Origin of the sequence: Klebsiella sp. LY, from assembly GCF_004010915.1 — a bacterium.
Taxonomy (GTDB): domain Bacteria; phylum Pseudomonadota; class Gammaproteobacteria; order Enterobacterales; family Enterobacteriaceae; genus Klebsiella; species Klebsiella quasipneumoniae.
Genome location: NZ_CP022444.1, coordinates 4329025 through 4444367, shown reverse-complemented (window position 1 = coordinate 4444367; position 115343 = coordinate 4329025). Strand labels below are relative to the sequence as shown.

Below are 115343 nucleotides of genomic sequence, written 5' to 3'. Positions count from 1 at the left end.
TTCAGCGGCGCCAGCCAGATGGCGAGGATCTGCTGCAGAACGGCCACGTACAGCGCCTCTTTCGAAGGGTAGTAATAAAGCAGATTGGTTTTCGACACCCCGGCGCGCTCAGCTACCTGCTCCAGCCGCGTACCGTGAATACCAAATTGCGAAAATGCCTCCAGCGCGGCGGCCAGGATGGCCTCCTTTTTGGCGCTGACCGCTTGTGAACGTTTGCCGTTTTTCTTCACCGCGCCCTGTGCCATACATCCTCTCCTTCAGTTGACGCCACCAGCATAGCAAAAGCCCTTCGCCGACACGACCCCATGCACCCTGATTGCGCATGACTGCCGTTTTTTCGTGCACTGATTTTGACCATCCAGTCCACTTTTTTATCGTTCTTTTTAGCAACCCAATAGCAACACATTAATAACATTAACATTTATAAAACTGGCATCGCGTTTGCTTTACCTGTTCTGCGAGGTGGTCCAGGGAGAGGCAGGATGCCGCGCCACCGCAACCCATCTTCCATGACTGTAGAGAGGTAGGTATGAAAATTGGTGTTTTCGTTCCCATTGGCAACAACGGCTGGCTGATCTCCACCCATGCCCCGCAGTATATGCCGACCTTCGAACTGAATAAGGCTATCGTGCAGAAAGCCGAGCACTACCATTTCGACTTCGCGCTCTCCATGATCAAGCTGCGCGGCTTCGGCGGGAAAACAGAATTTTGGGATCACAACCTGGAGTCCTTCACCCTGATGGCCGGCCTGGCCGCGGTGACCTCGAAGATCCAGATCTACGCCACCGCCGCCACCCTGACGCTGCCGCCGGCGATCGTCGCCCGGATGGCCTCCACCATCGATTCCATCTCCGGCGGCCGGTTTGGCGTCAATCTGGTGACCGGCTGGCAAAAACCGGAATATGACCAGATGGGCATGTGGCCGGGGGATGACTATTTCGCCAGCCGCTATGACTATCTCACCGAATACGTTCAGGTGCTACGCGACCTGTGGGGCACCGGGCGCAGCGATTTCAAAGGCGATTACTTCACCATGAACGACTGCCGGGTCAGCCCGCGCCCTTCGCAGCCGATGAAGGTGATCTGCGCCGGGCAGAGCGACGCCGGTATGGCCTTCTCCGCCCAGCACGCGGACTACAACTTCTGCTTTGGCAAAGGGGTCAACACGCCGACGGCCTTCGCGCCGACCGCAGCGCGCATGATGCAGGCGGCGGAAAAAACCGGCCGTGACGTAGGCTCCTATGTGCTGTTCATGGTGATCGCCGACGAAACCGACGAAGCGGCGCGCGCCAAATGGGAGCACTACAAAGCGGGCGCCGATGAAGAAGCGCTGGCGTGGCTCACCGAGCAGAGTCAGAAAGACACCCGCTCCGGCAGCGATACCAACGTGCGCCAGATGGCCGACCCAACCTCGGCGGTCAATATCAACATGGGCACCCTTGTCGGATCGTATGCCAGCGTCGCCCGTATGCTTGATGAAGTAGCGAGCGTGCCCGGCACCGACGGCGTGCTGCTGACCTTTGATGATTTTCTTGCCGGCATCGACGCCTTTGGCGAACGCATTCAGCCGCTGATGCGCTGCCGGGACCACATTGCTCCTGTTACCCGTGAGGTGGCCTGATGATTACCCTTCCCGCTCGCCCGGAATCCCTGACCTTCGCGCCGCAGCAGAGCGCGCTGATTGTTGTCGATATGCAGAACGCCTACGCCAGCCAGGGCGGCTATCTGGATCTTGCCGGCTTTGACGTCTCCGCCACCCGACCGGTTATCGACAATATTAATACCGCCGTCGCCGCCGCCCGCGCCGCGGGCATGCTGATTATCTGGTTCCAGAATGGCTGGGATGACCAGTATGTTGAAGCCGGCGGCCCGGGCTCGCCGAACTACCACAAGTCCAATGCGCTGAAAACGATGCGTCAGCGCCCGGAGCTGCAGGGCAAGCTGTTGGCGAAAGGCGGCTGGGACTATCAGCTGGTGGACGAACTGACGCCGCAGGAAGGCGACATCGTGTTGCCGAAACCGCGCTACAGCGGCTTCTTTAACACCCCACTCGACAGCATTTTGCGCAGCCGCGGTATACGCCACCTGGTGTTCACCGGGATCGCCACCAACGTCTGCGTCGAATCGACGCTGCGCGATGGCTTCTTCCTCGAATACTTCGGCGTGGTGCTGGAGGATGCCACCCATCAGGCCGGCCCGGCCTTCGCCCAGCAGGCGGCGCTGTTCAATATTGAAACCTTTTTCGGCTGGGTCAGCGACGTCGAGAGCTTCTGCCGCGCGCTATCCCCTGCCACCCCGCTGTCTTTAGCCAAGGAGAAACGTTATGCCTAAACAGGTGATCATTCCGCCAGGCACTACCACGCCGATTGCCCCCTTTGTTCCGGGGACGCTCGCCGATGGCGTGGTCTACGTCTCCGGCACTCTGCCGTTTGATAAGCAAAATAATGTGGTGCACATCGGCGACCCAAAGGCGCAAACCCGCCACGTGCTGGAGACCATCAAGAGCGTTATCGAAACGGCGGGCGGGAGTATGGCGGATGTGACTTTCAACAGCATCTTTATCACCGACTGGACAAATTACGCCGCGATTAACGAGGTTTACGCCGAGTTTTTCCCCGGCGATAAACCCGCGCGCTTTTGCATTCAGTGCGGTCTGGTGAAGCCCGATGCGCTGGTGGAAATCGCCAGCGTCGCCCATATCGGCACCCCGACATGATGAGGCTCAATATTGCTCCAGCCCCATGGCCCGGCGCGCCGGTGGTGGTCCTCAGCGCCGGTCTGGGCGGCGGCGGCGGCTACTGGCTGGCGCAGCGCGCGGCGCTGGAGGAACAGTATCAGCTGGTGAGTTATGACCATAACGGGACCGGGGAGAACGCCGGTCCGCTGCCCGCCGACTACAGCATGGCGACGATGGCCGGAGAGCTGTTCAGCGCTCTGCAGGCGGCGGGGATCGCCCGATTCGCGCTGGTGGGCCACGCGCTGGGGGCGCTAATTGGCCTGCAGCTGGCGCTCGATCGCCCCGAGGCGGTGAGCGCCCTGGTGCTGGTCAACGGCTGGCTGTCGCTGTCGCCGCACACCCGCCGCTGCTTCCTGGTGCGCGAGCGTCTGCTGCATGCCGGCGGCGCGCAGGCGTGGGTCGAAGCACAGCCGCTGTTTCTCTACCCGGCGGAATGGATGGCCGCGCGCCTGCCGCGCCTCGAAGCGGAAGATGCGCTTGCCATCAGCCATTTTCAGGGCAAGGAGAACCTGCTGAAGCGGCTGCAGGCCCTGAAGCAGGCTGATTTTTCGCGTCGCGCGGCGGCCATCGCCTGCCCGACGCTGATTATCAGCGCCGCTGACGATCTGCTGGTCCCGGCCTCCTGCTCCCGCGTGCTGCAGACGGCGATCCCCGGCAGCCAGCACGTGGAAATGCCATGGGGCGGCCATGCCTGTAACGTCACCGACGCCGATACCTTTAATACCATTTTACGCGACGGGCTGGCCGCTATGCTGCCGGTCGCCACGGAGACCCGATGAACGACGCGATAAACCAGACGGCCTGCGAGACGCTGTTTACCCAGGCCCGAACCCACAACGGCTGGCTGGATAAGCCAGTGAGCGATGCGCAGCTGCAGGCAGTCTGGGACCTGATGAAAATGGGGCCGACTTCCGCCAACTGTTCGCCGGCGCGCATCGTGTTTGTGCGCAGCGCGGAAGGCAAAGAGAAACTTCGCCCGACGCTCTCCAGCGGCAATCTGCAAAAAACCATGCAGGCGCCGGTGACCGCCATCGTGGCGTGGGACAGCGCCTTTTACGACCGGCTACCGACCCTCTTTCCCCACGGTGACGCCCGCAGCTGGTTCACCTCCAGCCCGCAGCTGGCGGAGGAGACCGCGTTTCGCAACAGCTCCCTGCAGGCAGCATATCTGATTTTCGCCTGCCGGGCGCTGGGTCTCGACACCGGGCCAATGTCCGGCTTCGACCGGGAAAAAGTCGATGCGGCGTTTTTCGCCGACAACGGCTGGAAAAGCAACCTGCTGGTGAACATCGGCTATGGCGACCCCGGCAAACTGTACGGCCGACTGCCGCGTCTGTCCTTTGATGAAGCCTGCCTGCTGGCATAAGGAGTTTACGATGGAGTTAGCGGACAAAGCGAGTTTCCGTGACGCCATGGCCCACGTCGGCGCCGCGGTTAACATTATTACCACCGATGGCCCGGCGGGCCGGGCGGGATTTACCGCCAGCGCGGTCTGCAGCGTGACCGACACCCCGCCGACCCTGCTGGTCTGCCTGAACCGCTCGGCCTCGGTGTGGCCGGTGTTCAGCGAACATCACACGCTGTGCGTCAATACCCTGGCGGCGGGACAGGAGGCGCTGTCGACGCTGTTTGGCGGAAAAACGGCGATGGACGAGCGCTTTGCTGCCGCCGACTGGCAGACCGGCGCCACCGGCTGCCCGCGGCTGGAGGCGGCGCTGGTCAGCTTTGACTGCCGCATCGACCAGCGCGTCAGCGTCGGCACGCACGACATCCTGTTTTGTCACGTCGTGGCCATTACCCGTCACCCGGAACCCCGGGGTCTGATGTGGTTTGACCGCGGCTATCACACGCTTATGCGACCCGCTTGTTAACCTCTAACCCGGGATATCATCATGGCACTCTTCGATTTTCCTCGCTGGAAGCTGACCTCCCCCGCCGCCGAATCCGGCGTCGTCGCGCCCGATGAACGCTTATCGGCCGGGCAAACGCTGGTGATGGGCGTGCAGCACGCCGTTGCGATGTTCGGCGCGACGGTGCTGATGCCGTTGCTGATGGGGCTCGACCCTAACCTGTCGATACTGATGTCGGGAGTCGGCACCCTGCTGTTCTTTGTCGTCACCGGCGGACGGGTGCCGAGCTATCTCGGCTCGAGCGCCGCCTTTGTAGGGGTGGTGATCGCCATTACCGGCTTTAATGGCCAGGGGCTGAACCCTCATCTGAGCGTCGCCCTTGGCGGGATCATCGCCTGCGGGCTGGTCTACACCCTGATCGGTCTGGTGGTGATGAAGATCGGCACCCGCTGGATCGAGCGCCTGATGCCGCCGGTGGTGACCGGGGCGGTGGTGATGGCTATCGGCCTGAACCTGGCGCCGATTGCCGTGCGCAGCGTGTCCGCCAGCGCCTTCGACAGCTGGATGGCGGTGTTGACCGTGCTCTGTATCGGCATAGTCGCGGTATTTACCCGCGGGATGCTGCAGCGTCTGCTGATCCTGGTCGGCCTGATCGTCGCCTGCGCGCTGTACGCCCTGCTGGCTAACGGTTTTGGCCTCGGCAAACCGCTGGACTTCTCCCCCCTCGCCCAGGCGGCGTGGTTCGGGCTGCCGCACTTTACCCCCCCATCCTTTAACGGCCAGGCGATGATGTTGATTGCCCCGGTCGCGGTGATCCTGGTGGCCGAGAATCTCGGGCACCTGAAGGCCGTCGCCGGGATGACCGGGCGCAATATGGATCCGTACATGGGGCGCGCCTTCGTCGGCGACGGTCTGGCGACCATGCTCTCCGGCTCGGTGGGCGGCAGCGGGGTCACGACCTACGCGGAGAACATCGGCGTCATGGCGGTGACCAAGGTCTACTCGACGCTGGTGTTTGTCGCCGCGGCGCTGATTGCCATGCTGCTGGGCTTCTCGCCGAAATTCGGCGCATTAATCCACACCATTCCCGGGCCGGTGATCGGCGGCGCCTCGATCGTGGTCTTTGGCCTGATCGCCGTCGCCGGGGCGCGGATCTGGGTGCAAAACCGCGTCGACCTCAGCCAGAACAGCAATCTGATCATGGTGTCTGTGACCCTGGTGCTGGGCGCCGGCGATTTCGCGCTGTCGCTGGGCGGCTTTACGCTGGGCGGGATTGGTACCGCCACCTTCGGGGCGATCCTGCTGCACGCGCTGCTTCATCGCGGGACGCGGGAGGCGAAGGAGGCCAGAGTAACGCCGGTTTAAGCCACATTAGCGCGGCGTTGGCGCAGGGAGCGGTGTGGGCCGGATAAGGCAGTTATGCCGCCATCCGGCCTGCCGGGAACGTCTCAGCGATGTTGAGGCCGTCAGCACCGGCAGTTTCAGCAACAATGGTGAATAAATTAACGACAGGTCGTACGAACGTAGGCCGGGTAAGGCGCAGCCGCCACCCGGCGAAATAACGGTACAACCGAATATTTCCCTGCTCGCGCTGCGCTTAGCAGGGCTACAACTTCTATGTTAATGCCGGGCAGATTGCGCTCCCGGTTAATTTTTCTGCACTCTGTTTTCCATAGCGCAGGGAGCGCACAGGGGGCGGCCAGTCGCCACCGCCCCCTGTACCCCCGGGCTCCGGCCAGCAAAATCGCCACTGCGTGGTACCTTCGACTTATCCCTGCAGGCTGCGGGTCGGGCCGAGGCAGCGTCCCTGCAAAACACGGCCCTCAGCCCGCATCCATGCGGGCTGCCCCGGCCTTCCGGGAACGTCTCAGCGATTTTGAGGCCGTCAGCACCGGCAGTTTCAGTCGCGCAAGTGGTTAAATTAATAACAGGTCGTACGAACGTAGGCCTGGTAAGGCGCAGCCGCCACCCGGCGAAATCATGGATACCGTGCCTGATATCTTGCCAGGCGGCGCTGCGCTTGCGCGGGCCTGGAGACGATCAGAGCCGGACGAGTAGGCCAGCCAGGCTAAGCGCCGCTGTAGGATCAGAAGCGTAAAATTACGGCTCGCGACGATCGGCCAGGTCCGGGAGCGGCTGCGCATCGTCATTCGTTGACATCTGCGGCGGCGGTTTGCGCTTCCACTTCAGCTCGCTCACCAGCACTCCCGCGAGGATAAAGAAGCAGCCAAGGAGGGCCAGCAGCGGCAGACGCTCGCCGGCCAGCCGGCCAAAAATACCGGCCCATACCGGTTCGCCGGTATAGATCAGCGTGGCCCGCGTCGGCGAGACGCTGCGCTGCGCCCAGTTCATGGTCACCTGAATGATCGCGCTGAAAATGCCCAGCCCCAGCGCCACGCCGAGCAGCGTCGGCGTCAACGGCGGCACCGACTCACCGGCCGGCTTCATGGCAGCGAAAGCCACCAGCGACGCGGTCGCCAGCTGCACCACCGTCACCCGTCGGACATCCACTTTTCCGGCCCAGGCGCTGATAAGGATAATCTCCGCGGCGATCGCCAGCGCACTCGCCAGAGTGATCATCTCCCCCACGCCAAGCGCCAACAGATTGTTTTCCGGCCCGGCCAGCAGGATCAAACCGATAAAGGCCAGCACAATCCCCACGCAGGACATCACCCCCGGCATACGCCCCAGGCACAGCCACTGCAGCAGCGGCACCAGCGGCACATACATCGCCGTGATAAAGGCAGACTTGCTGCTGGAGATCGACTGCAGCCCCCAGGTCTGCAGGCCATACCCCAGCGCAATCGCCACGCCAATCGCCACCCCCGCCTTCACCTCCAGCCACGTCAGGCCGCGCAGGGTGCGGAGCGAGAGCAGGCCCACCGCCAGCGCGGCGGTCGCGAAACGCAGGCCGACAAAAAACAGCGGCCCACTGAGGCTGACCGCATACTGTACGGCAAGGAACGTCCCTCCCCAGAACATGGTGATCATGATAAGGAGCGCTTCCTGGCGGCTAACGGAGAATTTTAACGAAGACATAAGACAGCCATGACGATAAACGGGCGACCAGTGTGCAATCGGCCCGGCGGGAGCGCAACCTCCGACAGCTAAAAAAAACCGCAGGCAGATGCCGGCGGCGAGGGCGATGCGGTTGGGTCGGGGAGATTAACACCGCATCAAAGAGAACAGTGCCAGTCGCGCGTTAACTCTCACGACTTCCATGACTGTTTTTACCCCCTTTTTTGCCAGCCTCTGAGGCGCGCTGAGGGTCATTTTTAAAATTCCCCCCGCTATGCTGGCCACCTTTACGTCCTGCTTCTGATGCTCTTTCACGGTCTTCAGCAAAGTTGCCAGAACCGCCACGATGGTTTGCCATTACTGACCTCCATTAGGTTAGACATCATAGTGCATTACGCGGGAGCGGCGACGCCGCTGTTCTGCCGCGTATCTATAAGGTTAGTGAATGACTGCCGCTGACGATGGCAAAATGTCACATTCAGAAACAAAGCCTGGCGAAAAAAATCCCCTCGCGCCGCCTGATGGCGCTAACCTGCTCTGCTGCCGAAGAAAAAATAGTCAGCAAAAAATGTATCCTGATGCTACATCCTCGCCGCACCGGCCAGTATAACGGAGGCATCGCTTCCCGCTTCTCAGCCGCTCAGGCCGCGCTGCGCAAGGAAAAGTAAATAATGTTTTGTCATTTTGTTATAAATCAAATAAATGCCCGTTGGATTTGCACTCTTCGGCAGAGGCTTTATCTTTAAAGGTACCAGCTATTTGGCTGGCTTATAATGCAACCGAGGAGTGATGGAAATGGCTAAAATTCTGGTGCTTTATTATTCCATGTATGGACACATTGAAACCATGGCTCACGCCGTCGCCGATGGGGCGAACCGGGTGGACGGCGTTGAGGTGGTTGTGAAGCGCGTGCCGGAAACCATGCAGGCAGAAGCGTTTGCCAAAGCAGGCGGGAAAACGCAAAACGCGCCTGTCGCCACGCCGCAGGAGCTGGCTGAGTATGACGCCATCATCTTTGGTACCCCGACTCGTTTCGGCAATATGTCCGGACAAATGCGCACCTTCCTCGATCAGACCGGCGGCCTGTGGGCATCCGGCGCGCTGTACGGTAAGATCGCCAGCGTATTCAGCTCAACCGGCACCGGTGGCGGCCAGGAACAAACCATTACCTCCACCTGGACGACGCTGGCCCACCACGGGATGATCATCGTCCCAATCGGCTACGGCGCACAGGAGCTGTTCGACATCTCCCAGGTCCGCGGCGGGACGCCTTATGGCGCCACCACTATTGCCGGCGGCGACGGTTCGCGTCAGCCAAGCGAGGAAGAGTTAGCCATCGCCCGCTATCAGGGTGAACATGTCGCCAAACTGGCCGTTAAACTGCACGGCTAATCTTCCGCAGGAGGAGCACTATGCCAACTCAAGAAGCAAAAGCACATCGCGTCGGCGAATGGGCAAGTTTACGTAACACCTCGCCGGAGATCGCCGAGGCGATTTTCGAAGTTGCCCACTACGATGAAAAACTGGCTGAGCAAATTTGGGAGGAAGGCAGCGACGAAGTGCTGGCACTGGCCTTTGCCAAAACCGATAAAGATGCGCTGTTCTGGGGTGAACAGACGATTGAGCGTAAAAACGTATAGGGTGTTTATCCCTGCTGAGTCTCACCCTAACCTGCTAAAAACCCGGATTGCTCCGGGTTTTTTCATTATTTCGCCGCCTCGTTGATCACCTTTTTAAAGGTCTCCAGCGGGCAGAATCCCTGGTCATCGACCGGGCAGCCGTTAAGCGCCAGCGTGACCCGCTGTGGCGGGGTCTGCAACGTCAACGGGTCGGCATTACGCAGCTGCTCAGTGCTCTGATAGACATACTCAATCTTCATCAGATCGCGGTTGCTGCCGCTGTCGTGCCAGCGCTGAAACAGCAGTTTGCCGCCGATAGGCGTGCGCTCGTACTGGCCAGGAAGTTGATAGGGCTTAAAGTCCAGCGCCGTCAGCAGTGAGGCGATATTCGAGTCGTGTCCCACCAGCAGGGTGACTTTCGCCTTGCTGGCTCCCTCACCCACCAGCGCGTTATCGATATATTTAACCAGCGGTTTGGCCACATTTTGCGCCACTGCCGTCGAGGTAAACAGACTATCCTGGTAGCCGTTTTTCAGCTTCGACAGCACCTGCCACTGCTTATCGCTGGTGATCTCCCCCCACGCCACCTGATCTTTCGGGAAGCCTTCATAGTATTGCAGGGTGAAGGCGTCCACCAGCGAGTTGCCCACCTTCAGCGGCCCGGATACCCCCGGCTCCTGCTGATAACCGGCGCTAAAGGTATCTTTACCCTCGCTCAGGGAACAGACCTGCTTCTCTTTGCAGGAGGGCGAGTTGCGGTAATCGATCATTGTCTCCAGCAGCTTGTAGCTCTCGGTCAACTGCATCCCCTGGCGCTCTTTTTCCATCGCCTGCAGCGCTTTCTCGCGAAACGCCGGGGAGTCGTCGGTGATAACCGGGTTGAAGGTCGGGTCCATGGTGCCCATCTGCGGCTGATGATGCACCGCAATGCCGCAGCCCGGGAACGCGCCGGTGATAAAGAACTGCGCAGTGGCGACGGTGCGCTGCAGGCTGTTAGCGTAGGCGTAAACGGCGTTTTCCGGCGGGCACTCCCCGCTGGTCACCAGCTTCTGTTGCGCCAGCCATTCGCGCATATAGTGGCCCATATACACCTCCAGCACGCCTCCCTTGGTGGTCAGCTGGCCGCCCGGCACATCCCACTGCGGCCAGGCTTTGGCGGTGGACTGCTCCAGCACGCTGCCGTTATTGGCCAGCGGCGCGCGAAGGTTGTGACGACTCATGATCAGCACCTGCTGCAGCTGATACCCCTCTGGGGCGGCCGTGTCCTGCGCCTGGGCGCCAGCGGATAACATGACCGCGCCGGCTACGGCGGCGGCGAGTAGACATATTTTCATCCCTTCATCCTTAGTCATTTATTATCATCGGGTTAATTGTGACGGATTTAGGCCATTTTTCCTGGCATTCGCTCGCAAACTTAGACCGGAGCCGAAAATTTCCTCTGCCGACCAAATAGTTTTATAATGAAACAACTAACCTGGAGGCTTTCGTGAAACGTACCCGTCTGGAAAACAGCTGCTGTCCTGTCGCCCGCTCCCTCGACGTTATCGGCGACTGGTGGTCGCTGCTTATCGTCCGTGATGCCCTCCGCGGGGTACGCCGTTTTAGCGAATTCCAGAAAAACCTCGGCATTGCCAAAAATATGCTCGCCGGACGCCTGAAAATGCTGGTGGATGAAGGCATCCTGCATTTGCAGCCGGCCTCCGACGGCAGCGCCTGGCAGGAGTATGTCCTGACGGATAAGGGCCGCGCCCTGCAGACCGTGCTGGTCGCCCTCTCCCAGTGGGCGGACGACTATCTGTTCGACCCGGACGAACCGGCGACGCGGCTCATTGACCGCCAGCAGCGTCAGCCCCTGCGTAAACTGGTGCTGCTGGCGGCCGATGGCCGTGAGCTGTCCCCAGCGGATATCACCATCGCCCTCCCGCTGAACGACTAATCGCTCCCTGCGGCAGGCAGAAATAAAAAAAGCCCGGCAAAATGGTTGCATTATTAAACCAGATATCTCATGCTGAATTTGGTTTAATAATGCAACCTTTTAAGAGGCAATACTCATGTCCCAGTCATCGCACACTGCTTTTATCACCGGCGCTTCCTCAGGTATCGGCGCGATCTATGCCGAACGACTTGCCGCCCGCGGCTACGATCTGATCCTCGCCGCCCGTCGTGAAGATCGGCTGCAGGCGCTCGCCGGGCAACTGCAGGCGCGCTACGCCATCCGGGCCAGCATCCTCAAGGCCGACCTGAGCGAGGAGCAAGGCATTGAAGCCGTAGAGCAGCGTCTGCAGCAGGATCCCGCCGTTGACCTGTTCATCAACAACGCCGGAACGGCAAAAATGGCGGGCTTTCTCGCCAGCACGTCGCGCGAGCACCAGGCGATTCATACGCTCAACACCACCGCGCTTCTGCGCCTGAGCTATGCCGCACTGGCCGCTTTCGCTCCCCGGGGCCGCGGAACGCTGATCAATATTGCCTCTATTCTTGCGCTGCATACGCTGCCGGGCAGCGCGGTCTACAGCGCCAGCAAAGCCTGGGTGTTGAGCTTTACCCGTGGCCTGCAGGATGAGTTCGCCGACAGCGGCGTGCGTATTCAGGCAGTATTGCCGGCGGCGACCGCCACCGATCTGTGGCCGACCTCCGGCGTGGCGCTCGACGCCCTGCCCACCGGTACGGTAATGACCACCGAGGATCTGGTTGACGCCGCTCTCAGGGGACTCGAAATGGGGGAAAAGGTCACCTTACCGCCAGTGCATGATCTGGGACTGTGGGAGGCTTTCGAGCAGACGCGACTGGCGCTGTTTACCAGCGCGCGAACCGGGCAACCGGCGCCGCGGTATCGCTAACTCGCCCCGGCGGCGGGCATTATTCCGGCAGCGGAACCGCCGCCAGGGTACAGATCGCCTCGTGCTCCCCGCCGCGGCGATCGGTGATCACTACCTTATCGCCCGCTTTTTTGCCTTCACAGGGTTTCAGGACCTGCTCCACGATCCGCTCGCGGCTCGCCTGACGTTCATTTTCAGCCTGACTGGCGAAGGCCGTCAGCGCCAGCGCCACGCCCAGCAGGCTGAGGGTTGTCTTATACATGTCTTACTCTCAGATCATTCTTATTCGCGGTCAGCGTAACCCGTTGCTGGCCGCACTTCTGTAAAATCACTTAACGGAGTGTTACGCCATTTCAGCTGAAAGCCAGGCTGTCACATTCCTGCGGGAAATATTTTATCACAACCCCGACAGCAGATATTCTCGCGATGAGGCGTCATCTTTCAGACATATCCCGATGTTATCTTCACACAGAGCCCTGTATCTTTTTCCCTTTCTAAACAGAATATTAGGTTGGTCTATGTCGGGTCTTATTCTCTTTATCGTCGCGGTGGCGCTGCTGGGCGTCGCCATCTACAGCCTGGTGTCGTACCTCAAAGAGCGGCGCGCCAGTCAGTTACCTGTCCATAAAAAGAAGAAATAATACCTTCCGTTCTCCGCCGTTTTCTGCTGATTTCTTTACCATCCTGTACTGTACCTTACCGAACCAAAAACAAAGGCAGGCCTGCGGGCCTGCCTTCGTTCGGTTTCAGCGTCAGGTTCTAGGACTCCCAGGCCTGCTCCGCCTTGGCGGCATCGAACTGCGGCGGCGGTTTACGGAAACGTTGGGTCAGATAAGCCAGATACAGCAGACCAAGCGCCGCCCACACCAGGCCGAGCGTCAGGGAAGTGGCCTCGAGGTTGATCCACAGCACCCCTACCGTCAACGCCCCGACCATCGGCAGCAGCAGATAGTGCAGTCGATCCTTCCAGGTTTTGTTGTACCCCTTGCGACGCCAGAAGTGGTTGAACACCGACAGGTTAACGAAGGTGAAGGCCACCAGCGCGCCGAAGTTAATTAACGCGGTGGCGGTCACCAGGTCGAAGAACAGCGCCGACAGCGCGACGATACCCACCATAATCACGTTCAACGCCGGGGTGCGCCATTTCGGATGCACATAGCCGAAAATGCGCTCCGGGAAGACGTTATCGCGACCCATCACGTACAGCAGACGGGAGACGCTGGCATGGGACGCCAGGCCGGACGCCAGGGTGTTAACAAAGGTGGTGCAGAGGAATATTGACTGGAACAGCTTGCCGCCCACGTACAGCGCAATCTCCGGCAGCGCGGCGTCCGGGTCTTTAAAGCGATGAATATCCGGGAAAAACAGCTGCATAAAGAACGACGCGACGATGAAAATAATGCCGCCGTACATCGCGGTGAGAAAAATAGCCTTCGGGATCACCCGCGCGGCGTCAGGCGTCTCTTCCGACAGTGTGGTCACGGCGTCGAAGCCGAGAAACGAGAAGCAGACGATGGTCGCCCCGGTAATAATCGGGATCAGATGCGCATTCTGACTGATAAACGGCTGCAGCGACCAGACGGTCCCTACCCCCTCGCCTTTGTGCAGCCCCTGAACCACCAGAATGACGAATACCACCATAATCGAGATCTGCACCAGCACGAACAGGGTGTTGAAGTTCGCCACCAGATTAACGCTTTTCAGGTTTGCGGCGGTCAGAATGGCGACAAAGGTCACCACCCACACCCATGGCGGCACCTCAGGGAACAGCGCCGAGAGATAGATCTTCGCCAACAGGACGTTGATCATCGGCAGGAACAGATAATCCAGTAGCGAGGACCAGCCGACCATAAAGCCGACGTGCGGACTGATGGATTTTTGCGCGTAGGTGTAGGCGGAGCCGGCTTCCGGGAACTGGCGCACCAGTTTGCCGTAGCTGATGGCGGTGAACAGCACGCCAGCCAGCGCCAGCAAATAAGACGCCGGGACGTGGCCGTTGCTGATACCGGAGACGATGCCGAAGGTATCAAACACCGTCATCGGCGTCAGATAGGCCAGCCCCATCATCACCACTTGCCAGAGTTTGAGGGATTTACGCAGACGCGGTCTGCCCGCCTGAGCGGCGTTATGCGCAGGAAGATTAATAGCCATCGCCCATTCCCCCCTTGCGGATAACAGTTTGCGGACACAACGTTCGCGTGACAAACCTGCTTAGCAAGGGGATAAGGCATAAATAAAAGGGTAAGACGGACCGGTGAGCGGTTGCTGGCTGGCATCCAATGCGGCCTGAGCGGCCTCCCTCTCCCTGCGGATATTTGAACATCTGCATCATCTCATTTCCTCGTCACACACTGTGTCGTTAACTGAAGCCCCGTTGCCGCCTGCGCTCCTTAACGCGACATCCGGGAAATGGCTGGGCTCCCAGCAAAAAGGACGACCAGGCTCCGCTCAGGCCGTATGATGCTACTCATGACTCAACTCATGCGCCCCTTGCGGGGCGACCATCAGGCGTTTTTCAACATCCACTCAATTTCAGTTTCTGTGATAAGACGCTCAAACTGCAGTAATTCATCATGCTTGCAGGCATGGAAAACGTGGCAGAAACGCTCGCCGAGACGCTCACGCAGGTGATCGTTCTGCATAAACTCCCACAGCGCATCGCTCTGGCGGATCGGGAACGGCAGACCCTCTTGTTCCAGGCCGTTACCTTCCACCTCTTCCTGCAAAGGCAGCTGAGGGTTATCCAGCCCGTGCAGAATGCCGGCGAAAATCGCCGCCATCACCAGATACGGATTGGCGTCCGCCCCCGCCACGCGATACTCCACGCGGTGGTTCTGCCGCTCGCCGCATGGGATCCGCAGCGCCACGGTACGGTTGTTATGCCCCCAGGAAGCCTGCGTCGGGACATACATCCCTGGCTGGAAGCGGCGATACGAGTTCACGTTCGGCGCCAGCAGCGCCATCGAGGCCGGCATCAGATCGATCATCCCGGCCAGCGCGCGTTTAAGCAGCGCGGAGTCTTCCCCGTCGCCGTCCACCAGCACGTTTTCCCCTTTATTGTTCAGCATGCTGATGTGGATATGCATTCCGCTGCCCGCATGCTCTTCATAAGGCTTAGCCATAAAAGTGGCGTGCATCTTATGCTTCTCCGCCATTAAACGCACGAGACGTTTTAACGCCAGCGCATCATCGCAGGCGTCCAGCACGTTATCGGTATGGTGGAGGTTGATTTCAAACTGGCCCGGCGAGGCTTCGGCCACCGCGCCGTCGGCGGGGATCAGCTGCAGTTTCGCCAGCTCGTCGATGTCGTTGAGCACGTCGGCAAAGTGGTTCAGGTTATCGACCGAGTAGACCTGGCTTTGGGTGTTGCGATCGTCGGTGCCCGGCGCGCACGGCGGCTGCAGGTAGCCTTCGGCATCGCGTTTGCGGTCCAGTAAATAGAACTCCAGCTCTACCGCTACCACGGGGAACAGCCCGCGCTGGCGCAACTGCTGCCAGAGGCGGTTGAGTACGTTCCGCGGCTCAACGTCAAAGGGAGCGCCATCTTCATCAACCATGGTCAACTGTACCTGGGCTATCGACTGCGGATCGGCCGCTGAAGGCGTTAAGGTGCCGGGCACCGGAATGCAGCTGCGATCCGGCTCGCCCATCTCCTGGCCCAGACCGGCCTCTTCCACGACGTTGCCGAGAATATCCATCGCAAACACCGAAGCCGGGAAATAACAGCCTTTCTCCAGCTTGCTCAGGCCGGCAACCGGGATGCGCTTGCCGCGGAAGCAGCCGTTCAGGTCAGTGAGGAGGACATCAACATATTGGGTATCAGGGTAGGTTTCGAGGTAGCGCTTCACTTCTTTCGCGAACGCGCTGACCCGTCTCTCTTCCGTTTGCTGAACAAAATTCTCAACTTCTACGATATTGGTTTCCATGATTCACCGCCGTTGGTTTGGTTTCGGTCCTGCACTCAGACCGTTAAATATAATGTCCACCCCATCGACTGTGTATGCAAATAAATTGTTTGTCAAATGTTAAATTAAGTTTGCAAAGGGCTATTTCCACTGCTAGATTGAGAAAATATTGAACGATATGGCCGTTAAACCCGCTATAGCGGTCATAATTTAGTCCACTTTGTGAGGGCGATCATGGAAAATATAATGTACAAGCCAGTTATTGGCGTCGTGATGTGTAGAAACAGGCTTAAGGGTCACCAGACCCAAACCTTGCAAGAAAAGTACCTGAATGCAATTGTTAACGCCGGCGGACTGCCGATCGCCCTGCCACATGCGCTGGCAGAGCCGGATCTGCTGAACGCGTTAGTCGATAAACTGGATGGGATATACCTGCCAGGCAGCCCCAGTAACGTGCAGCCGCACCTTTATGGTGAAAACGGCGATGAGCCTGACGCCGACCCCGGGCGTGATCTTCTGAGCATGGCGCTGATTAACGCCGCACTCGAAAGGCGCATCCCCATTTTCGCCATCTGTCGTGGACTGCAGGAACTGGTTGTCGCCACCGGTGGGACTCTGTATCGTCGTCTGTTCGAGCAGCCTGAGCTGCTGGAGCATCGCGAAGATCCTGAACTGCCCGTCGAGCAGCAGTATGCGCCGTCCCATCAGGTTGAGGTTCAGGAAGGAGGATTGCTGTCGCAATTGATACCGGGCTGCAACACGTTTTGGGTAAACTCGCTACATGGGCAAGGGGCAAAAACCCTCAGTCCGCAGCTGCGCGTGGAGGCGCGAGCGCCGGATGGACTGGTGGAAGCGGTCAGCGTGAACGATCACCCTTTCGCGCTGGGCGTACAGTGGCATCCTGAATGGAACAGTAGCGAATACGCCCTGTCGCGTATGTTGTTTGATGGTTTTATCACCGCCTGTCAGGGCCATCATGCTGAAAAGCGGCGGCGCTGACCACTACCGTTAAGGAAATGCAAATATGAGCGATGACGGACTGGCGCCAGGGAAACGTCTGTCAGAGATCCGCCAACAGCTGGGTCTTTCGCAGCGTCGTGCCGCCGAACTGTCTGGGTTAACACATAGTGCCATCAGCACCATAGAGCAGGACAAAGTCAGTCCTGCCATCAGTACGCTGCAAAAGCTGCTGAAAGTCTATGGGCTGTCGCTCTCGGAATTCTTTTCTGAACCCGAAAAGCCGGACGAACCCCAGGTGGTCATTAATCAGGATGACCTTATCGAAATGGGCAGTCAGGGCGTTTCCATGAAGCTGGTTCATAACGGAAATCCGAACCGTACGCTGGCGATGATTTTTGAAACTTACCAGCCTGGAACCACGACCGGGGAGAGGATTAAGCATCAGGGTGAGGAGATAGGCACCATACTGGAGGGTGAGATTGTGCTGACGATTAACGGTCAGTCGTACCACCTGGTGGCTGGACAGAGCTATGCCATTAATACCGGCATCCCGCACAGCTTCAGCAACACCTCGGCAGGCATCTGCCGCATCATCAGTGCCCACACCCCCACCACATTCTGAATATTTAGCCTGAACGAGCTTCAGGCTTTCTTCAGACCTGCGGCGGCGGAAATTTTATTTTCGTCGCCGCGAAAAACTCGCAGTCATAACGTTGGTGCCGGAAGGGAATCTTATTTTCTGCTGGCCCTGAAATAATTAACGCCGTGAATGGCGACTCACCCCTGAATTATTCGGCATGCAGACAACCTGTCGAAATTTAGGGTGATAAAACGGTATTCAACTCCGGGGATACACTATGCCCTGCGCCTGGCGCAGCGCCCCCGTGCAGCCTGAAAACGCCGATGTGATTAATTTGCCGATAATGTTTTTTAAGGAGTCATGATGAATTTTCAGCACCTGGCTTACTGGCAGGAAAAAGCGAAAAGCCTGGCCATTGAAACACGATTATTTATTAACGGCGAATATTGCGCCGCGGTCGATAATACCACCTTTGAAACCATTGACCCTGCCGCGCAGCACACGTTAGCCCATGTCGCTCGCGGCAAAAAAGCCGACGTTGAGCTGGCGGTGAAGGCCGCGCGTCGGGTCTTTGATAACGGCGACTGGTCACAGGCCGCTCCCACGCAGCGTAAAGCGGTTCTCACACGCTTTGCCGACCTGATAGAGGCCCACTGCGAAGAGCTGGCGCTGCTGGAAACGCTGGATACCGGTAAGCCGATTCGCCACAGCCTGCGCGACGATATTCCCGGCGCCGCCCGCGCCATCCGCTGGTATGCCGAAGCGCTGGATAAAGTCTATGGCGAAGTGGCTCCTACCGGCAGCAACGAGCTGGCGATGATCGTCCGCGAACCGATTGGCGTCATCGCCGCGGTGGTGCCGTGGAACTTCCCGCTGCTGCTGGCCTGCTGGAAGCTCGGCCCGGCGCTGGCGGCGGGCAACAGCGTGATCCTTAAGCCCTCGGAAAAATCGCCGCTCACCGCGCTGCGCCTCGCCGGGCTGGCGAAAGAGGCGGGCCTGCCGGACGGCGTGCTGAACGTGGTCAGCGGCTTTGGTCACGAAGCCGGACAGGCGCTGGCCCTGCATCCAGACGTGGAGGTCCTTACCTTTACCGGCTCCACCCGCACCGGCAAGCAGCTGCTGAAAGACGCCGGCGACAGCAATATGAAGCGCGTGTGGCTGGAAGCGGGCGGCAAGAGCGCCAACATCGTCTTCGCCGACTGCCCTGATCTGCAAAAAGCGGTCAGCGCCACCGCCGGCGGCATCTTCTACAACCAGGGGCAGGTGTGCATCGCCGGCACTCGCCTGCTGCTGGAGGAGAGCATCGCCGACGAGTTCCTGGCACGACTGAAAACCGAAGCGCAACACTGGCAGCCGGGCAACCCGCTCGACCCAAACACCACCATGGGCATGCTGATTGACAACACCCATGCCGACAGCGTGCACAGTTTTATTCGCGGCGGCGAAAGCAAAAGCACGCTGTTCCTCGACGGGCGGAAAAATCCGTGGCCTGCCGCCGTCGGCCCAACCATTTTTGTTGACGTCGACCCGGCCTCCACCCTCAGCCGGGAAGAGATCTTCGGCCCGGTGCTGGTGGTGACTCGCTTCAAAAGCGAAGACGAGGCGCTGCGGCTTGCCAACGACAGCGACTACGGCCTCGGCGCTGCGGTATGGACCCGCGATCTCTCACGCGCCCACCGCATGAGCCGCCGCCTGAAGGCCGGTTCGGTCTTCGTCAACAACTATAACGATGGTGATATGACCGTCCCCTTCGGCGGTTACAAACAGAGCGGCAACGGACGCGATAAGTCGCTGCACGCGCTGGAAAAATTCACCGAACTGAAAACCATCTGGATTGCCCTGGAGTCTTAATCATGACCGAACATACCACCAGCTATTACGCCGCCAGCGCCAACAAATATGAACCCTTTCCGACGCTGGACGAATCGATAAGCTGCGACGTCTGCGTCGTCGGCGGCGGCTACACCGGACTCTCGTCTGCCCTGCATCTGGCCGAAATGGGCTACGACGTGGTGGTGCTGGAAGGGGCGCGCATCGGCTTCGGCGCCAGCGGCCGCAATGGCGGTCAGCTGGTTAACTCCTACAGCCGCGATATCGACGTGATTGAAAAAAACTACGGCCCGGATGCCGCTAAAATGCTCGGCAGCATGATGTTCGAAGGCGGCGATATTATTCGCGAACGTATCCAGCGCTACCAGATCCAGTGCGATTATCGCCCGGGCGGCCTGTTCGTGGCGATGAATCACAAACAGCTGGAGACGCTGGAAGAACAGAAAGCCAACTGGGAGCGCTACGGCAACACGCAGCTGGAGCTGCTGGACAGAGAGGCGATTCGTCGCGAAGTGGACAGCGACCGCTACGTCGGCGCCCTGCTCGACCACAGCGGCGGCCATATTCATCCGCTCAACCTCGCCATCGGCGAAGCGGACGCCATCCGCCTGAACGGCGGCCGGGTCTATGAGCAGTCGCCGGTCACCCGCATTCAGCACTCCACTCCGGCAGTGGTCAGCACCCCCCGCGGCCAGGTCACTGCCCGCTATGTGATCGTCGCCGGCAACGCCTATCTCGGCGACAAACTGGAGCCGGAGCTGGCAAAGCGCAGCATGCCTTGCGGCACCCAGGTGGTCACCACCGCTCCGCTGTCGGAGGAGGTCGCTCGCTCGCTGATCCCGAAAAACTACTGTGTGGAAGACTGTAACTATCTGTTGGATTACTACCGCCTCACCGGCGACAACCGCCTGCTGTATGGCGGCGGCGTGGTCTACGGCGCCCGCGACCCGGACGATGTGGAACGGCTGATTATGCCGAAGCTGCTGAAAACCTTCCCGCAGCTGAAAGGGGTGAAAATCGACTACCGCTGGACCGGCAACTTCCTGTTGACCCTCTCAAGGATGCCGCAGTTTGGTCGCCTCGATACCAACATCTACTACATGCAGGGCTACAGCGGGCATGGGGTCACCTGTACCCACCTCGCCGGACGGTTGATTTCGGAACTGCTGCGCGGTGACGCTGAGCGTTTCGACGCCTTTGCCAAACTGCCGCACTACCCGTTCCCGGGCGGCCGCAGCCTGCGCATTCCCTTCACCGCCATGGGCGCCGCCTACTACAGTCTGCGCGACCGCCTGGGGGTTTAATCGCCTCTGCCGACGGCGCTGGCCGTCGGCTCATGCTGCGGATAGTGCTGCTGAAAGTAGTGGCGCAGAAACTCCACAGTGGTGCGAATTTTAGCCGACGTCGCCAGCCGGGAGACATAGACTGCCCAGACGTTGGCAGGCTGAAAGAATTCCGGCAGCACATGCACCAGATGGCCGCTGGCGATATTCTCCCGGACGTCCCACCATGAACGTAACGCAATTCCCTGCCCGTCCAGACACCACTGATGCACAATTTCACCATGGTTGGACGACAGCGGCCCGGTCACTTTGATGGCATGCTGCCCCTCTTTGCTGTGCAACTGCCAGATGCCAAACGGATGATCGCGTTCTTTAATCACCAGGCAGGGTAAGGCGGCCAGATCGCTCAGCTGTTTCGGCGGTGGATGGCGGGCAAGGAATTGCGGCGAGGCGCAGAGCACGCGGTGGTTGGCCGCCAGCTGGCGGGCAATCAGATTCGGCGCGATATCATCGCCCACGCGAATATCGAGATCCACCCCTTCATTGACTAAATCCACCAGCCGGTCCTGGACATCGAAACGCAGTTCCAGCTGCGGGTACTGAAGGGCCAGCGCCGACAGCGCCGGGGCCACCACCCGGCGACCAAAGCCGAAGCTACTGATAATACGCAGCGTTCCCTGCGGCACCTGGCGCACGTCGGAAAGCTCGTCCATCATCTCATCGACATCCTGCAGAATGCGCTGCGCCCATTCGTAGATCCGCTCCCCCTCCTCGGTAATGGTGACCCGGCGGGTGGTCCGGTGCAACAACACCACATTCAGGGTTTGCTCCAGCAGCGAAACCCGCTTGCTGACGAACGCCGGTGATACGCCAAGCTCTTCGGCGGCAGCGGCGAACCCGGCCCGGCGAGCGACCAGCATAAAGACGCGTAAATCATTTAGCAGCGGCAGATTATTCATGATCTGTGTTTTATGTTTCACCAGTTAGCGTGATTAATTATGAACCAGTCAATTATAGGATAGGCAGGTGGTCAAACATCATCGCTAAAAAGTGAGAACCGGAATGAAAAAAAACTATCGTATTGCCGCCATCCCGGGTGACGGAATTGGCAAAGAAGTTCTGCCTGAAGGGATTCGCGTGCTGCAAGCCGCCGCACAGCGTTGGGATCTGTCATTGAGCTTCGAGCAGATGGAGTGGGCAAGCTGCGAATATTATGCCCATCACGGCAAGATGATGCCGGACGACTGGCGCGAGCAGCTGCAGGGCTTCGATGCCATCTACTTCGGCGCCGTCGGCTGGCCGGATACCGTTCCCGACCACATTTCGCTGTGGGGGTCGCTGCTGAAGTTCCGCCGTGAGTTTGACCAATACGTCAACCTGCGTCCGGTGCGTCTGTTCCCCGGCGTCCCCTGCCCGCTGGCGGGCAAAAAGGCCGGCGATATCGATTTTTACGTGGTGCGCGAAAATACCGAAGGCGAATATTCCGCCCTCGGCGGGCGCGCCAATGAAGGCACCGAGCATGAAGTGGTGATTCAGGAGTCGGTCTTTACCCGCCGCGGCGTGGACCGGATCCTGCGCTACGCCTTCGAACTGGCGCAAAGCCGCCCACGCAAAACGCTGACCTCCGCAACCAAATCCAACGGTCTGGCGATCAGCATGCCCTACTGGGATGAGCGGGTGGAAGAGATGGCCAAAAACTATCCGGATATTCGCTGGGACAAGCAGCATATCGATATCCTGTGCGCCCGCTTCGTGCTGCAGCCGGAGCGTTTTGACGTGGTCGTCGGCTCCAATCTGTTCGGTGATATTCTCTCCGATCTCGGCCCGGCTTGTACCGGCACCATCGGTATTGCGCCATCGGCGAATCTCAACCCGGAGCGCACCTTCCCGTCGCTGTTCGAACCGGTTCACGGGTCGGCGCCGGATATCTATGGTAAAAATATCGCCAACCCGATCGCCACCATATGGGCCGGGGCGATGATGCTCGATTTTCTCGGCAACGGCGATGAGCGCTATCACGCCGCGCACAACGGCATTCTGGCGGCGATTGAGCAGGTGATTGCCAGCGGGCCGAAAACCCCGGATATGAAAGGCAGCGCGTCAACGCAACAGGTCAGCGACGCTATCTGCAAAGCCATTTTGGCGTAATTACCCAAGCCGCTCCCCGGTCGCGCGGCGCTTACCGGGGCTACAAAAGGCACAATAATGTAAAAACACGGCCCTCAGCCCGCATCCCTGCGGGCTGCCCCGACCTGCCGGGAACGTCTCAGCGATGTTGAGGCCACCAACACCGGCAGTTTCAGCAACAATGGTGAATAAATTAAAGGCAGGCCGCACGGACCGTAGCCCGGGTAAGGCGCAGCCGCTACCCGGGAAGACCTGCGCCAACTTCCCTCTCTTTTCGCTATGCAGAATCCCCCACGATTGACAAGTGGACCGCATCACAGCGTCAAACTTTATTAATTCCTGAAAAGACAGAACCTGCGCCAATTCACCTTTTATTATTTCCGTTCCGTGTTTTATTGCTTCACGAAACGGCCAATTGTTTAATTCATGTAACGAAGAAATAATCCGATTGTTAATAGCTTTTGCTACGAACCTTGACCCTACAGCGTGATAACAACGACAGGCTAAAGCCACCGACGGGCAATCATGCCCAGGAGATCACCCATGTTGAGCAACGTAAAGAAAAAAGATGTGCCGCTGATTGCCATCAGCCTGGCGGCCATTGTTTTCATCGCCGCTACATTAAGTCTCTTCCCGCAGCAAACCGCGCAGGCGGTTGATTCGATTTTTAACGGCGTGACCCGCCTGCTGGGTTCCACGGTACAGGTACTGGTGCTGCTGGCGCTGGGACTGGTGCTCTATCTGGCGACCAGCAAATACGGCAATATCCGTCTCGGCGAAGGTAAAGTCGAATACAGTACCCTCTCATGGCTGTTTATGTTTATCTGCGCCGGGCTCGGCTCCTCCACGCTGTACTGGGGCGTCGCCGAATGGGCTTATTACTACCAGACCCCGGGCCTGAACATTGCCCCGCAATCGCCGAAAGCGCTGGAATACAGCATCCCTTATTCTTTCTTCCACTGGGGGGTTAGCGCCTGGGCGACCTACACTCTCGCCTCGCTGATCATGGCCTATCACTTCCACGTGCGGAAAAATAAAGGCCTCAGCCTCTCCGGGATCATTTCAGCGATCACCGGAGTGAGTCCGCAGGGCTTCTGGGGCCGTCTGGTCGATCTGATGTTCCTGATCGCTACCGTCGGCGCGTTAACCATTTCGCTGGTGGTCACTGCCGCCACCTTCACCCGCGGCCTGTCAGCGCTGACCGGGCTGCCGGATAACTTCACCGTGCAGGCGTTTGTGATCCTGCTCTCCGGCGGTATTTTCTGCATGAGTTCGTGGATTGGCATCAACAACGGCCTGCAGCGCCTGAGCAAAATGGTCGGCTGGGGGGCATTTCTGCTGCCGTTGGTGGTATTACTGGTTGGCCCGACCGAATTCATCACCAATAACATCATTAACGCCGTCGGCCTGACGACTCAGAACTTCCTGCAGATGAGCCTGTTTACCGATCCCCTCGGCGACGGCGCCTTTACCCGCAACTGGACTGTCTTCTACTGGCTGTGGTGGATCTCCTATACCCCGGGCGTGGCGATGTTCGTCACCCGCGTCTCCCGCGGGCGCAAAATCAAAGAGGTGATATGGGGACTGCTCCTTGGTAGCACCGCCGGCTGCTGGTTCTTCTTTGGGGTGATGGAAAGCTACGCCATGCACCAGTTCGTTAACGGCGTGATTAACGTACCGCAGGTGATGCAGACTCTTGGCGGCGAAACCGCCGTCCAGCAGGTCCTGATGTCGCTGCCGGCAGGTAAGCTGTTCCTCGCCGCCTATCTGTTCGTAATGATTGTTTTCCTCGCCTCGCACATGGATGCGGTGGCCTACACCATGGCGGCGACCAGCACCCGCAACCTGCGCGAAGGCGACGATCCGGATCGCGGCATGCGCCTGTTCTGGTGCGTGGTAATTACCCTCATCCCGCTATCGATTCTGTTTACCGGCGCTTCGCTTGAGACCATGAAAACCACCGTGGTGCTGACCGCCCTACCATTCCTGGCCATTTTACTGATTAAAACCGGCGGCTTCGTGCGCTGGCTAAAACAGGACTACGCCCACGTGCCGGTCAATCAGATAGAAACCCATACGCCCGAGCCAATGATTAAAGCCGAGACGCTACCGGTTGGCACGGTACTCAAAGGCGACGGCCAGTCGCTGTAAAACCTCTTACTGACAATAATCACAAGGTGACCTTACATGAGCAATTTGAGCCCTGACTTTACTCTGCCGATTAACTTTTGCGCCAATCCGCAGGATGCCTGGACCATTCCGGCCCGTTTTTATACCGACAGCCAGGCGTTTGAACACGAGAAAGAGCGCATCTTCGCCAATAGCTGGATTTGCGTCGCCCACGGCAGCGAGGTCGCCCGGCCGAACGACTACATCACCCGGGAGATCATTGGCGAAAATATCGTTATCGTCCGCGGCCGCGACAACATTCTGCGCGCTTTCTATAACGTCTGCCCGCACCGCGGCCACCAGCTGCTGAGCGGTGAAGGTAAAGCCAAAAACGTGATTACCTGCCCCTATCACGCCTGGGCCTTCAAGCTTGACGGCAATCTCGCCCACGCCCGCAACTGCGAAAACGTGGCGAATTTCGATAGCGAAAAGGCGCAGCTGGTGCCGGTTCGCCTGGAAGAGTATGCCGGCTTTGTGTTTATCAATATGAACCCGCAAGCAGAGAGCGTGGAAACGCAGCTGCCGGGCCTGCAGGACAAAGTGTTGGAAGCCTGCCCGGACGTGCATGATCTGAAACTGGCGGCGCGCTTTACCACTCTCACCCCGGCGAACTGGAAAAATATCGTCGATAACTATCTGGAATGATACCACTGCGGCCCGGCGCACCCGGGCTTCTCGGATTCCGTACAGGTTGACCGTTACTGGCACACCATGCACGGCAAATGGACGCTGCAGTATGGCTTCGCCAAGCCGTCCGAGCAGTCGTTTAAATTCGAAGAAGGTACCGACGCCGCGTTCCACGGTTTCTGGCTGTGGCCGTGCACCATGTTCAACGTGACGCCGATCAAGGGCATGATGACCGTGATCTATGAATTCCCGGTGGATGAAGAGACCACTCTGCAGAATTACGACATCTATTTCACCAACGAAAAGCTGACTGACGATCAGAAAGCGCTGATTGAGTGGTATCGCGACGTGTTCCGCCCGGAAGATTTACGCCTGGTGGAAAGCGTGCAGAAGGGGCTGAAGTCCCGCGGCTATCGCGGCCAGGGGCGCATTATGGCGGATAACAGCGGCAGCGGTATCTCCGAGCACGGTATCGCGCATTTCCACAATCTGGTGGCCCAGGTGTTCCAGCCGTAATCGTTGAAGGAGTTGGCTATGTCCGTGTTTCACTCAGATCTGTTTCGCCAGCAGGCGCTGATTGCCGGAAGCTGGCGCGACGCCGCCGACGGCACGACGCTTGCCGTCAGCAACCCTTCCACCGGCGCGACGCTCGGCCAGATCCCCAATATGGGTCGGGCGGAAGCGCAGCAGGCGGTGGATGCTGCCGCTGCCGCGCTGCCGGCATGGCGCGCGCTTACCGCCGCCCAGCGCGCCGCGTTATTGAAGAACTGGCACCGCCTGATCCTCGAAAACAAGACCGCGCTGGCGCAGATAATGACCGCCGAGCAGGGCAAGCCGCTGGCGGAAGCGGAAGGCGAAATCGCCTATGCCGCCTCATTTATCGAGTGGTTTGCCGAACAAGGGAAACGTGCCAACGGCGAGATAATCCCCTCCCCCGGCGCCGATAAACGCCTGATGGTGATCCGCCAGGGAGTGGGGGTCTGCGCGGCGATCACCCCGTGGAACTTCCCGGCGGCGATGATCACCCGTAAGGCCGGCCCGGCGCTGGCCGCGGGTTGTACGATGGTGATAAAGCCCGCCAACGAAACGCCGTTTACCGCGCTGGCGATGGCGGAACTGGCGAATCAGGCCGGGATCCCGCAGGGCGTTATTAACGTTGTCACCGGACAGTCGCGTGAGATTGGCGCGGTGTTCACCGGCGATGAACGGGTGCGTAAGCTCTCCTTTACCGGCTCGACCGAAGTTGGCCGCGTGCTGATGCGCCAGTGCGCGGAATCCATCAAAAAGCTCTCTTTAGAGCTCGGGGGTAACGCGCCGTTTATCGTCTTTGATGACGCCGATATCGATAAAGCGGTCGAGGGAGCGCTGATCGCCAAGTTCCGCAACGCCGGGCAAACCTGCGTCTGCGTCAATCGCTTCTATATTCATCGCGCCGTCTACGACCAATTCTGCGATAAATTCGTCGCCCGCGTCGCCGCCCTGAAAGTGGGCGATGGCAGCGAGTCCGATGTCCAGATTGGCCCGCTGATCAACGCCGACGCCGGGCGCAAAGTCCAGTCCCTGCTCGACGACGCCCTGAGCCGCGGCGCCACGCTGTTAACCGGCGGTAAAGCGCACCCACTGGGCGGTAATTTTTTCACCCCTACGGTGATCGGCGACGTACAACCGGGGTCACTGCTGCTGCAGGAAGAGATTTTCGGCCCGGTGGCGGCGCTGGTGAAATTTGACGATGAGCAGCAGGTCATCGAGCAGGCGAATAACACCATCTACGGTCTCGCCTCCTATTTTTACAGCAACGATGCCGCCCGTATCTGGCGCGTCTCCGAGCAGCTGGAATACGGCATGGTCGGCATCAATACCGGACTGATTTCCAACGAAGTCGCGCCATTTGGCGGGGTGAAACAGTCGGGTCTTGGCCGCGAAGGCTCGGAACACGGAATCGAAGATTACCTGGAGATGAAGTATCTCTGCCAGGGGTTATAAATGTATTCTCCCGGCGGCGGCTCTGGCCACGCCGGGATTTTTGATGGAGTTCAGCGATGTCTGATTATCAAATGTTTGAGACGATCGTTCGCGATGTTGAACAGATCACCGCCCAGGTGAAGCGTTTTACGCTGGTGTCGCCGACCGGCGCCCCGCTGCCGGGATTCAGCGGCGGTAGCCATATTATCGTCCAGATGCAGGATGGCGAGCAGCGCTACAGCAATGCTTATTCGCTGATGAGCTCGCCGCTGGATACCACCAGCTGGCAGATTGCGGTGCGTCTTGAGTCGCCTTCCAAAGGCGGCTCGCGCTTTATGCACCAGCAGGTGCGCCCGGGCGATACCCTGACGGTGTCCACGCCCAACAACCTGTTCGCCATCGAACCACAGGCGCGAAAACATCTGCTGATCGCCGGCGGTATCGGCATTACGCCATTCTTGTCGCATATTCCGGAACTGGAACAACAGCAGGCCGACTGGCAGCTGCACTACTGTTTCCACGACGCCGACAATAATGCTTTCGTCGATGCGCTCAGCGCCGCGCCGTGGCGCGATCGGGTCAATATTCATGTATCAGCGCTCGGCAGCCGTCTCGACCTGCCGCGCCTGTTCGCCGACCTCGAGCCCGGAACCCACGTGTATACCTGCGGCCCGGCGGCGCTTAACGAGGCGGTGAAAGCCGCCGCCGAACGCCATCAGGTGCCCGCCAGTCAGCTGCACTTTGAGCAGTTTATCGTTGAGGATAAAGGCGGAGAGGCGTTTACCCTGGTGCTGGCGCGTTCCGGCCGCGAATTTACCGTACCGCAGGACATGACCATTTTGCAGGTTATTGAGAATAACAAAGCGGCGAAGGTGGAATGTCTGTGCCGCGAAGGGGTCTGCGGCACCTGCGAAACGATGATTCTGGAAGGGGAAGCGGACCACCGCGATCAGTATTACAGCGAGGAAGAGAAAGCCAGCCAACAGAGTATGCTGATCTGCTGCTCGCGCGCCAAAGGCGGCCGGTTAGTGCTGGATTTATAGCTCGCTCTCCGGCCAGCGCCGCTGGCCGGAAAACCGATCATAGCTCCAGCTCGCGGCGCAGCAGTTGCGCGATATCTTCGCGGCTCTGCGCGGAGACCAGAGCTTGACGGAACTCCGCATGCATAATGCGTCGCGCCAGGCGCGAGAAGATGCGCATATGCTGGTCGCCCGCCGAGTGCTTATTCAGCGTCAGCATAATCACAAACTGCGCCTCTTCATCGCCCCACATCACCGGCTGCGCCAGCCGGGCGACGCTGATGGTCGACTGCTCAATATGCTCGGATTTACTGTGCGGTATGGCGAAGCTAAAGCCAAGCCCGGTGGAGAACACCGCCTCACGGGCCCACAGGTCAGCCTCCAGCTTGCGTGGGTAGCGGCAGCGACCGGCCAGCAGCAGGTTATCCGTCATCCCCTTCAGCACTTCTTCCTTACTACGCCAGTCGCTGTTGAGCGTAATGCACTCGGCGCTCACCAGCGGCACCTCCTGCTGGCGCATACGGAACTGGGCCAGCAGATGCTCCACCTCCAGCGAGGTACGGCACTGCATCGCCTGATTCAGCAGCTGACGGCAGGCGCGGCTGTCCAGCTGCGCCAGACGTGCTTTGGTCGCCGGGATCGCCGGCGCGCTCATACTCAGTTCATCCAGACCGAGACCGACCAGCAGCGGCAGCACCGAACCTTTGGCCCCCAGCTCGCCGCACAAGCCGATCCATTTCCCCTGCCGGTGCGCCGCCTGCACGGCATAGTCCAGCGCACGCAGGAAGGCCGGGTTGAGACTGTTGTAATGGCGCGTCACTTTCGCGTTATCGCGGTCGACCGCCAGCAGATACTGCGTTAAGTCATTGCTGCCGATGCTAAAGAAGTCCACCTCTTCGCAGCACTGATCGATGATGAACATCACCGACGGCACCTCCAGCATGATGCCCAGCGGGATTTTTTCATCAAACGGGATCTGTTCAACGCGCAGCGACTGTTTGGCCTCCGCCAGCCGCTCTTTCACCCACAGGATCTCTTCCATGGAGGAAATCATCGGGATCATGATCTTCAGCGCGCCGTGCGCCGAGGCACGTAGAATCGCCCGCAGCTGAGTATGAAACAGCGCCTGGTACTCTTCATAGATGCGCACCGCGCGGTAGCCGAGGAAGGGGTTATTTTCCGCAGGAATGTTGAGATAGGCCACCGGCTTATCACCGCCGATATCCATAGTCCGCACAATAATGCTGCGCCCGGCGGCAGGCTCCAGCGCCTGACAGAAGATGTTGTAAAGCTCATCTTCCGATGGCGCGCCGGGCCGGTCCATATACAGCATCTCTGTGCGGAACAGGCCAACCGACTGCGCACCATTGTTGAATGCCGCCACCGCCTCTACCGAATGGGCGATGTTCGCCGCGATCTCGACGCGGATACCGTCTTCCGTCTGCCCTGGCTTATCCAGCCATACCTGCTGCTGTTGCTGGATCTGCGCCTGAACCCACCCCTCCTGCTGATAGTAGCGCGCCACCGCCGGACTCGGATCCACCACCAGCAGTCCGGCGGTGCCGTCGATCTGCACCTGGGTACCCTCCCACGGCAACAGTGCGTCGAGGTCAACCCCCACCAGGGTCGGAATATTGAACGAGCGGGCGAGGATCACGGTGTGCGACGTGGTGCCGCCGCCGCGCAGCAGCAGCCCTTTGAGATGCGCTTTATCCAGTTCGAGAAACTGGCTGGGGGTCAGCTCGTCGGCAAGGCAAATGGTGGCCTCCCGCAGCTGGCCCGGGGGCGGAAAGCGGGCTTCGCCATAGATATGTTGCAACAGCTGGAAGCAGACATCGCGCACATCGAGCACCCGCTCCTGTAGATAAGTGTTGCCGGAGTCGCGGAACCGTGCGCAGAAGTGGTCGCTGGTGGCGACAATCGCCTGCGCGCAGCTGAGGCCGGTAAGAATGCCGTCGAGCAGGTGCTGGCGCAGCGAGGCATCCGTCGCCAGCGAGCGGTGGGCATCGAGGATTGCGCTGGCGGTACCGTCATTGTCCAGCAGCCGCAGCTCAATGTCTTTTACCAGCAGGCGCAGGCCATTATCCAGCGCCGCCTGCTCCTGTTCGGGAGCGACGGCGCCCGGCAGTTCCCCCAGCGCATGCAGATCGCGGGATTTCAGGTGTATTAGCCTGCCCCCCGCGCTGCCGGCGCACACCGGATGGGCATGAAACAGCGTCGGGTTCAGCCGTGAAAGCGACTCTGGCACCGGCTGGATCTCCAGCGTATGCGCAGCGGGCAGCGGCGCGTCACAGTGAGGAAACTCATCGCGCATAAAGGCCGTTAACGCGGCGAATGCCTCAGCTTCATCTTCGCCGTGAATGACCAGCTGGCAGGCGTCGCCCTTCAGGGTATTGCTGCCGATGATCGCCAGCGCGCTCTTGGCATTTCCGCTGGTCTCGCGGCGCAGATTGCGCCACTCAATCGCCGATGAAAAACGGTTACACAGCGTTTCGACCAGACTGGCCGGACGCGCATGCACGCCGTTTGGCAAATCACATGTAAACTCAATGACCAGAGCCATCGCCTTCCTCCTGAGCAATCCATTATTTACCCAAAAGGTAATGAATGAAGGGGCCGGGGACTAGGTGATAAAACTGGCAATTACTGGACTATTGTACACACGATACTTTTTTATGCCCGCCATCACAATTCCATCCATTTAGCGCTCATCCTTCCTGCCATCATTAAGATTTGAGGTGGATCGCAATTCCTTTCTAACATTACAAATGTCCAGTAAATGCACTTTTTCTCTACTGTTTTATGCGGCGCCCTTTTTCTAATGTTGAGCCATCAATACTGTCACGGGCCCTACAGCGCTCAGGAGCAAACAATGAACGAACTGGTGCAAATACTAAAAAATACCCGCCAGCATCTGATGACCGGCGTGTCACACATGATCCCCTTTGTGGTCTCCGGTGGGATCCTGCTGGCGGTGTCCGTCATGTTGTATGGCAAAGGCGCAGTTCCCGATGCCGCCACCGATCCCAACCTGAAGAAGCTGTTTGACATCGGCGTCGCCGGGCTGACGCTGATGGTCCCTTTTCTCGCCGCCTACATCGGGTACTCCATCGCCGACCGCGCCGCGCTGGCGCCCTGCGCCATCGGCGCCTGGGTGGGCAACAGCTTCGGCGCCGGCTTCTTCGGCGCGCTGATCGCCGGCATGATCGGCGGCCTGGTGGTCTACTACCTGAAAAAAATACCGGTCCACAAGGTGCTGCGCTCGGTGATGCCGATTTTCATTATTCCCATCATCGGCACCTTTATTACCGCCGGGATCATGATGTGGGGGCTCGGCGAACCGGTGGGCGCGCTAACCGCTAACCTGACCGGCTGGCTGCAGGGTATGCGTGAAGGCAGCATCGTGGTGCTGGCCATCATTATGGGCCTGATGCTGGCCTTTGATATGGGCGGCCCGGTGAACAAAGTGGCCTACGCCTTCATGTTGATCTGCGTCTCGCAGGGGATCTACAGCGTGGTGGCTATCGCCGCCGTCGGCATCGCCGTGCCGCCGCTGGGGATGGGGTTGGCGACGCTGATCGGCCGTAAATATTTCACCGCCGAAGAGCGGGAAACCGGCAAAGCGGCGCTGGTGATGGGCTGCGTCGGGGTCACTGAAGGGGCGATTCCCTTTGCCGCTGCCGACCCGCTGCGCGTTATTCCGGCCAATATGATTGGCGCTGCCAGCGGCTGCGTCACCGCGGCGCTGTTGGGGGCCCAGTGTTACGCCGGCTGGGGCGGGCTCATCGTGCTGCCGGTGGTCCAGGGCAAACTTGGCTTTATCGCCGCGCTGTTGGTCGGTGCCTGCGTCAGCGCCGCCTGCGTCATTGTGCTGAAAGCGCTGGCTAAAAAGAAATCGTCTGACGCTAAAGCCGACGACGAATTAGATCTTGATTTCGAAATTAACTAACAGACTGGAAGGAACAGATTATGACCCACATTATCGCTGTCACCGCCTGCCCGTCGGGCGTGGCTCACACCTACATGGCCGCCGAGTCGCTGGAAAGCGCCGCCAAAGCCAAAGGCTGGCAGGTTAAAGTCGAAACCCAGGGCTCAATCGGCATTGAAAACGAACTGACCGCCGAAGAGATCGCCGCCGCCGATATGGTCATCCTGACCAAAGATATCGGTATCAAATTCGAAGAGCGTTTTGCCGGGAAAACTATCGTGCGCGTCAATATCAGCGATGCGGTCAAGCGCGCCGACGCCATCATGAACAAGATAGACAGCCATCTTTCTCAGCGTACCTGAAGCCTTACAAGGGGCGCCCTCGCGCCCTTCGCCACCACATGGAGTTTGTCATGACGAATCGTACTCAACGCCTGAAAGCCAGCCTGTTCGCCCAGCCGCGCGAAATCTCCCTGGAGCGCGCTCTGCTGTATACCGCCAGTCATCAGCAAACGGAGGGCGAACCGGTGATTATTCGCCGGGCGAAGGCCACCGCCTGGATCCTCGATAAGGTAGACATTTCGATTCGTGATGATGAACTGATTGCCGGCAACCGGACCATCAAACCGCGGGCAGGCATTATGTCGCCGGAGATGGATCCCTACTGGCTGCTCAACGAACTCGACGCCTTTCCGACCCGGCCGCAGGACCGCTTCGCGATAAGCGAAGAAGATAAGCAAATATACCGCGAAACGCTGTTCCCCTACTGGGAAAAGCGCTCAATGAAGGATTTTATCAACGGCCAGATGACCGACGAGGTCAAGGCCGCCGTCAGCACCCAGATATTCAGCGTGAACCAGACCGATAAGGGCCAGGGCCATATCATCATCGACTATCCGCGTCTGCTCAATCATGGCCTCGGGGCGCTGGTGGCGGAGCTAAAAGCCCACTGCGAGCAGCAACCCGGGAACCACTTTTATCAGGCGGTGCTGATCCTGCTGGAAGCCTCCCGGCGCCATATTCTGCGCTACGCCGCGCTGGCCGAGGAGATGGCTGGGCACTGTCAGGACCCGCAGCGTCAGCAGGAGCTGTTAACCATCGCCGCTATTTCGCGCCACAACGCGGAGCACCGGCCAACGGACTTCCCCCAGGCCTGCCAGCTGTTCTGGTATATGAACATCATTCTGCAGTACGAATCCAACGCCAGCTCAATTTCACTGGGGCGTTTTGATCAGTATATGCTGCCGTTTTATCAGGCGTCGCTGAATCAGGGTCAGGATCCGGCGTATCTCAGGGAGCTCCTGGAGTCGCTGTGGGTGAAATGCAACGATATCGTGCTGCTGCGCTCCTCGAGCAGCGCGCGCTATTTCGCTGGTTTTCCCACCGGCTACACAGCTCTGCTCGGCGGACTGACGGAAACCGGACGCAGCGCGGTCAACGCGCTGTCGTTTTTATGCCTCGATGCCTATCAGAACGTGCAATTGCCGCAGCCGAATCTTGGCGTGCGGGTCAACGAGCTGATTGACCGCCCGTTCCTGCGTAAAACCGCTGAAACCATCCGCCTGGGCACCGGCATTCCACAGATTTTCAACGACGAGGTGGTGGTCCCCGCCTTCCTCAATCGCGGCGTGTCGCTGGAAGACGCCCGCGACTACGCGGTGGTCGGCTGCGTCGAGTTGTCGATCCCTGGCCGCACCTACGGCCTGCATGATATCGCCATGTTCAACTTGCTGAAGGTTATGGAACTGGTCCTGCAGGAAAATGAAGGGCAACCGGAGGTCAGCTGGGAAGGACTTATCAGTCAGATCCGTGACAAAATTCGTTATTACATCAAGCTGATGGTCGAGGGCAGCAATATCTGCGATATCGGCCATCGCGACTGGGCGCCGGTCCCCCTGCTCTCCTCGTTCATTGAAGATTGCGTCCGGCACGGCAAAGATATCACCGCCGGCGGCGCGCGCTATAACTTTTCCGGCGTCCAGGGCATCGGGATCGCCAACCTGAGCGATTCACTGCACGCCCTGAAGGGGATGGTTTTCGATCAGCAGCGTCTCAGTTTTGACCAACTGATGGCGGTCCTGAAAGCCAACTTCCGCACGCCGGAGGGAGAAAAGATCCGCGCCCGGTTGATTAACCGTTTTGAGAAGTACGGTAACGACATCGACGAAGTCGATAATATTAGCGCCGATCTGCTGCGCTTTTACTGCAAAGAGGTGGAGCAGTACCTGAACCCGCGCGGCGGCCATTTTACTCCCGGCTCCTATACCGTCTCGGCGCATGTGCCGCTGGGCTCGGTGGTGGGGGCTACCCCGGACGGGCGGCTGGCCGGCGAACAACTGGCGGACGGCGGCCTGTCGCCGATGGTCGGCCAGGATGCTCAGGGGCCGACGGCGGTGCTGAAATCGGTCAGCAAGCTGGATAACTATCTACTGTCGAACGGTACGCTGCTTAACGTCAAATTCACCCCGGCAACGCTGGCCGGCGACGGCGGGCTGAACAAGCTGGCAGACTTTTTACAGGCTTTCTGCAAGCTCAAGCTGCAGCATATTCAGTTTAACGTGGTCAATGCCGACACCCTGCGTGAAGCGCAGCAGCGGCCGCAGGACTTTGCCGGCCTGGTGGTGCGCGTCGCGGGCTACAGCGCCTTCTTTGTTGAGCTGTCGAAGGAGATTCAGGATGACATCATCCGCCGCACCGCGCATCAGCTGTGAGGTGATGGAGACGCGCGCCGATCGGGCGCGTATTTTTAACCTGCAGCGCTACTCGCTCAACGATGGCCAGGGGATCCGCACGGTGGTCTTTTTCAAAGGCTGCCCCCACACCTGCCCGTGGTGCGCCAACCCGGAGTCAATGTCGCCGAAGATCCAGACCCTGCGCCGGCAGAGCAAATGTCTGGGCTGCGCCCGCTGTCTGCAGGACGTCGCCGAGTGTCCCTCCGGGGCATGGGAGCAGATCGGTCGCGACGTGACGCTGGAGAACCTCCTTCAGGAGGTGCTCAAAGATGAAGTCTTCTTCCGCGCCTCCGGCGGCGGTGTCACCCTCTCCGGCGGGGAGGTGCTCATGCAGGCCGGGTTTGCCGCCCGTTTTCTTCAGCGCCTGCGCCAGTGGGGGATCCGCACCGCCATCGAGACCGCCGGCGACGGCGCCTTTGACCGTTTGCTGCCGGTGGCTGAATCCAGCGACGAAGTGCTGTTTGATTTTAAAATCATGGATCCTGAGCTGGCGCGGTCGCTGCTGCGAATGAATCAGCCGCGGGTACTGGACAATTTTCGCCAGCTGGCGACAAGAAACATCAATCTGATCCCGCGGGTGCCGCTGATCCCGGGTTACACCATGAGCGTGGATAATTTTCGCCAGATACTGGCGTTTCTCGCGCCGTTCGCGCTAAAAGAAATGCACCTGTTGCCGTTTCATCAATATGGCGAGCCAAAATACCGTCTGCTGGGCAAACCCTGGACGCTGGCCAGCGTGAAAGCGCCTGGCGAAGCGGACATTCAACCTTATCGGATAATGGCCGAAGCGGCCGGATTCCACGTCACTATCGGCGGTTAACGCCAGGAGGATGTTATGGACTTCAATATTGTCGCCGTCACCGCCTGCGTCAGCGGGGTGGCGCACACCTATATGGCTGCCGAACGACTGGAAAAGGTCGGTCATCATGAAAAATGGCACCTGAAGGTGGAAACCCAGGGCGCGCTCGGCGTTGAAAATCGCATTACCGCAGAAGATATCGCCCGCGCCGAAGTGGTGCTGCTGGTGACGGATATCGAAATTGACGACGCCCAGCGCTTTAGCGGCCTGCGGACGATTAAAACCAGCATCAAGAGCTTCCTGCTGCAGCCGCAGCAGATCGTCGAGGCCGTGAAAAGCATCATGAAAAAGCCGGTCGTCTATGTAGAACTTCCCTGACCGGCGACGAGTCTTACTCTACATCCAGCAGCCACTTTTGCGCTGGCGTCAGGCGGCTTGCCGTTTCCGGCGTCAGCCAGCGCCGCTGGTCCTGCTGCGGCGTATCCGCGCGATCGATATATAACCCATGCAGCACGCGTCGTCGGCTACCCTCACGATTACGGGTACCGCCGTGCCAGGCGTGGGCGTTGTAGATCATCACGCTGCCGGCCGGCGCAGCAAACACAATCTCGTCTGGGTGGGCCTGTTCCGGGTCGTCCAAGACTTCTTCCGGCAACTCCGGCCGCAGGTGGGTTCCAGGGATAATCCGCGGCGCGCCGTTAGCGGCGCTTAAATCGTCTATCGCCCAGATGGTATTCACCAGGTGGACTTTGGGAAAATCCGGGCGCGGCTTTTTCCAGTCGGCGTGCAGCGGCTGGTGACCGCCGTTATACAGCGCCTCACGCGCATTAAGGCTGGAGACTTTAAAATCACCGTTGAAGATATAGCGGCAGGCGGAGAGGATCAGCGGGTGGGACCAGACTTTCTCCCAGATAACCCCCTTATTCACCAGGTTGGCGATCCGCGTCGCAGTCGCTTCCTGATGGTGTTCCATCGCCAGATTGTCGCCTTCACGCTCAACCAGGGTATCAATTAGCCGGCGCATTTCGCTCAGCCACTGGGCGTCAACGACGTTATGCACGACGGTGTAGCCGAGGGTGTCGAGTTCATGTTTCATTTGCGCACTAAGCGCCTGACTGGCGCCTAACGCATCGAGAAAACTAGCCGATGGTGAGTTCATTTTGCGTTCCTTTTTAACGTTCCGATAACACAAACAAACTCTACTGGTCCATCCGCGGCATGACAGGAGGCGAGCGCTACGAAAAACTGGACATACGTACGCGAGCCACCGAAGTGTGATGGGCATCAACAATCTCCTCTCCGGCGATGCATGCGCGGCGCCTGGCAGGGAATTCGCTGCGCAAATTGACGAAACAAACGCTGTCTGGGGATAAAAAATAGATTACCATCAACAGGATAATGCGCATGCTGAGGGCAAAGAATGATTGAAGATCTGCCAGATATTCTGCATCGGTTAATCAGTCAAAAAGATCATTTACAGGTGAGATTTCCTGAGCCGGATATCTCCGTCCCTGCCCTCGCCCTCAACGTGCCGTTTCCGCGTCTGGAAATAGTGCTGGAGGGCCAGCTCAGTGAACAGGGGCTGCCACTGGCCGCCTCGACGTTAACCACTTTACAGGTGCTGTACGTGCAGGCGGGAAAATGGACGCTGCCGCAGTGGACCGGCCCGGCCACCACCCTGAGTATTCTGTTTGGTCGACAGAAGCTGGGGTTCAGTATTCAGCGCTGGGACGGGAAAAGCCTGCACACGGAAAAGCAAAGCGTTGCCCGCCTTGGACCGCGCGTGGGCTCTTACCTGTTGCTGAGCCTGAACGAAGTCAGCCTGCAGCCCGATCCGCTGACCGCGCGGTTGGTGGTCGCCGCGCTGCTGAGTCACTGTCGCGAACAGCTGGTTGGGCTGGAAATGCGCGTCAGTCGCAGCCGGGATCTGTTTCTCGCCGTTCAGGACTACCTCGAGGAAAATCTGAGCCTGCCGCTGACGCGGGAATCGGTGGCCAGACGTTTTCACATCACGCCCAACTATCTTTCGCATATTTTTCAGAAATCAGGCTCGGTGGGATTTAACGAATATCTGACCCGGGTGCGTCTGGAAAAGGCAAAAAAGCTGCTGCGCGGCTACGACCTGAAGGTGAAAGAGATCGCCCATAACTGCGGCTTTGTCGACAGCAACTATTTTTGCCGGGTCTTCAAACGCTACACCGAGCGTTCGCCGTCAGAGTATCGGCGACACTGCCGCAGCACGCAGCAGACCTAACCTGCCGTGTCGGAATATTACGCCCACTCCACGCGCCCACGCCCGTTGTGCTTGGCCTTGTACAGTGCCTCGTCGACTTTGCGGATAAACGTCTCCTGCGCTTCACCCGGCCGCCAGGTTCCCACGCCAATGCTGATCGACAGCGGCGCCTGATGATTGATCAGGATGGTGCGGGCATTGTCGAGGATCGACTGCGCCAGGGCGTGCAGCTCAGGCTCCGACAGGCCATCGACGATAATGGCAAACTCTTCCCCACCAATACGCGCCGGCAGGACCTGCTCGCTGGTCAGTTTCGCCAGCTGTTTCCCCAGGGAAAATAACACTTCATCCCCCACCAGGTGGCCCCAGGTATCATTGATTTTCTTGAAAAAATCGATATCCAGAATCATGAGCCCCAGCGCATGCCCGGACTTTTCGCGAATGGTATCGATGAAAAAACGGCGATTGGGCAACTGGGTGAGCTCATCCTTCAGTGATTGCGAGCGCGCGTCAACGTACAACAGGTTGATGCGCTCAATAATTTTGTAGACGCCCACCACGGTCAGCAGCATCCCGGAGAGGCGCAGCAGATCTTCGCAGTAATAACCCATCCAGCGCGGCTGAACCACTATCTCATCCATCACATCGAACGTGCCGCCAGCAATCCACAGCAGCAGCCCATAGCGCACCCAGTTGACGGCGATATGGCTCATCCGCACCTTTGCTGAGCTCCACAGCATAAACACCAGAAACAGCAGCGCCAGCAAATCGATATAGAGCCCGGGGTTGGCCAGGATCTCACGCCACGTGCCGATCGGCGGCGACACCAGCGCACAGCCGACAGCGACGGCGACGATGACCAGCAGCGCAGGCAGCAACGTACCCCGCGCCAAAGCGGACGGAATGGAGCGATTCGCAGGAGTATGGCATTCAGGCATAACGATGTCTCACGGTAACAACAGGGCCGATCGCGGGACAGGATAGCAGTTAAGCGCAGCGGGACGAATGAAAAAGCGACGCGCCGACAAAACGGCGGTGAGGTAGACTGACCCCGCGGAATTGTTCCAACGTACTACCACTCCATGGCGACGAGGTCAGTGGCGCGGATACTATCGGCTAAATCCGCCAGTTGATTAGCTTTCCGTGCGGCGCCACCGATATCCGGCGGCGCCTGCTCAGAGATTAGCCGCTGAACACGCGCGCCTTGCCGCTGACCGTCAGTCGCACCGTCGCGCCTGGCTGCCACGCCGGCTGGCTTACGGTTCGCAGAACAATCGGCCGATCGTGCCCGGACATCGACAGCGTCAGCGTGGAGAGCTGGCCGGAGAAATCAACATCGCGGATGGTGGCGGTACTTTCCTGTGGTCCGCTCACGCTGACGCTCAGCTGCTCCGGACGCAACATCACCTTACCTTCACCAGCAGGATGCGCTGCGTCTGTCGCCAGGTCGCCCAGCGCGCAGCTGGCCCGCCCAGGGCTCAGCCGTGCGGGGAGGATCAGGGCATCGCCGAGAAACAACGCCGTCTCTTCGTCCACCGGCTGCGAGTAAACCGCCAGCGGGGTACCCACCTGGGCGAAACGTCCCTGGCGCATCACCGCCACCTGGGTGGCGAACGACAGCGCTTCGGTCTGGTCATGAGTCACCAGAATCGAGGCGATGCCGGTCTCCGCCAGCAGATCGGCGGTCGCTTTGCGTGTGCTGGCGCGCAGCCCGGTGTCCAGGGCAGAAAAGGGCTCATCGAGCAGCATCAGCGCCGGCTGCTGGGCCAGGGCGCGAGCCAGGGCCACACGCTGCTGCTGGCCGCCGGAGATCTCATGCGGCCAGTGGCGCGCCAGGCTATGGTCAAGGGCGACCATCTCCATCAGTGCGCCCACCCGGCGACGTTTTTCCTCGCGGCTGGCGTCCAGCCCCCAGGCGATATTGTCCGCGACATTGAGGTGAGGAAATAGCGCCCCCTCCTGCGGAACGTAGCCGATCCGTCGCTGGTGGGCAGGAACAAACACGCCCTCGGCAAACAGAGGCGCGCCGTGCATCACGATGCGTCCGCTGTCGGGCGTTTCGAAACCGGCAAGGATGCGCAGCAGCGTGGTTTTTCCCGAACCCGACGGACCCACAATTGCCGTCCGGCTACCCGGAGCCACCTGAAGATGAATATTATCGAGGACCTGCGCATCGGCGAAGGATTTCGAAACAGAAGACAATTCCAGCATGTTACAACCCTGCCATTTTTTTCGACTGCATATAGAGAACCGCCGTCAGCGGCAGCGAAATGATGATCATCAACAGCGCGTAGGGCGCCGCCGCCACATAGTCGATCTCGCTGGTTAACGCCCAGAAGCCGGTCGACAACGTGCGGGTGCCTAACGGCGAGAGCAGCAGCGTGGCGGTAAGCTCATTGCTGACGCCAAGGAACACCAGCGCGGCGCCGGCGGCCGCCCCCGGGGCGGCAAGTCGCATGGTGATACTCCACAGGGCGCGGGCCGGGCTGCGTCCGAGACTGCGGGCGACGTTTTCCAGCTCCACCGGCGCCTGGGCGATACCGGCGCGCAGGTTAATCAGCGCCCGCGGCATAAACATTAACAAATAGGCCAGAAACAGCGTCACTTCGGTCTGGTACACCGGACGGGCATAGTGGATGGTGACGGTGACCAGCGCCAGCGCGGTCACAATGCCGGGCAGCGAGCTGGTGATGTAATTACACCCCTCCAGCAGGCGGAACAGCGGACGCGGATAGCGCACGCCGAGCCAGGCGATGGGGATCGCGCAGACCGTCGTCAGCAGCGCCCCGCCCGCCCCCAGCAACAGAGTCTGGCGCAGGGAATGCCACAGATCGGCATGTAGCCAGTTATCGATACCGCCCAGCCACAGCCAGCGCCCCAGGACCAGCAACGGCACCCCCATCGCCAGCAGCACCAGCAGCAGAAACAGCAGCTGCGCGCCGAAGGCGGCCCCTTTACCCAGCACCAGGCGCTTCTGCTCGCGCGCCGCCCCGGCGCCGATACGCGCATAGCGCGCTTTACCACGCGAAGCGCTCTCCAGCAGCAGGATCGCCAGACAGCACAGAGCCAGCACGCCCGCCAGCATATTGGCGGCCGGACCGCTGAAGGTCGACTGGAACTGATCGTAAATGGCGGTAGTGAAAGTATCGAAGCGGATCATCACATACAGACCATATTCCGCCAGCAGATGCAGGGCCACCAGCAGCGCACCGCCGCAGACGGCCAGCCGCAGCTGCGGAAGCACCACCCGGAAAAACACTTTCCACGGCGGCGTGCCCAGCGACGCGGCGACATCCTCAAGGGTGGGATCGAGTCGGCGCAGCACGGCCGCCACCGGCATATAGATAAACGGATAGTAGGCCAGCACCGAGAGAAACACCCCAGCGCCCAGGCCATGCAGCGAGGGCACAGCGCTGATCCAGGCGTAGCTCTGGACAAAGGCCGGAATGGCCAGCGGGGCCACCGCCAGCGCCGACCACAGCTGCCGCCCGGCAAGCGCGGTACGTTCCGTCAGCCAGGCCAGCGTCACGCCAAGCACAATGCTGATGGGGACAGTCAGCACCGTCAGCCACAGGGTATTGCTGAGCAGTTCGCCTACCCGCGGGCGAAAGACCAGCGCTTTGATTGTCGGCCAGCCGGTATCGAATCCGACCGCCACCACAAACCCTAACGGCAACAGCGCCAGCAATGAAAACAGGAGCGCTAAGGCAACCATCGGAAATGCAGGACGCCTGCGCTCAGGCAGGCGTCCTGTTTTCTTTCCGAGCGACAGACTCAGAACAGACATAGCTATATCACTTCCTCAGGATCAGAGCAGGCCAGCCTGCGTCATCAGTTCAATGACCTTTTTACTGTTCAGCGAGGAAGGTTCCACCTTCGGGGCATCCAGATCTTTCAGCGGGGTCAGTTTCGGGTTAGAGGCCGCGTCTACCCCCACCGCATATTCGAAGGCGTTATTGGTGCGCAGCGCATCCTGTCCCTGCTTACCGGTGATCCACTTAATAAAGGCCTGCGCCTGTGCTTTATGTTTGCTGGAGGCCAGCACGCCGCCGCCGGAAATGCTGACGAAGGCCCCCGGATCCTGGTGTTTGAAGTAATACAGTTGGGTGTTTTTGCTGTTCTCGCCGGTTTTTGACTGGTCAACGAAGCGATAGTAATGGTAGATCACTCCGCCGTCGATCTGCCCGGCGTTGACCGCTTTCATCACCGTGCTGTTGCCTTTATAGGCGACAAAGTTGGTTTTCATCGCCTTCAGCCAGTCGAGGGTCACCTGCTCACCCTTCAGCGCCAGCATCGCGCTGACGATAGCCTGGAAATCAGCCCCCGATGGCGAAGCCGCCCAGCGGCCTTTCCACTCCGGTTTTGCCAGATCCATCAGCGAGTGCGGCAGCTGCGCCTCGCTGATTTTTGCCGGGTTATAGACGAACACGGTGCTACGCGCGGCGATGCCAATCCAGCGACCGTGCTGAGGGCGATATTGTGCCGGAACCTGCTGCAGGGTGGCCGCATCCAGCGGGGCAAAAAGTTTGGCATTATCAACCAGCACCATCGACGGTGAGTTCTCGGTCAGAAACACATCGGCTGGCGACGCGGCGCCTTCCTGAACCAGCTGATTACCCAGCTCGCTGTCATCGCCATTGCGCAGCGTGACTTTAATACCGGTCTCTTTCGTAAATCCATCCACCCACGACTTCACCAGATTTTCGTGTTGGGCGTTGTAGACCACAATCCCGTCCTGACCGTCAGCCGCCATCCCCTGCGGCGCCAGAAACAGAGAAGCGGCAACCAGCGCTGCCTTACAGAGGGGCGATAAGCGAGATTTCATGAACGCATCCTTAATGAACCAGGGAAATTAATGGTAAATAGCCTGAGCGGAGAGGATTAAATCACAGCAAAAAAAGAATGATAATGAAAACAATTATCATAAACTTAAAAAAGCAAAAAATAGCGCAAGCACGCCACTACGGACTGGAAAATGCTAATAACCAGCCGGCCCAGAAAAATATATTAAGAAAACATTAATTTTTTATTTTTATTACCGGCAGAAGAGGTACGTAGCGTCAACGCGATATAACCGGCCTTTGTCGGCAGGTATTGTGATAGCGATCATATTTTTATGATGCGCCGTCATCGCGGAAGTTATCTCCCTTCTACGATCATAGAAAAGCCTTTACTGCCAGAGAGATGGTTCACTTTATGCACAAACACCATTGCATGCCCAACAAATGAAAGAGATAAAGCGACGAAACGCATGGATTGCCTTTTCCCTGGCGCTGGTGGTATTTCTGGCTGGCGTGTTCGTTATAAACTGGCAACTGTGGCATTCCGATCAGGCCTCGCATGTCGCCACCGCCCGTCAGGCGGCAAAGAAAATCGCCGTTATTCTGGATGAGGCCCGCGCAGCAACGATGACGGCGATGAACGTTAGCCGCGGCGGTTGCTCCGTGCAGGGCCAGTTTCAGCTCGGGACCGAGGCCGCCCTGCAGCCGCATCTGCGCACGATCGTGCTGGTAAAAGATGGCAAGGTGTGGTGCTCGTCGCTGCCGGGCAATCGGGTACTGACGCTCCATCCTGAGTCTTTACCCGATGAGCCACTGCAGCTGCTGCCCGCCAGAATGATGGTGAATAAGCGGCCAGTGCTGATCTATCACACTCGTTCGGCGCAGGTAAGAGTCATTGTCAGCATCAGCGATATCCATTTGCGCGATGCCTTATATAGCGATGAGGATAACGGCGGGCTGGCGCTTTTGGTTCACAATCAAATGATTGCCAGATATGGCGATGTGAAGCCACTCAACGCTGGTCCGAACCGGGATATTTTTAGCTCACCAGACTATCCATTTCATATTGCCTATCCTGAGTCGCCTTTTTTTAGCCCCGGCCGCTTATTTCATAATGGGTCCGGGCTGCTGATTTTTATTTTCTCTGTTTCGTTGCTGTTTTATTTTCTGTTGCGCAAATACCTCAATGTCTATACCTCAGAAGAGGAGAGGCTGCGCTACGCCATCGCTCAGGGCGCTATCGTTCCCTACTATCAACCGCTGGTGAACGGGAAAACCGGAGAGATCTATGGCGTGGAAATCCTCGCCCGCTGGCCAAACACCACGGCGCAGTGGCGTTCGCCCGCTGAATTTATTCCGCTGGCCGAGCGTACTGGGTTGATTATCCCACTCACTTGTAGCCTGATGGCGCAGGTCGCCGCCCAGATGAGGCCGATCTTCAGTAAGCTGCCGGACGGGTTTCATATCGGCGTCAATATCAGCGCATCGCATATCAACGCCCCGTCGTTTATCGATGACTGCCTGCACTTTCAGCGCGGCTTTGAGGGCACAGCGGTGAAGCTGATGCTGGAGATCACCGAACAGGAGCCGCTGTTGCTCAACGAGGCGGTTGTCGACAAGCTCAACGCGTTACACTCCCGCGGGTTTTCCATCGCGCTGGACGACTTTGGCACCGGCTATTCCGGGCTTTCCTATCTGCATGAGCTGGTTTTCGACTATATCAAAATCGATCAGAGCTTTGTCGGCCGGGTGACTGACGAGGCGCCGTCAAGCAAACTGCTGGACTGCGTGATAGAGATGGCGCGGACGCTGTCACTGCGCATCATTGCCGAGGGCGTCGAAACTCAGGCTCAGCTAGAGTATCTCAATCGCCAGAATATTCATCTGTTGCAGGGCTACTTTTTCTGGAAGCCGATGCCCTACGTCGCGCTGGTGATGCTTCTGCTGAGCAAACCAAAGGCGCGGATTATCGAAGAATGAACGGGCGATCGATAATCCGCGGCCTTCCAGGCCTGCCTGAGCGTCATTTCGCAGTCAACAGGTTCAGTGCATCCTGACGAGTCTCTTTAATCGAAAAGACGCGATCCATGCGGGTGAGCTTGAACAGGTTTTGGATTGTCCCATTGACCGAGCAGAGCACCAGCTCTCCCTGCCCACTGACGCTCTTGAGAATGGATACCAGGGCGCCCAGGCAGCTACTGTCGATGAAATCGACATGGCTCAGGTCCAGCACCAGGTTTTTCGTCTGACCGTCAAGAGCCTCAAGAACCTGCTGCTTAAACGCTGATGCGACGGAAGCATCCAGCCGGCGAACCAGGGGGACAATGACCTTGACGCCCTGCTCAGTATGTAATTCAACGTTCATGTTCATCCTCAATGTTGGCTGATAACCGTCGACGCGTCCCTGCTCTGTTCGGCATGTGTTCTCTTTAGCACCTGATACCCCAAATATCCCTGGCGTAGCCGCGGATGGTTCGGTCGCTGGAAAATTCCCCCATCCGGCAAATATTGAGCAAGGCCCGGCGGTGCCACTGATCCGGCTGTTCAAAATCGGCCATTGCCTGCCGTTGCACCAGACAATAACTGTCGAAATCCAGCAGATGGCAGTAATGATCGGCCCCTGTCAGCATCTGATGCAGTGGCGCAAACAGCTCGCGATCGGCTGAAAACAGCCCGGACACCAGGCTATCGACAACACGCGCGATAGCCGGGTTGTCATGATAGAACCCATGATGCCGCCCAAGGCGTCGGCTCTCTTCAATCTCTTCCGCCACCGCGCCAAACAGATAAAAATTCTCGCTCCCCACCGCCTCGCGGATTTCGATGTTCGCCCCATCATAGGTGCCAATAGTTAACGCCCCGTTCATGGCAAACTTCATATTGCTGGTGCCGGACGCCTCGGTGCCGGCGGTGGAAATTTGCTCAGAGAGATCCGTGGCGGGAATGATTTTCTCCGCCAGCGAGACTTTATAATCTTCGAGGAATACCACTTTAAGCTGCCCGGCAACCTGCGGGTCACTGTTAATTTTTCGGGCAACGGTATTAATCAACTGAATAATCAGCTTTGCCATCCGATAGCCTGGCGCCGCTTTACCCGCAAACAGATGCACCTTTGGCGCGATAGTACGCCCGTTCTCTTTGATATCCAGATACAGCGCGATCACGTGCAGAATATTGAGCAACTGGCGCTTGTATTCATGAATACGTTTGACCTGACAGTCAAACATCGCCAGCGGATCCAGCGCGATGCCGTAGCGTTGAGCCACCAGCTCGCTGAGTGCGGTTTTATTGGCAAATTTTATGGCCTGGATACGATCAATCACGGCTGACTCGCTGGCCAGATCTTCCAGGCGGGAAAGCAGGGGTAAATCAGTTGGCCACCCTTCCCCCAGTTGCTGCTGTAAAAATTCTGCCAGGCCCGGGTTAGCCTGCTGCACCCAACGACGCGGCGTGACGCCGTTGGTCTGATTAATGAATTTCTCCGGGGTCATAAAATAGAAGTCGGGCACCAACTGTTTTTTGACCAGTTCCGGATGCAGCCACGCTACTCCGTTGACGCGGTGGCTACCGACAATGGCCAGATTAGCCATGCGAATTTGCTTATCGTGATGCTCGTCAATTAAAGACAGTGAAGATAACAGATGAGGTTTATCCGGCCAGCGCCGGCCTACTTCTTCAAGGAAACGATGGTTAATCTCAAAGATAATCTGCAAATGACGCGGCAGTAGTTTCTCAAACAACGACACCGGCCAGGTCTCCAGCGCTTCCGGCATCAGCGTATGATTGGTATAGGCGCAGGTATTTTGCGTTATCTCCCACGCCTGCTCCCATGGCAGTCGGTATTCATCGACCAGGATCCGCATCAGCTCCACCACCGCTAATGCCGGATGGGTGTCATTAAGCTGTATAGCCACATGCTGCGCTAGCAAAGTAATGTCGTCATTAACCTCGGCATAGTCACGAAAAATATCCCGTAGCGTACAGGCCACCAAAAAATACTCCTGCGTCAGACGCAGCTCTTTTCCGGTCAGGACCTCATCGGAAGGATAGAGTATTTTTGAAATATTCTCCGAGGCGATTTTCTCACTTACTGCCTTAATATAATCCCCGCGATTAAAAATATGGATATTAAAGGAGTCAGAGGCCACCGCGCTGTAAAGGCGCAGCGTGTTAGTTGATGTATCCCGGTAGCCGGAAACAAAATAATCATGGGGAATACCGATGATGGTTTTCCAACCGAGCCACATCGGATTGTAGTTGCCATCAATATCTTCGCTGTGCTCAATATATCCCCCCAGCGGGATCAGAATTTGCTGAGCGTGATGCTCCACCAGCCATGGGGAATGCATGGAGTGCCAGTCATCAGGATGCTCGACCTGCTGATCGTTTTGAAAGGACTGGCGAAAAAGCCCATATTCGTATTTGATGCCATGCCCGGATGCGGCAATATCAAGGGTGGCCATCGAGTCTATAAAGCAAGCGGCTAAACGGCCTAACCCGCCGTTACCCAGCGCGGCGTCAGGCTCCTCGTCAAGGATCAGTTCAAGCTCAAACCCCAGGTCATTGACCACCTGGCGCATCTCATCCAGTAAATTCATATTCACCAGGTTATTACGCAGCGACTGGCCGAGTAAAAATTCCATCGACAGGTAGTAAACGCGCTTTTTTCGCTCTTCGCGCTGCCGCGCCTGGCTCGTCAGAAAATGGTCCTGCTGAAAATGACGAATGGCTAGCGCCACCGCGTTAAAAATATCGCCATGTGTCGCTTTATTTAAGTTAACACACAGCGTGTATTTTAATTTCTGTTCAACCAACGCCCGTAATGCTTTGATATCTTGCGGGTTAATGACAGGCATGCTGACCTCACTGGTCTCTGTTTCTGCGAAAGCACCATGGCAGGTAAATCATCGTTTTCCAAGTATAGACGAAGATATTTTGCACCAGGTTTTTTATTCCTGAGCACCATTTCCGTTTATAATGTGAGACTGAATAATTAAAATAACAACAATTTGAAATGGATTAATCGTCACATTTTCCCCAGCGATAACGCTGCAGGCAGGGTGGGTTTGCGCAGTCGTGACGTGAAGATGACGCGCCGTCAGAACGGCCAGGGGAAAAGTAAAAAGGGGTTACCTTTCGGTAACCCCTTCTTTTATATGGCGGAAGCGCAGAGATTCGAACTCTGGAACCCTTTCGGGTCGCCGGTTTTCAAGACCGGTGCCTTCAACCGCTCGGCCACACTTCCGGTGTGAGGCGCACTATAAACACCTCGGCGGATGCTGTAAAGCACCATTTTGTTCAACTGCCTTAAAAACAAACAATTTTGTGTTATTCGTCTGAATTTCAGGCAGTTCGCGCAGAAAATCAGCGCCCGTCGCCGCTAGCGGATGGGTGTTTTTTAATGTACATGTCTTTGGTGTAGTAATACCCCAGCTTATCCGGCGTGAAGCCTCCCACCCAGGGTTTCACTAAATGGGTACGCACATAGTGATAGACCGGAATGGCGGGAACATCCTGCGCCAGCAGATCTTCCGCCTGTTGATAGTATTTGCCCCGGCTCGCCACGTCGGAGGCTTTCGCCGCATTGCGCAGCGCCTCATCGTAAGCCGGGTTGCTGTACTGACTGGTGTTCTCGCTATCCCCGGTACGGAAAGTGTTGAGGAAGGTGGCGGCATCGTCGTAGTCGGCGGTCCAGGCATAGCGGACAGCGTCAAAGTTATGCGTATGCATGGTATCCAGCATCGTCTTCCACTCCTGGTTCTGCAGCTTCACCTCGACGCCGAGGTTTTTCTTCCACATAGAGCTGGCGGCGATGGCGATACGCTGGTGCGACTCATAGGTGTTATACAGCAGGGTAAAGACCAATGGGTGACTGTCATCATACCCCGCCTGCGCCAGCAGTTTTTTCGCCTCGGCAATCCGCTTCTCGCGCGGCCAGCTGGCGTAATCCGGGTTGTGCAGCGTCACACCGCCGATATCCGGCTGGCTGATCACCCAGGCCGGGCGCTGCCCCTGGCCAAGTACTTTTCCGGCAATGATATCTTTATCAAGCGCCATATTCAGCGCGCGACGCACTCGGGCGTCGTTAAACGGCGGCCGGGTAGTATTGAATTCGTAGTAATAGGTCGCCAGCTGCGGCGAAACGTCCAGCTGGTCGCCCATGGTTTTCTGCAACTGCGCAAACTGATTGATCGGCACCGTATAAACAATATCGATCTCCCCCGCTTTGTAGCGGTTGACATCGGCAGCCTCGGAAGAGATGGGCAGGTAAGTCACTTTATTAATAACGGTGTGCGCATTATCCCAGTACTTCGCATTACGTTCAGCCACCAACCGCTCATTCACCACCCATTGGGTCAGCTTATACGGGCCGCTGGTAACGATATGCTCTGGGCGGGTCCATTTATCGGCAAAACGCTCCACCAGCACTTTGTCGATCGGTACCAGCGAAGGGTGCGCCAGCATCGCCAGGAAGGCGGCATTCGGCTGGTTCAGAGTGACCTGCAGCGTGGTGTCGTCCAGCGCTTTCACCCCCAGCGTCTCCGGTCCCTTTTGCCCCAGGGCAATTTCACGGGCGTTGGCGATATGCATATTGCCGGGATAGCTCGCATAGGGGGAGGCGGTGGTTGGCGAGACCAGCCGTTGCCAGCTCCAGACGATATCCTGCGCCGTGATGGCCGTGCCGTCGGACCAGGTCAGACCAGGGCGTAAATGGAAGGTCCATAACAGGTTGTCCTTGTTTTCCCAGCGTTCCGCCAGTCGGGGCTGGATCGCCCCCGCAGGCGTCACGCTGACCAGCCCTTCAAAGAGATCGCTAATGATGTTGAATTCAATGTCGCTCTCGACTTTATGCGGATCGAGTGAGGCAGGTTCACTGCCGTTATTTCTGACCAGTTCCTGCTTTTCTGCCAGCTGAGTCCCCGGCGGCACCTGCGCCGCCTGCGCCCCGCCGAACATTGCTATCATACTTACGGCCAGGAGCGTTCGCGTGATGTGATTGTTTTTATGTAATGTCATTTCCCTTTGCCTTTAACGTACGGAGTTATTCCCCCTTCCACACTTAGTCGCAGAATTTCAATAAAGCAATATTTTTCAGCAACCTATAAGATTTCGATCGGCTCACCGAAGCGAAACGCGAAAACATATCGCTTTTTCCAATCCATGTAGAATTTTATGCTAGTCAAACGCGGCAAAAACTAAGTAAAGATGGGTAAAAGCATTAGGGCTTCACGCTTGTTTTTCTTATTCTTTATCCCTAATTACATCTGTCATAAGAGAGTGACTCATGGATCGCATAATTACATCATCGCGTGACCGTTCCTCGCTGCTCAGCACGCACAAGGTTCTGCGTAACACTTACTTCCTGCTCAGCCTGACGCTGGCGTTTTCCGCCATCACCGCTACCGCCAGCACGGTGCTGATGCTGCCTTCCCCGGGGCTGATTTTGACCCTCGTGGGGATGTACGGTCTGATGTTCCTGACCTATAAAACGGCGAATAAGCCCACCGGGATTATTTCCGCCTTCGCCTTCACCGGCTTTCTCGGCTATATCCTTGGGCCGATGCTGAACGCGTACCTTTCTGCCGGCATGGGCGATTTAATCGGCCTGGCGCTGGGCGGTACGGCGCTGGTCTTCTTCTGCTGCTCGGCCTACGTGCTGACGACGCGCAAAGACATGTCTTTCCTCGGCGGTATGCTGATGGCCGGCGTCGTGGTGGTGCTGATTGGTATGGTCGCTAACCTGTTCCTGCAGCTGCCGGCGCTGCACCTGGCGATTAGCGCGGTGTTCATCCTGATCTCTTCGGGCGCCATCCTGTTCGAGACCAGCAACATCATCCGCGGTGGTGAAACCAACTACATTCGCGCCACGGTCAGCCTGTATGTCTCGCTGTACAACATCTTTGTCAGCCTGCTGAGCATCCTGGGCTTCGCCAGCCGGGACTAACCGCTCCCCTGCTACCAGAGGCCTCGCTTATGCGGGGCCTTTTTTTTTGCTACACTGCGGCCAGTTTCAGGCGGTATGTGAAAAATTATGTTTATTTTTGAAGGCAACGAAATTGAGACGGATAGCGAAGGCTATCTGAAGGATACTACCCAGTGGAGCGAGGCGATGGCCGACGTTATCGCCGCGCAGGAAGGGATAACGCTCGCCGTTGAGCACTGGGAAGTGGTGCGCTTTGTGCGCGAGTTTTACCTTGAATTCAACACCTCACCGGCGATCCGCATGCTGGTCAAGGCGATGGCCAACAAGTTTGGTGAAGAGAAAGGCAACAGCCGCTATCTCTATCGCCTGTTCCCGAAAGGCCCCGCCAAACAGGCGACCAAAATCGCCGGGCTGCCGAAGCCGGTGAAGTGCATCTAATAGAGGATCGCGAATTTGTCCCAGCTGCGGGTGGGTTGATGGGGTTCAGTCAACACTCGGTCAACCCGCGCGCTGCGCGGCCCGCCGGCTTTCAGCCAGGCGATGAGTTTCTCCACCTGCTCCGCCTCGCCGCAGGCAAGGACTTCTACGCCGCCGTCGTCCAGATTACGGGCATAGCCGGTCAACCCCAGCTGCAGCGCTTCCCGCTGCGTGGAATAGCGAAACCCTACGCCCTGAACGGAACCGTATACCCATGCCATGGTGCAGATACTGGCCATTAACCTCTCCTTTTGACTTACCCTTTACGCTGAGGATAGCAAATTCGCTCAGCGTACGTGCTTTGGTAGTAAACCATAGTGCTGGCGAAAGCGCGCGGTAAAGCGCGATCCCGACTGATATCCGCTGTTCTGCGCGATTTCGCCTATTGGCCGCGAGGTGGTCTGCAGCTGTCCCAGGGCGTGGGCCATCCGCACCTCCTCGACGATCTGGCGAAAACTCTGCGATTCCTGCTGCAGACGACGGCGCAGCGTGGACTCTCCGAGAAAGAGCATTTTCGCCACCCGCGACACGCTCCATGCCTGCGCCGGCGATAGCATGACCAGCTGCCGAACCTGCGCCGACAGATCCTGCTGCCGCTCGACGAGCAGCGGGCCGGCATACCCCGCCTCGTGGAGCGCCAGCAGCAGGCCCATGGTCTGGTGCTGCTGCAAAGCAGTGGATAATCCTTCCCGCACCGCCTGGAGAACGCTTTGCCACATAAAAGCCAGCTCACTGGTCACCGGGGCGCAGAGCGAAGTCAGACGCCCCGGTGGTTTTTCGCTGAGATAGCGGGTCTTAAACGCCGTCAGCAGCTCAGGCGTCAGCGACAGCAGATCGGAGCAAAAGAGGCCGTTGTCCGGCTGGTTAATCACTTCCAGCTCAACGTCAGCCGGCAACACAATCAGCTGTTGCGGTGTCGCCAGCACACGGCTCTCCCCTTGCACAATCACTTTGCTGCCGCGTTTCACCCGACAGAGCGCCGGGGAAAACAGACGCACGCGGTGCAGCCTGCACAGCCGTCGGGTGGTAATCTCCGCGGCGGTCAGGGCGTTATGCTGAAAATGGATACTCTCCATCAGACCGACCTTTTGTTTTAGCGCCCGGCCGTCGCCGTCAATTGCGCGCTGGCGAGAGCATGGCTGTGTAACAGATACCCGACCAGCGCCCCGCTGGCCTCGGCATTCACCGGCAGCGTGGGGACATCCAGCGCCCACACCGTAAAACGGTAGCGGTGCGGTTTATCTCCCGCCGGCGGGCAGGCGCCGCCGAAGCCGGCATAGCCAAAATCATTGCGCCCCTGCACCGCTCCGTCCGGCAGTGTAGCGCTGTTTTTATCTCCCGCACCAGCGGGTAACGAAAAGACGCTGCTGGCGATATTGACCACCGTCCAGTGCCACCAGCCGCTGCCGGTAGGCGCATCAGGATCCCGGACGGTGACCGCGAAGCTGCGCGTCCCCGCCGGGGCATTTTTCCATGCCAGCTGCGGAGAGACATTGCCTCCGGTACAGCCGAAACCGGCAAACCAGTGCTGCTGGGCCAGCGCTTGCCCGTCATGCATATCATCGCTGCTTACGCTAAACGGCGCTGCCATCGCGCCACTGCTCACTGCCGCGACCATCGCCACGGTCATCCGCATTCCTGTTTTCATCGTCTTCTCCTCCTGGGGGTGAGAAGACAGGGTATGACAGCCCATGCACGGTGAATGTGCCGATGCGCCTGCGTTTTGTGCCGAAACGCTCACCTGCGCCTGCCGGAGGAAAGATGCTTGCGTGCGCCAGGTGTGCTAATCTACGCGCCATTTTTCGGTGCCGACATTCCCGTTGCTTAAAGGTAGCTCCATGACAGATTCCCTATTCCCCCGCTTAGTGTTAGCCAAAGGACGCGAGAAATCCCTGCTGCGTCGCCATCCGTGGATTTTCTCCGGCGGCGTCGCCCGTATGGAAGGTAAAGCCCGCAGCGGTGAAACCATCGATATCGTTGACCATCAGGGAAAATGGCTGGCCCGCGGCGCTTACTCGCCCTCGTCACAGATCCGTGCCCGCGTGTGGACATTCGACCGCAACGAAGCCATCGATAACGCCTTCTTTGAACGCCGCCTGCAGCAAGCGCAAACCTGGCGTGCCTGGCTGGCCGAGCGCGATGGCCTCGACAGCTACCGTCTGATCGCCGGCGAGTCCGATGGGCTGCCGGGCGTGACGATCGACCGCTTTGGCAACTTTTTCGTGCTGCAGCTCCTCAGCGCAGGCGCCGAATACCAGCGCGCCGCCATCATCAGCGCCCTGCAGACCCTGTTCCCGGACTGCGCCATTTACGACCGCAGCGATGTCGCGGTGCGTAAAAAAGAGGGTCTGGAGCTGGCCCAGGGGCCGGTGGTGGGAGAACTGCCGCCAGCGCTGCTGCCGATTACCGAGCACGGTATGAAGCTGTTGGTTGATATTCAGGGCGGGCACAAAACCGGCTACTACCTCGACCAGCGCGACAGTCGCCTGGCGACCCGTCGCTACGTGGCGGACAAACGGGTATTGAACTGCTTCTCCTACACCGGCGGCTTTGCGGTGTCGGCGCTGATGGGCGGCTGCCGCAAGGTCACCAGCGTGGATACCTCGCAGGAGGCGCTCGACGTTGCGCGCCAGAACGTGGAGCTCAACGGGCTGGATCTGTCCAAAGCGGAGTTTGTGCGCGACGACGTATTCAAACTGCTGCGTAAGTACCGGGATCAGGGAGAGAAATTCGACGTCATCGTGATGGATCCGCCGAAGTTCGTGGAAAACAAAAGCCAGCTGATGGGCGCATGCCGCGGCTATAAAGACATCAATATGCTGGCGATCCAGCTGCTGAACCCCGGCGGCGTGCTGCTGACCTTCTCCTGTTCCGGCCTGATGACCACCGATTTATTTCAGAAAATCATCGCAGATGCCGCAATTGATGCCGGGCGTGATGTACAATTTATAGAACAGTTCCGTCAGGCTGCCGACCACCCGGTGATCGCAACCTACCCGGAAGGGCTGTATCTGAAGGGGTTTGCCTGTCGCGTCATGTAACTTGAAAAACGAAACATGAGCCTCATATAGGGAGTATTCATGTTTCCCAGGAGGTGCCTATGATAGCCAGCAAATTCGGTATCGGCCAACAGGTCCGCCATACGCTCTTGGGCTACCTGGGCGTCATCGTCGATGTCGATCCCGAGTACTCGCTCGCGGAGCCGGAAGAGGATGAAATTGCCGCTAATGACGAACTGCGTGCGGCGCCCTGGTACCATGTAGTGATGGAAGATGATGACGGTCAGCCGATCCACACCTATCTGGCTGAAGCGCAACTGAGCAGCGAACTCCGCGACGAACACCCGGAGCAGCCGTCCCTTGACGAACTGGCCAAAACGATTCGCCAGCAGCTGCAGGCTCCGCGCCTTCGCAACTAAACAAAACCCCGCCTGGCGGGGTTTTTTGTTATTTTGCTAATCCCAGTCTCGGCAGCTCTATGGCCGGGCAGCGATCCATCACCACGTTTAACCCGGCTTCTCTGGCCAGCACTGCGGCCTGCTCATTGATCACTCCCAGCTGCAGCCACAGCGTTTTCGCGCCGATAGCAATCGCCTCCTGCGCCACGCCCCATGCCGCTTCTGAATTACGGAAGACATCAACCATGTCGACCTTTTCCGGAACATCGGCAAGCGTTCCATATCCCTGCTGCCCCAGCAGCGTCTTGCCCGCCACCTTCGGCGAAACCGGGATAACGTGATACCCCTGATCCAGCAGATACTTCATGACCCGGTAGCTCGGACGGTCAGGTTTGTCGCTGGCTCCGACCAGCGCAATCGTCCGTGTCGAGGTCAGGATGTCAGCAATATCATTCTCTTTCATGGTTTCCTCCTGCTATTTCACCTAAGTGTATGCTAATCCGCAGCAGGGGGCCATCCAAGCTAACCCACAGATCCAGCAAAATTTTCATCCGCGATGCTTGCAGCGACAGCCACATTCAGTAATCTGTCAACAGGTCAAAATGTGGAATGAAAATATGGAACTGACAACACGTACCCTGCCCGCGCAAAAACATATCGCGCTGGTGGCTCACGATCACTGCAAAGATATGCTGATGAAATGGGTTGCTCGCCATCAGGCGCTGCTGGCGCAACATGTTTTGTACGCCACCGGCACTACCGGCAACCTGGTCTCCCGGGCTACCGGGCTGGAGGTCAATGCCATGCTGAGCGGCCCGATGGGCGGCGACCAGCAGGTGGGCGCCCTCATTTCAGAAGGCAAAATCGACGTACTGATCTTCTTCTGGGATCCGCTGAACGCGGTTCCTCACGACCCGGATGTCAAAGCCTTGCTGCGCCTGGCTACGGTCTGGAACATTCCGGTCGCCACTAACGTCTCCACCGCTGACTTTATTATCCAGTCGCCGCACTTCGCTCAACCGCTCGATATTCTGATCCCGGATTATCCACGCTATCTTGCCGAGCGCCTGAAATAATCGAGCCGCGATTACGGCTTCCTGGCCACAGGCACATCCAGCGCCTGCAGGATCTCAACAAACGGCGACGGTTGCGCCTTGTTAAATAACAGCCACACCCGGTGACGGGCGCGGGTTATGGCCACGTACAGCAGTCGACGCTCCTCCGCATCCGGAAAATCTTCCGGCTGCGGCAGGAGCGCCTCCTCGATGATCGACTCGCGCGCTGGGGCCGGAAACGCATCCACGCCCTCCTGCAGTCCCAGCACAATGACATAGTCGGCCTGCTGACCTTTGCTGGCATGAATGGTCATAAAATCAAGCTGCAGGTGCGGCCAACGCGTCGCCGCCTTATCGAGCGCCTCGGGCTTAAGATGGTGATAGCGGGCAAGCAGCAGGATCCGCTGCTCGGGCTTAACGTAACCGCTCAGCTTATCCAGAAGATCGTCCAGCTTATCGTCGGCTAACAGCGTGACGGCCTTTTTATCTCCCGCCGTCAGGCTATTCAGCGGTTTGCTTAACTGATGCGGATTCTGCTGGATAAAACCATTGGCTATTTCGCCGATTCGCCCGTTAAAGCGATAGGTGGTATCCAGCGCACAGCAGTCCCCTTCGCCAAAGTAGTGGTTGAACGCGGTGGTCATGGAGAGCTGCGCCCCGCTGAACCGATAAATCGCCTGCCAGTCATCGCCAACGGCAAAGAGCGTAGTTTGGCTATTTTGCCGGCGTAGCGCGGCCAGCAGCGAGGCTCGCTGCGGCGAAATATCCTGAAATTCATCCACCAGAATGTGTTTCCACGGGCTGACAAAGCGGCCTTTATCGAGAATATTGACCGCCTGATGGATCAGGCCGGAAAAATCAACCGCATTCTCCGCCTTCAGCGCCGCCTTCCACTCTTTCAGTAGCGGTGACATCAGCTTCACCCGTTTACTGAACAGATCGCGTACCGTTTCCGGCGCGCCGGCGATCATCTCCGCCTGGGAGCCGCCGTGCATGCGCATCAGGCTGATCCAGCGGTCAAGCCGGCTGGCCATCCGCCGCTGCACTTTTTTATCCTGCCAGAAGTCCCCCTCCGGCAGTTGCCAGCCCATCTCCTCTTCCAGCCACAGACGCCAGCCTTTCGCCTGCGCTTTTTTCTCCTGGCACTGCTTTTGCCAGCTTTTCAGCAGCAATGCGTGGCGGGCCGCAGTATCGCTTTCCAGCTTACTGATGGTGGGCACTTTTTTGCTGCCCTGCTGGATAATATGCAGCGCCAGCGAGTGGAAGGTGCGAGCAGTAATATCGTCTGAAGCCAGACGCTCGCGGATCCGCTCATCCATCTCCTGCGCCGCCTGGCGGCCGAACGCCAGCAGCAGTATTTGCTCTGCCGCCGCTTCTCCCCGCGCCAGCAGCCAGCCCGCTCGCGCCACCAGCACCGAAGTTTTACCACTGCCCGCTCCCGCCAGCACCAGCAGGGAGCGCTCGCCGTTCACCACCGCCCGCGCCTGCGACGGATTGAGCGGGGAGGATTCCACGCCGTCAAAAAAGCCGCGATACTGCTCCAGCATCGCCTCGGTAAAGGCCTGGTTATGGGCCTGACGCGCCGCTTCAATATCCCCTAACCAGCGCTGACACTCCCGCCACAGTTCCCGGCAGTTATCAAAGGCGTCAAGCCGGCTGGTGGGCATCGGCAGCCCGGTTAACGCATGGCGAATATTATCCTGAACGTCCGCTACCTGCTGACGCGTCAGCCACTTACCTTCTGCCCGGGTGCGTTCGATGGCTGCCAGCTGCTGCTTCAGCACCCCGGCGGCGATATCGCTCATTTCCGTGCTCCACTGCTGCCAGAGGGTGTGTAAATGGTGATAAAAGCGCTGCGTTTCGCTCCATTCGGTACCGTGCAAACGCACGACTTTATCGTCCGGCAGCACAAACTCCAGTTCACCCCAGACCAGACCGCGCTTACAATGCACTGACAATAACTGATTGAAAGGGATAAGATACTCATGACGATCGCCGGAAACCTTTACCCCGGCGTTCAGTAACTGCACCCTGTCATAAGGATGCTGAGCCATGCGTTTGCCCAATGTTGTCGCTTTAAGTTCCATATAATGTCGATTTTCAATCAGGGTGGATTGTTTTTCAGTTTAACCGCCCCGGACCAGGTGCTCCAGCGCAAAAAAACGTTACAATTGTCAGGTCTTCTTATCCACAGGGCAAAACCGAGGGTTTATGCGTACCATTCTGAATATTCTGAACTTTATCCTTGGCGGTTTCGCCACCACTTTAGGCTGGCTGCTCGCCACCCTGGTCAGCATTATGCTGATCGTCACGCTGCCGCTGACTCGTTCCTGCTGGGAAATCACTCGCCTTTCGTTATTCCCCTACGGTAACGAGGCGATTCATGTTGATGAGCTCGAGCCTGGTCGACAAAACAGTCTGCTGAACGCCGGCGGCACCATCCTGAACATTTTGTGGTTTATTTTTTTCGGCTGGTGGTTGTGCCTGATGCATATTTTCAGCGGCATCGCCCAGTGCCTGACTATCATAGGCATCCCGGTGGGGATCGCTAATTTTAAAATCGCCGCCATCGCCCTCTGGCCAGTGGGGCGCCGGGTCGTCTCTGTGGAAACCGCGCGCGCCGCGCGTGAAGCCAATGCGCGTCGTCGCTTTCAGTAACCGAACGGAACACGGACATGATTAGCCCCCTGCTACGCCGCTACACCTGGAACAGCGCCTGGCTTTATAACGTACGCATTTTTATCGCGCTCTGCGGCACGACGCTGTTTCCCTGGTGGATCGGCGAAGTCAAACTCACCATCCCCCTCACCCTCGGCGTCGTGGCCGCGGCGCTGACCGACCTTGACGACCGTCTGACGGGCCGTCTGCGCAACCTCGCCATTACTCTGGTTTGCTTTTTCATCGCCTCCGCCTCTGTGGAGCTGCTGTTTCCGTGGCCGCCGCTGTTTGCCCTTGGTCTGACCGTGTCTACGATCGGCTTTATTTTGCTCGGCGGCCTCGGCCAGCGCTATGCGACCATTGCCTTCGGCGCCCTGCTTATCGCCATCTACACCATGCTTGGCGTTACGCTGTACGATCACTGGTATCTGCAGCCGTTGTTCCTGCTAGCGGGTGCCGTGTGGTACAACCTGCTGACGCTGTCCGGCCACCTGATCTTTCCGATTCGTCCACTGCAGGACAACCTGGCGCGTAGCTATGAGCAACTGGCCCGCTATCTGGAGCTCAAATCACGGCTGTTTGATCCAGACCTTGAGGATGAGAGCCAGGCGCCGCTGTACGATCTGGCCCTCGCCAACGGCCAGCTGGTGGCGACCCTTAACCAAACCAAGGTTTCACTGTTGACCCGTCTACGAGGCGACCGTGGGCAGCGCGGTACTCGTCGCACGCTGCAGTATTACTTTGTGGCCCAGGATATTCATGAACGCGCCAGCTCATCGCATATCCAATATCAGACTCTGCGCGATCAATTCCGCTACAGCGATGTGATGTTCCGTTTCCAGCGCATGCTGTCGATGCAGGCGCAGGCCTGTCAGAAACTCTCGCGGGCAATTCTGCTACGCGAACCCTATCAGCATGATGACCATTTCGAACGGGCGTTTATGCATCTCGATGCAGCACTTGAGCGCGTGCGCGCCGGCGGCGCATCTGACGAGCAGCTCAACGCCCTCGGCTATTTACTCAATAACCTGCGCGCCATTGATGCGCAGCTGGCCACGATTGAATCGGTGCAAACCACGGCGCCCGCCGGGAGTAATACCGAGACGCTGCTGGCCGACGACAGGCTCGGCGGGCTGAACGATATCTGGCTGCGCCTGCAGCGCAATATGTCGCCAGAGTCAGCCCTCTTTCGCCACGCTGTGCGTATGTCGCTGGTGCTTTGCGCCGGCTACGCTTTTATCCAGTTTACCGGGCTTCAGCACGGCTACTGGATCCTGCTGACCAGCTTGTTCGTCTGTCAGCCGAACTATAACGCCACCCGCCATCGCCTGGCGTTGCGGATCATCGGCACCCTGGTCGGGGTGGCGATCGGCCTGCCGGTCCTCCTGCTGGTACCGTCGGTTGAAGGACAGCTGCTGCTGATCGTTCTCACCGGCGTGCTATTCTTTGCCTTCCGTAACGTGCAGTACGCCCATGCCACGATGTTTATTACGCTGCTGGTGCTGCTGTGCTTTAACCTGCTTGGCGAAGGTTTTGAAGTCGCCCTGCCGCGCATCATTGATACGCTGATCGGCTGCGCCATCGCCTGGGCGGCAGTGAGCTTCATCTGGCCGGACTGGAAATTCCGCAACCTGCCACGGGTGTTGGATCGCGCGATGAACGCGAACTGCCGTTATCTGGATGCCATCCTGGAGCAGTACCACCAGGGCCGCGACAACCGGCTGGCCTACCGTGTCGCACGCCGTGACGCCTACAACCGCGATGCTGAGCTGGCTTCCGTCGTCTCGAACTTGTCGACGGAACCACGGGCGGATGCCGCACAGCGCGAGACCGCCTTTCGCCTGCTGTGTCTCAATCATACCTTCACCAGCTACATCTCCGCCCTCGGCGCGCATCGGGAAAAACTGTCCACGCCGGACATCCTCGCCCTGCTGGATGATGCGGTCTGCTATGTGGATGATGCCTTACATCATACCCCAGCGGATGAACAGCGAGTGCAGAAGGCGTTGGCCAGCCTGCAAGACCGGATCCACCATCTGGAGCCGCGCGCGGACAGTAAAGAGCCCCTTGTGTTACAGCAGATTGGCCTGCTGCTGGCGCTGTTGCCTGAAATCTGCCGCCTGCAGCAGCGGGTACACGCTCAAACGGAATAACCGTTGTCCACTAGCGGGCAGCCGCCCATTCCAGAAGCTCCTGGCGTCGGGAGCGCGGCGGCATGGACGCCAACGATAGCCCCCTCCAGCGCCAGCAAGACGTTGTGTGATAGGGAAGCATTGTTCTCACGCAGCTTTAGCCAGGCCTGGCGGGCGCCCACCTGCCGTAGTGCTAACACGTCTGGTATGCCCGAGTGAATCAGCTGCAATTCCATATGAAAGCTGATATTAGGTAAATCCTTCAGGCGTGCCGACGACCGGCGGCGACATTTTTCACGCTGGGCGCTCTGCCACGACATCAGCGATAAGCGGAAAAGCTGTTTCTCATCGCGCCACAAGGCATCGTCAATTTGATAATACTTCAGCGGCACGATGCGCCCATGTCGGCGCAACATCAATAAAGGATTATGGTGTTCTACCCGATAGGCAGCGCTCTGCTCGCAGGCTTTCAGATAAATATTTCCCTCTGCCACCATCGCAAACACGGTATCTTCGATAGCCAGGCTGTAGCCGCCAAACAGGGGGCGAGAGTGAAGTTGACCCAGCGGTGAGACGCAGGCCTGAAATTGCGGGAGCCGCGGACATACAAGTTTTTTCATGATCATTCCTTTGTGAATCATGTAATTAAACTTAAGTTGTTAACGGATCCGCTAAGAGAAAACATAAGGGACTTCCCTGACAGCAGCAAGATGATTTTTGCCTGCTTTTCCACCAGAGTGCGGTTTTGCGAGACGCTTTCAGAAAATTGCAGCTGTTGCTGCAACTGGAAGACAGGAGAGAAAGGATTAGCTGGCGTTAAGGATGGTGTTGAGGTCAGCCGCAAAGCCGGACAGTCAGGGTGGCTGAAAGCGATTAAATTTCCATCAGCAAAATGACAAATTGCGGTTGATCTTTTCCCCTGGCGGATATACTGTATATGCATACAGTAACTACAGGCGGGATAGACTATGTTTACTTCAGCTCACGCAAACCGTTCAGCACAGGCTTCTGCTCCGGCAGGCCACTACGCTCATCGTTCTGGCGAACAGGCCGCCAATGGGCTGATCAGTGAAATTGTCTATCGTGAAGATCAACCCATGATGACACAGTTGTTGTTGCTACCTTTATTACAGCAGCTGGGTCAACAGTCTCGCTGGCAGCTGTGGCTTACGCCGCAACAAAAGCTAAGCCGCGAGTGGGTTCAGTCTGCCGGTCTGCCGCTGTCTAAAGTCATGCAAATTAGCCAGCTCTCTCCTTGCCATACCGTAGACTCTATGATCCGTGCCCTGCGCACCGGTAATTATAGTGTGGTTATCTGCTGGCTGGCGGAGGAGTTAACCGCTGACGAACATGAGCGTCTGGTCAATGCCGCCCAGGAAGGCTGCGCAATGGGGTTCATCATGCGCCCGGTCCGAAATCAGGGCACGCTCGGCAGACAACTCAGCGGGCTAAAAATTCACTCAAATTTGTATCATTGAGTGAAATTAGGATTATTCCTGGAATTTTTTTTACCGGTGGTAAAGGCGTTGTGTTTTTTAGGGTCTTTTTCGCGGAATGCCTGCCACACGGGGATTTGTGCCTTTTTTTCGTGTACGAAAATCAACCATATTTGTTAAATATTGTGTACACAACCCTTTTTTTTCATATGCCTGACAGAGTTCACACTTGTAAGTTTTGAACTAAGTTGTAGACTTTACATCGCCAGGGGTGATCGGCTTACGCTGCATGTATCAGCATAGTTAACAACAAGTCACGCCCCCGGTGAAGGATTTAACCGTGAGGTCTTTTGTAACTTCATGGCGAATTTTGGATGATAATGAGGCGCAAAAAATGAAAAAGACAGCTATCGCGATTGCAGTGGCACTGGCTGGCTTCGCTACCGTAGCGCAGGCCGCTCCGAAAGATAACACCTGGTATGCAGGTGGTAAACTGGGTTGGTCCCAGTATCACGACACCGGTTTCTACGGTAACGGTTTCCAGAACAACAATGGTCCGACCCGTAACGATCAGCTTGGTGCTGGTGCGTTCGGTGGTTACCAGGTTAACCCGTACCTCGGTTTCGAAATGGGTTATGACTGGCTGGGCCGTATGGCATATAAAGGCAGCGTTGATAACGGTGCTTTCAAAGCTCAGGGCGTTCAGCTGACCGCTAAACTGGGTTACCCGATCACTGACGATCTGGATATCTACACCCGTCTGGGCGGCATGGTTTGGCGCGCTGACTCCAAAGGCAACTACGCTTCCACCGGCGTTTCCCGTAGCGAACACGACACTGGCGTTTCCCCAGTATTTGCTGGCGGCGTAGAGTGGGCTGTTACTCGTGACATCGCTACCCGTCTGGAATACCAGTGGGTTAACAACATCGGCGACGCTGGCACTGTTGGTACCCGTCCTGATAACGGCATGCTGAGCCTGGGTGTTTCCTACCGTTTCGGTCAGGAAGATGCTGCACCGGTTGTAGCTCCGGCTCCGGCTCCGGCTCCGGAAGTGGCTACCAAGCACTTCACCCTGAAGTCTGATGTACTGTTCAACTTCAACAAAGCGACCCTGAAACCGGAAGGTCAGCAGGCTCTGGATCAGCTGTACACCCAGCTGAGCAACATGGATCCGAAAGACGGTTCCGCAGTTGTTATGGGCTTCACCGACCGTATCGGTTCCGAAGCTTACAACCAGCAGCTGTCTGAGAAACGTGCTCAGTCCGTTGTTGACTACCTGGTTGCTAAAGGCATCCCGGCTGGCAAAATCTCCGCTCGCGGCATGGGTAAATCCAATCCGGTTACTGGCAACACCTGTGACAACGTGAAAGCTCGCGCTGCCCTGATCGACTGCCTGGCTCCGGATCGTCGTGTAGAGATCGAAGTTAAAGGCTACAAAGAAGTTGTAACTCAGCCTGCGGCTTAAGTTATCACTGATGAAAAAACCCGCTTCGGCGGGTTTTTTTATGCCTTCTCGCTCGCTTTAGCGGCTGAGGGCTGAAGGCTGAAGGCTGAAGGCTGAAGGCTGAAGGCTGAAGGCTGAAGGCTGATAGCTGATAGCTGATAGCTGATAGCTGATAGCTGATAGCTAAAGACCGTGAGCGATGGATTGTGCATTGTCGACCGTGCGCTGCGACCTGCGCCTTAGCAACCGCTGATCGGGCATGCCGGTTACTCTTTACCCAGCAGTACCTGCAGATCGTGCTTCAGGCTCGACATTTTACTGGCATATTTCTCTTTATGCTCAGCATCCTCAATCAGCTGGACAATGGTTTCGGACAAGGTTTTCCCCCGCCGCTGCGCCAGACCGGCAAGGCGCTGCCAGACGACAAACTCAAGGTCGATCGACTTCTTACGCGTATGCTGATGCTCGGCGTTAAAATGGCGTTTCCGTCGCGCGCGGATAGTCTGCTTCATGCGGTTCATCAGCGCCGGATTCATATGCTGCTCAATCCAGGCATGCACCAGCACAGGTTCATTCTCGAGCGTCAGCAAGTCATCTACCGCAGCTTGCGCAGCGCTGGCCTCAATGTAGCGGGTAATCAGCTCACCTTCCCGGTGCTTCTTTACCAGATATTTCCATTTCCAGCCGCTTTCAAGATTTTCCAGTTGTTGATATTTCATTGCGATCTCAATGTGACCGTGTAACTCATTTCAGGATATCAGTTTTTTCCTGATGTGCTGAATATAAATCATTATTCGTGATGTGGATGGCCGGGTAATCATCGGGGTACTCATAATCCTCCGTGTGCTCTGACGCGGCATCAGGTATAATTGCGCGCTTTACATCTAACTAAAAAACAGCGACTTTGACCATTACGAAACTGACCCGAACCGACCTTGCGCCTGATCTGGAACCTTACCAGGCGCTGTTTGCTCAAGCTGAACTCTCTCATCCGGCCCCCTCCCTCTCGGGCGATCTGCAGCCGCGTTTGTTCTATGCGCTTGAGCAGCTGCTGTGCACCCCGGCAGTCTCCTCCTTCATGCTGGTGAAAGCCCCTGAGGAGCCGGAATATCTGCAATGGCTGGCGGCTGAAACTCGTACGCTGCACGAACCTGCCGCACCGCTTCACGGAGTCCGCTATGAGGTTAACGGCGCTCACGTGACGCTCGCGCCGGCGCAACGCGCTGAAGATAATTTTGCCAGTACCGCTCCGGTCGTGGCGGCCGATTGGCTGGAGGCGGAACAGCTGTTTGGCTGCGTACGCCAGTTTAACGGTGAAATCACACTTCAGCCTGGCCTGGTCCATCAGGCCAACGGCGGCGTGCTGGTGCTTTCACTACGCACACTACTGGCACAACCGCTACTGTGGGTGCGCCTGAAAAATATGGTGACCCGTCAACGCTTTGACTGGCTCTCCATCGATGAATCACGGCCGCTGCCGGTCAGCATCCCTTCCATGCCGCTGAGCCTGAAAGTCATGCTGGTGGGCGAACGCGAATCTCTGGCCGATTTTCAGGAAATGGAGCCAGAGCTCTCTGCCCAGGCCATCTATAGTGAGTATGAAGACACCCTGCAGTTTGCAGACGCCGATACGCTGAAGGCCTGGTGCCAGTGGGTATGGCAGAATGCACAGCAGCTGGAACTACCGGGCCCGGCGAGCGATGCCTGGCCACTGCTGATCGATGAAGGGACGCGCTACACCGGCGACCAGGAGACCCTGCCGCTCAGCCCGCTATGGATAGCCCGCCAGCTGCGTGAGTCTGCCGCCTTCTGCGAAGGCGAAGAGATTACCGGCGAAGCGATGCAGACGATGCTGGCGCGCCGTGAGTGGCGTGAGGGCTACCTGGCGGAGCGTATGCAGGAGGAAATCCTGCAGGAACAGATCCTGATTGAAACCGAAGGCGAATGCGTCGGGCAGATTAACGCCCTCTCGGTCATTGAATTCCCCGGTCATCCACGCGCCTTCGGCGAACCTTCGCGCATCAGCTGCGTCGTGCACATTGGCGACGGCGAGTTTATCGACGTCGAGCGTAAAGCCGAGCTGGGCGGCAACATTCATGCGAAAGGCATGATGATCATGCAGGCTTTTCTGATGTCCGAGCTGGAGCTGGAGCAACAACTCCCCTTCTCCGCTTCGCTGACCTTTGAGCAGTCCTACAGTGAAGTGGATGGCGACAGTGCCTCCATGGCTGAACTCTGCGCCTTAATCAGCGCGCTGGCCAACGTGCCGATTAATCAAAGCATCGCGATCACCGGCTCTGTCGACCAGTTTGGTCGTGTGCAGCCGGTCGGCGGTCTGAACGAGAAAATTGAAGGCTTCTTCACTATTTGCCAGCAGCGCGGTTTAACCGGCAAACAGGGAGTGATTATCCCTGCCGCCAACGTTCGTCATCTCAGCCTGAGCCACGAACTACGTCAGGCCGTTGCCGACAACCAGTTTGCTATCTGGGCAATAGACGATATTAGCGAAGCGCTGCCGATGTTGACCCAGCTGATGTGGGACGGTGAAGGACAGACGCTGCGACAAACCATTCAGGAGCGGATAGCGCAGGCGACCCAGCAGGAGACTCGCCATCGTTTTCCGTGGCCGCTACGCTGGTTAGGTGGGACAAGTTCTAACTGATCGGACTTGTTCAGCTTACACGTGTTAGCTATCCTGCGTCCCGAACTTAAAATAAGGCTTACTGAAAACATGGTAGATAAACGCGAATCCTATACAAAAGAAGATCTTCTTGCCTCTGGTCGTGGTGAACTGTTCGGCGCGAAAGGCCCGCAGTTGCCGGCGCCAAACATGCTGATGATGGACCGCGTCATCAAAATGACCGAAACCGGTGGTAACTATGACAAAGGTTATGTTGAGGCCGAACTCGACATCAACCCGGACCTGTGGTTCTTCGGTTGCCACTTTATCGGCGATCCGGTGATGCCGGGCTGCCTGGGCCTGGATGCCATGTGGCAGCTGGTGGGTTTCTATCTCGGCTGGCTCGGTGGCGAAGGCAAAGGCCGCGCGCTGGGCGTTGGCGAAGTGAAATTCACGGGTCAGGTTCTGCCGACCGCGAAAAAAGTGACCTATCGCATCCACTTCAAGCGCATCGTTAACCGTCGTCTGATTATGGGCCTTGCGGATGGTGAAGTGCTGGTTGACGATCGCCTGATCTACACCGCAAGCGATCTGAAAGTGGGTCTGTTCCAGGATACTTCCGCTTTCTGATAACGTTCAGCAGCGATTAAAAGGCGAAGCCCCCGCTATGCGGAGGCTTCTTTTTTAAAGAGACAGTGTCAGGCCGTTAGTACCCTGTCCTCCATGGCTTCTCGCCAGCCTCCCAGCCACCATGAGCGTTGATTCAGGCTCTGGTATGGACACATTTCTTTCGATCTTCCTGCGATACCCGCCTGATATCCGCGTTGATGTGCCCGTTCCAGGCGATCTCGTTTTTGTCTCTTCATGCCTCGTTTCCCTCATTCTTTGATCTGGTGGAAAAGAAAACAGTGGTCGCAAATTATGCAGCCACGGGTTACGAATACCGCGAAATGAAGGCAACGTCAATGCGCAAAATTCACGCCATTGTCATATTTGTGACCTATATAAGAGTTCATTTTTTGTTCATCTGACACACCGGCCGGTAACGAACTGACCTGACAAAAAAAAGCCGTGCGGCTCAGATGAACCGCACGGCAGATCAGCGTGATGAATTTTACTTATGGCAGACGGTTAAGCTCGCTGGCAATGGCCGCCGCCTCCTGGCTCCACGCCTGCGCCAGGGTCTTGACCATCGCGTCATAACCATCCTGATCCTGCTTAAGCACGATGTTGAACGGGCGCTTGATCAGCTGTCCCTGATGCTTCAGCAGCCACTCACCGCTGACGATAACCCGCCCGTCGTAGCGTCCGTGAAAGCCATTGACCGCGACGTTGAGCGTATCCTGCTCGCTACCCAGCGGCTGGGATGACACCACCCAGCCCGGCAGCTGTTGGCTCAGGTTCGCCACCAGCGTGGTGCGCAGCTGCTGGTCCAGTGGGCTGGCCCACAGATTATTATTGGCGATCACATACTGCACGTCGGTGGTCTGATAGACCACCCCGTTACCCGCCAGGTAATCCGGGATGCTGACCTGCTCAACCCACAGCAGACGCGCCCCCTGGCTGGCGGCGCTCTGTGCGCCGCCCTGCGCCACCGGCAGCTGGTAATACGTTTTGCTTTCGCCGCCGCTACTGCACGCCGTCAGCACGCATACGGCTGCCGCCAGTAACCATTTTTTCATTATTTCGCTCCCTTCGGCTGTGGGTCTTTTTTATCCTTCGCCTCAAATACCAGCGCATTGCTCTTATCATTGAGCGTTTTCAGGACCGGCTGCAATTCACGCAGCACCTGATCCAGACGCTGCATATCGGCCACCATCTTATTGTAGGCCGCGGAGCCCGGCTGGAAGCCCTGCATGCTGCGGTTTAGCTCGCGCAGCGTCGTCTGCATATCCGCAGGTAACTGCTGCATCGACTGGCTGGAGGTGATCTTATTCAGACTATCCAGCGTGGTCTGCACGTGCTGCATGGTCTTCTCGCTCTGCGCCAGGGTGCTGGTCGCCTGCTCCAGCAACGGATTGAGCGGCAGGTTATTAATCTTATCCAGCGCATCCATCAGACGCTGCTGGATCTGCGCCAGACCACCGCTGATGGTCGGGATAATCGGATAGCCGTTAAACTCCTGAATTTTCCCGCGCGGCGGCGCCTTCGGATAGAAGTCGAGATCGATATACAGCGCGCCGGTCACCAGGTTACCGGTTTTCAGCGAGCCGCGCAGTCCGCGGTTGATCAGATCGTCAATATGGGCACGAATATTCGGATCGCCGCCCAGCTGGTTAATCAGACGTTGCGGTTCCACCCGCACTTCCACCGGAATGCGATAATCGTCGTTCAAACGCTGCTTCAGACCGGGAATGAAGAACGGCACTTTGCCGACGGTTCCCAGACGGATGCCGCGGAACTCTACCGGCGCGCCCGGCTGCAGGCCGCGAACCGAGTCTTTGAAGAACATCACATAGTCAATATGTTCGGTAAAGACCGAATCCTGGATGCTCTTCTGATCGTCAAATAAATGGTATTCCGTTTTATTTGCCACCGGCTCGCCGAGATCCAATCCTTCAGGAATATCGAAGCTCACGCCGCCGCCAAACAGCGTCGACAGCGAACCCATCTCGACGCGCATCCCCGCCGAAGTCAAATCTACAGCGATGCCGCTGTCCTTCCAGAAGCGGACATTGGTGGTCACCAGGCGGTCATTGGGCGCATTGATAAACAACTGATAAGTGATACGACGTTTCTGGGTGTCGAAGGTGCTGGTTTCCACCGACCCCACGCGATAGCCGCGGAACAGCACCGGATCGCCCGGCGACAGCTGCCCCGCCTTGCTGCTTTCCAGCAGAATACGGATCCCCTTGGCATCCGGCGAGGCCAGCGGCGGAGAATCCAGTAGCGGATACTGCGCTGGCACCGAACCTTTCGTCCCCGGCTGCAGTTCAATATAGGCCCCGGACAACAATGTCCCAAGACCGCTGATCCCCTCGCGCCCTACCTGCGGTTTTACCACCCAAAAGACGGAATCGTTGTGCAGTAATTTCTGCATCCCTGAGTTGAGGCGGGCTTTGATTTCCACGTGGGTTAAATCGTCGGTCAGCGTCGCGCTCTCCACTACCCCAACGTCCACGCTGCGGCTCTTGATGCGGGTTTTTCCCCCTTCAATCCCTTCCGCGTTGGTGGTGATCAGCGTGACCTCAGGGCCCTGATGGCTGTAATGATAGAACAGGATCCACGCCCCGATCAGCGCAGTGACGATAGGAAAGATCCACACCGGTGACCAGTTCTTCACCTTCTGCACTTTCGCTTCTCCGCTCTTATTTTCCATGTTGTTGTATTTCCTCATGGCTTGAATCTGGCTCACGATCCCACAGTAAACGGGGATCAAACGTCATGGCTGAAAACATGGTCATCACCACCACCAGCGCAAACATCACCGCGCCGATAGCGGGATAGATATTCATCAACCCTCCCATGCGCACCAGCGCAGAGAGTACGGCGATGACAAAAACATCAATCATTGACCAGCGGCCAACAAATTCCACCACTTCATAGATCAGATGCATACGTTCCGAATCGCGCTCACCGTTGCCATTGGCGTTCCAGCACAGCCAGGCAATAGCGATCATCTTCAGCGTCGGCACCATAATACTGGCGATAAAGATCACCAGCGCCACCGGATAAGACCCCTCGCTCCACAGTAAAACTACCCCAGCCATAATGGTCGACGGCATTTTATCGCCCAACAGATCGGTGATCATGATCGGCATAATATTGGCAGGAAGATAAAGGATAAATGAGGTCACCAGCAGCGCCAGCGTCCACTGCAGGCTGTTTTTACGCCGCGCCGTTCCTTTACTGTGACAGCGCGGGCAGATCGTCAGATCGGCCGGCAACACCGCCGTGCAGCACGCGCAGGAGCGCAGCCCCTGGCGGATACCGGCCACACCGACCTTCAGCGGTTGGGTAATGGCCGGCATAGGGGCGATATCATCCCACAGCCAGCGGCGGTCGACGCACTGAAAAGTACGTAACTGCAGCAGGCAAAACATACACCACGGCACAAAACTCAGACCGATGCCGATATCGCCGTAGGCCATCAGCTTGACGAAGCTCACCAGCACGCCGGCAAGAAAGATCTCCGCCATGCCCCAGGTTTTCAGGTGGAACAGAATACGCGCAAGGAACGCCTTGAGACCGGCGGGCATTCTGACCCGATTGACCAGCAGCAGAATGGTGACCAGGCAAAACGCCGGTACCAGCTGCACAAAGAGTAAAAAGAAAGTGCCGAGGCTGGCGTAATCCTCGGTAAATAACACATTGGGAATTTCCAGTAGCTCTATTTCGCTGCTGATCCCGCCCACTTTCATATAGATGAACGGAAAGAGGTTGGCCAACAGCAGCATAAACAGCGCAACCAGCGCATACGCCGTGGGACGCTGGCGAGGCACGTCCCACGTGGTGGTTAATGTTGTACCGCAGCGCGGACAAGCGGCTTTCTGGCGATGCTCAAGCTGCGGCAAAGCCACCAGCAAATCACATTGGGGACATAAAATATGTCGCGCAGCATGATGATGATCGCACATGACAACTCCTCGGCTCAGGCGCCGTTCTTTAATCCTTCGAGATATTCCCAGCGTTCAAAGGCCGCTTCCAGCGCCTGTTCCGCTTCGGCCAGCTTTGCCAGCACCTGCTGCGTGCGATCGTGCGGTTGTCCAAAGAAGTCGGGATCGGCCACCTGCTCCTGCAGCGTCTGAAGTTCGGCCTCGAGGGCTTCCAGCTTCTGCGGCAGCTGTTCCAGCTCGCGCTGCAGGTTATAGCTTAGTTTGTTCCCGCCGCGTTTGACAGTTTCTGCTTTTGGCTGAGCGACTTCCAACGTTTTTTTCGCTGCCGGCTGCTTCTGAGCCAACGACTGGGCCTGCTGTCCGCGGGCGTCGTGATAGCCGCCGATATACTGGCCGATGCGACCGCCGCCTTCGAAGATCCAGCATTCGGTTACGGTGTTATCCACGAACTGACGATCGTGGCTCACCAGCATCACGGTGCCCTGATAGCCATCGATCAGCTCTTCCAGCAGCTCCAGCGTTTCGACATCCAGGTCGTTTGTCGGTTCATCGAGAATCAACAAGTTGCTGGGTTTCAAAAACAGCCGCGCCAGCAGCAGGCGGTTACGTTCCCCGCCAGAGAGCGCCCGCACCGGGGTCATCGCCCGTTTCGGATGGAACAGGAAGTCCTGCAGATAGCCCAGCACATGGCGCGGCTTACCGTTAACCATCACCTCCTGCTTACCTTCCGCAAGGTTATCCATCACCGTCCGGTCCGGATCCAGCTCTGCGCGGTGCTGGTCGAAGTAGGCGACTTCCAGTTTGGTACCGACGTGGATCCGCCCGCTGTCGGCCTGCAGCTGGCCAAGCATCAGCTTCAGCAGCGTGGTTTTCCCACAGCCGTTGGGGCCAATCAGGGCAATCTTGTCGCCGCGCTGGATCTGCGCGGAGAAATCTTTCACCAGCACTTTGCCATCAACCTGATAGTTGACGTTCTCCATTTCGAAAACGATTTTGCCGGAGCGCGAAGCCTCTTCAACCTGCATCCTGGCGCTGCCCATCACTTCCCGGCGCTCGCCGCGCTCACGACGCATCGCCTTCAGGGCGCGAACGCGGCCTTCGTTACGCGTGCGGCGCGCTTTGATCCCCTGACGGATCCACACCTCTTCCTGAGCGAGCTTGCGGTCGAATTCCGCATTCTGCAGTTCTTCAACCCGCAGGGCTTCTTCTTTATCCAGCAGATACTGATCGTAATCGCCCGGGTAGGTCACCAGCTTGCCGCGATCGAGGTCGACGATGCGCGTCGCCATATTGCGGATAAAGGAGCGGTCGTGCGAAATAAAGATAATGGTGCCTTTAAAGGTTTTCAGGAACCCTTCCAGCCAGTCGATGGTTTCGATATCCAGGTGGTTGGTAGGTTCATCGAGCAGCAGCACGCGCGGCCCGCTGACCAGCGCGCGGCCCAGCGCCGCTTTACGCAGCCAGCCGCCGGACAGGGATGCCAGTTGGGCATTGGCATCAAGGCCAAGCTGCTCAATCACTTCGTTAATGCGGCTGTCCAGCTGCCACAGCCCCAGGTTATCGAGCTGCTCCTGCAGGCGCGCCAGTTCATTTAAATTTTTGTCGCTCGGATCGGTCATGACCTGATGTGATACGTCATGGTAGGCCTTCAGGTAGGCCGCCTGCTCGGCGATGCCTTCCGCGACAAAATCGTACACCGTACCGGCGACATTACGCGGCGGATCCTGCTGCAGACGCGCCACAATCAGATCCTGTTCATAAATAATGCGCCCGTCATCCAGCCCCTGCTCGCGGTTGAGGATCTTCATCAGGGTCGATTTACCGGCGCCGTTGCGTCCGACGAGGCAGACGCGTTCGTTATCTTCGATATGCAGCTCGGCATTATCCAGCAGCGGCGCATCGCTGAAGGAAAGCCAGGCGCCATGCATACTAATCAGTGACATTCTTTATTCCTTTCAGGCTGCGGTAATCAGCCAGCAGTTGTGGATCTGACGGTTGCGGGCAAAATCCTGCGACAGCGTTTTTTGCGAAATCTCTTGTGCCTTCAGGCCAAGCGCCGCCAGCCCGTCATGATCCATACGGAAACCGCGTTTGTTATTCGAGAACATAATGGTGCCGCCTTTACGCAGCAGACGTTTCAGATCGGTCATCAGGCGAATGTGATCGCGCTGGACGTCGAAAGCATCTTCCATTCGTTTGGAGTTGGAGAAGGTCGGCGGATCGATAAAGATCAGATCGAACTGCTCGGTGCTCTCCCGCAGCCAGCCCAGGACGTCCGCCTGCATCAGGCGATGCGCGCGGCCGGTCAGGCCATTGAGACGCAGGTTGCGTTCCGCCCACTCCAGATAGGTGCGCGACATATCCACCGTGGTGGTGGAGCGAGCGCCGCCGAGGCCGGCGTGGACGCTGGCGCTGCCGGTATAGGAGAACAGGTTGAGGAAATCCTTGCCTTTGCTCATCTGGCCAAGCATACGGCGGGCGATCCGGTGGTCGAGGAACAGACCGGTATCCAGGTAGTCGGTGAGGTTGACCCACAGACGCGCGTTGTACTCCTGCACCTCGATAAAGTCGCCTTTCTCCGCCATCTTCTGATACTGATTTTTCCCCTTTTGCCGCTCGCGGGTCTTCAGCACCAGCTTGTTCGGCGCGATTCCTAACACCGCGATAGTCGCGGCGATAATATCGAACAGGCGCTGGCGCGCTTTATGCGCGTCGACAGTTTTCGGCGGGGCATACTCCTGGACCACCACCCAGTCGGCGTAGCGATCGATGGCCACGTTGTATTCCGGCAGGTCAGCATCGTACAGGCGATAGCATTCAATGCCTTCCTGACGGGCCCATTTTTCAAACTTCTTCAGGTTCTTACGCAGACGGTTAGCAAAATCTTCCGCCAGCATCGCCGGCTTGCCGCCTTCGCTCTCCGCCAGATGATAATTCTTCTGCACGCAGTCCAGCGGGCCGTTCTTGGCTTTAAACTGTTTGTCGGCGCGCAGCTGCAGGCAGCTTAACAGCTCCGGCGAGGCGCTGAACACCGACAGGTTCCAGCCGCCAAACTGACTTTTCATGATCCGGCCCAGCAAGCTGTGCAGGGCGATCAGCGCCGGCTCGCTTTCCAGACGCTCGCCGTACGGCGGGTTGCTGATCACGGTGCCGTACGGGCCTTTCGGCAGCGGATTATTCAGCTGGGCGACGTCTTTGACTTCAAAATCGATCAGCTCGCCGATGCCGGCCCGACGGGCGTTGCGGCGGGCGCGGTCAATGACGCGTGCGTCGACATCGGATCCATAGAAGCGTGAACCATATGCCGCCAGCCCCTGACGGGCGCGGGTTTGCGCTTCCGCTTTCACTTCTTTCCAGATGACGTCGTCGTGCTGTGCCCAGCCGCCAAAGCCCCAGTGGCCGCGGTGCAGGCCCGGCGCGCGGTCGGTCGCCAGCATCGCCGCCTCAATCAGCAGGGTACCGGAGCCGCACATCGGATCGAGCAGCGGGGTGCCCGGCACCCAGCCGGAGCGCATCACGATCGCCGCCGCGAGGTTTTCTTTGATCGGCGCCATACCGGTGCCATCGCGGTAGCCGCGCAGGTGCAGGCCTTCGCCGCTCAGATCCAGCGAGATGTGCGCCGTCTCTTTGTTCAGCCAGACGTTGATCCGCAGATCGGGCGACTCACGATCGACGTTCGGGCGCGGCAGATTCTTACGGGTGAAGCTGTCGACAATAGCGTCTTTGACCTTCAGCGCGCCGTACTGGCTGTTGCGGATCTCCTCATTGAGACCGCTAAAATGCACCGCGAAGGTGGCGCCAGGGTTAAACATCTCCGTCCACGGAATGGCCTGTACGCCGAGGTACAGATCCAGATCGCTGTATACGCGACACTCGCCCAGCGGCAGCATGATGCGCGAAGCCAGCCGGCTCCACATCAGGCTTTGATACAGCAGGCGCGTATCCCCCTGAAAATGGACCCCGCCCTGGACTACCTGGCAGTCCGTCGCGCCAAGCCCTTCCAGTTCAGTTTTTAACAGCTCTTCCAGCCCACGAGCCGTACTGGCAAACAGAGAATTCATATCGTCACTTTTACTTAAAGAAAATTGGTGCGCATTATAGCCAATATGTGCCCTATGTCATAAAGTTATAGGCTTATTTTTGGAACCCGGAGGCAGCGTATGGTAACGCTCTCGCGTCTTTTTATTCATCCCGTTAAATCCATGCGCGGCATGGGCCTGACCCACGCCTTTGCCGATATCAGCGGCCTGGCCTTCGATCGCCTGTTTATGGTCACCGAAACCGACGGCACCTTTATTACCGCCCGTCAGTTTCCGCAAATGGTGAAATTTATTCCGGCGCCGCTGCATGATGGCCTTCACCTGACCGCACCGGACGGCAGCAGCGCCGTGGTGCGTTTTAACGATTTCGCCCCTCAGGCCGAACCGACAGAAGTCTGGGGCAACCATTTTACCGCCCTTATCGCGCCCGCAGCGGTTAATCAGTGGCTCAGCGGCTTTTTCAATCGCGACGTCCAGCTGCGCTGGCTGGGGCCACAGTTAACCCGCCGGGTGAAGCGCCACGATGCGGTACCGCTCTCCTTCGCCGACGGCTACCCTTACCTGCTGGCGAACGAAGCCTCCCTGCGCGATCTGCAGCAGCGCTGCCCGGCCAGCGTAAGCATAGAACAGTTTCGCCCTAATCTCGTGGTCACCGGCGCGGCGGCCTGGGATGAAGATAGCTGGAAAGTGATCCGCGTCGGCGAGGTGGTATTTGACGTCGCCAAACCGTGCAGCCGCTGCATTTTTACCACCGTCAGTCCGGAGCGCGGGCAGAAGCATCCCAGCGGAGAGCCGCTGGAAACCTTAAAGCGCTTCCGCACCGCGCAGGATAATGGCGATGTCGACTTTGGTCAGAACCTGATTGCCCGTAACAGCGGCGTGATCCGGGTGGGGGATGAAGTGGAAATCCTCGCCCGCGGCCCGGCGAAAGCCTACGGCGCCGGCGAAAGCGACGATACCCCGGCTCCCGAGGCGCAGCAGCAGGCCACGGTTGCCATTGAATGGCAGGGTCAACAATTTACCGGCAATAACCAGCAGGTGCTGCTGGAACAACTGGAGCAACAGGGCATTCGCGTACCCTACTCGTGTCGGGCGGGGATCTGCGGCAGCTGCCGCATCCGTCTTGAAGAGGGGGAAGTGAGTCCGTTAAAGAAAAACGCGGTCGCCGGAGATGGCACCATTCTCGCCTGCAGCTGCGTGCCGAAAACGGCGCTGCGCCTGGCGCCTTAAACCGCCTGCCCCAGGCTGTAGCTGACCGCGCTCTGCGCCGGCTGCAGCCTGTCGTTCATGATTTTAATGACATCGCCCAGCTGCATAACCCGGCCGGCAAGCGTAAGACCCGGCTGAGCCAACAGACAGAGCGCGGCATTATCGCCCGGCTCCACCACCAGTAAATTCACCTGCTCGCCGGTATCGCTCAGCCAGACGCAGGCCGCGTCGCCGCCGCTCGGCTGCCAGTGATGGGTATGGGCGATAAAGTGCCAGCTTTTCGGCATCTGCGGTTTGAGAAAACGGATGGCGGTGAGCGCGTTAAGGACTAATTCCGCACGCTGCTCTTTCGATAGCTCGAGATCGCGACATTTTTCTTCAAAAGAGAAATAGAGCGCGGCGTCATCAACGCAGAATCCCGATGGGGCAAAGGCGTCCGGCGTCAGCATGCGCCGGGCGAAGCGCGAGCGAAATAACATGCCATTGGCCAGATCGAGCATCATGCGGTCGTGCTCTTCATCGTAATACCAACGCCAGTTATCGTCAGGTTTAATCCGCATTTTTCCCCCTGTCCCCTTTCATACGCCTCTGCAAAGCTGTTGCGACTTACCGCAGAATATTTTCTAAAATTAAGAAAAGTCTAAAATGTTTAAATAAGCAACAGTGAGGGAATATAAAACAACCAGGGCCGGAAATAAAGCCCTGGGGGGATTCAAAGGAGGAAAAGATTAGATGTGGGTAACAATTTCTTTAATCAGCGGCGGACCTTTAAAAATAAATCCGGAATAAATCTGCACCAGCGATGCCCCAGCGGCCATCTTTTCCCGCGCGGCAATCACGGAATCAATACCGCCCACGCCAATGATAGGCAAACGGCCATTCAACTCTGCGGAGAGCATGCGAATAATTTCGGTACTCTTTAATTGTAATGGACGACCGCTAAGCCCGCCGGTCTCATCGCAATGTTTCATTCCCTGGACCAGAGAACGATCGAGAGTAGTATTGGTGGCAATCACCCCATCAATATTATGACGCACGAGGCTATCGGCAACCTGGATCAATTCCTCAGGCAAAAGATCCGGCGCGATCTTCACGGCGACCGGAACATATTTTTGATGCTTCTGCTGCAGCTCAAGCTGCTTATTTTTAATACCGGAGAGTAAATCGTCGAGCGCTTCGCCGTATTGCAGCGTGCGCAGCCCCGGGGTGTTCGGCGAGGAGATATTAATGGCGATATAGCCAGCGTAGGGATAGACTTTTTCCATACAAATCAGGTAATCATCTTTCCCGTGCTCAACCGGCGTATCTTTATTTTTACCGATATTGATGCCCAGCACGCCGTCAAAATGCGCCTTTTTCACGTTCTCGACCAGGTTATCGACGCCATGGTTATTAAAGCCCATGCGGTTGATCAACCCCTCAGCATCCACCAGACGGAAGATCCTTGGCTTATCGTTGCCCGGTTGCGGACGCGGCGTCACGGTGCCGATCTCAATGGAGCCAAAACCCATCGCGCCCAGCGCGTCAATGCATTCCCCGTTTTTATCCAGCCCGGCCGCCAGACCCAGCGGGTTTTTAAAGGTCAACCCCATGCAGGTGACAGGCCTGGCCGGCACCTTCTGGCGAACCAGGATTTCCAGCGGCGTCCCGGTGACACGGCGTAATTGTTGAAAAGTAACTTCATGAGCGCGCTCAGGATCGAGCTGAAAAAGGGCTTTACGAACGAAGGGGTAGTACATGAACTCTCCTGGATTCCCGGTGTGCAAACCGGGGGCGTATTATGTGCGATCTGTTGCGGAAAGGGAATTGACCTGCGACAAAAAATCCCCCATCAGCGCAAACGATTACCTCCCCGCGCGCCGTTATGCGCTTTTCGGCTATCTAACGGTGGATAAATCATTTAGGGAAATAATGGCCCTCTGTCACACTCACTATAAATGTTATCAATTATAGATAAATGCAAACATTTAGTTATAAGGAGAGAGAGATGCGCGTCATTACGCTTGCGGGCAGCCCGCGTTACCCTTCCCGTTCCAGCGCCCTGCTGGAATATGCCAGAGAGACGCTCACCGCCGCCGATATCGAAGTCTGCCACTGGCATCTGCAGAACTTTGCCCCGGAAGACCTTCTCTACGCTCGCTTTGACAACCCGGCGCTGCAGACGCTCAATGAGCAGCTGGCCGGGGCTGACGGCTTGATCATCGCCACGCCGGTGTATAAAGCCTCGTTTTCCGGCGCCCTGAAAACGCTGCTCGACCTGCTTCCTGAGCGGGCGCTGGAGGGCAAAATCGTACTGCCGCTGGCCACCGGCGGCACCATCGCCCACATGCTGGCGGTGGACTACGCCCTGAAGCCGGTGCTGAATGCCCTCAAGGCTCAGGAGATCCTCCACGGCGTCTTCGCCGACGACAGCCAGGTGACCGATTACCAGCACAAGCCGCAGTTTACCCCGAACCTGCAGCGGCGCCTCGATGAAGCCCTCGAGACCTTCTGGCAGGCGCTGCACCGCCCCAGCAGCCGCGCGCCGTCATTAACGTCTCTGCGTGGGGTGGAACATGCTTAATCCTCTCCGCGCTCTGACCCTCGGCGGACTGCTGCTCTTTTCCACCCTGGGCCACGCCGCCCCGGCGGCGCCTGACGCCCTGCGCATCGGTTATCAGAAAGGCAGCGTCAGCATGGTGCTGGCGAAAAGCCATCAGCTGCTGGAGCAGCGCTACCCAAAGACCCATATCTCGTGGATAGAATTCCCGGCCGGTCCGCAGATGCTGGAGGCGCTGAACGTTGGCAGCATCGATATCGGCAGCACTGGCGACATTCCGCCTATCTTTGCGCAGGCGGCGGGCGCCGATCTGGTGTATATCGGTTCGGAACCGCCCAAGCCCAAAGCGGAAGTGATTCTGGTGGCGCAGGGCAGCCCGATTCATAACGTTGCTGAGCTGAAAGGAAAAAAGGTCGCTTTTCAGAAAGGCTCCAGCTCCCACAATCTGCTGCTGCGCGCCCTGCAGCTGGCAGGTTTGAAGTTTAGCGACATTCAGCCGGTCTATCTCGCCCCCGCCGATGCGCGCGCCGCCTTCCAGCAGGGCAATGTCGACGCCTGGGCGATCTGGGATCCGTATTACTCCGCCGCGCTGCTGCAGGGCGGCGCCCGGGTGCTAACCGACGGAACCGACCTGAAACAGACAGGATCCTTCTATCTCGCTTCCCGCCCTTACGCTGAACGCAATGGCGCCTTTATTGAGGGTGTACTCGATACCTTTACGCAGGCCGATGCCCTGACCCATAGCCAGCGCGCGCAAAGCATTACGCTGCTGGCGAAAACGATGGGGTTACCGGAGGCGGTGATCGCCAGCTACCTGGACCATCGTCCCCCCACCTCGGTTACCCCGGTGAGCGCCGAAACCGCCGCTCGCCAGCAGCAGACGGCCGACCTGTTCTATGAGAACAAGCTGGTGCCGAAAAAAGTAGATATCCGGGCCCGCATCTGGCAGCCCGCCGCCGCACAAGGAGCGAAATCATGAGTCTGAATATGTTCTGGTTTTTACCGACCCATGGTGATGGTCGTTATCTGGGTACCGAAGAGGGAGCCCGTTCGGTCGATTATGGCTATCTGCAGCAAATCGCGCAGACGGCGGATCGGCTGGGGTTCACCGGCGTGCTGATCCCGACCGGGCGCTCATGTGAAGATGCCTGGCTGGTTGCGGCCTCGATGATCCCGGTAACGCAGCGGCTGAAATTTCTTGTCGCCCTCAGGCCAAGCGTGGTGTCGCCGACGGTGGCCGCGCGCCAGGCGGCGACCCTGGACCGACTGTCAAACGGCCGGGCGCTGTTCAATCTGGTCACCGGCAGCGATCCCGCCGAGCTGGCTGGCGACGGTGTCTTCCTCGACCACACCGAGCGCTATGAGGCCTCGGCTGAATTTACCCACATCTGGCGCAAGCTGATGGAAGGGGAAACTGTCACCTTTAACGGTAAGCATCAGCGCGTTCGCGACGCTAAACTGCTGTTTCCGCCGCTCCAGCAGCCGCGTCCGCCGCTCTATTTCGGCGGCTCGTCTGAGGTGGCGCAGGATCTGGCCGCTGAGCAGGTCGATCTCTATCTTACCTGGGGGGAACCACCGGCCCAGGTGGCAGAGAAAATTGCTCAGGTGCGGGAGAAAGCCGCCCGGCACGGTCGCCGGGTGCGTTTCGGCATCCGCCTGCATGTGATCGTGCGGGAAACCAATGAGGAAGCCTGGCAGGCAGCGGACAGCCTTATCTCTCATCTTGATGATGAGACTATCGCCCGCGCCCAGGCAGCCTTCGCCAGAACCGACTCCGTCGGCCAGCAGCGGATGGCGGCCCTGCACAATGGCCGACGCGATAAGCTGGAAATCAGCCCCAACCTGTGGGCTGGCGTCGGTTTAGCGCGCGGCGGCGCCGGGACCGCGCTGGTGGGCGATGCCGCCACCGTGGCCGAACGGATCAATGAGTACGCCGCGCTGGGTATCGATAGCTTTATCTTCTCCGGTTATCCGCATCTGGAAGAGGCGTATCGGGTCGGCGAACTGCTGTTCCCGCTGCTCGACATCGCGGTGCCGTCTGTCCCGCAGCCGCAAAGCCTGCGCCTGCAGGGAGAAGCCGTCGCTAACGAGTTTATCCCGCGTAAAGTGGCGCAGAGCTGAGGAGGTCGTGATGGCAAAATCAACCCATCCCCTGTTATTACGCCTCGCCCCCTGGCTGCTGCCGGTGGGAACGGTCATTGTCTGGCAGCTGGCCTCGTCCGTCGGCTGGCTGTCGACGCGGGTGCTGCCCTCGCCGGAGGGCGTATTGAAAGCGTTCTGGACCCTCTCGGCCAGCGGTGAGCTGTGGCAGCATCTGGCCATTAGCTCGTGGCGGGCGCTGGTCGGCTTCGCCATCGGCGGCTCCATAGGGCTGGTGCTAGGCCTGATCAGCGGTCTGTCACGCTGGGGCGAGCGCCTGCTGGACACGTCGATCCAGATGCTGCGCAATGTGCCGCATCTGGCGCTGATCCCGCTGGTGATCTTGTGGTTCGGCATCGATGAGACCGCCAAGATCTTCCTCGTATCGCTGGGCACCCTGTTCCCGATCTATATCAACACCTGGCACGGGATCCGCAATATCGACCGTGGACTGGTGGAGATGGCGCGCAGCTATGGTTTATCCGGCTTTGCTCTTTTCCGTCACGTGATTTTGCCCGGCGCCCTACCCTCGATTATGGTCGGCGTGCGTTTCGCCCTCGGTCTGATGTGGCTGACGCTTATTGTCGCCGAAACCATCTCGGCGAACGCCGGTATCGGCTACCTGGCGATGAATGCGCGTGAATTTCTGCAAACCGACGTGGTGGTGGTCGCCATCATTCTCTACGCCATTCTTGGCAAACTGGCCGACGTCAGCGCCCAGCTTCTGGAGCGGCTCTGGCTGCGCTGGAACCCGGCGTATCATCTTCAGGAGGCGAACGCATGAACACTGCCCGTCTAAACCCAGGTATCCCGCTGCTGCTGAACGGGGTGACTAAACGCTATGGCGACAACACCATTCTTAACGAGCTGGATCTGCATATCCCCAGCGGCCAGTTTGTGGCGGTGGTGGGCCGCAGCGGCGGCGGCAAAAGTACCCTGCTGCGCCTGCTGGCGGGCCTGGAAAACCCGAACGCCGGCGAGCTGCTGGCGGGCGCAACGCCGCTGGCGGCGATCCAGGACGACACCCGGATGATGTTTCAGGATGCACGCCTGCTGCCGTGGAAAACGGTGATTGATAACGTGGGGCTGGGGTTAAAAGGCGCCTGGCGCGAAGCCGCCCTGCAGGCACTGGCCAGCGTCGGACTCGAGAGCCGCGCGCAGGAGTGGCCGGCGGCGCTGTCGGGCGGGCAAAAGCAGCGCGTTGCGCTGGCCCGCGCCCTGATCCATCGCCCGCGCCTGCTATTGCTGGACGAGCCGCTGGGGGCGCTGGACGCCCTCACCCGTCTGGAGATGCAGGAGCTGATCGTCTCCCTGTGGCAGGAGCATGGCTTTACGGTCCTGCTGGTGACCCACGACGTCAGCGAAGCGGTGGCGATGGCCGACCGGGTGCTGTTAATTGAAGAGAAGAAGATCGGTCTCGATTTGAACGTGGATATTCCGCGACCGCGGCGCACCGGTTCGGCGAAGCTGGCCGAGCTGGAGGCGGAGGTACTGGATCGGGTGATGAAGCGCGGCAAGAGCGAGAGCGTGCCGCGTTTATTTAGTCATGGCTGACCGGAGTAACGGTCTGCTGTCAGAACGGGGGCATATCGTCATCCGACATGTCCCCGGCTCGCGCTTTGCTCAGCCGGGCGACCAACGACAAATCTGCCGCGTATTCCAGACCGGGTAAGCATCGCGCCACCCGACAACATCACCGCGGCACCAGGTAACCCGGACAGGGCGCAATGTGCGCCGCAATCCGGGTTTACGCCACGGTTACGCCAGCGCCTTACTGATTTTCTCGTACAGATCGCCTGAGAGATCCTTCAGACCCTTCAGCTGCTCCAGCGCGGCGCGCATCAGCGCCTGGCGTTTCTCATCGTAACGCTTCAGGCGAATCAACGGCTCAATCAGTCGCGATGCGACCTGCGGGTTGCGCTGGTTAAGCTCGGTCAGCATCTCCACCAGGAACTGGTAGCCGCTGCCGTCTTCCGCATGGAACGCCGCCGGGTTGCTGCTGGCGAAAGCGCCGATGAGCGACCGCACGCGGTTCGGGTTGCTCATGCTGAACGAACGATGGTTCAGCAGACCGCGTACCGTTTCGACCACATTGGCCGCCGGGCTGGTGGACTGCAGGATAAACCACTTGTCCATCACCAGGCCGTCCTGATGCCATTTGTCGTCATACTCCTGCATCAGCGCATCGCGGCACGGCAGCTCAGCGGCAACCGCCGCCGACAGCGCGGCCAGCGCGTCGGTCATGTTATCCGCCTGGTGATACTGCGCCGCCACCAGCTTATCGCCCAGCGTCGGTTCTGCGAATGCCAGATAGCGCAGGCAGGTATTGCGCAGGGCGCGCTTACCGATATCGGCATGCTCCACCCGGTAGCTGTCGAGCTTATTGGCGTTATATACCGCGAGGAATTCGTCCGCCAGCTCGTTCGCCAGGGTGCGGGTGAGCGCCTCGCGCACAGTGGCGATGGCGATAGGATCGATAATGGCGAACATCTCGGCGATTTCGTTGGCCGACGGCAGGGTTAAGATCTCGGCGGCCAGCGCCGGGTCAATCTTCTCGTCGAGCAGAATCGCGCGGAAGGCGTCCGCCACGTGCACCGGCAGCGACAGCGGCTGTCCCTGCTGATGACGGTTAACGTTCAGCTTGATGTAGGTCGCCAGCAGACTCTGCGCCGCATCCCAGCGCGAGAAATCATTCCGCGCATGGCGCATCAGGAAGGTGAGCTGCTGATCGCTCCACTTGTATTCCAGTTTCACCGGTGCTGAAAACTCGCACAGCAGGGCCGGTACCGGCTGGAAATAGACATTATCAAAGACGAAGGTCTGCTCAGCCTGAGTCACATTAAGCACCGGGTGCAGCGGATGGCCGCCCTTCTGCAGGGGGATCACCTTACCTTCGTTATCGTACAGCTCGATGGCAAACGGGATATGCAGCGGCTGCTTCTCGGCCTGCTCGGCGGTCGGCGGCGTACGCTGGCTGATGGTCAACGTATACTGCTCGGTCTCCGGATTATAGTCGTCATGGACGGTGACAATCGGCGTACCGGACTGGCTGTACCAGCGGCGGAAGTGCGACAGATCGACGTTCGAGGCATCTTCCATCGCCTGGACGAAATCGTCGCAGGTGGCGGCGCTGCCGTCATGACGTTCAAAATAGAGCTGCATCCCTTTCTGGAAGTTTTCTTCACCCAGCAGAGTGTGCAGCATGCGGATCACTTCGGCGCCCTTTTCGTAGACCGTCAGGGTGTAGAAGTTGTTCATCTCGATAACCATATCCGGGCGGATCGGGTGCGCCATCGGGCTGGCGTCTTCGGCAAACTGCAGCCCGCGCATAGTGCGCACGTTGTTGATGCGGTTCACCGCCCGCGAGCCGAGGTCGGAGCTGAACTCCTGATCGCGGAACACGGTCAGCCCCTCTTTCAGGCTTAGCTGGAACCAGTCGCGGCAGGTAACGCGGTTGCCGGTCCAGTTATGGAAATACTCATGACCAATTACCCGCTCAATATCAAGGTAGTCTTTATCGGTGGCGGTATCGGTCCGCGCCAGGACATATTTGGAGTTAAAGACGTTGAGTCCTTTGTTCTCCATGGCACCCATATTAAAGAAGTCGACGGCGACAATCATATAGATGTCGAGGTCATACTCGAGGCCAAAGCGCTCCTCATCCCATTTCATGGAGTTTTTCAGCGACGTCATCGCCCACGGCGCGCGGTCGAGATTGCCGCGATCGACGTACAGCTCCAGCGCCACTTCACGCCCGGAGCGGGTGGTAAAAGTGTCGCGCAGGACGTCGAAATCACCGGCCACCAGCGCAAACAGGTAGCACGGTTTCGGGAATGGGTCCTGCCACTGTACCCAGTGACGACCGTTCTCCAGTTCCCCTTCCGCCATACGGTTGCCGTTGGAGAGCAGGAACGGATATTTGGCTTTATCGGCGATAATTTTGGTGGTAAAGCGCGCCAGCACGTCCGGACGGTCCAGATACCAGGTGATGTGGCGGAAACCTTCCGCTTCACACTGGGTGCACAGCGCTTCGCCTGACTGATACAGGCCTTCCAGCGCGGTGTTCGCCGCCGGGCTGATCTCATTGACGATGGTCAGGGTGAAATGCTCCGGCAGGCCGCCGATCACCAGCTGATTGTTTTCTTCTTTATAGTCGCTCCACGGCTGTCCGTTCACCTGCAGCGAAATCAGAGTCAGATCTTCGCCGTCCAGGCGCAATGGCACATCAGACGCTGCCGCGTGGCGGGAGACCTTGCTCTCGGCCGTAACAACGGTTTTTGCGGCATCCAGGTCAAAGGTCAAATCGATATCGCTAATCAGATACTCCGGCGCACGATAGTCGTGGCGGTATTTGGCTTGGGGCTGTTGTGTCATAAAAAACCTTTCGCATCTTCGGTAAAGTGTCGTCCCAGTCTATTCCCGTTGTGTCAATCGCGCTATGCAGAATCTTCATCTTTTCAACGTGAAACACGGAAATCGCTACATTTTGTTAACACTCGCGGCACGAAATGCCCTCGACCCGACGCAAAGCTTGTGGTGTGATCCATGTTCAATATATTAAACTAGGCCTCGCAAATGACCGTCAGCGTCGCCATTGCTCGCCATCGCGGGACAGAGCCGGGTAATAAAGGTATACTCCGCCTCCTTTTTCCGCGTTGGTTTCGATGGAACGCTCCAGTGAGAGGATGCTACTGCGCACCATGACACAATTCACTTCTCCTGTACTGCACTCGCTGCTTGATACGGATGCCTACAAGCTGCACATGCAGCAGGCTGTCTTCCACCGCTACGGCGATGTACATGTGGCGGCGGAGTTTCGCTGCCGCGGAGACGACCTGCTCGGCATCTATGCCGACGCGATCCGCGAGCAGGTGGAGTCCATGCGCGACCTGAGGCTGCGGGATGATGAATATCGCTGGCTGTCCACCCTTCCTTTTTTTCGCCAGGATTACCTCGACTGGCTGCGCGATTTTCGCTATGACCCACGCCAGGTCACGGTCACCAATGACAACGGCAAGCTGAACATTCGCCTCACCGGCCCGTGGCGGGAAGCCATCATGTGGGAAGTCCCGCTGCTGGCGGTGATAAGCGAGCTGGTCCATCGCTACCGTTCACCCGAGACGGGCGTGGAACAAGCGCTAAACGCGCTTGAACATAAGCTAGGCGACTTCGCCACCATGACCGCTGACCTCGATATGAGCGCCTTCCGCCTGATGGATTTCGGCACCCGCCGTCGTTTTTCACGCGAGGTGCAGGAAGCCATTGTGCAACGCCTGCAGCAGGAGCCATGGTTTGTTGGCACCAGCAACTACGATCTGGCGCGCCGTCTCAACTTAACCCCGATGGGCACCCAGGCCCATGAGTGGTTCCAGGCTCATCAGCAGATCAGCCCGAACCTGGCCAGCAGCCAGCGGGCGGCCCTCGCCGCCTGGCTGGAAGAGTATCCTGACCAGCTGGGCATCGCGCTGACCGACTGCATCACCATGGATGCGTTCCTGCGCGATTTCGGTCCGGAGTTCGCCACCCGCTATCAGGGTTTGCGCCACGACTCCGGCGACCCGGTGGAATGGGGTGAAAAAGCCATCGCCCATTACCAGAAGCTGGGCATCGATCCGCTGAGCAAAGTGCTGGTCTTCTCCGATAATCTCGATCTGGCGAAAGCCGTCGACCTGTATCGCCACTTCGCCTCGCGGGTGAAGCTGAGCTTTGGGATCGGCACCCGTTTAACCTGCGATCTGCCGCAGGTTAAACCGCTCAATATCGTGATTAAGCTGGTGGAATGTAACGGCAAGCCGGTGGCGAAACTCTCCGACAGCCCGGGGAAAACCATCTGCCACGATAAGGCCTTCGTCCGCGCCCTGCGCGAGGCGTTTGACCTGCCGCCGATTAAAAAAGCGAGCTAATTTTCTTAAGGAGCCTTTCAGGCTCCTTTTTCTTTATTATTTATTGCCGAATTATCCGCTTATGATGCGAAATCTACTTGTCTGATGGAAGATGACAGGTAACATAGATATCCCCCCGCTGTAGGGGGAAGAGACTTTTTTATTGGACTATATAGAGAGATTATTATGAGCGTTGTGCCTGTAGCCGACGTACTCCAGGGCCGCGTTGCCGTTGACAGCGAAGTCACGGTCCGCGGATGGGTGCGTACCCGCCGAGATTCAAAAGCTGGCTTTTCATTCCTCGCCGTCTATGACGGTTCCTGCTTTGATCCTGTACAGGCCGTTATTAATAATTCTCTGCCCAATTACAATCAGGAAGTGCTGCGTCTGACCACCGGTTGCTCGGTGATTGTCACCGGTAAAGTCGTGGCTTCCCAGGGCCAGGGTCAGAGCTTTGAGATCCAGGCGACCAACGTGGAAGTGACCGGCTGGGTGGAAGACCCGGACACTTACCCGATGGCGGCCAAGCGCCACAGCATCGAGTATCTGCGTGAAGTGGCCCACCTGCGTCCGCGCACCAACCTGATCGGCGCGGTTGCCCGCGTGCGTCACACCCTGGCGCAGGCGCTGCATCGCTTCTTTGATGAGCAGGGCTTCTTCTGGGTCTCCACCCCGCTGATCACCGCCTCCGATACCGAAGGCGCTGGCGAAATGTTCCGCGTGTCGACGCTGGATCTGGAAAACCTGCCGCGTAACGATCAGGGCAAAGTCGATTTCGACAAAGACTTCTTCGGTAAAGAGTCGTTCCTGACCGTTTCCGGCCAGCTGAACGGCGAGACCTATGCCTGCGCGCTGTCGAAGATTTACACCTTCGGCCCGACCTTCCGCGCGGAAAACTCCAACACCAGCCGCCACCTGGCGGAGTTCTGGATGCTGGAGCCGGAAGTGGCCTTCGCCAATCTGAACGATGTTGCCGGCCTGGCGGAAGCGATGCTCAAGTACGTCTTTAAAGCGGTACTGGAAGAGCGCGCGGACGACATGCAGTTCTTCGCCGAGCGCGTTGATAAAGACGCTATCGACCGTCTGCAGCGCTTTATCACCGCTGATTTTGCGCAGGTGGATTATACCGACGCCGTCACCATTCTGGAAAACTGCGGCAAGCAATTCGAGAACCCGGTGTACTGGGGCGTGGATCTCTCCTCCGAGCACGAACGTTACCTGGCTGAAGAACACTTCAAAGCGCCGGTGGTGGTGAAAAACTACCCGAAAGATATTAAGGCGTTCTACATGCGCCTTAACGAAGACGGTAAAACCGTCGCGGCAATGGACGTCCTGGCGCCGGGTATTGGCGAGATCATCGGTGGTTCCCAACGTGAAGAGCGCCTCGACGTGCTTGACGCGCGTATGGCCGAGATGGGCCTGAATAAAGAAGACTACTGGTGGTATCGCGATCTGCGCCGCTATGGCACCGTTCCACACTCCGGCTTTGGCCTGGGCTTCGAGCGTCTGATCGCCTACGTGACCGGCGTGCAGAACGTCCGCGATGTCATTCCGTTCCCGCGGACCCCGCGCAACGCGACATTCTAAATTTTTCTGACATAAACCTGAAAGGCCAGCGCAAGCTGGCCTTTTTTTATGTCAATTACTGTTATCAAAATTCAACAAACTTAAACATCAAGGCCTCGAATTCACATTTATGTTACGCACTGTTTCGGTGCATCCTGGTGATACAGATCGCACTTTTTGTTCATAACAGAGCAAAACCCCTGATAAATTTGCTCATCTTTTAACCATGCGCCGCACGTCTTGCCAAGACAAAGGCTGAGTAAAAAGAAGGCTAATTCAACACATAAAATGAGCAAATTTACCTTTATCCAAATTAATCATAAATATTTCATATAGATAGATATGGAAGGGGGAATTACCTCACCATGTGGAACGGAATTTTGATTAAGTTCACAAAGTTCCCAGAAATACATATTTAGTTACATTTTTTTTCGTTTTGTTACTAATATGAGATATTAGTAGCATTTTCCGGCTAGCGAAACGTTGTCGCGGATGGAAAGATGCCTTCAGACACCAAACTCTCATCAATGGTTCTGTAAGTTTTTATTGACAGAACTTATTGACGGCAGTGGCACGTGTTCATATAAAAAATATTAATGAGGGTAATAAATAATGATGAAGCGCAATATTCTGGCAGTGGTGATCCCTGCCCTGCTGGTAGCCGGTGCAGCTAACGCTGCAGAAATCTATAACAAAAACGGCAACAAACTGGACTTCTACGGAAAAATGGTCGGCGAGCACGTCTGGACCACCAATGGCAAGACCAGCAGCGACGATACCACCTACGCCCGTATCGGCCTGAAAGGCGAAACTCAGATCAACGATCAGCTGACCGGCTACGGTCAGTGGGAATACAACATGGACGCCTCCAATGTTGAAGGTTCCCAGCCGACCAAAACCCGTCTGGCGTTCGCAGGTCTGAAAGCGGGCGAGTATGGTTCATTCGACTACGGCCGTAACTACGGCGCAATCTACGACGTCGAAGCAGCAACCGATATGCTGGTTGAATGGGGCGGCGACGGCTGGAACTACACCGACAACTACATGACCGGCCGTACCAACGGCGTGGCAACCTACCGTAACTCTGACTTCTTCGGTCTGGTTGACGGCCTGAGCTTCGCGCTGCAGTTCCAGGGTAAAAACGACCACGACCGTTCGATTCACAAGCAGAATGGCGACGGCTTCAGCACCGCGGCGACCTACGCGTTCGACAACGGTATTGCGCTGTCTGCTGGCTACTCCGGTTCCAACCGTAGCGTAGATCAGAAAGCTGACGGCAATGGCGACAAAGCCGAAGCCTGGGCAACCTCTGCAAAATATGACGCCAACAACGTTTACGCGGCCGTCATGTACTCCCAGACTTACAACATGACCCCGGAAAACCAGGGTAACTACTTCGCTGGCAAAACCCAGAACTTCGAAGCCGTTGTACAGTATCAGTTCGACTTCGGCCTGCGTCCGTCCATAGGCTACGTACAGACCAAAGGCAAAGACCTGCAGGCGCGCGGCGGCTTCTCCGGCGGCGATGCGGATCTGGTTAAATACGTCGAAGTGGGTACCTGGTACTACTTCAACAAGAACATGAACGTCTATGCGGCGTACAAGTTCAACCAACTGGACGACAACGCTTATACGCGTGAAGCTGGCGTAGCGACCGACGACCAGGCGGCCGTGGGTATCGTTTACCAGTTCTAATTTGCAGTACACCCCTTCGTGATATGCCTTCAGAGCAGGACTTCGGTCCTGCTTTTCTCTATTCGTGAGGCAAAGATCGTATCTTTCGAAAACCTTCGCGCTTTTTGTCGCAAACGGTTGGCAATTCGTTGTTCTCCCGTTAACCTGATAGCGGATTTCCCTTCAGTAATCACAATGGAACCTCGTCATGTTTGAGAACATTACCGCCGCCCCAGCCGACCCGATTTTAGGTCTGGCCGATCTGTTTCGTGCCGATGACCGCCCTGAAAAGATTAACCTCGGAATTGGTGTTTACAAGGATGAAACTGGTAAAACCCCCGTTCTGACCAGCGTCAAAAAAGCAGAGCAGTACCTGCTGGAAAATGAAACGACTAAAAACTATCTGGGCATCGATGGTATTCCTGAATTTGGTCGCTGCACCCAGGAGCTGCTGTTCGGTAAAGGCAATGCGATTATCGCCGATAAACGCGCCCGCACCGCGCAGACCCCGGGCGGTACCGGTGCACTGCGCGTCGCCGCAGACTTCCTCGCCAAAAACACCGACGTGAAACGCGTGTGGGTAAGCAACCCGAGCTGGCCAAACCATAAGAGTGTGTTTACCTCCGCCGGGCTGGAAGTGCGTGAATATGCCTACTACGACGCGGCTAACCACGCGCTGGACTTTGATGGTCTGCTTGCCAGCCTGAACGAAGCCCAGGCAGGCGACGTGGTACTGTTCCACGGCTGCTGCCACAACCCGACCGGTATCGATCCCACGCTCGATCAGTGGCAGACGCTGGCGCAGCTGTCGGTCGAGAAAGGCTGGCTGCCGCTGTTCGATTTCGCCTATCAGGGCTTCGCCCGCGGCCTGGAAGAAGATGCTGAAGGGTTGCGCGCCTTTGCTGCTCTGCATAAAGAGCTGCTGGTCGCCAGCTCCTACTCGAAAAACTTTGGCCTGTACAACGAGCGCGTCGGCGCCTGCACTCTGGTCGCCGCCGATCAGGAGACTGTAGACCGCGCATTCAGCCAGATGAAGTCGGTGATCCGCGCTAACTACTCCAACCCGCCTGCGCACGGCGCGTCCGTGGTGGCGACCATTCTGAGCAACGATGCGCTGCGGGCGATCTGGGAGCAGGAGCTGACCGATATGCGCCAGCGCATTCAGCGCATGCGACTGCTGTTCGTCAATACCCTGCAGGAAAAAGGCGCGAGCCGCGACTTCAGCTTTATCAGCAAACAGAACGGTATGTTCTCGTTCAGCGGCCTGACGAAAGAGCAGGTGCTGCGTCTGCGTGAAGAGTTCGCCATCTATGCGGTCGCGTCCGGCCGTATCAACGTGGCCGGCATGACGCCTGACAACATGGCGCCGCTGTGCGAAGCCATCGTCGCCGTGCTGTAAGCAATATTATTCGATATCAAGAAAAAGGCCGCGAATGCGGCCTTTTTTATGTTCGCGTCAGGTGGGTTACCAGACCGGCATCTCATCCTGCAGGAACGGGTTGTTGCGGCGTTCCTCACCCAGCGTCGACAGCGGACCATGGCCGGGAATAAAGGTCACGTCATCGCCCAACGGCAACAGCTTATCCTTAATGGCAGCGATCAGCTGCCCATGGTCGCCGCGTGGAAAATCACTGCGCCCCACTCCGCCTTTGAAAATCACATCCCCGGAAATAAGCAGTCGGGAAGCGTCATCAAAGAAGACCACATGACCCGGCGTATGACCTGGGCAGTGCAGCACCCGCAGCGCCACATTCCCTACATTAACCACATCGCCTTCATTGAGCCAGCGATCCGGACGCAGCGGCTGGCAATCCTCCAGGCCGAACATCCGGCTTTGCGCCGGTAAGCCTTCCAGCCAGAACTCATCTTCTTTTTCCGGACCAATAACCGGCACGCCATAATGCTCCGCCAGTTCCGCAGCGGCGCCGACGTGATCGAGGTGGCCATGCGTCAGCAGAATCTGCATCAGCGTGACGCCAGCCTCCGTCACCACCGCTTTGATACGTTCAGCATCGCCGCCAGGATCGACCAGCGCCGCCAGCCGGGTTTGTTCGCACCAGATAAGAGAACAGTTCTGCGCGAACGCGGTAACCGGAATAATACGATAGTTCATGACGCTCCTTTCGTTACCAGTGCCTTACGGGACCGGTATCAATATGCACAAAGTTACTACGTGGGTAATATCCTACACCACCTGCGCGCATAGATAACGCCGCTTTGCGAATATTGCTTAACGAAATACCTTCAATATGGAAATCCATTGCCTGCCCCTTGGTGTGATAGCTGTGTTTTGCTACACCACGGCTTCGTGCGCGAAGCTCATCATTGGTATCGAGGGAACGATAGCCAGAGATAAGCTGGACAGGTTTGTTGGTGCCAAGTAGTCCCTGCAACCGATAAAGATGATCGAACAGATTTGGATCGATGGACTTAATTTTATTCGCGCGGTAATCACGGAAAAAATGGTTAAGTCTTGCTAATTCATCCTGAATATAGCCTCTGCCATCGAAAAACTCCGCCTTGAGTGATTCACCAGTATGCAGGTTATTCAGCGTCAAAATACGCGGACGGGGGGTCGAGAGGGTGGCAAATGCCGGCGCAGGGAGAATGGCGGCAGCACCCAGCGCAGCACCACCCAACGCCAGCAATCTGCGGCGATTAGCGTCAAATTTGTCCATGATAATCAGGTCTACAGTCAATGAATCGTTATATACTTTTTCCGCCTTGCGCGATGCTGAACCTCAGCACGCCATCGCTCGCCACAGCCGTGATGCAGCCCGGCAAAAGAGAGCGTTCGCGCTGACCGCGCCACGCATTGAGCGGAATGATATGTATATGCACTTCTGGCGCACGAAAGGCACCTTACCGGGCATTATTGCCAACGTCAAGGCAGCCTCACCCCAGGAAAATCGGGCGCTGCAGAGGAGCAGCGCCCTTTTTTACCCAGTGCTAGGACAACAAAATCCATTGAACTACTTCATTTACCTGATTAATTGTTCAGCTTTCGTCAGAATTTGTGCGCTGGATCGCGCGGTGATATCGTAATTGTAAATATCTGTTCGATATTGTGTACGTCCATCAGCGTCCACAAACGCCGTTAAGTAATATAAATTCACCGGTATATTTTGCCGAATATTGACATAGCGCGTGTCCCCTTGCTTCAGGGCATCAGAAATACGCGAGTCATTCCAGCCCGCATCCTGCAGCAGCATATTGGCCAGCTCCGAAGCCTTATTCACCCTCACACAGCCGGAACTGAGCGCACGAACATCCTTCTGGAACAGATTATGGTTCGGCGTATCGTGCAGGTAGATGGCATCGGAGCTCGGCATATTGAACTTGTAGCGTCCGAGCGAGTTACGCGCCCCGGGCGCCTGCTGGAAGCGGAACGGTAAGTTGTTCTCGGTGATGGTCGACCAGTCAACCCGATAAGGATCGATGGTCTCTTTACTGTTCCAGCCGCGCATCACGGTGTAGCCATGCTGCTCCAGATAGCCTGGATTGTTACGCACCTTCGGCAGGATATCTTTGCGCGCCAGGGTTGGCGGCACGTTCCACGGCGGATTGACCACCACGTTATTCAGCGCGCTGCTCATCATTGGCGTTTTGCGGTCTGGACGCCCCACAATCACCCGCGAGGCCAGCACCTGGCTGCCGTCCTGGTAATAGACCAGCGAGAACGCCGGAATATTGACCATAATGCCGGTGGATAGTTTGCCCGGCAGTAAGCGTAAACGCTGAATGTTCAGGGCCAGCACCCCTGCGCGCTGCGCGGAAGAGACGTTGAGCCAGTCGCGAGTCGACTGGCCGATGACGCCATCCGCCCCCAGCCCCTGCATCGCCTGGAAGCGCTTAACCCCCTCCACCAGCTGGCGATCGTACACGCCGCGCGCCGCGGGTTTGCTCTTTTTCTTCGCCGACGGGCTCACCACATCGCCAGGCAGAACGATATTGGCGGTATTGTCCAGCATCCCGGTACGCTGGAGGATCTCGCGCAGGGCACCGATATCATTGCTCCATTCGCCGGGGCGCAGCGAGCCGCTGCCGGTCATCTGCGGCCACGGGCGAGAATCAGCCACCAGCGCCAGCAGCGACTGATGCATGGCTTCATACTGCGGATGATGCGGCGCCAGGCCGGCGATAAACGCCGGCAGGGAGCCATTGTCCAGCGCCAGCTGCCACTGGTTAATCACCGACAGCGGCGGGGTCGCCATCTTGTACGGCGTTGAACTGTACAACCAGCGGGTCCCCTGGGTGGGGATGCCGCTGATAAAGTGCAGATAGCCCATCATGGCGTCCGACAGCACCACATCGCGCGCCATACCGCTGACGGCGGGATCGGTCAGCAGACTGACCCAGGTGGTAAACTGCGGCTGAAAACCGGCGATGGCGATCTCCGCCAGCTGCTGCTGGAACGCCTGCACCGCCTCGCGGTTTTCCCACATCGGTTTCATATCCCTGGCGGCGTACAGCGACACCAGCGGATTCATAAAGACGGGTTTATACCCTGCCGGCAACAGCGCCTCGATCTGGGCGCGACTGTTTGCCGCCGTCGCCATCGACAGCGGCTGCTCACCGGCCAGCTTCGCGACCGCCGGCGATTGCCCATCGCTTTGCGCCAGCGCGACAGAGACCTCAGCGGGCGTCGCGGAACTGTCGCCGGGTACGACTTCAGGCTCTTCGGCCTGGACATTGAACAGCGGAGCAAATGCCAGTGCCAGGCTCAGGCTGAGCGCTGACAATGGACGACCATACCGTTTCTTTAGCAACATCCCTTGCCCCCTGTTGTCACACATTGCAGCCCACAAAATTGGGGCTCTTTTTCAGTATATAAAGACGAAAAGGCTTTTGCCTTACCTAATGTAAAGAAGTTTAAAGATTATACCACCCTGGCATACCGGGCTGGATAGAAAAAAAGGGCAACTTAACGTTGCCCTCTTCACCGCTTAACCGCCAGAATGTTGCCGCAGCCTCAGGAGGCGTCGGCCGTTCCCGGCAGCGCTTCCGGCAGCGGCGCGGCAAACCCGCGCAGCCCCACCACGTGGACGTGTTCGTGATTATTGAACACTTTACGCACCAGTTTATAGGTGGTGCCTTTCTCCGGACTGATGTTCTCCGGCGCCGCGATAATCAGCTGCATCTCCAGACGTTCGCACAGCTCGAACAGCGTGGCGATGGAGCGGGCATCGAGACGCGCCGCTTCATCGAGGAATAGCAGACGGCAAGGCGAGATATCCTTGCCGCGCAGACGGCGGGATTCATCTTCCCAGCTCTGGACGACCATCACCAGAATCGACATCCCGGTACCGATCGCTTCCCCGGTGGACAGCGCGCCGGACTCCGCGCGCAGCCAGCCGTCGGAGCCGCGGTTAACCTCCACTTCCATCTCCAGATAGTTGCGGTAGTCGAGCAGCTCTTCACCGATGGTTTGCGGCGTGCGCTGCCCCATGTCGATCTGGGGATTCAGGCGCTGATAGAGCTTAGCCAGCGCTTCCGAGAAGGTCAGGCGGTTGCTGTTGAAGAGATCCTGATGCTGTTCATGCTGCTCGGAGAGCACATCGAGCAGCATCGAATGGGTCTCACGCACATTGACGTTCAGACGCACGCTGTTGACCTGGCCGAAGGAGACGCTCTGCAATCCCTGATTGAGCATCCGGATACGATTCTGCTCGCGCTGAATGGTTTTGCGAATAATGTTGGCCACGCTGCGGGAGCTGATGGCCAGCTTCTGTTCGCGGTTTGTTAGCTCTTCGGTCAGGCGGCTGAGCTCAATCTCCATCTGCTCGATCGCTTCCACCGGATCATCGGTGCGGATAATATCCTGGCGGATACGCTCGCGCAGATGCTGGTAGACGGCAACGAAGAACTGAATTTTGCGCTCCGGACGCTTCGGATCTTCCGAGATACGCAGCACGTCGCGCAGATGTTCGTTATCAGCGACAGCCAGACGCAGCGCACCGAGCGCCTTATCCGACATGGAGCGCAGCTCGTCGGCGGAAAGATAGGCCAGCTCGCGGCGGTGCAGACGACGCTCGACGCCGTTGTCTTTCACCAGGCGCATCACCGCGCACCAGCCTGCCTTGGCGGTCACCACCTGCTCGCGCATTTCGCAATAATCGCGCTCTAACTTGCGCAGTTTGCGGGTCAGGTTGTCCATTTCCGCTTCGCAGAAGGTCAATGCTTTCTCCAGCTGATTGCGACGGGAGCGGTTATTGCTCAGCTGCATGTGCAGCTCATCGCGACGCGCACGGGCCCGCTCTTCCGCGCCGGCATCGGCGCGTACGCCAATGTCCTGCAGCTCTTTATACAGATCGTTAAGCAGCTCTTTCTTGGTGTCATACGAGCTCTTCAGCGAGGCCAGCACCTGATTGTACTGGCTAAGCTGCGCCGCATGGGCACGCATCGCGTCGCGCGCGCGGCTGCGTTCGGTTTCCGCCTGCTCCAGACGCTGGCGCAGCTTCTCGTTGAGATCGCTGTTGCCGCTGAGCATTTCCGCCGAATCGGAGTAGCTGAAGTGGGCCCGGCGCTGGACGACTTCCGCCAGGGCAAAAGCCTGCTGGCGCGCATCGCGCTGGGTCTGCTGCGCATAGGCGTAATCTTCTTTCAGCTGCTCAAACTGCTCCGGATCGCTCTGCAGCACCGAAACAATAGGCTCCAGCTTCGCCAGCTGATTGCCGTGCTGCTGAATAAAGCGCGCGGCCTCCTGCGCTTCATCCAGACGTTCCTGGATCTCGTTCACGCGGTCGGCCAGCGTATCATCCGCCAGCAGATTCAGGCGCGGCAGCAGGCGGTTAAGCGCCGACACGCCCTCTTTCGCCTGCTCATACTGCACGCGGTTCTGTTGGTTATCGCTTTCATGGGCGCTCAGCGCGCGCTCCAGCTCGCCGCGGCGGCTGTTGAGTTTGCGGATCTCTTCTTCCGGATCGTCCTCGAAGGCCACCGCCAGATGGCTGCCGATGAAGCGGCTAAAAGCCTGATGCAAACGCTGCGTTTTCTGCACGTCAAACGACAGGGTCGCAAAACGCTCGGACAGCGATTCACGCTCGGCATGCAGGGTTTCAATGCGGTTTTCACGCGCGGCGCGGCCAAACAGCGGCAGCGACGGGAAGCGCGAATAACGCCACTGGCGGTCGGCAATCTTCACCACCACCGCTTTTTCCAGCTCGTCCACGCTGAATACGCTATCGTCAAAGGACTGCGGATCGCCTTCGATCAGATAGAGATCTTCGGGACAATCTTCCAGCCCTTCAAGCTGCTCGGCAACCTGCGACAGATCCGGCACCACGATGGCATGGCGCGACGGACCGTACAGCGCGGAGAAGTACGGCGCATCGTCAAGGCTAACATCATCGTAGATCTCGGACAGCAGAACGCCGCCGAACCGTTCCGCCAGCGCGTTGAGGCGCGGATCCTCCGAACCGCCCGGCTGGCTGAGACGCTCGATTTCTTCGTCGATGGCGCGCTTGCGGGCGCCGACCTCGTCACGTTCAACGATAGCTTCGCGCTCGCGCTCCAGCAGCTGCTGCAGGTATTCGGTAACCTCCTGGCCGGATTCAAACTGCTCGCCGCTCTGCTCGCACAGCTGGTTAAGGCTGTTCTGCGCCGCCAGCCAGACTGGCGCCCGGCGCATCAGCGTCTGAGTGCGCGACTGCAGCTGCTCCAGCTCCTGGCGCAGGGTCATGCGCTGTTCCTGAGCGTTAGAAACGCTGTCGGCCAGCGAAGCGATGCGCGCTTCCAGCTCCTGATGCAGCGTTTCCAGATCGTCGATATCGTAGCGTTTGCCCTGGCGTTTGCAGAACTCAGCCAGCTGGCGCTCGGCGTCCTGCTGCTCGCGCAGGCGCTGCTCCAGCTCGTTGAGGCGGCTGCGCAGCCCCTGCGCCTGCTCGGCCTGGTGGCGCTGGTTCACGCCGTCGCGCAGCAATTCGCGCGCCACGTCCCAGGCTTCATTGCGCGCCAGCGGGCCGTTAATCGCCGCCACCAGCTGGTAGGCCTGTTCAAACTGGCTGTGCGCGGTTTGCGCCACGCTCATTTTCTGTTCCAGCGACAGCATTTTCTCCGTCGCTTCCTGCTCTTTCGCCTGGAAGGTTTCCAGCCACTCGTCGGCGCTCTCCGGCGTCAGGTCCGGCAGATGGCACAGCGCCTTCGCGCGCTCCAGCGCCTGCAGCGCCTGGTGATACTGAATGGCTCGGGTCTGCTGCACGTCAAGCGCCTGCTGATAGTCGGCGAGCTGGTTTTTCAGCTCATCCACTTCCAGCTCGGCGGCCTCGGCGCGGGCTTCGTTCTCTTCCTGGCGATCGATGGCTTCCGCCACCACTTCGTTCTGCTCTTCCAGACGGATCTGCAGCTCGTCAAGATCCGCTTCGTAGCGCTCGATTTTTTCCTGCTGACGCAGCGCGGTCTGCACCAGGTTCAGGTGATCGCTGGCGGCCTGGTAATCCGCTTCCAGATCGCCTTCTGCGCCGTTATGCTCCTGCAGCTCGCGCGCCATGTCGACGTGCTTATACTGCTCCGCCGCCAGTTGCGAACGCGAGGTAAAGAGATCGCGACGATACTCCAGCGCCTTATCAAGATGAATACGCCGCTCGTTGGCGTGACGCATATAGTCCGCCGCCACGTAGTTGGTGGCTTCGCTAATCAGATGTTTGAACAGATCGCGATCGGACTGGGTGACGCGGATCGCCTCGAGAGTCATGCGGTTTTCCCGCAGCGCCGCTTCCATATCCTGGAATGCCTTACGCACGCCGCTGTTTTCCGGCAACAGGTAGTCGCGCAGCGAGCGGGTAATGGTGCTGGAGATCCCGCCGTACAGCGAGGCCTCGATCAGGCGATAATATTTACTTCGATCGGAGGCGGAACGCAGACGGCGCGCCACCACGCCCAGATCGAACATCAGCGAATGATACTCGGTGATCGAGTTGAACTGCTTAAACTGGACCCCTTCCATCGCCTCGAGCTTGTCTTTCAGCTCATTGAGACTGACTACGCGCGCCTGGCGATCGTTCAGCGTTTCGGTTAGCAGCTGGGTCGGCAGGATAGAGGTGGGCAGCCCCTGAATGGCGAAAGGCTTGATATCGACTTTGCGATCGCGCCCGGCAACCTGCTGCAGGCGCACGCCGACTACCACGCGCTGATGGCGGGAGTTGATAACGTCGAGCACTGAGTAACAGACTCCGGCGCGCAGCTTACCGTGCAGGCCTTTATCGCGTGAGCCGCTGGTGGCCCCCGCTTCGGTGGTGTTACGGAAGTGCAGCAGGGTTAAATCGGGGATCAGCGCCGTGACGAAGGCCGCCATGGTCGTCGACTTACCGGCGCCGTTCCCCCCGGAGAGGGTGGTGACCAGTTCATCAAGATCAAAGGTCCGGGCAAAGAAGCCGTTCCAGTTAACCAGCGTCAGCGAGCGAAACTTACCGCGTTCAATCATTACTCTTCCTCCCCGCTATCCGGCTGGTTCTCTTCATTCTCATCATTGAGCTGCAGGTGATTTTCCAGGGCCATCGCTTCCCCGTCGCGGATCAGGCGGCGCTGCGCCTCGCGCGGGTCGTCGCCGGCGCGTACATCGGCGCCAAAGCGGAATACCGATTCGGTAATGCGGAACTTACTGCTGTCGTGGCCCATAAACCACACCATCCCCAGACGGCGCAGGCGGTTTAGCGACGCGCGCATTTTTTCCTGCAGCTTCTGACGGTCCAGATCCGAACCGGTGGAACGGTTGTTGACCAGCTTCAGCAGCCTGGATTCATCCGCCAGGGTCAGCAGCTCGTCATACAGCTCCTGCTGGGTGAAAATTCCTTCGTTTGCCAGGCGCTCCGGGCTGAGATAGAGATAGCAAAGAATTTTGCCCACCATCATATCCAGTTCGGACAGCACCGAGCGTGAAATCAGGGTTGTGGAACGCGGGCGCAGGTAGAAAAACCCCTCCGGCGCGCGGATCAGCTCGACGTTATAGCGAGCGTAAAACTCTTCCAGATAATCCTGGAAGTCCATCAAAAATGCGTGATTATCCAGCTCGTCGAGGCCGATATGTCGGCCCGCGCGCAAGGCGCTGTCCAGCGCCGGAAATAACGGATTGGCTAACGCCTGCGCCAACTTAACCGGCATCACTTGTTCAATATTTGTCAATGACATGCGCCTGTACCTTGGCTCCGTAATCATTAATCGGCTGCCATTTGGCTGGCAGTCCGGTGAAATCTGCCTGGGCGACGCCCAGCTGTACCGCCTGATCCACGACGATCCGCGCCACGTCGAAGTGACGCCCGCGCGGATACTGCGCCAGGAACTCCCGCGCCACCAGGCCGAGATCCAGCGGTATTCCTTTCTCTTTATAGACCGCCAGCTGCGCTTCGATCAGCGCCGCCAGCTGCTCGCGAATTTCGTTAAACTCTTCAAATTCGAGGTCCGCCGGTAGCTCGCCGGTGACCTCTTCATCGCGCAGGGCCATCTCCTCGTCGCGCATATCCAGCAGACGGTCGGCGTTGGCGTAAGTCAGCGCCCACGGCTCATCAAAATAGGTCTGTACCGACTGGCGCAGACGCTGGGCGAAGACGCGGTTCTTATCCATATCGATAGCGGTACGGATAAACTTGTGCACGTGGCGGTCATAGCCGATCCACAGGTCAATCGCCTGTTGGCCCCAGCTGACGATGCGGTCCAGCTTGCTTTGCAGGTCGAACACCAGCCGGTCGACAAAATGGAGATCATCGCGCGCCATGGTCGAATCCTGAATGCGCAACAGATTCGCCTGCAGCTTATCCCCCGCCGCATCCAGCGTATCCTGCAGTTCACGCAGGGTGCCGGAGGTTTCCGACAGCAACAGTTCACAGCTGGAAATCGCCGCGCGCCAGTCTTTGTTCAACAGCTGCGCGATATCGTCTTTCACCAGCTGCTGCTGCTCATCCATGATGCGCTGCGTCAGGTCGATGCTGTCGAAAATTTCCGCTACCGAATACTTCAGCGGGGCAAAAACGTTGCGATGCCAGTGAAACTCATCGCCGCCCTCTTCCGCAGCATCCGCCGCGCGCTTCAGCTCGCCGGCGACGATCGACAACTGCATCGAGAGACGCAGCGTCGAAAATTCGCGCTGCCGGATATAATAATCGGTGATCCCGATCCCCAACGGCGTCAGACGATAGATTGCATTGCCTTCGGTAATTTCGCTGGTAAAGCGGTTCAGCAGACGCTGGCGCACCAAATCGTTGATGGCGTTATTGGCGCGCTGGCTGATGGTTTCGCTGGTCTGCTCAAACGCATCACTCACGTGGCGGAACGCATCCACCAGTTCTCCCTCGCTCATTTCCCCTTCCAGCCGTTCGCCATTCAGGGTGGCGATCGCCAGCAGGAAAGAGAGTCTGTCGACCGGCAGCGAGATAGAAAAATCATTTTTCCTGGCCCAGGCAACCAGTTCGGGGACTGTCTGGGAAAATTCACTCATACTTTATCCTTGCATCTGCGGCTATGAGCCTGGCTCTTAAGCGCGGTGACATGAATATAACGGCCCAGGCTGAGGTACGGCTCCTGACGACAGTAGCGCGTCTCCAGCTCCAGCAGCGCCGCATAGCTGTCATGCTGTTGGCGTTTTTCACGCAGATAATCATGAAACACTCGCACGCCGGTTTTGCTGACAATCTGCCAGCCAATCTCTTCCAGCCAGTGATAAACCTGCTGCGGCTCACGCGGATAGTCCGGCGACAGCGTGCGTTTTTTCTTTTTTGGCATGCCCAGTTGTACGTAATCGAAATTACCGGCAACCATATTGTGCATCAGCAGGCCGTTAGCATTGTAGAACATCAACGACAAGCCGCCGCCAGGACGCAGCGTCGACCACAGGGTACGCAGCACCGCCTGGGGCTCCGCCACCCACTCCAGCACCGCATGAAACAGTACCAGATCGACCGGGCTTTCCAAGTGCTGCGCAATATCCTGAGCCGCGCATTGTACAAAATGCATGTTGTCGATCACACCTTTATCGACAGCAGCCTGGCGGGCGCGGGCCACCATTTCAGCGGAGAGATCGCACAGCGTCACGTGATGGCCCAGTTGCGCCACTTTAATGGCCGTTTGCCCTTCGCCGCCGCCGGCATCCAGTACCCTCAGCGGCCCCGGCCCCAGCTGCGCCAGCAGCGGCTCCAGATCCTGCCAGAGGATCGCCTGGCGCAGCTGGCCTTTTGTGGTGCCGTAAATATTGCGCGAAAACTTTTCAGCAATGTCATCGAAATTGCGATCCTGCACGGGCGACTCCACAAGCCAACACAAAACCGCTATTTTGTCATACCCACGCCGAGAATGAAGCGATCTGTTATAAGATCCGAACATAACTTTGGTTATATGGTTAAAAAAGGAACCATCTGGCATGCTTTTCACGCTAAAAAAGATCGTCGGCGGTCTGCTGCTACCGCTTCCTGCCCTGCTGTTGCTGATCGGTATCGGGATCGCCCTGTTATGGTTCAGCCGCTTTCAACGTACCGGGAAGTTTTGCGTGAGCCTCGGCTGGCTGCTGCTGACGCTGCTGAGCCTGCAGCCCGTGGCAGACAGCCTGCTTAAACCGATAGAAGATCGCTATCCCACCTGGCGCGGCGAGCAGCCGGTGAGCTACGTGGTGGTGCTGGGCGGCGGCTATACCTGGAACCCGGAGTGGGCGCCTAGCTCTAACCTTATCAGCAACAGCCTGCCGCGCCTGACGGAGGGCATTCGCCTGTGGCAGGAGAATCCGGGATCGAAAATGATCTTTACCGGCGCGGCGGCAAAAACCAACCCCGTCAGCACGGCGGAGGCCGGGGCGAGAGTGGCGGAGAGCCTCGGCGTACCGCGCAGCGATATCATCGTGCTCGATAAGCCGAAAGATACGGAAGAGGAAGCGCTGGCGGTGAAGGGCGCTATCGGCGACGCCCCCTTCCTGCTGGTCACCTCGGCGTCGCATCTTCCGCGGGCGATGATCTTCTTTCGCCATGCCGGTCTGGATCCGCTGCCCGCGCCGGCTAATCAGATGGCGGTCACATCACCGCTCAATCCGTGGGAGCGGGTCATTCCTTCACCGGTGTGGCTGATGCACAGCGACCGGGTCGGCTATGAAACGCTTGGTCGCGTCTGGCAATGGCTGAAAGGCAGCTCAGGCGAGCCAGGGCAGGAGTGATTTTGCGGCGAGGTCGAAACGGGCGCGGTCAAAGCGCCCGGTATTGACCAGGTTATCCACCTCATCCCACAGCAGATAAAGCCAGCGCCGCCAGACAAAGGCCTCGGAGACCGGCGCCTGCTGCAGATAACGCCATAGCAGCTGCTCGGCCTGGCCCCCCTCCGCGAGACGGAACAGTTCGTACTCCCGCGGCGCCCACAGCATCATCCCCGGACCAACCATCGCCAGCAGCTGATCGCTGCGCGGATCTTTCAGCATGCTGCGCAGGGTGAAATTGCCGTGCACCAGTACGGCATTATCATTGAAATCGCGGAACAGCTCCGGCAGACACTCGCGGGAGCGGAACAAAACCCGCTTATCCTGCATGGTCAGACCGGTGTCCTGATACAGGTTCAGGGTGCTCCACAACATCGCCACCCGCTGCCGGTACCAGTTCGGCCACAGATTGTCCTGGGTATTATCGACCATCCCCACGCAGCCGCCGCTGTCCTGACGATGCCAGGCCAGCAGCGCCTCGACGATCTGCTCCTGCAGCTGCTCCCAGCGCGCCGGGGTGCGGGTGGGCGCCTCCACCGGGACGCCGCGCAGACGCTCAAGCAGCAGCACGTCCGGCCCGGGATGCTCTTCATGCGTCATCACGCCATAGACCACCGGCATGCGCACCGTACCGCTGCGCGCCAGAGTGGAGATCTTCCAGGCCAGCTGCCGCGCCACGCCGGGGGTGGTGAAACTTCGCGCCAGCAGCGGCATCGGATTTCCCTGCGCGTCATACAGGGACCACAGCGCCGTAGCGGCTTTTTCACTGACACACTCCACCCGGCTCAGCTTTTCGCCAAGCAGGTGACTCAGTTCGGTTCGCAACTGTTCCATTGTCGATTACCCCTATGAACACTACTGATTTCATAATGAGCGCCCGCACCTGGGTTGTCATCGGATAAGATCAAAAATGGGCAAAAAAAGCATAAAACCGGTGGGGATATCCCCTCCTGCAAGGAGGGGACAGAGGACTAACGCAGTTCAGCGCGGACGCGCGCCAGATCTTCAGGGGTATCGACGCCGGTGCCGGGCACTTCGGCCGCCACGGCGACATGGATCTTCTCGCCATACCACAGCACCCGCAGCTGCTCGAGCATTTCTATCTGCTCCAGCGGGCTTGGCGCCCAGCTGACATAGCGGCGAATAAAGCCGGCGCGATAGCCATAGATGCCGATGTGGCGCAGCAGAGAATCACCAATGGCGTCGCGGGAGTGGGCAAAGCGATCGCGATCCCAGGGAATGGTGGCGCGGGAGAAATAGAGCGCATAGCCCTGCGCATCCATCACCACTTTGACCGCATTTGGATTAAACGCCTCTTCCGCATCGTGGATCGGTACCGCCAGCGTCGCCATTCCGCTGGTGCTGGCAGCCAGATTCTCCGCCACCTGGCGGACGATAGCCGGGGGGATCATCGGCTCATCGCCCTGGATATTGACGATGATGGTGTCATCGCTGAACGCGCACTTCTCCACCACCTCCGCCAGCCGTTCGGTGCCGGATTGATGGTCGGCGCGGGTCATGCAGACCTCGCCGCCGGCGGCTTCAACCGCCCGGGCGACCTCTTCGTGATCGGTGGCGACAATAATGCGATCCGCGCCGGATTCGCGGGCGCGCTCCAGCACATGGACAATCATCGGCTTGCCGTTAATGTCCTGCAGTGGTTTTCCCGGCAGGCGCGTGGAGGCGAAACGCGCAGGAATAATGACCACGAAACTCATGAGTGACTCTCTTCTACCGCCAGCGGACGCGCTTCTGTCTCCAGCAGCACAGGGATACCGTCGCGCAGTGGAAACGCCAGACTATCAAGTTTGCAAATAAGTTCTTGCTTATCCTGACTGTAATACAGCTTACCGTTACAGACCGGGCAGGCGATGATTTCAAGTAAACGGTGATCCATGTTTCCTCCTGATGGACCGGATAGATTTCTCAGCAGCATAACACAGGAAGGTCGGCGCCGGGATCAATCGGCATCGATTTCCCATCCTCGCTCCTGGCCGACAAACAGCCCTTCCGGCAGGCGTCGACACAGGATCCGGTCTGCCGATTGCCAGCGTGCGAAGTCGTTGATCGCCCGGCGCAGCCCCTGCTCCAGACCACGGGTGATCTTCACCTCATCCTCCAGCCACAGGGCGAAGATCTCCAGCTCCCGGCTTTTGCGATGTATTTTACTGTCCATCCGCCCGACCAGTTTCCCCTGGTGCAGCAGAGGCAGTACGAAGTAGCCATACTGACGCTTCGGCGCCGGGGTATAGCACTCCAGGCGATAGCTGAAGTTGAACAGTTGCTCAGCGCGCTTCCGATCCCAGACCACCGGGTCGAAAGGCGAGAGCACGGCGCTATGGCTGGCGGTAAGTTTACCGCCGGGCGCGGACTCCAGCTGCGCCAGCGCGTCGCGATGCAGCCACATCTCGCCAAGCGCTTCCACGTCGACTGGCACAACCAGGCCCTCTTCCTGCCAGGCCGCCAGCAAACCCGGTAGCGCCGGCTGACGTAAACGATAGTAATCCGCCAGCCACTGGGGGCGAAAGATGCCGAGGCTGCGGGCGCTGTTGCGCAGCATGATGGCCTCCGCAGCATCGCGGGACAGCGCATCGCGCTCGTCGTCCCAGTGCGGCATCACCCGCCGGGTTAAATCATACACGCGGTGAAAGTTTCGCCGCTCCACCACCATCACTTCACCGGCGGTAAACAGCCCTTCCAGGTGGCGCTTATGCGGTTTCCACTCCCACCAGCCGCTGGCGCCTTTGCGTGGGTGGGCAAAATCCGCCGAGCGAACCGGTCCGTTTTGTCCGATATGCTCCAGCAGCTCTGCAATACTTCCGGCATGCTCTTCCATCCACGCGCGATGATATTTCCAGCCCATCTTGTCGGGGTTCAACATTCGGTGGCGCACAAGGGCGAAATCGCTGCGCGGCAGAAAACAGGCTTCATGCGCCCAGTATTCCATCAGCTCGCCGCTGCGTAATGACTCATCCAGCCAGTGCTGCGGATAGCTGCCGAGGCGGCTGAACAACACCAGGTAGGGGCTGCGGGCCACCACGTTGATGGTATCGATTTGCAGCAGCGACATCTGCTGGATGGTGGAAAGGATGTCATTCGGGCGAGCGCGACGCCGGGGCTTTTTTAATAACCCCTGCGCCGCGAGATGGAGGTGGCGCGCCTCATTAAGCGATAGTTGCAATACCGACATGCAGGTTCTCCGTCAGGAATTCCAGCACAGCGGCGAGCAAAGCCGGCGCGTCGGTTAACGTTGCGCCAACGTCGCTAAGTCCGCAAGCAACCGCTGTGCGCGTTCATCGGCCATTATGGCGTCGACCGGTAAATACCACCAGTTCGCAGCGGCGAAATCGCGACATTTCACGGCGTCTTTCTCGGTCATCAGCAGCGTCTGCCCGGCGGTTACCAGAGCGGCGACATCGGCCTGGCTCAGCGCCTGATGGTCCGCCAGCGCCACGGTTTTGACCGGCTGGACACCACAGCTTTCGAGGGTGGCGAAAAAGCGCGGCGGATGGCCGATGCCGGCCATTGCCACTACGTTAGTGAAGGTAGAGACATCGCGACGTTCGCCGGTAAGCAGGTTGACCGCCATCCCGGGACGCAGCTGCATCGGGATCTCTCCCGGACGCGCCACGCCGCCGTTGACGATAATCGCATCAACGCTTTGCAAGCGCGATGCCCGCTCACGCATCGGCCCGGCAGGCAGCCACCAGCCGTTGCCAAAGCGGCGCACGCCGTCGATGACGACAATTTCCCGGTCCCGCGCCAGCTTATAGTGCTGCAACCCATCGTCGGTGACGATAATCTGCAGCTCGTGCGCGCTGAGCAGCGCTTTCACCGCGTCGCTGCGCAGCGGAGAGACCGCCACCGGCGCGCCGGTGCGCTGATGGATGAGCACCGGTTCATCGCCTGCCTGCGCCGTACTGGTCCGGTCAGTTAATACCAGCGGGTAGCGTTCGGCTTTACCGCCGTAGCCGCGAGAGACCACCCCAACGCGAATGCCGCGCTGCTGCAGTTGCTCCACCAGCCAGATCACCACCGGCGTTTTACCGTTGCCGCCGGCGGTCAGGTTACCGACCACCACCACCGGCACCGGCGCGTGCCAGGCTTTTTTCCACCCCAGCTGATAGCTGAGGCGAATCAACGCGCTCACCAGGCCATACAGCCAGGAGAGCGGCAGCAGCAGGCGCCACAGCGGCGACTCACCGGACCAGATGCGCGCGATCATTCGCCGAATTGCATCTTATGCAGTTGGGCGTATACGCCTTTATGCTCCAGCAGGTCGTGGTGCGTTCCGCGCTCCACGATCCGCCCGTCTTCAACCACCACAATCTCATCAGCCTGCTCAATGGTTGACAGACGGTGGGCAATAACCAGCGAGGTGCGGTTTTTCTGCAGCTCATCCAGCGCCGCCTGAATCGCACGCTCGGACTCGGTATCCAGCGCCGAGGTGGCTTCATCGAGGATCAGGATCGGGCTGTTACGCAGTAGCGCACGGGCGATAGCAATACGCTGGCGCTGGCCGCCGGACAGCATCACGCCATTTTCGCCGATGATGGTATCCAGGCCATTGTCCATCTTGTTGATGAAGTCCATGGCGTAGGCCATTCGCGCAGCCTCTTCAATCTGCTCGCGGCTGTACTCTTCAGTACGGGCATAGGCAATGTTATTGGCGACGGTATCATTGAACAGGTGCACGTTCTGTGAAACCAGCGCTACCTGGTCGCGCAGCGAGCTCAGCTTGTACTCGCGCAAGTCATGGCCATCCAGCAGGATCTGCCCATCGTCGACATCGTAGAAGCGCGTGATCAGGCTGGCGATGGTCGATTTACCCGAACCGGAACGTCCCACCAGCGCCACGGTTTTCCCTTCCGGGATATCGAGATTGATATTGCGCAGCGCGGCCACTTCGCGACCCGGATAGGTAAAGGTGACGTTCTCGAACTTGAGATTGCCTTTCGCCCGCTCAATGACGCGGGTACCTTCGTCTTTCTCCTGCTCGGAATCGAGGATCGCAAACAGCGTCTGGCATGCCGCCATCCCGCGCTGGAACTGGGCATTGACGTTGGTCAGCGACTTCAGCGGACGCATCAGCGCAATCATGGAGGAGAAGACCACGGTAATGGTCCCAGCGGTCAGGGTGTCCATCACGCTCGGGAAGCTGGCGGCATACAGGACAAAGGCCAGCGCCAGGGAAGCGATAAGCTGAATGATCGGGTCGGAGATAGACGAGGCGGAAACCATTTTCATCCCCTGCAGGCGCATTTTATTGCTGACCTTATCAAAACGTTTGGTTTCCACTTCCTGGCCGCCAAACATCAGCACCTCTTTGTGCCCTTTCAGCATCTGCTCAGCGCTGGTGGTGACCTGCCCCATCGTGTTCTGCATATTCTTACTGATATTGCGAAAACGCTTGGAGACCACGCGGATTGCTACCGACACGATCGGCGCCAGTACAATTAGGATCAACGACAGCTGCCAGCTGTAATAGAACATCATCACGAACAGGCCGATAATCGATGCCCCTTCGCGGACCACGGTGATCAGCGCGCTGGAAGAGGAGGAAGCGACCTGTTCAGAATCATAGGTGATACGTGACAGCAGCGTCCCGGTAGACTGCTTGTCAAAGAAAGCCACCGGCATGCCCATCATGTGGCCGAACAGGCGACGACGCATGGTCATTACCACTTTGCCGGAAACCCAGGAGATACAATAGCTCGAGATGTAGCTGGTGATCCCACGCAGCACCATCAGCCCGATAACCACCAGCGGCATCCATAGCAGCACTGAGCGATCCGTTTTACCAAAACCATCATCCAATAACGGTTTAAGAAGCGATAACATGAAGGTGTCACTGCCCGCGTTAAGCACTAACGCCACCGCCGCTACGATTAGCCCGGCTTTAAACGGTGCAATAATCGGCCAAAGTCGGCGGAAGGTCTGCCACGTGGAGAGATCTTTATCGTTCTGCATTCAATAAACCAGCTTGTGTTGAAATAGCCGCATATTCTACCCGTTATCGGCGGGCGCGCCAAACCACTGATGATACCAACGAGGTAAAACTTGATCCCGTAAGCTATGGATTTGCCACCCTTCTGCAGAAAAAACCACCGTTATCTGCCCCTGCTGCGGCGTGGCGAACCAGCGATACCCCCGCTGGCGATAGCGCTGAACGACCTTGTGCGAGGGCATCCGCCACGCATTGTAGCGCGAAGCGGAAACCAGCGCGGCCGCGCCATCCACCCACCGGACCAGCAGTTCGCTGGAGGAGGTGTTGCTGCCGTGATGGGGAACCTGGATAAGTGTAGACGCCAGATGCTGCCAGTAGCGGCTGATCATCGCCTGCTCCGCCTGACGTTCGATATCGCCGGTCAGCAGGATGCTGGAGCGACCGTCATCGATTCGCACCACGCAGGAGTGATTGTTTCCCTTTGCCGCGCTGCCCGGCAGCGGCCACAGCGCCTGGAAAGTGAGTCCCTGCCACTGCCAGCGTTCGCCGCGATGGCACGGCAGATGATGCGCCCAGCCTAAAGGGCTGCGCACCCACGCCTGCGGCCAAGCCTGCAGCACGGATTCGAGGCCGCCGCGATGGTCAAGATGCTCGTGGCTCAGCATAATCCCCTGCAGCTGCAGATGGTGCCAGCGCAGCCAAGGGATAATCACCTGTCGACCGCTGTCGCCCTGCGGCCATGCCGGCCCGGTATCGTACAATAACGCCTTGCCGTGACGTTCGATCACCATCGCCAGCCCCTGCCCGACATCCAGCATCGTCACCCGCCATTGATCCGCGGGCGGTTGCCGGCTGAATGGCCGCACCAGCAAAAACAGCACACTCAGACACAGCGCCGGAGTATACCGCCAGCTCTGAAAACGCCAGGCCATCACCAGCAGCCACGGCAGGCTACTGATCCAGGGCCAGCGGGCATCCAGCGTCAGCCAGCCGTCCGGTAAACGTCGTAACCCCCAGAACAACACCGCCAGCACGCGATCGGCTGCCAGCCAGATCAGCGACGCCACCACCTCCGGTCCAGTGAGATGCAGGAGCATTCCGGCGAGAATGAGCGGCACCGCCAGCAGGGTCACTAACGGTACCGCCAGCAAATTAGCGGCCATCGACGTCAGGCTTATGCCATGGAAGAGCAGCAGCTGCAGCGGCATCAGCAGCAGCGTCACGCCAGCCTGCAAATGCACGAGGGCGAACAGCGCTTTCCACGGCCAGCGCCAGCGACTGTCAGGCAGCGGTAACCACTGGAACCAGAAGATCAGCCCCGCCACCGCGAAGGCGGATAGCCACAGGCTTTGCGACAACACCGCCAGCGGATCGGCAACCAGAATCGCCCCCAGACAGCAGAGCCACACCTGCCACGCCGTCCAGCGTTGACCCGACAAACGTAAAGCACAACAGACTGCAAGCCCTACGCAAGTGCGCAGGGCCGGTGGCTGCATACCGGTCAGCCAGGCATAGCCGACGGCGCCCGCCAGCCCGGCCAGCAGCGGTAGCCGCCAGCCGATCCAGCGCCCCGGGAAAAGGGACTGTAAACCGCGCAGCAGGAGCACAATCAGGGAAGCCGCAAGGGCAATATGCAAACCGGAGATAGCCATCAGGTGGGAGGTGCCTGTGTTCTGCATCAGGACTTTGACCTCCGCCGGCAGCGCCAGCCGCTCCCCCATCCCCAGGCCCAGCATCACCGGATGCCAGGGATAAGTCTGCAATCGCCGGGTCAGCGACGCCAGGTAGCGGGCGCGCAGACTGCAGCGGGTATCCAACGCGGAAGCGGCGACGATCCCCCCGCTCAGCGGCCGATGCTGGGCCAGCGCATAGCGCTGGCTGTCGAAGCCTCCGTCATTGAGCTGCCCATGCACCGGCCGCAGGCGCAGCGTCATCATCCAGCGCTGCCCCGCACAGACGGGGGCTGGTGCAAGTTCCCCGTATAACGTCACGCCAACCGGGGGGAACAGGAAGCGGTCCGCCAGGCGCACAATCTGTCCGCGGTGCAGAGTCTGGCCATCCGTCTCGTGGAGGAACACTTCCGCCTGCCGGGCGGCGCCGGTGAGGTGCTGCGTTGGCCACAGCGCCTGATATGCGCTCAATACTCCCCAGACCATCAGCAGAAGCGTCATCGCCACAACGGCGATGACCGTCCCGCGCAGACGGGTCAGCAACAGCGCCAGTACGCCGGCGAACGCCAGAATGCCCGGGCCCGGCAACGCGGGTAGCCAGAGTAGCGGCAGTATCGCGATGATGGCGCATCCGGCAAGCCATGGTAGACGCATAAACACCTCCCTGTGAGCGGGCAGTGTTACGCAAAGCGAAGCTGACGTCCTCGGGCTGAATTCAGACGCGCGTGCAGCGTTCCAGACAATCGTCACGCTTACAGTCAGGTGCTTTTTTTTTGCGAAGCGGGACGTAAATGGCGGGCACAAAAAAAGCACCCGAAGGTGCTTTTATCGTCAGGCCGGTTGCACGTCGTGCAACTCAACCTTCATAAATATTGGCGCGGTCACGTAATTCTTTCCCGGGCTTAAAGTGCGGAACGTACTTACCTTCCAGTTCGACTTTATCACCAGTTTTCGGGTTACGTCCGGTGCGAGGTGCACGATAGTGCAGAGAGAAGCTGCCGAAACCGCGGATTTCAATGCGCTCACCTTGAGCAAGCGTTGAGGCCATATGTTCCAGCATTTCTTTAACAGCATCTTCCACCGCTTTCGCCGGAATGTGAGATTGCTGGCTGGCAAGTCTTTCAATCAATTCTGACTTGGTCATTATTCCTCCGGTTTCCTTCAAGGCAAAAATTAGCTAACAGCTTAAACAAGGGCGGCCGTAGCCGCCCTTTGTGCTTGATTACAGGACGAATCCTGCAATCTGTCAAGTAAACTCGTCACTATTCAGGTTGTTATTACCTGAATGACAAAGATTACTCGCCTTTCGCTGCTTTGAACGCTTCAGCCATGGCGTTGTTGGAGAAGTTCGCGTCTTCCTGCTTGTTCACGGTAGCGATAGCGTCTTTTTCTTCCGCTTCGTCTTTCGCACGTACAGACAGGCTCACTACGCGGTTCTTACGATCCACGCCAGTGAATTTCGCTTCAACTTCGTCGCCAACGCTCAGAACCAGAGTTGCGTCTTCAACGCGGTCACGGGATGCTTCAGAAGCACGCAGGTAACCTTCTACGCCGTCAGCCAGTTCTACGGTTGCGCCTTTCGCGTCAACTGCAGTGACTTTACCAACAACGATAGCGCCTTTCTTGTTCAGAGCAACGTAGTTGTTGAACGGATCTTCCGCCAGCTGTTTAACGCCCAGGGAGATACGCTCACGCTCTGCGTCAACCTGCAGAACAACTGCTGCGATTTCGTCGCCTTTTTTGTATTCACGAACTGCTTCTTCGCCTGCAACGTTCCAGGAGATGTCGGACAGGTGAACCAGGCCGTCGATGCCGCCGTCCAGGCCGATGAAGATACCGAAGTCAGTGATAGACTTGATTTTACCTTCAACACGGTCGCCCTTGTTGTGGGTTTCCGCGAACTGCTGCCATGGGTTAGATTTGCACTGCTTCAGACCCAGGGAGATACGACGACGTTCTTCGTCGATATCCAGAACCATCACTTCCACTACGTCGCCAACGTTAACAACTTTGGACGGGTGGATGTTTTTGTTGGTCCAATCCATTTCGGAAACGTGAACCAGGCCTTCAACGCCTTCTTCGATTTCAACGAAGCAGCCGTAGTCGGTCAGGTTGGTCACGCGACCGGTCAGTTTGGTACCTTCCGGATAACGTTTAGCGATAGCTACCCACGGATCTTCGCCCAGCTGTTTCAGGCCCAGGGATACACGGGTACGCTCGCGGTCGAACTTCAGCACTTTAACAGTGATTTCGTCGCCAACGTTTACGATTTCGCTCGGATGCTTAACGCGTTTCCAGGCCATATCGGTGATGTGCAGCAGGCCGTCAACGCCGCCCAGATCAACGAATGCACCGTAGTCAGTGAGGTTCTTAACGATACCTTTGACTTCCATGCCTTCCTGCAGGTTTTCCAGCAGCTGATCGCGCTCTGCGCTGTTTTCGGATTCGATAACGGCACGACGAGAAACAACAACGTTGTTACGCTTCTGGTCCAGCTTGATGACTTTGAACTCAAGCTCTTTGCCTTCCAGGTGCAGCGTGTCGCGCACCGGACGAACGTCTACCAGGGAACCCGGCAGGAACGCACGAATACCGTTCAGCTCAACAGTGAAGCCACCTTTAACTTTGCCGTTGATAACACCGGTAACAGTTTCAGCGTCTTCGTAAGCTTTTTCCAGCGTGATCCAAGCTTCGTGACGTTTAGCTTTCTCACGGGACAGCAGAGTTTCACCGAAGCCGTCTTCTACTGCATCCAGAGCAACGTCAACTTCGTCACCAACCTGGATTTCCAGCTCGCCCTGGGCGTTTTTGAACTGCTCAGCCGGGATGGCGGACTCAGATTTCAGACCGGCGTCAACCAGTACTACGTCTTTGTCGATAGCAACAACAACACCACGAACGATGGAACCCGGGCGGGTTTCGATTTCTTTTAAGGATTCTTCAAACAGTTGAGCAAAAGATTCAGTCATGTTTAATCTTCAGGTTAATATTAACGTCCACCTGGCTCCGTGCCGGATGGGGTTGTTTCACATACCCGCTGACCATCCATTGCCGCGGGGGTACTGCTATAATTCGGAGGCTTCGGCGCGTTACCGGTTAAGGCTTACGCAACGGCCAATTTTTCGCGCGCATATTGTAGCGCTTTTTCAATCACTTGCTCAATGTTTAGTTCGGTTGAATCGAGAACTAATGCATCGGCAGCCGGGACAAGCGGCGCCACGGCGCGATTTCTATCGCGATCGTCACGCTCTTTTATCTCGGACAAAAGACGTTCAAAGTTAACATCAAAGCCCTTTTCCTGCAACTGCCGCATGCGGCGATGCGCTCGCTCATCGGCCGAGGCATCGAGGAAAATTTTCACCGGCGCGTCCGGGAAAACCACCGTGCCCATATCTCGCCCGTCGGCGATAAGCCCCGGCAGTTCACGAAAGGCGCGCTGGCGGCGCAGCAGCGCTTCGCGAACGCGAGGGAAAGCCGCCACCTTGGAGGCGGCGTTCGCGACCTCCTGGGTGCGAATTTCGCCGCTGACATCTTCCCCTTCCAGCACCACTTCCAGGTTGCCGTCAGTAGAAATAAAGCGCACGTCAAGATGGGCAGCCAGGGGCACCAGCGCCTCTTCGGACTCCACGTCAACATGATGATGCAGCGCCGCCAGCGCCAGAACGCGGTAGATCGCGCCTGAATCTAACAGATGCCAGCCCAGCGCTTCCGCCATTGCCTTGCACAACGTACCTTTACCCGCACCGCCAGGCCCATCAATGGTGATTACCGGAATATTCGCCGTCATCTTTTTCTCCTTCAGCAAGGCGCATGGAATATAAACGCCGCGCATTATACGCATCAATACGCCGGAAAGTGAGCATTGCTTGTAAATTACGGACTACAGGAAATGAAAAGCAGAAGTTTTGCGCAATTATAGCGGGCTGACAGGACATCAGCCCGCGGGATGACAAAGTTTTACTCAGGCGAGGGTACTGATCCGCGCCAGTTGCTCAAAATAGTCGGGGAACGTTTTCGCCGTACATTTGGGATCAAGGATAGTCACCGGCGTATCAGACAGCGCCACCAGCGAGAAGCACATCGCCATCCGGTGGTCGTTATAGGTGCCGATTTCAGCAAACTTCAGCGTCGCCGGCGGGGTGATGCGAATATAATCTTCACCCTCTTCCACCTCGGCGCCTACTTTACGCAGTTCTGTCGCCATGGCGAACAGACGGTCCGTCTCCTTGACCCGCCAGTTGTAGATATTGCGCAGCGTGGTAGTGCCTTGCGCGAACAGCGCGGCGGTGGCGATGGTCATCGCGGCGTCCGGAATATGGTTCATATCCATATCGATAGCCTTGAGCTCGCCACGGGTGCAGGCGATGAAATCGTCGCCCCAGGTGACGGTGGCGCCCATTTTTTCCAGTACGTCGGCGAAACGAATGTCGCCCTGTACGCTGCCGCGGCCAATACCGGTGACCTTCACCGTGCCGCCCTTAATGGCGCCAGCGGCGAGGAAATACGAGGCCGATGAAGCATCCCCTTCCACCAGGTAATCCCCCGGTGACTGATACTGTTGCTTGCCGCGCACCACAAAGCGCTGATAAGACTGGTTGTCCACCTCAACCCCGAAGGTTTTCATCAGGTGCAGGGTGATGTCGATATAGGGTTTCGACACCAGATCGCCCTTAATGGCAATTACGGTATCCTGCGGCGCCAGCGGCGCGGCCATCAGCAGCGCGGTCAGGAACTGGCTGGAGACGCTGCCGTCAACGTCGACGTTACCCCCCTGGACCCCCCCGCGCAGGCGCAGCGGCGGATAATTGTCCTGCTCCAGATAGTCGATCTGAGCGCCGC

At 58.1% G+C, this 115343-nt stretch carries 101 protein-coding genes, 1 tRNA gene and 3 pseudogenes (2 of these 105 only partly in view); 52 read left to right on the top strand and 53 right to left on the bottom strand.

Annotation, left to right across the window (positions count from 1 at the left end; translation table 11 throughout):
• Positions 1 to 245, bottom strand: partial view of an HTH-type transcriptional regulator RutR gene (gene rutR, locus CE636_RS24685; RefSeq protein WP_017901105.1) — the 5' portion only. The gene continues 394 nt to the left of window position 1, outside the view; only the first 245 of its 639 coding nucleotides appear in the window; the start codon lies at positions 243 to 245; its stop codon lies beyond the left edge, outside the window.
• A 284-nt stretch (positions 246 to 529) separates the two neighbouring features.
• On the opposite strand from rutR, the gene rutA reads away from it, so the two are divergent.
• From rutA to rutG, 7 genes are read left to right on the top strand one after another with little or no spacing between them, the layout of a single operon-like run.
• A complete protein-coding gene (rutA, locus tag CE636_RS24680) occupies positions 530 to 1621 on the top strand; it encodes a pyrimidine utilization protein A (RefSeq protein WP_004204507.1) in 1092 nt (363 codons plus the stop codon).
• Positions 1621 to 2331, top strand: coding sequence for a pyrimidine utilization protein B (rutB, locus tag CE636_RS24675; protein WP_004204506.1), 711 nt, complete (start codon positions 1621 to 1623; stop codon positions 2329 to 2331). Before rutA ends, rutB begins: the two co-directional genes overlap by 1 nt.
• Positions 2324 to 2716 carry a pyrimidine utilization protein C gene (gene rutC / locus CE636_RS24670; protein ID WP_004204505.1) on the top strand — a complete coding sequence of 131 codons (393 nt, stop codon included), beginning with the start codon at positions 2324 to 2326 and terminating at the stop codon, positions 2714 to 2716. The genes rutB and rutC overlap by 8 nt, the downstream gene beginning before the upstream one ends.
• Positions 2713 to 3516 (top strand): pyrimidine utilization protein D, encoded by an 804-nt coding sequence (gene rutD / locus CE636_RS24665; protein ID WP_017901104.1) that lies wholly within the window; start codon positions 2713 to 2715, stop codon positions 3514 to 3516. The genes rutC and rutD overlap by 4 nt, the downstream gene beginning before the upstream one ends.
• Positions 3513 to 4103 (top strand): malonic semialdehyde reductase, encoded by a 591-nt coding sequence (locus CE636_RS24660; protein WP_017901103.1) that lies wholly within the window; start codon positions 3513 to 3515, stop codon positions 4101 to 4103. Before rutD ends, CE636_RS24660 begins: the two co-directional genes overlap by 4 nt.
• Before the next feature lie 10 nt (positions 4104 to 4113).
• Positions 4114 to 4608 carry an NADH-dependent FMN reductase RutF gene (rutF, locus tag CE636_RS24655; protein WP_012968592.1) on the top strand — a complete coding sequence of 165 codons (495 nt, stop codon included), beginning with the start codon at positions 4114 to 4116 and terminating at the stop codon, positions 4606 to 4608.
• A 21-nt stretch (positions 4609 to 4629) separates the two neighbouring features.
• Complete coding sequence (gene rutG / locus CE636_RS24650) at positions 4630 to 5952, top strand: pyrimidine utilization transport protein G (protein WP_004204500.1); 1323 nt, start codon at positions 4630 to 4632, stop codon at positions 5950 to 5952.
• 735 nt (positions 5953 to 6687) lie between these two features.
• Here rutG and CE636_RS24635 read toward each other — a convergent pair.
• Together CE636_RS24635 and CE636_RS24630 are read right to left on the bottom strand one after the other, a co-directional pair.
• Positions 6688 to 7626, bottom strand: a complete 939-nt coding sequence (locus CE636_RS24635; RefSeq protein ID WP_017899487.1) for a DMT family transporter — start codon at positions 7624 to 7626, stop codon at positions 6688 to 6690.
• 163 nt (positions 7627 to 7789) lie between these two features.
• Positions 7790 to 7963 carry a general stress protein gene (locus CE636_RS24630; RefSeq protein WP_002898708.1) on the bottom strand — a complete coding sequence of 58 codons (174 nt, stop codon included), beginning with the start codon at positions 7961 to 7963 and terminating at the stop codon, positions 7790 to 7792.
• A gap of 103 nt (positions 7964 to 8066) precedes the next feature.
• Here CE636_RS24630 and CE636_RS24625 point away from each other — a divergent pair, with 103 nt between their 5' ends.
• From CE636_RS24625 to CE636_RS24615, 3 genes are all read left to right on the top strand, one after another.
• Positions 8067 to 8273: a hypothetical protein gene (locus CE636_RS24625; RefSeq protein ID WP_017899486.1), complete on the top strand. Its 207-nt coding sequence runs from the start codon at positions 8067 to 8069 to the stop codon at positions 8271 to 8273.
• Positions 8274 to 8400: 127 nt separating this feature from the next.
• Positions 8401 to 8997, top strand: a complete 597-nt coding sequence (wrbA, locus tag CE636_RS24620; RefSeq protein WP_002898704.1) for an NAD(P)H:quinone oxidoreductase — start codon at positions 8401 to 8403, stop codon at positions 8995 to 8997.
• Positions 8998 to 9017: 20 nt separating this feature from the next.
• Positions 9018 to 9245, top strand: coding sequence for a YccJ family protein (locus CE636_RS24615; RefSeq protein WP_008805934.1), 228 nt, complete (start codon positions 9018 to 9020; stop codon positions 9243 to 9245).
• Positions 9246 to 9310: 65 nt separating this feature from the next.
• Here CE636_RS24615 and agp read toward each other — a convergent pair whose 3' ends face one another.
• Complete coding sequence (gene agp / locus CE636_RS24610; protein WP_017899485.1) at positions 9311 to 10558, bottom strand: bifunctional glucose-1-phosphatase/inositol phosphatase; 1248 nt, start codon at positions 10556 to 10558, stop codon at positions 9311 to 9313.
• A gap of 152 nt (positions 10559 to 10710) precedes the next feature.
• On the opposite strand from agp, the gene CE636_RS24605 reads away from it, so the two are divergent.
• A complete protein-coding gene (locus CE636_RS24605; RefSeq protein ID WP_017899484.1) occupies positions 10711 to 11160 on the top strand; it encodes a winged helix-turn-helix transcriptional regulator in 450 nt (149 codons plus the stop codon).
• 115 nt (positions 11161 to 11275) lie between these two features.
• Positions 11276 to 12064, top strand: a complete 789-nt coding sequence (locus CE636_RS24600) for an SDR family NAD(P)-dependent oxidoreductase (protein ID WP_004201480.1) — start codon at positions 11276 to 11278, stop codon at positions 12062 to 12064.
• 19 nt (positions 12065 to 12083) lie between these two features.
• Here the strand turns inward: CE636_RS24600 and CE636_RS24595 are convergent, their stop codons facing one another.
• Complete coding sequence (locus tag CE636_RS24595; protein WP_004201478.1) at positions 12084 to 12305, bottom strand: hypothetical protein; 222 nt, start codon at positions 12303 to 12305, stop codon at positions 12084 to 12086.
• A gap of 256 nt (positions 12306 to 12561) precedes the next feature.
• Here CE636_RS24595 and CE636_RS24590 point away from each other — a divergent pair, with 256 nt between their 5' ends.
• Positions 12562 to 12684, top strand: coding sequence for a small membrane protein (locus tag CE636_RS24590; protein WP_002898600.1), 123 nt, complete (start codon positions 12562 to 12564; stop codon positions 12682 to 12684).
• Between the two features lie 118 nt (positions 12685 to 12802).
• On the opposite strand, the gene CE636_RS24585 is transcribed toward CE636_RS24590, so the two are convergent.
• Together CE636_RS24585 and CE636_RS24575 are read right to left on the bottom strand one after the other, a co-directional pair.
• The gene (locus CE636_RS24585) at positions 12803 to 14194 is read right to left on the bottom strand and encodes an APC family permease (RefSeq protein WP_004201476.1); all 1392 of its coding nucleotides are present in this window, start codon (positions 14192 to 14194) and stop codon (positions 12803 to 12805) included.
• 353 nt (positions 14195 to 14547) lie between these two features.
• Entirely contained in the window at positions 14548 to 15969 is a 1422-nt protein-coding gene (locus tag CE636_RS24575) for a glutamine synthetase family protein (RefSeq protein ID WP_002898595.1), read from the bottom strand.
• Between the two features lie 225 nt (positions 15970 to 16194).
• Here CE636_RS24575 and puuD point away from each other — a divergent pair, with 225 nt between their 5' ends.
• The 4 genes from puuD (at position 16195) to CE636_RS24555 (ending at position 20622) form a co-directional block, all read left to right on the top strand.
• Positions 16195 to 16947 (top strand): gamma-glutamyl-gamma-aminobutyrate hydrolase, encoded by a 753-nt coding sequence (gene puuD, locus CE636_RS24570; protein WP_025999163.1) that lies wholly within the window; start codon positions 16195 to 16197, stop codon positions 16945 to 16947.
• A gap of 25 nt (positions 16948 to 16972) precedes the next feature.
• Entirely contained in the window at positions 16973 to 17530 is a 558-nt protein-coding gene (gene puuR, locus CE636_RS24565) for an HTH-type transcriptional regulator PuuR (RefSeq protein WP_002898590.1), read from the top strand.
• A 321-nt stretch (positions 17531 to 17851) separates the two neighbouring features.
• Positions 17852 to 19339 (top strand): aldehyde dehydrogenase PuuC, encoded by a 1488-nt coding sequence (gene puuC / locus CE636_RS24560; RefSeq protein ID WP_017899483.1) that lies wholly within the window; start codon positions 17852 to 17854, stop codon positions 19337 to 19339.
• Positions 19340 to 19341: 2 nt separating this feature from the next.
• Positions 19342 to 20622, top strand: a complete 1281-nt coding sequence (locus CE636_RS24555) for an NAD(P)/FAD-dependent oxidoreductase (protein WP_017899482.1) — start codon at positions 19342 to 19344, stop codon at positions 20620 to 20622.
• Here CE636_RS24555 and CE636_RS24550 read toward each other — a convergent pair.
• Positions 20619 to 21581, bottom strand: a complete 963-nt coding sequence (locus CE636_RS24550; protein WP_008805923.1) for a LysR substrate-binding domain-containing protein — start codon at positions 21579 to 21581, stop codon at positions 20619 to 20621. The genes CE636_RS24555 and CE636_RS24550 overlap by 4 nt on opposite strands.
• An 82-nt stretch (positions 21582 to 21663) precedes the next feature.
• Between CE636_RS24550 and CE636_RS24545 the strand changes: the two genes are divergently transcribed.
• The 5 genes and pseudogenes from CE636_RS24545 to CE636_RS24520 all read left to right on the top strand — a co-directional run bounded on the left by CE636_RS24545 (position 21664) and on the right by CE636_RS24520 (position 28529).
• Entirely contained in the window at positions 21664 to 22749 is a 1086-nt protein-coding gene (locus CE636_RS24545; protein ID WP_017899481.1) for a tartrate dehydrogenase, read from the top strand.
• A gap of 522 nt (positions 22750 to 23271) precedes the next feature.
• Complete coding sequence (locus tag CE636_RS24535; RefSeq protein ID WP_017899479.1) at positions 23272 to 24879, top strand: BCCT family transporter; 1608 nt, start codon at positions 23272 to 23274, stop codon at positions 24877 to 24879.
• A gap of 36 nt (positions 24880 to 24915) precedes the next feature.
• Positions 24916 to 26040, top strand: a pseudogene (gene yeaW / locus CE636_RS24530) (carnitine monooxygenase, oxygenase subunit YeaW).
• 18 nt (positions 26041 to 26058) lie between these two features.
• Complete coding sequence (locus CE636_RS24525) at positions 26059 to 27507, top strand: NAD-dependent succinate-semialdehyde dehydrogenase (protein WP_004201467.1); 1449 nt, start codon at positions 26059 to 26061, stop codon at positions 27505 to 27507.
• A gap of 56 nt (positions 27508 to 27563) precedes the next feature.
• The gene (locus CE636_RS24520) at positions 27564 to 28529 is read left to right on the top strand and encodes a PDR/VanB family oxidoreductase (RefSeq protein WP_017899478.1); all 966 of its coding nucleotides are present in this window, start codon (positions 27564 to 27566) and stop codon (positions 28527 to 28529) included.
• A gap of 37 nt (positions 28530 to 28566) precedes the next feature.
• On the opposite strand, the gene ptsP is transcribed toward CE636_RS24520, so the two are convergent.
• Complete coding sequence (ptsP, locus tag CE636_RS24515; protein ID WP_017899477.1) at positions 28567 to 31068, bottom strand: phosphoenolpyruvate--protein phosphotransferase; 2502 nt, start codon at positions 31066 to 31068, stop codon at positions 28567 to 28569.
• Positions 31069 to 31377: 309 nt separating this feature from the next.
• Here ptsP and CE636_RS24510 point away from each other — a divergent pair, with 309 nt between their 5' ends.
• The 5 genes from CE636_RS24510 to CE636_RS24490 are packed head-to-tail and all read left to right on the top strand — an operon-like array spanning position 31378 to position 36341.
• The gene (locus CE636_RS24510; protein WP_004201464.1) at positions 31378 to 32454 is read left to right on the top strand and encodes a PTS fructose transporter subunit EIIC; all 1077 of its coding nucleotides are present in this window, start codon (positions 31378 to 31380) and stop codon (positions 32452 to 32454) included.
• Positions 32455 to 32474: 20 nt separating this feature from the next.
• The gene (locus CE636_RS24505) at positions 32475 to 32795 is read left to right on the top strand and encodes a PTS fructose-like transporter subunit IIB (protein ID WP_004201463.1); all 321 of its coding nucleotides are present in this window, start codon (positions 32475 to 32477) and stop codon (positions 32793 to 32795) included.
• A 50-nt stretch (positions 32796 to 32845) separates the two neighbouring features.
• A complete protein-coding gene (locus tag CE636_RS24500) occupies positions 32846 to 35143 on the top strand; it encodes a formate C-acetyltransferase (RefSeq protein ID WP_017899476.1) in 2298 nt (765 codons plus the stop codon).
• Positions 35109 to 35984, top strand: a complete 876-nt coding sequence (locus tag CE636_RS24495; protein ID WP_004201461.1) for a [formate-C-acetyltransferase]-activating enzyme — start codon at positions 35109 to 35111, stop codon at positions 35982 to 35984. The genes CE636_RS24500 and CE636_RS24495 overlap by 35 nt, the downstream gene beginning before the upstream one ends.
• A gap of 15 nt (positions 35985 to 35999) precedes the next feature.
• Positions 36000 to 36341 carry a PTS fructose-like transporter subunit IIB gene (locus CE636_RS24490; RefSeq protein WP_004201460.1) on the top strand — a complete coding sequence of 114 codons (342 nt, stop codon included), beginning with the start codon at positions 36000 to 36002 and terminating at the stop codon, positions 36339 to 36341.
• A 13-nt stretch (positions 36342 to 36354) separates the two neighbouring features.
• Here the strand turns inward: CE636_RS24490 and CE636_RS24485 are convergent, their stop codons facing one another.
• Positions 36355 to 37122, bottom strand: coding sequence for a phytanoyl-CoA dioxygenase family protein (locus tag CE636_RS24485; RefSeq protein WP_017899475.1), 768 nt, complete (start codon positions 37120 to 37122; stop codon positions 36355 to 36357).
• A 261-nt stretch (positions 37123 to 37383) separates the two neighbouring features.
• Between CE636_RS24485 and CE636_RS24480 the strand changes: the two genes are divergently transcribed.
• Complete coding sequence (locus CE636_RS24480; protein WP_017899474.1) at positions 37384 to 38217, top strand: helix-turn-helix transcriptional regulator; 834 nt, start codon at positions 37384 to 37386, stop codon at positions 38215 to 38217.
• A 17-nt stretch (positions 38218 to 38234) separates the two neighbouring features.
• Here the strand turns inward: CE636_RS24480 and CE636_RS24475 are convergent, their stop codons facing one another.
• From CE636_RS24475 to CE636_RS24460, 4 genes are all read right to left on the bottom strand, one after another.
• Positions 38235 to 39134, bottom strand: a complete 900-nt coding sequence (locus CE636_RS24475) for a GGDEF domain-containing protein (RefSeq protein ID WP_017899473.1) — start codon at positions 39132 to 39134, stop codon at positions 38235 to 38237.
• 244 nt (positions 39135 to 39378) lie between these two features.
• Positions 39379 to 40407: an ABC transporter ATP-binding protein gene (locus CE636_RS24470; RefSeq protein ID WP_004201455.1), complete on the bottom strand. Its 1029-nt coding sequence runs from the start codon at positions 40405 to 40407 to the stop codon at positions 39379 to 39381.
• Position 40408: 1 nt separating this feature from the next.
• Positions 40409 to 41983, bottom strand: a complete 1575-nt coding sequence (locus CE636_RS24465) for an ABC transporter permease (protein WP_017899472.1) — start codon at positions 41981 to 41983, stop codon at positions 40409 to 40411.
• A 21-nt stretch (positions 41984 to 42004) separates the two neighbouring features.
• Complete coding sequence (locus CE636_RS24460) at positions 42005 to 43021, bottom strand: iron ABC transporter substrate-binding protein (protein ID WP_017899471.1); 1017 nt, start codon at positions 43019 to 43021, stop codon at positions 42005 to 42007.
• Between the two features lie 400 nt (positions 43022 to 43421).
• Between CE636_RS24460 and CE636_RS29450 the strand changes: the two are divergent.
• Both CE636_RS29450 and CE636_RS29445 read left to right on the top strand, forming a co-directional pair.
• Positions 43422 to 44036 (top strand): annotated as a pseudogene (locus CE636_RS29450) (CSS-motif domain-containing protein); the annotation flags it as partial.
• Positions 44037 to 44129: 93 nt separating this feature from the next.
• The gene (locus CE636_RS29445; protein WP_170923573.1) at positions 44130 to 44957 is read left to right on the top strand and encodes a cyclic diguanylate phosphodiesterase; all 828 of its coding nucleotides are present in this window, start codon (positions 44130 to 44132) and stop codon (positions 44955 to 44957) included.
• Positions 44958 to 45000: 43 nt separating this feature from the next.
• Here the strand turns inward: CE636_RS29445 and CE636_RS24450 are convergent, their stop codons facing one another.
• The 4 genes from CE636_RS24450 to CE636_RS24435 all read right to left on the bottom strand — a co-directional run bounded on the left by CE636_RS24450 (position 45001) and on the right by CE636_RS24435 (position 49994).
• Positions 45001 to 45342 (bottom strand): STAS domain-containing protein, encoded by a 342-nt coding sequence (locus tag CE636_RS24450; RefSeq protein ID WP_004201450.1) that lies wholly within the window; start codon positions 45340 to 45342, stop codon positions 45001 to 45003.
• A gap of 64 nt (positions 45343 to 45406) precedes the next feature.
• Positions 45407 to 47833, bottom strand: coding sequence for a glycogen/starch/alpha-glucan phosphorylase (locus CE636_RS24445; RefSeq protein ID WP_017899468.1), 2427 nt, complete (start codon positions 47831 to 47833; stop codon positions 45407 to 45409).
• A gap of 301 nt (positions 47834 to 48134) precedes the next feature.
• A tRNA-Ser gene (locus CE636_RS24440) sits at positions 48135 to 48222 on the bottom strand.
• A 119-nt stretch (positions 48223 to 48341) separates the two neighbouring features.
• On the bottom strand, positions 48342 to 49994 hold the full coding sequence (locus CE636_RS24435; protein ID WP_017899467.1) for an ABC transporter substrate-binding protein: 1653 nt from the start codon (positions 49992 to 49994) through the stop codon (positions 48342 to 48344).
• Between the two features lie 268 nt (positions 49995 to 50262).
• Here CE636_RS24435 and yccA point away from each other — a divergent pair, with 268 nt between their 5' ends.
• Together yccA and tusE are read left to right on the top strand one after the other, a co-directional pair.
• The gene (yccA, locus tag CE636_RS24430; protein WP_002898458.1) at positions 50263 to 50922 is read left to right on the top strand and encodes an FtsH protease modulator YccA; all 660 of its coding nucleotides are present in this window, start codon (positions 50263 to 50265) and stop codon (positions 50920 to 50922) included.
• A gap of 87 nt (positions 50923 to 51009) precedes the next feature.
• Positions 51010 to 51339, top strand: coding sequence for a sulfurtransferase TusE (gene tusE, locus CE636_RS24425; protein WP_004201447.1), 330 nt, complete (start codon positions 51010 to 51012; stop codon positions 51337 to 51339).
• Here tusE and yccX read toward each other — a convergent pair.
• The 3 genes from yccX to CE636_RS24410 are packed head-to-tail and all read right to left on the bottom strand — an operon-like array spanning position 51336 to position 53026.
• Positions 51336 to 51617 (bottom strand): acylphosphatase, encoded by a 282-nt coding sequence (gene yccX / locus CE636_RS24420; RefSeq protein WP_004201446.1) that lies wholly within the window; start codon positions 51615 to 51617, stop codon positions 51336 to 51338. The genes tusE and yccX overlap by 4 nt on opposite strands.
• Before the next feature lie 48 nt (positions 51618 to 51665).
• Entirely contained in the window at positions 51666 to 52454 is a 789-nt protein-coding gene (locus CE636_RS24415; protein ID WP_004201445.1) for an AraC family transcriptional regulator, read from the bottom strand.
• 17 nt (positions 52455 to 52471) lie between these two features.
• Positions 52472 to 53026, bottom strand: coding sequence for a YbhB/YbcL family Raf kinase inhibitor-like protein (locus CE636_RS24410; RefSeq protein WP_017899466.1), 555 nt, complete (start codon positions 53024 to 53026; stop codon positions 52472 to 52474).
• 190 nt (positions 53027 to 53216) lie between these two features.
• On the opposite strand from CE636_RS24410, the gene rlmI reads away from it, so the two are divergent.
• Together rlmI and hspQ are read left to right on the top strand one after the other, a co-directional pair.
• The gene (gene rlmI, locus CE636_RS24405; protein ID WP_017899465.1) at positions 53217 to 54419 is read left to right on the top strand and encodes a 23S rRNA (cytosine(1962)-C(5))-methyltransferase RlmI; all 1203 of its coding nucleotides are present in this window, start codon (positions 53217 to 53219) and stop codon (positions 54417 to 54419) included.
• 59 nt (positions 54420 to 54478) lie between these two features.
• The gene (gene hspQ / locus CE636_RS24400) at positions 54479 to 54796 is read left to right on the top strand and encodes a heat shock protein HspQ (protein WP_017899464.1); all 318 of its coding nucleotides are present in this window, start codon (positions 54479 to 54481) and stop codon (positions 54794 to 54796) included.
• A 28-nt stretch (positions 54797 to 54824) separates the two neighbouring features.
• Here hspQ and CE636_RS24395 read toward each other — a convergent pair whose 3' ends face one another.
• Positions 54825 to 55238 (bottom strand): CoA-binding protein, encoded by a 414-nt coding sequence (locus CE636_RS24395; RefSeq protein ID WP_004201441.1) that lies wholly within the window; start codon positions 55236 to 55238, stop codon positions 54825 to 54827.
• Between the two features lie 154 nt (positions 55239 to 55392).
• Here CE636_RS24395 and mgsA point away from each other — a divergent pair, with 154 nt between their 5' ends.
• Complete coding sequence (mgsA, locus tag CE636_RS24390; protein ID WP_004201439.1) at positions 55393 to 55851, top strand: methylglyoxal synthase; 459 nt, start codon at positions 55393 to 55395, stop codon at positions 55849 to 55851.
• 11 nt (positions 55852 to 55862) lie between these two features.
• On the opposite strand, the gene helD is transcribed toward mgsA, so the two are convergent.
• Complete coding sequence (gene helD, locus CE636_RS24385) at positions 55863 to 57917, bottom strand: DNA helicase IV (RefSeq protein ID WP_017899462.1); 2055 nt, start codon at positions 57915 to 57917, stop codon at positions 55863 to 55865.
• A gap of 124 nt (positions 57918 to 58041) precedes the next feature.
• Here helD and CE636_RS24380 point away from each other — a divergent pair, with 124 nt between their 5' ends.
• Together CE636_RS24380 and yccS are read left to right on the top strand one after the other, a co-directional pair.
• Positions 58042 to 58488, top strand: coding sequence for a YccF domain-containing protein (locus CE636_RS24380; RefSeq protein WP_004201437.1), 447 nt, complete (start codon positions 58042 to 58044; stop codon positions 58486 to 58488).
• A gap of 17 nt (positions 58489 to 58505) precedes the next feature.
• Entirely contained in the window at positions 58506 to 60641 is a 2136-nt protein-coding gene (gene yccS / locus CE636_RS24375; protein ID WP_017899461.1) for a YccS family putative transporter, read from the top strand.
• Between the two features lie 10 nt (positions 60642 to 60651).
• On the opposite strand, the pseudogene CE636_RS24370 reads toward yccS, so the two are convergent.
• Together CE636_RS24370 and CE636_RS29005 are read right to left on the bottom strand one after the other, a co-directional pair.
• Positions 60652 to 61240, bottom strand: a pseudogene (locus tag CE636_RS24370) (TfoX/Sxy family DNA transformation protein).
• A 17-nt stretch (positions 61241 to 61257) separates the two neighbouring features.
• Positions 61258 to 61563 carry a hypothetical protein gene (locus CE636_RS29005; protein ID WP_153351982.1) on the bottom strand — a complete coding sequence of 102 codons (306 nt, stop codon included), beginning with the start codon at positions 61561 to 61563 and terminating at the stop codon, positions 61258 to 61260.
• 25 nt (positions 61564 to 61588) lie between these two features.
• Between CE636_RS29005 and sulA the strand changes: the two genes are divergently transcribed.
• Positions 61589 to 62098 carry an SOS-induced cell division inhibitor SulA gene (gene sulA / locus CE636_RS24360; protein ID WP_017899460.1) on the top strand — a complete coding sequence of 170 codons (510 nt, stop codon included), beginning with the start codon at positions 61589 to 61591 and terminating at the stop codon, positions 62096 to 62098.
• A 352-nt stretch (positions 62099 to 62450) separates the two neighbouring features.
• A complete protein-coding gene (gene ompA, locus CE636_RS24355) occupies positions 62451 to 63521 on the top strand; it encodes a porin OmpA (protein WP_004201430.1) in 1071 nt (356 codons plus the stop codon).
• A 245-nt stretch (positions 63522 to 63766) separates the two neighbouring features.
• On the opposite strand, the gene matP is transcribed toward ompA, so the two are convergent.
• Positions 63767 to 64219, bottom strand: coding sequence for a macrodomain Ter protein MatP (matP, locus tag CE636_RS24350; protein ID WP_002898404.1), 453 nt, complete (start codon positions 64217 to 64219; stop codon positions 63767 to 63769).
• 185 nt (positions 64220 to 64404) lie between these two features.
• Between matP and CE636_RS24345 the strand changes: the two genes are divergently transcribed.
• Together CE636_RS24345 and fabA are read left to right on the top strand one after the other, a co-directional pair.
• Entirely contained in the window at positions 64405 to 66162 is a 1758-nt protein-coding gene (locus CE636_RS24345) for an AAA family ATPase (protein WP_017899459.1), read from the top strand.
• Between the two features lie 69 nt (positions 66163 to 66231).
• Positions 66232 to 66750 (top strand): bifunctional 3-hydroxydecanoyl-ACP dehydratase/trans-2-decenoyl-ACP isomerase, encoded by a 519-nt coding sequence (gene fabA, locus CE636_RS24340; RefSeq protein WP_004201428.1) that lies wholly within the window; start codon positions 66232 to 66234, stop codon positions 66748 to 66750.
• Positions 66751 to 66818: 68 nt separating this feature from the next.
• Here the strand turns inward: fabA and rmf are convergent, their stop codons facing one another.
• The 6 genes from rmf to rlmKL all read right to left on the bottom strand — a co-directional run bounded on the left by rmf (position 66819) and on the right by rlmKL (position 74737).
• Positions 66819 to 66986 (bottom strand): ribosome modulation factor, encoded by a 168-nt coding sequence (rmf, locus tag CE636_RS24335; protein ID WP_002898396.1) that lies wholly within the window; start codon positions 66984 to 66986, stop codon positions 66819 to 66821.
• Positions 66987 to 67238: 252 nt separating this feature from the next.
• Entirely contained in the window at positions 67239 to 67802 is a 564-nt protein-coding gene (gene pqiC / locus CE636_RS24330; protein ID WP_004201425.1) for a membrane integrity-associated transporter subunit PqiC, read from the bottom strand.
• The gene (gene pqiB, locus CE636_RS24325; RefSeq protein WP_004201423.1) at positions 67802 to 69439 is read right to left on the bottom strand and encodes an intermembrane transport protein PqiB; all 1638 of its coding nucleotides are present in this window, start codon (positions 69437 to 69439) and stop codon (positions 67802 to 67804) included. The genes pqiC and pqiB overlap by 1 nt, the downstream gene beginning before the upstream one ends.
• Positions 69429 to 70697 (bottom strand): membrane integrity-associated transporter subunit PqiA, encoded by a 1269-nt coding sequence (gene pqiA / locus CE636_RS24320; protein WP_017899458.1) that lies wholly within the window; start codon positions 70695 to 70697, stop codon positions 69429 to 69431. Before pqiA ends, pqiB begins: the two co-directional genes overlap by 11 nt.
• Before the next feature lie 14 nt (positions 70698 to 70711).
• Complete coding sequence (locus CE636_RS24315; RefSeq protein WP_004201421.1) at positions 70712 to 72619, bottom strand: ABC transporter ATP-binding protein; 1908 nt, start codon at positions 72617 to 72619, stop codon at positions 70712 to 70714.
• 12 nt (positions 72620 to 72631) lie between these two features.
• Complete coding sequence (gene rlmKL / locus CE636_RS24310) at positions 72632 to 74737, bottom strand: bifunctional 23S rRNA (guanine(2069)-N(7))-methyltransferase RlmK/23S rRNA (guanine(2445)-N(2))-methyltransferase RlmL (protein ID WP_004201420.1); 2106 nt, start codon at positions 74735 to 74737, stop codon at positions 72632 to 72634.
• Positions 74738 to 74836: 99 nt separating this feature from the next.
• On the opposite strand from rlmKL, the gene CE636_RS24305 reads away from it, so the two are divergent.
• Entirely contained in the window at positions 74837 to 75946 is a 1110-nt protein-coding gene (locus CE636_RS24305) for a YcbX family protein (protein WP_017899457.1), read from the top strand.
• Here the strand turns inward: CE636_RS24305 and zapC are convergent.
• On the bottom strand, positions 75943 to 76485 hold the full coding sequence (zapC, locus tag CE636_RS24300; protein WP_002898308.1) for a cell division protein ZapC: 543 nt from the start codon (positions 76483 to 76485) through the stop codon (positions 75943 to 75945). The two genes, CE636_RS24305 and zapC, sit on opposite strands and share 4 nt — an antisense overlap.
• Before the next feature lie 168 nt (positions 76486 to 76653).
• Complete coding sequence (gene pyrD, locus CE636_RS24295) at positions 76654 to 77664, bottom strand: quinone-dependent dihydroorotate dehydrogenase (RefSeq protein WP_004201417.1); 1011 nt, start codon at positions 77662 to 77664, stop codon at positions 76654 to 76656.
• A 248-nt stretch (positions 77665 to 77912) separates the two neighbouring features.
• Here pyrD and ssuE point away from each other — a divergent pair, with 248 nt between their 5' ends.
• The 5 genes from ssuE to ssuB are packed head-to-tail and all read left to right on the top strand — an operon-like array spanning position 77913 to position 82157.
• The gene (ssuE, locus tag CE636_RS24290) at positions 77913 to 78488 is read left to right on the top strand and encodes an NADPH-dependent FMN reductase (RefSeq protein WP_004201416.1); all 576 of its coding nucleotides are present in this window, start codon (positions 77913 to 77915) and stop codon (positions 78486 to 78488) included.
• Positions 78481 to 79443: a sulfonate ABC transporter substrate-binding protein gene (locus CE636_RS24285; protein WP_004201415.1), complete on the top strand. Its 963-nt coding sequence runs from the start codon at positions 78481 to 78483 to the stop codon at positions 79441 to 79443. Before ssuE ends, CE636_RS24285 begins: the two co-directional genes overlap by 8 nt.
• Entirely contained in the window at positions 79440 to 80585 is a 1146-nt protein-coding gene (gene ssuD, locus CE636_RS24280; protein ID WP_017899456.1) for an FMNH2-dependent alkanesulfonate monooxygenase, read from the top strand. Before CE636_RS24285 ends, ssuD begins: the two co-directional genes overlap by 4 nt.
• A 10-nt stretch (positions 80586 to 80595) precedes the next feature.
• Complete coding sequence (ssuC, locus tag CE636_RS24275) at positions 80596 to 81387, top strand: aliphatic sulfonate ABC transporter permease SsuC (protein WP_004201413.1); 792 nt, start codon at positions 80596 to 80598, stop codon at positions 81385 to 81387.
• Positions 81384 to 82157, top strand: coding sequence for an aliphatic sulfonates ABC transporter ATP-binding protein (gene ssuB / locus CE636_RS24270; protein ID WP_017899455.1), 774 nt, complete (start codon positions 81384 to 81386; stop codon positions 82155 to 82157). The genes ssuC and ssuB overlap by 4 nt, the downstream gene beginning before the upstream one ends.
• 204 nt (positions 82158 to 82361) lie before the next feature.
• On the opposite strand, the gene pepN is transcribed toward ssuB, so the two are convergent.
• Positions 82362 to 84977 (bottom strand): aminopeptidase N, encoded by a 2616-nt coding sequence (gene pepN / locus CE636_RS24265; protein ID WP_017899454.1) that lies wholly within the window; start codon positions 84975 to 84977, stop codon positions 82362 to 82364.
• A gap of 326 nt (positions 84978 to 85303) precedes the next feature.
• Here pepN and pncB point away from each other — a divergent pair, with 326 nt between their 5' ends.
• The 4 genes from pncB (at position 85304) to CE636_RS24245 (ending at position 91124) form a co-directional block, all read left to right on the top strand.
• Positions 85304 to 86506, top strand: a complete 1203-nt coding sequence (pncB, locus tag CE636_RS24260; protein ID WP_004201408.1) for a nicotinate phosphoribosyltransferase — start codon at positions 85304 to 85306, stop codon at positions 86504 to 86506.
• A 165-nt stretch (positions 86507 to 86671) separates the two neighbouring features.
• Positions 86672 to 88072: an asparagine--tRNA ligase gene (asnS, locus tag CE636_RS24255; RefSeq protein WP_017899452.1), complete on the top strand. Its 1401-nt coding sequence runs from the start codon at positions 86672 to 86674 to the stop codon at positions 88070 to 88072.
• Positions 88073 to 88663: 591 nt separating this feature from the next.
• Entirely contained in the window at positions 88664 to 89746 is a 1083-nt protein-coding gene (gene ompK35 / locus CE636_RS24250; protein WP_017899451.1) for a porin OmpK35, read from the top strand.
• A gap of 187 nt (positions 89747 to 89933) precedes the next feature.
• Positions 89934 to 91124: an amino acid aminotransferase gene (locus CE636_RS24245; protein ID WP_017899450.1), complete on the top strand. Its 1191-nt coding sequence runs from the start codon at positions 89934 to 89936 to the stop codon at positions 91122 to 91124.
• A 66-nt stretch (positions 91125 to 91190) separates the two neighbouring features.
• Here the strand turns inward: CE636_RS24245 and CE636_RS24240 are convergent, their stop codons facing one another.
• From CE636_RS24240 to cmoM, 7 genes are all read right to left on the bottom strand, one after another.
• A complete protein-coding gene (locus tag CE636_RS24240; RefSeq protein WP_004201404.1) occupies positions 91191 to 91838 on the bottom strand; it encodes an MBL fold metallo-hydrolase in 648 nt (215 codons plus the stop codon).
• Positions 91839 to 91851: 13 nt separating this feature from the next.
• Positions 91852 to 92403, bottom strand: a complete 552-nt coding sequence (locus CE636_RS24235) for a YcbK family protein (protein ID WP_004201403.1) — start codon at positions 92401 to 92403, stop codon at positions 91852 to 91854.
• A 303-nt stretch (positions 92404 to 92706) separates the two neighbouring features.
• Complete coding sequence (ldtD, locus tag CE636_RS24230) at positions 92707 to 94497, bottom strand: L,D-transpeptidase (RefSeq protein WP_004201402.1); 1791 nt, start codon at positions 94495 to 94497, stop codon at positions 92707 to 92709.
• A 200-nt stretch (positions 94498 to 94697) separates the two neighbouring features.
• Positions 94698 to 99146 carry a chromosome partition protein MukB gene (gene mukB, locus CE636_RS24225; protein ID WP_017899448.1) on the bottom strand — a complete coding sequence of 1483 codons (4449 nt, stop codon included), beginning with the start codon at positions 99144 to 99146 and terminating at the stop codon, positions 94698 to 94700.
• Positions 99146 to 99850: a chromosome partition protein MukE gene (gene mukE, locus CE636_RS24220; RefSeq protein WP_004150840.1), complete on the bottom strand. Its 705-nt coding sequence runs from the start codon at positions 99848 to 99850 to the stop codon at positions 99146 to 99148. The genes mukB and mukE overlap by 1 nt, the downstream gene beginning before the upstream one ends.
• Positions 99831 to 101153, bottom strand: coding sequence for a chromosome partition protein MukF (gene mukF, locus CE636_RS24215; RefSeq protein ID WP_002898189.1), 1323 nt, complete (start codon positions 101151 to 101153; stop codon positions 99831 to 99833). The genes mukE and mukF overlap by 20 nt, the downstream gene beginning before the upstream one ends.
• A complete protein-coding gene (cmoM, locus tag CE636_RS24210) occupies positions 101150 to 101950 on the bottom strand; it encodes a tRNA uridine 5-oxyacetic acid(34) methyltransferase CmoM (protein ID WP_017899447.1) in 801 nt (266 codons plus the stop codon). The genes mukF and cmoM overlap by 4 nt, the downstream gene beginning before the upstream one ends.
• 121 nt (positions 101951 to 102071) lie before the next feature.
• On the opposite strand from cmoM, the gene elyC reads away from it, so the two are divergent.
• The gene (gene elyC / locus CE636_RS24205; protein ID WP_004201396.1) at positions 102072 to 102851 is read left to right on the top strand and encodes an envelope biogenesis factor ElyC; all 780 of its coding nucleotides are present in this window, start codon (positions 102072 to 102074) and stop codon (positions 102849 to 102851) included.
• On the opposite strand, the gene CE636_RS24200 is transcribed toward elyC, so the two are convergent.
• The 11 genes from CE636_RS24200 to aroA form a co-directional block, all read right to left on the bottom strand.
• Entirely contained in the window at positions 102828 to 103721 is an 894-nt protein-coding gene (locus CE636_RS24200) for a YcbJ family phosphotransferase (protein WP_017899446.1), read from the bottom strand. The two genes, elyC and CE636_RS24200, sit on opposite strands and share 24 nt — an antisense overlap.
• Before the next feature lie 137 nt (positions 103722 to 103858).
• On the bottom strand, positions 103859 to 104605 hold the full coding sequence (kdsB, locus tag CE636_RS24195; RefSeq protein WP_004201392.1) for a 3-deoxy-manno-octulosonate cytidylyltransferase: 747 nt from the start codon (positions 104603 to 104605) through the stop codon (positions 103859 to 103861).
• Positions 104602 to 104784 (bottom strand): protein YcaR, encoded by a 183-nt coding sequence (gene ycaR, locus CE636_RS24190; protein ID WP_004201390.1) that lies wholly within the window; start codon positions 104782 to 104784, stop codon positions 104602 to 104604. Before ycaR ends, kdsB begins: the two co-directional genes overlap by 4 nt.
• 63 nt (positions 104785 to 104847) lie before the next feature.
• The gene (locus CE636_RS24185) at positions 104848 to 106077 is read right to left on the bottom strand and encodes a winged helix-turn-helix domain-containing protein (protein ID WP_004201389.1); all 1230 of its coding nucleotides are present in this window, start codon (positions 106075 to 106077) and stop codon (positions 104848 to 104850) included.
• A 54-nt stretch (positions 106078 to 106131) separates the two neighbouring features.
• Positions 106132 to 107112, bottom strand: coding sequence for a tetraacyldisaccharide 4'-kinase (gene lpxK, locus CE636_RS24180; protein ID WP_017899445.1), 981 nt, complete (start codon positions 107110 to 107112; stop codon positions 106132 to 106134).
• On the bottom strand, positions 107109 to 108857 hold the full coding sequence (gene msbA, locus CE636_RS24175) for a lipid A ABC transporter ATP-binding protein/permease MsbA (protein ID WP_004201387.1): 1749 nt from the start codon (positions 108855 to 108857) through the stop codon (positions 107109 to 107111). Before msbA ends, lpxK begins: the two co-directional genes overlap by 4 nt.
• 36 nt (positions 108858 to 108893) lie before the next feature.
• Positions 108894 to 111158, bottom strand: a complete 2265-nt coding sequence (locus CE636_RS24170) for a ComEC family protein (RefSeq protein ID WP_017899444.1) — start codon at positions 111156 to 111158, stop codon at positions 108894 to 108896.
• A gap of 202 nt (positions 111159 to 111360) precedes the next feature.
• On the bottom strand, positions 111361 to 111648 hold the full coding sequence (ihfB, locus tag CE636_RS24165) for an integration host factor subunit beta (protein WP_002898165.1): 288 nt from the start codon (positions 111646 to 111648) through the stop codon (positions 111361 to 111363).
• A 151-nt stretch (positions 111649 to 111799) separates the two neighbouring features.
• Complete coding sequence (gene rpsA, locus CE636_RS24160; RefSeq protein WP_002898162.1) at positions 111800 to 113473, bottom strand: 30S ribosomal protein S1; 1674 nt, start codon at positions 113471 to 113473, stop codon at positions 111800 to 111802.
• Positions 113474 to 113607: 134 nt separating this feature from the next.
• Positions 113608 to 114291: a (d)CMP kinase gene (cmk, locus tag CE636_RS24155; protein WP_004201385.1), complete on the bottom strand. Its 684-nt coding sequence runs from the start codon at positions 114289 to 114291 to the stop codon at positions 113608 to 113610.
• A gap of 174 nt (positions 114292 to 114465) precedes the next feature.
• Positions 114466 to 115343, bottom strand: partial view of a 3-phosphoshikimate 1-carboxyvinyltransferase gene (aroA, locus tag CE636_RS24150; protein WP_017899443.1) — the 3' portion only. 406 nt of this gene lie beyond the right edge of the window; 878 of the gene's 1284 nt are visible here — the last part of the coding sequence; its start codon lies beyond the right edge, outside the window; the stop codon is at positions 114466 to 114468.

Coding starts and splice junctions, on each gene's coding strand:
- CE636_RS24235 (WP_004201403.1), bottom strand. CDS start 92,403: ATGGACAAATTTGACGCTAATCGCCGCAGATTGCTGGCGTTGGGTGGT.
- ycaR (WP_004201390.1), bottom strand. CDS start 104,784: ATGGATCACCGTTTACTTGAAATCATCGCCTGCCCGGTCTGTAACGGT.
- CE636_RS24285 (WP_004201415.1), top strand. CDS start 78,481: ATGCTTAATCCTCTCCGCGCTCTGACCCTCGGCGGACTGCTGCTCTTT.
- CE636_RS24485 (WP_017899475.1), bottom strand. CDS start 37,122: ATGAACTCACCATCGGCTAGTTTTCTCGATGCGTTAGGCGCCAGTCAG.
- agp (WP_017899485.1), bottom strand. CDS start 10,558: ATGAAAATATGTCTACTCGCCGCCGCCGTAGCCGGCGCGGTCATGTTA.
- pqiB (WP_004201423.1), bottom strand. CDS start 69,439: ATGGAAAATAAGAGCGGAGAAGCGAAAGTGCAGAAGGTGAAGAACTGG.
- rutB (WP_004204506.1), top strand. CDS start 1,621: ATGATTACCCTTCCCGCTCGCCCGGAATCCCTGACCTTCGCGCCGCAG.
- sulA (WP_017899460.1), top strand. CDS start 61,589: ATGTTTACTTCAGCTCACGCAAACCGTTCAGCACAGGCTTCTGCTCCG.
- rutA (WP_004204507.1), top strand. CDS start 530: ATGAAAATTGGTGTTTTCGTTCCCATTGGCAACAACGGCTGGCTGATC.
- mukF (WP_002898189.1), bottom strand. CDS start 101,153: ATGAGTGAATTTTCCCAGACAGTCCCCGAACTGGTTGCCTGGGCCAGG.
- pepN (WP_017899454.1), bottom strand. CDS start 84,977: ATGACACAACAGCCCCAAGCCAAATACCGCCACGACTATCGTGCGCCG.
- puuD (WP_025999163.1), top strand. CDS start 16,195: ATGTACAAGCCAGTTATTGGCGTCGTGATGTGTAGAAACAGGCTTAAG.
- pyrD (WP_004201417.1), bottom strand. CDS start 77,664: ATGTACTACCCCTTCGTTCGTAAAGCCCTTTTTCAGCTCGATCCTGAG.
- kdsB (WP_004201392.1), bottom strand. CDS start 104,605: ATGAGTTTCGTGGTCATTATTCCTGCGCGTTTCGCCTCCACGCGCCTG.
- CE636_RS24465 (WP_017899472.1), bottom strand. CDS start 41,983: ATGTCTGTTCTGAGTCTGTCGCTCGGAAAGAAAACAGGACGCCTGCCT.
- CE636_RS24500 (WP_017899476.1), top strand. CDS start 32,846: ATGACGAATCGTACTCAACGCCTGAAAGCCAGCCTGTTCGCCCAGCCG.
- CE636_RS24585 (WP_004201476.1), bottom strand. CDS start 14,194: ATGGCTATTAATCTTCCTGCGCATAACGCCGCTCAGGCGGGCAGACCG.
- puuC (WP_017899483.1), top strand. CDS start 17,852: ATGAATTTTCAGCACCTGGCTTACTGGCAGGAAAAAGCGAAAAGCCTG.
- helD (WP_017899462.1), bottom strand. CDS start 57,917: ATGGAACTTAAAGCGACAACATTGGGCAAACGCATGGCTCAGCATCCT.
- cmk (WP_004201385.1), bottom strand. CDS start 114,291: ATGACGGCGAATATTCCGGTAATCACCATTGATGGGCCTGGCGGTGCG.
- CE636_RS24470 (WP_004201455.1), bottom strand. CDS start 40,407: ATGCTGGAATTGTCTTCTGTTTCGAAATCCTTCGCCGATGCGCAGGTC.
- CE636_RS24170 (WP_017899444.1), bottom strand. CDS start 111,158: ATGCGTCTACCATGGCTTGCCGGATGCGCCATCATCGCGATACTGCCG.
- rutF (WP_012968592.1), top strand. CDS start 4,114: ATGGAGTTAGCGGACAAAGCGAGTTTCCGTGACGCCATGGCCCACGTC.
- CE636_RS24445 (WP_017899468.1), bottom strand. CDS start 47,833: ATGCCTGTCATTAACCCGCAAGATATCAAAGCATTACGGGCGTTGGTT.
- puuR (WP_002898590.1), top strand. CDS start 16,973: ATGAGCGATGACGGACTGGCGCCAGGGAAACGTCTGTCAGAGATCCGC.
- asnS (WP_017899452.1), top strand. CDS start 86,672: ATGAGCGTTGTGCCTGTAGCCGACGTACTCCAGGGCCGCGTTGCCGTT.
- mukB (WP_017899448.1), bottom strand. CDS start 99,146: ATGATTGAACGCGGTAAGTTTCGCTCGCTGACGCTGGTTAACTGGAAC.
- CE636_RS24590 (WP_002898600.1), top strand. CDS start 12,562: ATGTCGGGTCTTATTCTCTTTATCGTCGCGGTGGCGCTGCTGGGCGTC.
- CE636_RS24600 (WP_004201480.1), top strand. CDS start 11,276: ATGTCCCAGTCATCGCACACTGCTTTTATCACCGGCGCTTCCTCAGGT.
- CE636_RS24660 (WP_017901103.1), top strand. CDS start 3,513: ATGAACGACGCGATAAACCAGACGGCCTGCGAGACGCTGTTTACCCAG.
- rmf (WP_002898396.1), bottom strand. CDS start 66,986: ATGAAGAGACAAAAACGAGATCGCCTGGAACGGGCACATCAACGCGGA.
- rpsA (WP_002898162.1), bottom strand. CDS start 113,473: ATGACTGAATCTTTTGCTCAACTGTTTGAAGAATCCTTAAAAGAAATC.
- rlmI (WP_017899465.1), top strand. CDS start 53,217: ATGACAGATTCCCTATTCCCCCGCTTAGTGTTAGCCAAAGGACGCGAG.
- yccX (WP_004201446.1), bottom strand. CDS start 51,617: ATGGCCAGTATCTGCACCATGGCATGGGTATACGGTTCCGTTCAGGGC.
- CE636_RS24415 (WP_004201445.1), bottom strand. CDS start 52,454: ATGGAGAGTATCCATTTTCAGCATAACGCCCTGACCGCCGCGGAGATT.
- CE636_RS24625 (WP_017899486.1), top strand. CDS start 8,067: ATGGCAAAATGTCACATTCAGAAACAAAGCCTGGCGAAAAAAATCCCC.
- CE636_RS24495 (WP_004201461.1), top strand. CDS start 35,109: ATGACATCATCCGCCGCACCGCGCATCAGCTGTGAGGTGATGGAGACG.
- ompA (WP_004201430.1), top strand. CDS start 62,451: ATGAAAAAGACAGCTATCGCGATTGCAGTGGCACTGGCTGGCTTCGCT.
- tusE (WP_004201447.1), top strand. CDS start 51,010: ATGTTTATTTTTGAAGGCAACGAAATTGAGACGGATAGCGAAGGCTAT.
- CE636_RS24450 (WP_004201450.1), bottom strand. CDS start 45,342: ATGAACGTTGAATTACATACTGAGCAGGGCGTCAAGGTCATTGTCCCC.
- rutC (WP_004204505.1), top strand. CDS start 2,324: ATGCCTAAACAGGTGATCATTCCGCCAGGCACTACCACGCCGATTGCC.
- CE636_RS24575 (WP_002898595.1), bottom strand. CDS start 15,969: ATGGAAACCAATATCGTAGAAGTTGAGAATTTTGTTCAGCAAACGGAA.
- yccA (WP_002898458.1), top strand. CDS start 50,263: ATGGATCGCATAATTACATCATCGCGTGACCGTTCCTCGCTGCTCAGC.
- CE636_RS24460 (WP_017899471.1), bottom strand. CDS start 43,021: ATGAAATCTCGCTTATCGCCCCTCTGTAAGGCAGCGCTGGTTGCCGCT.
- hspQ (WP_017899464.1), top strand. CDS start 54,479: ATGATAGCCAGCAAATTCGGTATCGGCCAACAGGTCCGCCATACGCTC.
- elyC (WP_004201396.1), top strand. CDS start 102,072: ATGCTTTTCACGCTAAAAAAGATCGTCGGCGGTCTGCTGCTACCGCTT.
- ssuC (WP_004201413.1), top strand. CDS start 80,596: ATGGCAAAATCAACCCATCCCCTGTTATTACGCCTCGCCCCCTGGCTG.
- CE636_RS24305 (WP_017899457.1), top strand. CDS start 74,837: ATGGTAACGCTCTCGCGTCTTTTTATTCATCCCGTTAAATCCATGCGC.
- ldtD (WP_004201402.1), bottom strand. CDS start 94,497: ATGTTGCTAAAGAAACGGTATGGTCGTCCATTGTCAGCGCTCAGCCTG.
- pncB (WP_004201408.1), top strand. CDS start 85,304: ATGACACAATTCACTTCTCCTGTACTGCACTCGCTGCTTGATACGGAT.
- CE636_RS24595 (WP_004201478.1), bottom strand. CDS start 12,305: ATGTATAAGACAACCCTCAGCCTGCTGGGCGTGGCGCTGGCGCTGACG.
- CE636_RS24505 (WP_004201463.1), top strand. CDS start 32,475: ATGACCCACATTATCGCTGTCACCGCCTGCCCGTCGGGCGTGGCTCAC.
- ssuE (WP_004201416.1), top strand. CDS start 77,913: ATGCGCGTCATTACGCTTGCGGGCAGCCCGCGTTACCCTTCCCGTTCC.
- msbA (WP_004201387.1), bottom strand. CDS start 108,857: ATGCAGAACGATAAAGATCTCTCCACGTGGCAGACCTTCCGCCGACTT.
- CE636_RS24410 (WP_017899466.1), bottom strand. CDS start 53,026: ATGAAAACAGGAATGCGGATGACCGTGGCGATGGTCGCGGCAGTGAGC.
- rutD (WP_017901104.1), top strand. CDS start 2,713: ATGATGAGGCTCAATATTGCTCCAGCCCCATGGCCCGGCGCGCCGGTG.
- CE636_RS24520 (WP_017899478.1), top strand. CDS start 27,564: ATGTCTGATTATCAAATGTTTGAGACGATCGTTCGCGATGTTGAACAG.
- ompK35 (WP_017899451.1), top strand. CDS start 88,664: ATGATGAAGCGCAATATTCTGGCAGTGGTGATCCCTGCCCTGCTGGTA.
- CE636_RS24200 (WP_017899446.1), bottom strand. CDS start 103,721: ATGGAACAGTTGCGAACCGAACTGAGTCACCTGCTTGGCGAAAAGCTG.
- CE636_RS24510 (WP_004201464.1), top strand. CDS start 31,378: ATGAACGAACTGGTGCAAATACTAAAAAATACCCGCCAGCATCTGATG.
- pqiC (WP_004201425.1), bottom strand. CDS start 67,802: ATGAAAAAATGGTTACTGGCGGCAGCCGTATGCGTGCTGACGGCGTGC.
- pqiA (WP_017899458.1), bottom strand. CDS start 70,697: ATGTGCGATCATCATCATGCTGCGCGACATATTTTATGTCCCCAATGT.
- ihfB (WP_002898165.1), bottom strand. CDS start 111,648: ATGACCAAGTCAGAATTGATTGAAAGACTTGCCAGCCAGCAATCTCAC.
- matP (WP_002898404.1), bottom strand. CDS start 64,219: ATGAAATATCAACAACTGGAAAATCTTGAAAGCGGCTGGAAATGGAAA.
- CE636_RS24315 (WP_004201421.1), bottom strand. CDS start 72,619: ATGTCACTGATTAGTATGCATGGCGCCTGGCTTTCCTTCAGCGATGCG.
- CE636_RS24525 (WP_004201467.1), top strand. CDS start 26,059: ATGTCCGTGTTTCACTCAGATCTGTTTCGCCAGCAGGCGCTGATTGCC.
- CE636_RS24555 (WP_017899482.1), top strand. CDS start 19,342: ATGACCGAACATACCACCAGCTATTACGCCGCCAGCGCCAACAAATAT.
- CE636_RS24535 (WP_017899479.1), top strand. CDS start 23,272: ATGTTGAGCAACGTAAAGAAAAAAGATGTGCCGCTGATTGCCATCAGC.
- CE636_RS24630 (WP_002898708.1), bottom strand. CDS start 7,963: ATGGCAAACCATCGTGGCGGTTCTGGCAACTTTGCTGAAGACCGTGAA.
- mgsA (WP_004201439.1), top strand. CDS start 55,393: ATGGAACTGACAACACGTACCCTGCCCGCGCAAAAACATATCGCGCTG.
- ssuB (WP_017899455.1), top strand. CDS start 81,384: ATGAACACTGCCCGTCTAAACCCAGGTATCCCGCTGCTGCTGAACGGG.
- CE636_RS29005 (WP_153351982.1), bottom strand. CDS start 61,563: ATGCATATACAGTATATCCGCCAGGGGAAAAGATCAACCGCAATTTGT.
- CE636_RS24475 (WP_017899473.1), bottom strand. CDS start 39,134: ATGCCTGAATGCCATACTCCTGCGAATCGCTCCATTCCGTCCGCTTTG.
- wrbA (WP_002898704.1), top strand. CDS start 8,401: ATGGCTAAAATTCTGGTGCTTTATTATTCCATGTATGGACACATTGAA.
- CE636_RS24185 (WP_004201389.1), bottom strand. CDS start 106,077: ATGTCGGTATTGCAACTATCGCTTAATGAGGCGCGCCACCTCCATCTC.
- rutG (WP_004204500.1), top strand. CDS start 4,630: ATGGCACTCTTCGATTTTCCTCGCTGGAAGCTGACCTCCCCCGCCGCC.
- CE636_RS24480 (WP_017899474.1), top strand. CDS start 37,384: ATGATTGAAGATCTGCCAGATATTCTGCATCGGTTAATCAGTCAAAAA.
- zapC (WP_002898308.1), bottom strand. CDS start 76,485: ATGCGGATTAAACCTGACGATAACTGGCGTTGGTATTACGATGAAGAG.
- CE636_RS24545 (WP_017899481.1), top strand. CDS start 21,664: ATGAAAAAAAACTATCGTATTGCCGCCATCCCGGGTGACGGAATTGGC.
- yccS (WP_017899461.1), top strand. CDS start 58,506: ATGATTAGCCCCCTGCTACGCCGCTACACCTGGAACAGCGCCTGGCTT.
- fabA (WP_004201428.1), top strand. CDS start 66,232: ATGGTAGATAAACGCGAATCCTATACAAAAGAAGATCTTCTTGCCTCT.
- rlmKL (WP_004201420.1), bottom strand. CDS start 74,737: ATGAATTCTCTGTTTGCCAGTACGGCTCGTGGGCTGGAAGAGCTGTTA.
- lpxK (WP_017899445.1), bottom strand. CDS start 107,112: ATGATCGCGCGCATCTGGTCCGGTGAGTCGCCGCTGTGGCGCCTGCTG.
- ssuD (WP_017899456.1), top strand. CDS start 79,440: ATGAGTCTGAATATGTTCTGGTTTTTACCGACCCATGGTGATGGTCGT.
- CE636_RS24395 (WP_004201441.1), bottom strand. CDS start 55,238: ATGAAAGAGAATGATATTGCTGACATCCTGACCTCGACACGGACGATT.
- CE636_RS24435 (WP_017899467.1), bottom strand. CDS start 49,994: ATGACATTACATAAAAACAATCACATCACGCGAACGCTCCTGGCCGTA.
- CE636_RS24635 (WP_017899487.1), bottom strand. CDS start 7,626: ATGTCTTCGTTAAAATTCTCCGTTAGCCGCCAGGAAGCGCTCCTTATC.
- CE636_RS24490 (WP_004201460.1), top strand. CDS start 36,000: ATGGACTTCAATATTGTCGCCGTCACCGCCTGCGTCAGCGGGGTGGCG.
- CE636_RS24380 (WP_004201437.1), top strand. CDS start 58,042: ATGCGTACCATTCTGAATATTCTGAACTTTATCCTTGGCGGTTTCGCC.
- CE636_RS24240 (WP_004201404.1), bottom strand. CDS start 91,838: ATGAACTATCGTATTATTCCGGTTACCGCGTTCGCGCAGAACTGTTCT.
- ptsP (WP_017899477.1), bottom strand. CDS start 31,068: ATGGCTCTGGTCATTGAGTTTACATGTGATTTGCCAAACGGCGTGCAT.
- CE636_RS24245 (WP_017899450.1), top strand. CDS start 89,934: ATGTTTGAGAACATTACCGCCGCCCCAGCCGACCCGATTTTAGGTCTG.
- mukE (WP_004150840.1), bottom strand. CDS start 99,850: ATGTCATTGACAAATATTGAACAAGTGATGCCGGTTAAGTTGGCGCAG.
- CE636_RS24615 (WP_008805934.1), top strand. CDS start 9,018: ATGCCAACTCAAGAAGCAAAAGCACATCGCGTCGGCGAATGGGCAAGT.